The organism is Paenibacillus lutrae (genome assembly GCF_009757775.1).
GTDB classification, from domain to species: domain Bacteria; phylum Bacillota; class Bacilli; order Paenibacillales; family NBRC-103111; genus Paenibacillus_F; species Paenibacillus_F lutrae.
Window position 1 is genome coordinate 1 of sequence record NZ_RHLK01000016.1, and the last position, 103427, is coordinate 103427.

Sequence of the window (103427 nt, forward strand, 5' to 3'; positions counted from 1 at the left end):
TGAAAGCGACCTTCGTTATTGCTCTTACTCAGCATTTTTTACACCTCGGCTCACCGTTTTACTTACTAATTCGATAAAAAAGCCTGTAGACCCTGCTCCTTACGGAACTTTGTCTACAGGCTGAAGGCTGATTATTAAATCAGACTTAAACTAAGTTCTTTTGGTAAAAAATAATTTCCAGCTCCTTAAATTGCTTGCGGTGCGTTTCTTTATAACCGTTTTGTTCGAACAACTTCTGGGCAGGCAGCTGCTTGCTTGATGTATCTAAAATTAGTTTGCTATACCCTTGTGATCTAGCTAACTCCTCCAGAATCGTCAATGTTCTCTTTCCAAGTCCACTTGACTGATGCTTTTCATCCACTCTAATTCTTTTGATTTCTGCAGTTTCATTTGTAAAGTACCGAAACGCACCCATGCATACAATTTGGTGATCCAGTAAACCCACTACGAAATTTCCATTTTTTTTCACATAAGTCTCTTCTATAGTTTCGATATCTTGATCTAAATTAACATCTTCCATAACAGCGCTAAATTGCTTAAGTCCCTCGGTATGTAGTTTTCTTACCGCTTCCTGGTCTGCTTGCTGATACTGTCTAAACACTAGAGTCATAACGGATTTCCCCTTTTTATTAGGCTTTGTTAAACCTTAATGTTGATATTTGATAATTACGAACGAGTCAAATCGTGCCTGTTTACTGTCACCGACACGAACAAAACGTTTCAGCGTTCTGCATATTCTTGTTAAACTAACGAGCAGTTTAGCTCAAAGATCTAGCAATTGATAAGAAATATTAGAAGCATATTAATATATAATGAAGAAGCTAGAACACACTAATGGAGGATTTTGTCATGAAGAATATTTTTAATCATATGCATGCAGTGGAAATTTTAAACCGTATCGACAGACTCGCCCCGAGTTCTCAACCGCAATGGGGAACAATGAGTGTTGCTCAAATGCTGGCTCACTGTTCATCATTCCAAGACATTGCAATGGGGAATTCTTTTCCGCCGAGAGGTTGGTTAGGGTTATTTATAGGACCATTTGTGAAGTCCGTTTTAACTAACGATAAGCCTTTGGCTCGTAATATGTCCACTATTCCAACTATTATGATAGTGGATGAAAGAGAGTTCGAACAAGAACGGGAAATACTGAAGCAAAAAATTATTACCTTTCAATCTAATGGTCCTGAGAAGTGCACTACTCACCCTCATCCGTTTTTCGGAAGGCTTACTTCAGAGCAATGGGGCAAAGGAATCTTTAAGCACCTAGACCACCACTTAAATCAGTTTGGAGTCTAAGATAACGTCTTGGACTGACAGGATCATTAAAAGGCGCATTAACGTTCACTAAGCTCACAAATGCAGCCGACCAGAACGCTCGCTCGACTCTGCTTCTTTACGAGTATTCAGAGAAGGACGATGATTGACGGTATAGCGTAAAAGTGATTAAGCTAAATGGGAGACGATAGCTCAATTAACCGCCTTTTCACAAAGGCGGTTTCTTATAGTCACAAATCAGCATTAGTATTTAACATAGCCTTTTATTAAAAAGTTCTGGCGACTCTCTATATACATTGGTGTATGTTAAGTTTAGCGAAAGGCTTCAGAAGTTAACTCCATACAACCTAATTGAAGGAGGAACATCCATGATCGTTAGAGAAACCGAGCAGCAGTTTGTGATGATCACTCAACATGAACATGCTCAATTTTCAAGACAAATCGCGGACTGCTTTAAGGAAGAGCTGCTTGTCGACCAACATTACGCGGAGGCTGTTTATTTGGCTATACAAGAACATGACAGGAGCTGGATCAGGCTGGATGATAGACCGGTATGGAATGATCAGGACTCGATTCCTTTCTCGTTCAACGATTATCCTCTGCTTCCCAAACTCGTGCTGTATAAGCTTGGTTTAGACGAGATTGAGGAAATGAATGACTATGCCGCGCTTCTCTGCAGCCTTCATTATTCATCCTTTATTCATCTCCGGCAGTCTTCTCTTCCCGATTGTGCGGCTTTTATCGATCACGAGCACGCGAGACAGCAGCGTCTTAAACCGAAACTAAACCACCCCGGCGAATACATGATAGAGCAGCACTTTAAACTCCTGAAATTATGCGATGAACTTTCCTTGTATGTGTGCCTTAATGAACCAGGAGCCTCTAAAGATGAGGAACATCCATGGTATAGGGAAGGTTTTAAAACCTTGATTAATGATCAGCAAATTATGGCGCGCTGGATAAGTGAAATTAACGTGCAGATCCGGCCTTTTTTATTCAAAAAAGAGTTCTGTGCGTCACTGAAGATCAAACAAGTATCCAAAGAGGCCATTCATCAGCTGGGTGTAGACCGCGCTTATCAAGAAACGGATTGGACTGTACAAGAAGTAACTTTTGAGGTGTAATTCCGACTCTTTCTTTATTCGGCGAATATGTTAAAATCCATTCCATATTGGACTAATCCTAATTTTCGCGCTACTATCTGAGAACTTAAATTACCCCATGATGTACTATACAGAGGTATAGATCCACCTCTTGTGACCGCCTGACTCCATTCTTGCACAACATGCGAGGCGTATCCCTTACCTCTGTGTGGTTCGATCGTACTCAAACTCGCTTCTGCTGCTTTCATCGACTTCCTTGCGCTGCAGCATACAGAAACCGCTTCGCCATTTACTATATAAGCTGCAACCGGCATGCGATCTTCGAATTCTTGTCGTACATATGCGAAATGCCGTACTAACAAATAAAAACAGAAGGTCAGCTAGTCTTATTCCGTTCATTAATTCTGAGAATTCTGTCTGATGATCAAATGATCCGATCGCTCCATAGTCTCGTTACTTCCTGCAATTTCTTATCGGCAAATTCTAACTTATAAATATCCGGCATCGTAGTTGATCTCCAAAAATCATAATCATAACGGAAATCAAAATAATTCACCATGAGTGTCATAATATCTCCATGGGTCCCGACGACAATTCGCTTACCCGCAAACTCATCCATTAACTTGTTTAGGACATGGACAGCTCTCTTTTGAGCTTGACTGCTGGACTCTCCACCTGGGAAAGAGAAATCCCATTCCTCATACAGCTTCCGCTTCGACATATAAAAATGCTCTGGTTTAATTTCATAACCTTCCCCGGTAAATTGCCTTTCACGTAAATCTTCTTCCACTATTACCTCAATCTTTAATTCATTTGACAACTCCCGGATGGTAGCAGAAGCCCGTTCATAAGGACTCGATACAATAACTTCAATTTGCTCGCCCATTAACAGGTCTCTTACTCTGCCTGCGTCTTGTTTGCCTTGCTCCGTCAAACCTCTTGTGCGTTCTGCTCCTGCCGCATACACGGATTCCGCATGCCTTACGAAGTAAAGAATGATCTGCATTGTGTTCACTCCTCGAAAAATAAAAGCCTTGTTATTATCTGAAGATGGATTCAAAAAATAAATAGCCCATAACTTAATATTTCCAGCCAACCCTATCGGATCAGCTACCGGAAAATTATTCTTCTTTTAGTAGTAATTCTAACATGAATTCTTCATGCCTTTGTTGGACTAATCGAGTTTATATGTTTCATACAGCCTACCCTAACCACACTCTAAAGGAAATATTACCCTTATAATATCAAATACTAGCGGAAAAGAAACTCATGCTGCTTTTTCAGGAATGATCGTAGATTTTATTTAAAAATCCAATAATGGAATGCATTGACATATCGTGAAACGACATGCTAGAATTCAGCTTATAATTACCCGATTATGGTTAACTCATCTTTTCAAATGCTACTTATCGTTCTTCAGATCTGCTGCATTCTCGCAGCTCTCTCTCCTCCTTTTTTCTTTACAAAGAAAGAGTCTCCCTTCCCTTCGATTCCAGTAATATTCGGCAAAAGTAATATTCGGTAAACCGTACTAGAGTTTATTTGGTATGAGGCGTATAACTGCGCTTACATATAACCGCAACCGCGGTCTCATTTTGAATAGGAGAAGGAGAGGGAGTTTATGAGGTTCAGAAACATTGTAGGGTCCGCGCTGATAATCGCATCGGTATTGGTAAGCGGAATCGGAGGAAAAGCAGAAGCAACTGCAGTTCCGGTTAACCAGGCACAAGAATTGACGCCTAATGTGGAGAGCAAGGGGCCGCAGCAGTCTCTTGCAGACCCGCGCCCGCAGCTTCATGCGCCCAAAGCCGAGAAGCTGGAGGGCCGTCTTCAGAATTCGCTGGTCACTTCGGCGATTAATGACAGCCCCGGCTCAGCTGCCACTGTCGTAACGGGAGCTGTATATTCCGATAAGATATCGGAAGCAAGCGGTCAAAGATGGTACGTTCTCCAAACGAACTCGCCCGGCAAGTTGACGGCCTACCTTCAGACCGTACAGTCGGCGTCTGTCGATTATGACTTGTATTTGTTCCGGTATGATCCCGCTACCAGTCAATTGGTTGAGCAAGAAGTTTCCTCTTATGGACCCGCTACAAACGAACAAATCAGCCGGATCGCTCCAGCGGGAATTTACTTTCTGGCTGTTGATGCCTATGCAGGATTCGATGCGGTAAATCCTTATTATTTTACCGTTGTACAATCACCTGTCTATGATGCGGCGGAGCCGGACGATAATATCTGGCATGCGCAGCTGAAAACCGACTCTTTTACCGTTAACCAGCGGACGATTGATAACAACCTGGATGCAGATTGGATCAAATTAACGGTTACGGCTTCCAAAAAATTTCATATTAATTTGGCCAACACAGCAGCAGGGACGAATTATCAGCTTCAGATTTTCAATCAGAATCTAGGTTCACTCGGCTCTGTTAATCAGAATACGAACGTTGACGCCTCTCTTGGAGCAGGTACGTATTACTTACGAGTCGTTTCACTGAACTCATCTAATGCCTCCGCTCCCTACACGCTTTCCTTTAACGAATTCAAAACGCCCACGCAAGTTAGCATTAACAGCGTCACTTCCGACCCGAATATTAACTCAAGTGAGCGTATCAACTATGGCGAAGGAAACAAATGGAGAATTCAGAACTATATGACCGTCACAGGCGTGGCCAAAGATGCCTCCGGTGCACCAGCGTTTAATGCCCCGGTTACGGTTCTTATCCAAACCAAATTGAATAATCAAGTTTATTCCGCAACGACTACAACAAGCAGTACGGGTTCCTTCAGCGTAACCATCAGCGGGATTCAACCGGCTATCGGTCAGAACATGTTCACCGGCTACGCCTCCTATCATTATTACGATATTATTCCATTCCAAGTTTACTCCAGTGGGAACCAGCTGATTTCAAATGACTCTTCCCTCTATCATTTCGGGTATTCCATATACAGACCGCACTGACATCCCAAGTACTCGTTAATCATTTAAACGCAAGCAAGAGCCTGAGGGATTCCTCAGGCTCTTTGACGTACCCGTCATGATTAAAACAACGGCAGATTATCCAGATTGTTGTCTTTAATGCCATCGGGCTCACTTCGCAGAATATCGCGTCCAAAACGGTGGAACACATCAACGTTGGCAAGTGCACCGTTTTTCGCCTCACTCAGAGCCGTCACATAGTCCAGTTCTCGCCCCGCCGAAGTTTGAACGGCTATGATATCACCGTCGTTGTTTTTTCGCACAGCAACAATAGACTCTTGTCCCTCTGCCGCAGCGCTCTGAAATTGTTCCTCATTTGCTTGTATGGCTCCCTGCTGCCTGTAGTTCTCATATATTTCCTCAAAATTTGGACTGGATGGATCCTGACTCATCATCATCACCTCATCCATTAGAATGCGTAGAATCTGTTGAGATTAGTCAATTCACTTACAAGCCTGAAGTTTCGAGCAGGTAAGAGATCATGGTATCCAGTTTCTTATCTCTGGGATAGAGGAATCCTAAACCGTTATTGGAAAGTGCTTGTTTAAACTGAAGGGGATACTCCGTTTCCTGCATAAAATCCTCAATAGCAGTCAGCACGCCGTTTCGTTCTCCCTTTTCAAATAAGGCATTATCTACGGTGCAATTAAAGCCTCCTAGCTCAAGGAGTTCTGACTGTCCGGGCTCTATTCCTCTCTTGGCATGAGGTTTGCGGTGTTCCTCGGGTATATTCTCAGGCTGATAATACATATCTCTGCGGCCATAAGGCCACTGCGTATCATGCAGGATGACAACTGGAAACTTCCCCTGAAGCCCTGCGATCCGTTCCGCCTGTTTCAACTCATGGTATACGGTATACCAATTGTGATCCCCGTCAATGAACAACATGTCGCATGAATCGATTTGAGGTAGCGCCTCTAAGCTTAACAGTTCCAGCACCTCGAACTTCTCCTTGTAGAACGCTTTAAATGCGGAGACATCATATTGAGGATAAGGATCGATACTGATGCATTTCCCTTCCACAGCTCTGCAATATTCGAGCAATTTCACCGTGGTCAGTCCTGTTAGGGAGCCGATCTCAACGATCGTTCCAGGCTGTACCGCAACTATCGCCGGTTTAATCAATCTTTCCCAAAATCTATGCATGGCCGTCTCCTTACGTTAATTGATTGCGCATGATGGTGAGGATCCCCCTTTATAGGGGCTTTAAAGTAAAGGAAATATCGGTATGTCTTATTACAGCAGCCGGATTTAAATTGAATTCATGAGCAGCCGGATTCCAGCTGAAATCCGCTTCTCTTCGTACCATCCGCGTCCTTCTTACTGTCTTTAAGTCACTGCCTGCTAAGCGATGCTGCAGAATGCTTACTCCATCTTCAAGACTGTCCAACTGCAATTTCACCCCTGCGAATCTTCTCGCATCCACAGGAGTCATCCATTCCTCCGGATTCATCCATAACAGATATTGTCCGGTTGCCGCTGAGCGCAGGAAGGACCAGTTGGGTTGTTCAGAATCTGATTGGTCAACATTAATCACAGGACAGACTAAATCCGATAGGCAGGCCTGCATCTCCTCGGAAACATTGTCGCCCAGAACGATCCATTCATCAGCCAATTGCCCTATGCTTTCTACCATCTGTTGTAACTGCAGACACACAGCTGTCGGCCTTACGGGAACAATGACCGTAATCGTTGCCGGTTCTTTGTATATCAGACTATGGATATCTGCTCCCCATTTCAGGCGGGCTTTGTCGCGATTGAGGACAAGCAGTTGATTTAAATTGGATTCGTGGAGAATTCCCATTGTCATATGTCCAAAATGATGGATAAAGGAATCATAGATAATTTGAATCCGATAACCGTTATTTATGACACGTAAGCATAGATCATCGTCTTCATAGTTACCAAGACCATACTGTTCATCGAATACTCCGACTTCGGCCAGCACCTCTCTTTTGATGAGCATACAGAAGCCGACAACACGCCTTTCATCCAGACGCTTTCCTTCATACCTAGCAGCATGTTGGATCGAGAATGCTTCCGCTTCGGAGAAATCCTGGTAAGAGACAGGAATTTGCTGGCGCCCGCTGACGTAATTGCTTACAGGGCCGACCATCCCGATAGTGTCGTCGCTATAAAGAGCCGACAACATTCGTGTCAGCCAGCCAGGAGTGACAATCGTATCGTTATTCAGAAACAATATCGTATCCCCTGTAGCCGCCGCATACCCCTGGTTGCACCCTTTGGCGAATCCGAGATTCGTTGCGTTCTGAATGAGGTTGAGATCAGGCTGACCGAGCAAATACTTGACGGTACGATCCGTAGATCCGTTATCTACGACAATAATCTCGTATGGGACAGATGTATGGCGTCTTATACTTTCCAGGCAAAGATACGTGAGATAGATCTGATTATGAGTCAGGATGATAATACTTGTTTTATCCACTCGGTCAGCCTCCTCCTATAAACTCACTCCTCAACCGGCACTAAATTGTGTGCAGTACGGAAATAATTGCGGTTATACAGCATACTGGGATGAGCAGGACTGCTTTGAAGAGCCTCTTCATTATGCTCGAAAGCCTGCTTATACTTTCCGAGCCGGTCATAGCATAAGCAGAGCTGCAGGTGTGGATACCAGGTAGAAGCGGAGCGGTTCATCAATCCCATCGTTTCAACTGGGGTTACTCTGATCGCCTGCTGATACCAGAATATTGCAGTTTCATACTTTTCTTCTTCAATGAAGTAATTACCAAGTGCGCAGGATACCTCCGGACGGGGAGTTTCAAAGCGGAGAGCCCGTGTCAGCGCCTCAAATCTCTTTGTCTTATTTGCCAGGTGACCGTAGCATTCGGATAATTTCAAGCAGGCCTGGATATTGTCTTCTATCCATCCCTGATTGGTGTCCAGCATGGAATTATAGTAGCCGGCAGCTTCCTCATATAAGGCATGATCTTTGAGTTCGTTAGCGAAATAGTACAGGTCACGTACCGAGAACGGCTCTCCTGCCCCCTGCCGCTTGCGGTAAATTTGTAAATTACGGTCCGTATGAGACTTCTGTTTCCTGTGCGTAATGCAAACTTCACTGTCCAAAGAACTCCCCGAAACAGCTAAATACTCATGTACAGGACCAATCCAGCGAAATCCGCATTCTCTTCTTACTAGCCGGTTCCGGCGTAAACTCGAAGTGACTTTTCCTGCTCCGTCAAAAGAAAGGTTATAAGGCATCGTCACACGGTCGATCGTGGGCGGCAATGTTTCTTTAAGCAATGCTAATTTTACTCGATCTTCTTCTTCTAGAATGTCGTCTGCGTCCAGCCACAGAATGTGGGATTGAGTAGCTTTTGAGAAAGAAAAATTCCTGGCGGCGGCAAAATCATCGATCCACTCGAAGTCATACACATTATCCGTGAATAGAAAAGCGATTTCCTTGGTCTTATCAGTCGATCCTGTATCGACGATTATAATTTCGTCCATAATGTCTCCTACGGATTGCAGGAGTCTTCCCAGTGTTTTCTCTTCGTCGCGGACAATCATACATAAGCTGATTGTAAACATAGCTAGCTTTGTTCTTCCTCCTTACCGGAACCTCCCCCAGCCTTATCAGCTTGGTATAGCCCGATTTACTTCTGGATGGTCCAGCGAAAGTTTGAGCACTGCCATTTAACACTCTGCTGTAGTTCTCCGTTTCCATACCCCTCACAGCCTCATGTCAGAAGCAGCTAAGCATACTTTTAGTTTATACAAACTGAATAGAGGCGTGATCTTTTTTAGCAAAAATTGGACGATTGGGGAAATTGTATACTCACAAAAAAAGCCGCGGATACCGATCCGCGGTTTGTTAGTTGTGTTGGGAACTTACAATTTAATTAGTTCCTTTTTCCAGAATTCGATCACTGTATGTTCTGGCAATTTCATTGAAGCCCATGAATTTTTAAAGACAAACCCATACTTCGTCATTCTTTTTACGGTTTCTTCGACGCTGGTGTTTTCTACCCGCAATTCCATCGATACGGAATTCTTAATTATATCGGTTAGCTCATGAATTTCTTCCGGGTTAATTTCCGTCTTAGGCATTGTTCTTCACTCCTCTTTACACTGCATCTTTCAATTCTTTCATTATTCACTAAAGCCGCCGAGGTTAAACTCGGGTTCCACAGCCGTTCCGTTACGCCCTTCGTATTTCAATGAAGGAATACAGCCGTAATCAGTCAGCTGACACGGTGTGTAAAATCAAAGCAAGCTAGACTCTTGTTACCCGATTCAGCTTACTTAGAACCCATTTGTGTGGGAATAGGAATCAAAAAGCACCCCTACGGTGCAGGATAACCCATGGGGCTGTCCGGCGCTGCAGGAGTGCTGTAGCAGGATCTGCTGTTATTTGCTTTGTACGAGCGCGTTGGATGGAATCTCCAGGAAATCGAAAGCTTCTTTGAGCATAACAGCATCTTCTTTATTCCAGAAGCTTTTGTTAATCTCCGAAATATTCGAATTTCTCGAAATACGGTCCATCTGCATCTTCATAATCGACCCGCTGCACAGGACAGCGACTTTAGTAAGATGAGGGAATACGTTGCGCTGTGCTTCTTCCCAGATGGTGTTGACTTCAGGAGTGAACACGATCGGATGACCTTCGCGTTCCATAAACCGGTTGTCCACCAGCAATTTGATTTTCTCCGTTTTGGAGTTGATTTGTACGGTTTCCTGAATAATTCTCGCGGCTTCCGTCGCTTCTTCTACCGTTAAGTTATCAACGACCTGCCAAGAGAATACTTTGTTGACGCTGTCCAAATGAAAACGAAACTTATTATTCAAATTAACACTCACTAGAAAAAAACCTCTTTTCGGAATTTATTTGAGCCAGGAATCAAGCATGACATCCAGTGTGTTGCAAGTATATTTCACCAGATGCTCAGCTTCTTCCAGTTGCTGCACACTCATGTCTTTGATCAGATGATAGACATCACTGTGTTCTTCATCTGCTTCACAGTGGATCGCCCAGTATTCGAGATTGGAGAATCCGATCTCTTGAAGAATTTTATAAGCATGCAGATAGACGGCATGTGCAAAGCCTTCGCTTGTGCTATTGATGATCAGCAGGGAAAGATTCTCATCCATTGCTGCTACTGCACGGTATTGAAGAGAAATAAAATGTTCGGTTTCATAATTAGCTTTATGCAGTTCAGGATCATCTAATCCGATTCCGATCATCCATTTGCGGAGCATTTCTGCATGATCTTTCTCTTCATCGTAATGAGTAGAGAACACTTCATGTTCAACATCCGGAAAACGTTCCCATCTAAGTTTGAGCAGTTCCCCGAAGTGTTTCGACAAATGATAGAGGTTGCTGCACCATTCGAAAGATTCTGCTTTTTTCTCGCTAGGGAAGTTCTGGAAGAAATTGTTCTCTTTTTTAACACGGTCCAGCTCGGATGAAATGATACTGCTGATTCTGGAGATTACCAATTCTGAATTAGCTACTGTTGTCATGTAAATACTCCTCTCCTTTTCAATACTATATCGGATTTTTGCCTCTATAATTTTACTTTTTTTAGACAAAATTCGTGTCTATTTTGTTAACAATATTTATATTTTTAAGTATAACAGACTTATACACCCATATGCGAGGACGATTTTCTATTATGTGGGCACCCTTTCAGCTAATCTTCCTTTAGATTCCTTTCATTATATAAGTTTATCCACTTCCAGTAAATTGCTCGTAAACAATAAAATTCAAAAACCAACTCTTAAACATCCCCTGTCTTCTGTGTACAGAAAAAAGTCGGTCGTCCTTTTATAAGAACGCCGACTCCATTACTGCCAATTATCTATATCTGTTAAATACCCGTCCAGACATCCTTCGCGTAGCGTCCCTCTGTCTGAAGGCCCTGCAGCCAGTCTTGCGCTTCTTGTTCACCTGCATCATGTTCATCCTGGTAGGCTTTCTTGAAGACCGCTTCCACATCCGGAGCCATCCGGCTGCCGTCCCCACAGATGTAGAGCACCCCGCCGTTGTCCAGTATACGGATTAATTCCTGCAGATCCTGCTCCATCAAATGCTGGACATACGTTTTGGGCTTACCTTCCGCGCGGGAAAAGGCTGTATGAAGTGTGACAACTCCATCTCGCTCATACTGCTCAAGTTCATCCCGGTAAATAAAATCAGCTTCATTCCTGCAGCCAAAATAGAGGTGCGCATCTCCAAGAACCTTGCCTTTCGTCTTCATAGCCATTCTCGCCTGCAGGAAGCCGCGGAAAGGAGCCACTCCTGTCCCCGGCCCCACCATAATTATCGGTGTCTTCGGGTCCTCAGGCAGCTGGAATCCTGATTCGGGCGTGCGGATAAACATCAAAATATCTTCTCCCGGCTGGCGCTCAGCCAAGTAATTGGAAGCAACCCCGCGATATTCCCCCTGTCCGCTCCGCGCAGGCCCTTCTACAACGCCTACCGTAATACTGGCCATCTCCGGATTAACGTGAGGAGAACTGGAGATCGAATAATATCTGGCTTTCAGCGGAGGCAGCAGCTCCAGAAAACGGTCGAACGGCATTTCACACGCTTCGTACTTCTCAAGCAGGTCCAGCATAGAAACTCTCGCTTTGAATACCTGCTCCTTATATACTCCCTCGCTTAATAAGGCTTCCAGTTCCTTTTTATGAGGCGGACAGGTGGTATAAGCGATTAATTCACGCAATTGTGCACGCGTAGCAGCCTCTTGGACCTCTACGCTATGACTGAGCAGATCGTAGAGACTCACAGGACGCTCCAGAGGAAGATGTGCGGCGCTGCGTCCGCTTGCCGTTAGAATCAGCTGGTCATTCCCGTTCAAACCGAATCTGTTCAGCACCCGTTTGACATTCTCTTTGCTGTTACTCGGAAGGACTCCCAGGTGATCGCCTTCTTGGTACGTAACTCCATCAGGCAGGGCCACTTCAATATGCCGGGTGTGCCGGTCACTTTCGGGCGCCTGGAGATCTCGGTTGACCAGCACTTCTGCATGAACAGCGTCATAGGACTCAGCTAGCGGCGCTACGGCAATCCCGCTGACGAACTGGACGTTTAGCGTGCTGCGTTCTTTCTCGGCTTTGTGATCAAGCTTCAGTCCAAAAGCATCCATCACGTCCGACCACATCCGCTCCCGCCACTGCTCAAGCTGCTGTTCGAAGTCGCCGCTCGCATCTGCTTCTCCCCGCTCGGATAGTCTTGTAGCGCCTTTAAGAGCGAGCTGTTCGTCGATGAATCGGGGAACATCCTGGTAAGTGCCGGCCCAGTTGCGGTCACCGCATCCGAATACGGCATATTTCACGCCTTGCAGCTCATCCTGGTCAATGCACTCCAGCCATTCCACAAAATCACGCGCGTTACTTGGCGGCTTGCCGTTATAGGAAGCGGTCACGATCAGTACAGCTCCTTCGGTCGGCAGATTGCCTAACCGCTTGTTCAGCGGAGCAACCTCGCTGCTCACCCCATGCATACGGGCAATATCCGCAAGCTCACGTGCAATGCCTTCGGCTGTACCCAAATTTGATCCGTACAGGACTAAGAGTGGCAAGCGGTCCGCTCCAATGATAGAGGCGGCCGCCGATGCCTTGGCCTGTTGATCCAAAGACTCTGCCGCTTGTACTTCATGATTCTGAATAGACAAAGATATTTGAGCGCGGCTGCGTATGCGGATTTTAAACTGGTCGGGTTTCAGGGTCAGCGTTTCTTTGATCTTGAGCTGGTAATTGCTTGAGTCTATGATTTCAAAATGTTTAAGAATCATCCCCAGGACGAGCACAGCCTCATGCAGGGCAAACTGCTGTCCGATACAGGCGCGCTGCCCGTTCCCGAAAGGTTTGAAAGCATCCTGGGGAACCTGACTCGGATCTTCAAACCGTTCCGGACGGAAATCCTCTACATCTTCGCCCCAGGCTTTGGGATCCCGGTGAAGTTTGGGGATGATGATATTGACATTCTCCCCTTTCTTCAGAGGATATTTACCGGCAAGCAGCGTGTCTTCTTTGGCATACACCGAAAACGCCGGAGCCGTCGGCCACAGACGCAGAGATTCGTTCAGAATCATGCGTATATATTTGAGATCGAGAACCTGCTTGTAGGAAGGGACCGAATCTGTCAGAACGCGGTCTACCTCTTCATACGCCTTTTGCAGTTTATCCGGATTCTGCAGGAGGTAATACACGGCAAAGGATAACAGCCCGCTTGTCGTCTCATGCCCGGCGATTAGGAAGGTGATGATCTGGTAGCGGATGTTCTCGTCATCCAGTCCTTCGCCTGTCTCGGGGTCTTTGCTCGTCAGCATACGTGAAAGCAGGTCTTCCGCTTCCGCAGCCCCGCTTGCTTTGCGCTCCGCGATAATCTTATCTACGAGTGAGAACATCGTCTCGATGTCGCGCTTGAACTGCCGCTTCGTCATGACCATCAGTTTGTCCTGGATTCCGAGCCGGGTAAGCTGACCCATCGCTTCGTCCAAAGCCCGGACCATACTCAGGATAAAAGGGTGCGGCTGCTCACGGTAGAAGCTGTTAAAGCGGTAATTGAATCCGCATAAACCGATGGTATCCAGCGTAAGACGGGTCATATCCTCAGGGACATCGACACTCTCGTCGGGATTGAGCCGCGCCCACTTCTGGATAAGCTGGACGGCAATATCCACCATCCTATGATGATAGCCCTGCATAGCCCTTTGGCTGAAACTGGGCAGAAGAATATGATGGGCTTTTTGCCAATTTGATTCCTCTGTCCAACTTGTAAACAGCCCGTCGCCCGCAAAAGCCCGGACCTTCTGTAAAGGAGTCCAGACCTGCTTGTCAAACCTGGACTCATCGCAGGCATCGGACACAAGTTCTTGACTGGATATGTAGAGGTCGCTTCTTCCGCCTGGAAAATCCAGTCTGAAAATCGGTCCGTACTCATAAGACAGTTTGAGCAGCGACTGATTCGGTTCATCTAATTTGAGTACGGGAAGATTCCCGAGTGGTCCATACGTTTTGGGCTGGGGGATCTGAGGGGATGTATTCTCTTTCATATCAATGGCCTCCATCTCTTTTTTTAAGATTGATATCCAAGTAATTGCGAGTGATGTCACTCCTCCTATTTCCATTTCCGCTCTATACATGCAGGTCATTCTGAAACTTTATCCTTTAAAATTAAGGCATAATGGTAAAAAAGGTTAAGAATTGACCTTCCTTTGATCATAACATATACTAAATGTTCATTATATTTCCCATTAGTTCACTTTAGTTAACTTGCAGTTAATGAAAGAAGGTTCCCCCTCATGAACTTAGAGCAGCTCACCTATATTGTTGAAGTAGCCCGATGCGGTTCTTTCACGAAAGCCGCTCAGAACTGCCATATTACGGTCACGGGGATCAGCCGGTCGGTCTCGTTCCTGGAGCAGGAACTCGGTATCCGTATATTCTCCCGCTCCCGGTCCGGTACAGTCGTGACGACAGAAGGCAATATGATTATTACCAAAGCAAGGGGCATTCTAAACCAAATCCATGAATTAAAGTCGGAAGCCGAAAGCTACAGCGAGATCAATCATTCGAAAATAAGAATTGCAACCATTCCGGGACCCATCTCTCTCCTTATTCATGTATTGATCGGTCTGAGAAAAGAATTCCCGAGAATCCAGCTTGAAATTTCCGAGCATGGAACGGACGCCGTATTGGAGCAGGTGCGGATGAACATAAGCGATATTGGTTTTGTTTTATTAAATGAAGACAATTTGCCGAGAAACGAAGGATTAGTATTTGAACGCCTGGTAAAAGGGAATATTGTCTTAGGGGTCAGTGCTCATTCCCCACTCGCTTCTTTACCTTCCGTCTCATTGGACAATCTCGCCGGACTCCCTTTTGTGTTATACAACGATCCCTATATCATAGATTTCATCAAGGACCTCAACGATTCGGTGGACGTACTTTTTACCAGCAATAACATTGAGGCGATCCTGAAAGCGGTCAAAGAAGACATGGCCGTCACGCTCGGACCCGATTACTCTTTCCGCGCCAATACGATGTATGAGAATGGGGATGTCATAACTCTCCCTTTAGAAATGCCCAGCCGGAAAATTTCGTATCTCTGGTCGGTAACATCGAAGGAAAATCAAAGTTCCAAAGCTGCTGGCATTTTCGTGAACCGGGTGGTCAATATGCTGCAGCAAAACGGATAAGCCCGGGTTTATCTTTATCCAGTTCGATTCCGATGAGGCAAAAAGAGCTTAAAAATGATAAAATTTTGGTATATGACTTGGACATGACAAGAAAGGCGGAGAAATTTTGAAATATTCGTTCATCATCGGTCCCGATACATACAGTACTTTCGACAGCGAAGAGGAACAGATCGACAAATGTAAAGAATGGGGACTTCTTTCGGAGAAAGCAGCTAAAATGAAACCTTTCTATTATAAGGGAAACGGTTTGAATGTGACATGCAAGATAGTCGGGTATGTCGACAGAATGACAGCGGTCATAGGACTGCCCGATCAACAGCTGCACTGCATCCATCCCTCCTACTTGAAAGAGATGCAGGCCTCCACTTACACCCAGAGAGCCGCCGCGGTATCGGAAGACGCCCCCGAATCGGCAGACGCACCGCCAGAAGCCTTGCTGGAAGAGGCTCTGTCTTCACCGGAAGCAGCTGTACCCGCAGTGGAGATACGGGTTGAAGAACCGAAGGCCGCAGTTCAGAAGAAGGAGAAAGCGAAGAAAGAAAAGGCACCGAAGCTTCAGCTTCCTGACGAAAAGGTGAAAATGACTGCCACCGTTAAAGAATTCACAACGGTTCCCAACCATTTCTCCGACAATGATGACGAGGTCGTCATTTACGAATCGGTTGCTCTTGTAGAACCGGAAACAGAGATTGGGGAAGCATGGTCCAGCCATAGCGCTACGCTTAAGAAATTAGAGCTGGAGATCGGAGACATGATTACGTTTGAGGCCAAAATTGTCGCCAAGAAACTGACCCGGCATCCTGTGCCTTACAAAATTAACAATCCGGCGAAGATACAAAAAAAAGAAGATTAATACCGCAGAAAGGGAATGTCTCAAAAGTCATTTCATGAAATTCAGTCCCTACTTTTCACGTGATATTCGGTTAAAAAAGAACCTTCAGATCCACTTGTATAGTGGTTTTGAAGGTTCTTTCACGCATATTTTAGGATTGCCTCACTCAGGTTTATTCTTTGAGACAGCCCCTTGTGTTCTTCTACTGTAGAAGCAAACAGAGAGAGGCGGCTCCTTCGTGCTCCGGGTCTTGCGCTAAGACTTTTAATGAGTATCCCTTAGCTTCCTCTTCATTCCCCGTTTCATAGCAGCATATAGCCATGTGGTAAAGTGCAGAAGTATCTGCGGTACATGCTCCACTTTTCCTCGAAGAACGCTCATAGAATTCCAGCGCATCCTCGAAGGCTTCCATCTCATACAGCAGCTCCGCGCATTCCATGGCTAAATCTCTGCTCCCCTCCATGGGATAGTAGCTTTGCCACATTTGCCGGATACCTATCCGAATTGCATTCGCGTCCTCTTCTCCGGCGGCCGGAAGCAGCTCCGAGATACGCTCCCTGCACTGAAGAAAGAATTCGGCATCGTAATGCCCCAATCGCCAGAAGGCTAACAATTGCGATAACTCCATTTGATTCAAATGCTCATCCAGCCATTTTTTCAAGCTAAAAAAATCATCGGGTCCAAAACGATTGATGAACCGGCGGTAAGCAAGCCGGGTATGAGAATAGCTTGCCGGATCTGTCAGCATGAGGATACAACCCACATTAATCTGCTTATAGCGATGGTCCGTGAATAAGACCTCCGCACCTGACTGCTCATAAACATGACCGATGGCATGATAGTTGGCTTCTAAGGAGAAGCTCCCGTGCCCGATCAGGTCGGGAGCCTCGGCATATTTCCAGTTCTCTAACCGATGATCGCCTTTATCCGCAGTTAGCAGCAAAAAACCTTCTTGGGACAACGCATTCAACCGTTCCAGACATTCCAGACCGACCACCGGGAAGAGGACATGAGAGTCTTCCAGTTCCTGCTGGTATTGCCGTATGACACTGCGGTAAGGATAGGCTGCCTGCTCATATTCAGCGGCTCTGCGGTATTGATAAGCAAGATTCACCTGGCTGAGCAGTTCGGAAGGAGTGAGTGAAGTTTCATTTGACGGAATCTGCATCGTAACATCGCATTCATAAACCAGGCCCTCATCTATATAAAGAAGTTCCTGAGGGATGCTGTCGAAGAAATAATTGGCGATGACGAGCAATGGCTGCTTCAGATCAGCAGGCCGAATGCATTCGCCGGATTGCGTCAAATACAGCTCTGCATCCTGTACCGCATCAAATTGCGCGAAGTCTAGAATGCCCTGCTTCTGGAAAGAGCACAGCTGGGGATGCTGCTTCCAGTAGTCCAGATTCTTAGCGGCCAAATCACTCATCACATAGCGGTATGAAGGCAGCTTAAGCCCGGCGCACGCCTTGAGCTCGTCCAGTTCATTGAGAACATGCGACGCTAACCGGCCCGAACCCGCGCCAAGCTCAAGAATCATGACGGGTTCAGAACCATAGCCGAGCTTAGCCCGGTCCTGCAGAAACCCGAAGATGATTTCAGCATATGCCGCTCCAATGCGGGGATTATTCGTTATATAATGCGGGACTTCATCCCTCTGCCAGGCACTTATCCCCTGCTCTTCATAATACGAACGCTGCATATCCCAGATGGGCGCTTCACTAAAGCGGTAAGTCTGTTGTTTGGTAAATGACATCGATTTGAACCTTCCTTGCTTCTATATAGTGCGGTCCTGAATCGTGTAGGCGTTCCCCGTATAAACGGGTTAGATCATCCGTTTAGTAACGTTTTCTTCTATTATAGTACCATATCTTTCGGATTGCTTGGTCTGTTCGCCATCCTCCCGATCAGGAGTGTCGATTCTGTCAGCTTCAGGTGAATTTCTATACGTTCATCATGCTCCCCTGCATTTGTCACCATACATTCCTATCACAATAGCAATCGAGAAGAACTTTTAGCCCTTCGGAAATGGTAGAATAACTTATCTTATACATAGAGGTGATCGAGAATGGCTTTACAAGCAGATAAAATTTTTGTTAATTTACCGGTTAAAGATCTGAACAAAACGGTGGAATTTTTTACACAAATCGGGTTTGAATTCAATCCCCAGTTCACAGATGAGAATGCAACGTGCATGGTCATTAGCGAACATATATTTGTTATGCTGCTCGTAGAAGATTTCTTCAAGACGTTTACCAAGAAACAAATAACCGATACAGCTGTAAGTACGGAGGTTATTGTAGCATTATCCGCTGATAGCAGGGAACAAGTAGATGAGATTGTATCGAAAGCGTTGGCAGCCGGGGCTGCGGCTTACAACGACAAGGTCGATCATGGATTTATGTACAGCTGGAGTTTTCAAGACATTAACGGCCACTTATGGGAACTGGTTTATATGGATGAGAGTACTGTAAATCAAGGTTAATCGTATCCGCTGCCTGCAGTAGAAAAAGTAAGTTCTTATCGACAAACAGATAAGAACTTACTTTGTGTATACTTGTTATGTTAATTTGTAGGTTTATTGCGGGAAGGCAGTGCGGCATCCACAGACCACTTTCCACTTCCGTTTAGCACGAAATAGAGGGCGATTGCCATCAGGGCAAGATCAAGTTCGTAACCGCCAAGGAAACCGCCGGCTAGCTTCACTTTAATTGTCGCTCCCAGCATGACGATGACGAATAAAGCCGACACAATTCTCGTACCCAGTCCTGCAATTAGCGCTGCTCCCCCCACCAATTCAATTAAGGCGACGACATACGCCATAAAGCCAGGCAATCCGATACTTTGGAACCAGCCGGATGTGTTAGCGATCCCCCCTTGAAATTTTTCGAATCCATGTGCAAAAAAGGTAATACCCAACACCACGCGCAAAATAAGTGCGCCAATCTCCAGGTTTTGTTTCATCGGTCATTCTCCTCTCTCGTTACACTACATTATGTAGTGTAATCTAATAAAAAAATTTACGTAACGGCCACCATAACCATAACCAATAAAAGCAGCAGAACCTGAACAGAAACAACAATAGCTGCGGTTTCCAATCTTAGCGGTATATTTTTCTGCGGTTCGACCAATTGCTGCAATCTATAATTAACTGATTCCTGTGAGAAGTGAACCAGGGTTACGTTTGTCTCTCTCTTGTAGGCATTCTTAATCAGTTTGAACAAGGCACTGCTCAATCCCAGTTCGGAGCCTGTTCTGTGTATGGCGAATTCATCAGCCATTAACTCACTCATGATTTTATAATTGTGATAAGACCATTTGGTTAAGGGTATGAACCAGAGTGCCTGTGATATTAGTTTAAGAACGAAGATCTTAAAGGGATCCAGATTTTTTTGATGAAAAGTCTCGTGCTCCATAACCGCCTCCAGCTCATCCTCATCCAGCATCTCAATCAATCCGGTAGAGAGGATAATGCAAGGTTTATATAGCCCCATCGTAAAGGCAAGCGGCTGAGATTGATGGATAATCATCAACGTTTGATCCAGTTCGGGATACCTTGTGTTGAAGTCACGAGTTAAATCATGATGAAGGGCGGACAGTATCTTCTTTTTGAATTTGACGGTAAACCATATTTGCTCAGCAGTCTTAAATAAAGTGACCAGGAAAGTATATGCAATCATGGCATTCAAGAGAAGAACGACAAAGAAGTAATAGATCGACTCCTCTTTAAACAAACTTATGCAGAATTTAAAGAAGTTTACTTGGACATCTACTCCAAAAAAGAGGTGGGTCAAGTACATGCCCATCTGGCACCATACCAATAGTGCTATAAGAAGACTTAATACCAGGATAGAAAAAGACTTTCTCTTCCACCTCATCATAAGTTGTCCTTTCTCAACTGTTGGATTTTCCGCTCTAATTTATCCAGCAAAGTCTGGTCTACCTCATCCAGCACATCAATCATATGATTGATCACGACGCCGCCAAACTCATCGAGCAGATTCTCTGTCAGTTTCTTGGACTGCTCTTCAATAAACTTCTCCTTGGACTGAACGGGCCGGAACAGGGACAGTCTTCCCTTTGCCCTCTTCTGTAAGATCCCTTTGTCAACCAAGCGGTTCATCACCGTCATCGCCGTATTAAAATTAATAGGCTTGTCCTGCTCCAGCCGCTGCTGAACTTCCTTGATGCTTAATTCTTCCGCATCCCAGAGAAGCTCCATGATTTTGGCTTCCAGAGGTCCAAAAAAACGGTTCAGCCCGACTTCATCGTACTTGAATTTCTTAATATTCATATTCTTCATACCTCCACTACATATTGTAGTGTTAATGTCCGAAAAAGAAACTACACTATAGGCTGTAGTCTCTAAAGTATAGCAAGGACAAACCGGGCAGGTCAAGTGCCAACTTTGACGTATACAGAATTATTTGGCATCATGAAAAATAATACCCGCACTGTATCTTGTTCCCGAATGAACGGTGCTTATACCGTGACGGTTTGTCATTCTGTAATACCCCCGCGTTCCCTTTACAGGCCGGTGCTGTGTCGGGAAGATCAGTCCTGCCCCCCGCTCCAGATTGATGGCATGTCCCCGGCTCTGCGCGCGCGGCCTCTGCTCCACCAGCAGAAATTCCCCGCCGGTATAATCCGTTCCATGCTGATTTAAAGCAAAGACGACTTGGAACGGAAAGGAAAGTTCGCCGTAGAGATCCTGATGCAGACAATTGTATCCCCCGGTTCCATACCTGAGAATCAGCGGTGTAGAGCGTGTCTGGCCCAGCTGATGGCACTGGATGAGGAAATCCGCCAGACTTGCGGGATAAATGCCCTCACCGCCAAGATATGCCAGCCACCGGTTCGCAGCAATAGCAAGCGGAGGATATAAACGTTCGCGAAGCTGCTGCAGAATACTCGGCAGCGGAGCGGCGTAATACTTGTACTCCCCTTCTCCGAATCTATATCTCGCCATATTAATCGTATTGCGGAAACACTCTTCTTGATCATACGTGTTTATGATTTCCTCGCAATGATCGTGTTCTAACAGCACTGGCAGCTTCGCATAGCCCTGTATATCCAGCGTTCGATGCAGCTCACCCCAGTCCAAGGCAGCCAGGCGTTCCGCAAGCGGATTATACATTTCGCAGCATCCTTTCGCTAACGGCTTGTTCGCTCTCAAGCTGAAGAAGCTTCATTTTCATATCCAGTCCGCCCCTGTAGCCCGTTAGCGAGCCATTCTTACCAATGACCCGGTGGCAGGGCACGGAGATCAGTACCGGATTCGCCCCGATCGCAGTTCCCACTGCACGTACGGCAGCCGGCCTGTTAATCCGGTTGGCGATATCTGAGTAAGACATTGTATGTCCGTAAGGAATCTCGCAAAGTGCCTTCCAGACATCCTGTTGAAATGCCGTACCTTTGCAATCGTGAGGCAGCGTAAAGTCCTGCCGCTGCCCGCTCAAATATTCTTTTAATTCCCGTGCATACGGCTTCATCTTCTCCTCATCCTGTATAAGCTCGCTTCCCGGGTAATGAAGGGCCGACCATTCCGTTAACTCTTCGAATGGTTTATCCGGAGATCCTATGTAGCAAAGTCCCTCTTGAGTCGCGGCCATGTACAGATTCCAATCCGCATGAATCAAACGTACCCAATAGATCTTTTCATTTGTGCCCGTTTTCATTCTTCATTACCCCCCATTTTGCTTAATACGATGCTTGTGGCGATACTCAGCAGGTGTATGCCCGGTACTTTTTTTGAACAACGTGATGAAATAAGGTGTATTCGCTATGCCGACATTCACGGCTATCTCATGGATTGCCTTCTCGGTATGAATCAGATATTCTATAGCCCTGGCCGTTCTTTGCCGCTGTATATACTCCGTAGGCGTAATGCCCATGACCCGCTTGAACGTACGTTGTAGATGATAAGGACTCCCATGACACATATCTGCCAGAATGTTCAGTGTGAGCGGCTCCATGTAATTCATCTCTATACATCTAGTAATTTGAACCGCCCATTCGTGGTCGGGCAATCGTTCTCCGGTCGGTTTGCACCTTTTGCAAGGCCGGAAGCGGGCTTCCAGAGCTTCTTTGGCATTCCCGTAAATACGGACGTTTTCTTTCCTCGGCGGTCTTGATTTGCAGGAGGGACGGCAAAAAATTCCCGTTGATTTTACAGCATAGAAAAATTTATGATCGTATGCCGGATCGTTGTGAATAATCGCACGCCATTGTTCATCGGATATACGCATCATTATCTGACCTGGGTCACCCGGTCCCTCTTCATTAATTGGTTCTGGCATCTTCTGGCTCTCCCTCCTTGCAGGCAATCGAATGGCTGGCTGCCCTACCACCAACAGTATACCTCTGCCAACAGCCATTTGTACGCAATAGCGAATAGAATCGCAAGATATCGAAACCACAAGCTTTTCTGTTATGCAAAAATATTCGTATACCCGTGTAACTTGAATGGAGGCAATAAACTTGAACTCAACCACATCCCGAGACCTCTCGAAAGATCCCCGGAATGAACTTGAACTTGCAACACCACAAGAGTTTGATTATGCCGAAAATCTGAACTACTTGTCCCGCTCCCCTAACGAATGCTTGTTTCGCATCGAGAATGGCCGCATCTACAAAGCGATTCCGGCCGGTGGGGAAACAGCCGTTGTAGAGATCAGTTCAACCCCCGAGAACCGGCTGCTGATCCGCTTCCTGGGTGAACCGGCAGCGGTGTCTGCCGGGATGCGCACTGAAGTCATCCGGTATGTGAGAGACTGGTTCGATCTGGACACCGATCTGGCGCCCTTCTATGAAATGGCACAATCGGACCCGCTTCTTCACAGGGCCGTGAATACATTCTACGGGCTGCGAACCATCGGCATCCCCGATTTATTCGAAGCGATCTGCTGGGGTATTCTCGGCCAGCAGATTAATCTGACGTTTGCCTATACGTTGAAAAGACGACTGGTCGAAACCTATGGGCGGCCTGTCGAATGTGAAGGGGAAACGTATTGGATCTTTCCCACTCCTCAAACCATAGCCGCCTTGTCGGTTGAGGAATTAACCGCGCTCAGAATGACGGTGAAGAAGTGTGAGTATCTGATCGGCGCAGCCCAGCTTATCGTCCGGGGTGAATTGTCCAAGGAACAATTACTAGCCGCCGGAAACTCCAAAAATGCTGAGAAAATCCTCGTCAAAATCCGCGGCATCGGGCCCTGGACCGCCAACTATGTCGCCATGCGGTGTCTGAGATTTCCTGCAGCCTTTCCTATCGATGATGTCGGGCTTCATAATGCAATTAAATATTTGACAGGCGCAGACAGGAAACCTACGAAAGAAGAGATTCTGAAATTATCCGCCGCTTGGACGAATTGGGAGTCTTATGCGACTTTTTATTTGTGGCGGTTTCTGTATTAACCCAAGAACAAACAAGCCTGAACGCGTTAATCCGCGTATCAGGCTTGTTTGGTTGCAGATACAGGAGTGAGTACGGGTAAGGACGGGGAACCCTAATATGGAGTACTCACAGAACTTGATGCAGCCTGCTGTATATTCCGCCCGCAGCGATTAGTTCCTGATGATTGCCCTGCTCGGCAATCCCGTCCGTATTCACAACAATGATGCGGTCCGCATTCTGGATCGTCGTAAGCCGGTGTGCAATAACCAGCGTCGTTCTGCCGGCAGACAGTTCCGCCAGTGATTTCTGAATCATAGCCTCTGTCTCGGTATCCAAAGCTGATGTAGCTTCGTCGAGTATAAGAATCTTCGGATTCTTGAGAAACATGCGCGCAATGGATAAGCGCTGCTTTTGTCCGCCGGACAGCTTAACCCCCCGCTCGCCGATAATGGTGTCCATGCCTTCCGGAAGACCGTAGATCAATTCCTCCAGAGAAGCGCGCCGGGCCGCCTCCCAGATCTGCTCGTCGGTTGCCGCCAGATCCCCATAGGCGATATTTTCTCTAATCGTTCCCGAGAACAGAAATACGTCCTGCTGAACAATTCCGATATGCTTGCGCAGCGAATTCAGCTTCATTTGCCGGATGTCGATCCCATCCACGGTAATTTTGCCCTCTTCGACGTCATAGAACCGCGGGATCAGACTGCAAATGGTAGTCTTGCCGGCGCCGGAAGGCCCCACGAAAGCAATCGTCTCACCGGCGCGTACAGTCAAATCAATTCCGCTTAGAATCCTGCGGCCCGGTTCATACCCGAACGAAACATGTTCAAAGCGGATATCACCTCTAACCGTCTCAACGGAAACAGCATCCGGCCTATCGGCGACTTCCGGTTCGGTGTCCATGATTTCGGTATACCGCTTGAAGCCGGCAACACCTTTGGGGTAGCTTTCGATGACCGCATTAATTTTCTCAATCGGCTTGAAGAAAATATTGGAGAGCAGCAGGAAAGCCATGAACTCTCCCAGTTCGAGTTTTCCTTTCAGGAAGAACCAGGCCCCGCAGACCATGACGACGACGGTTACCAGACGCATCATCATATAGTTGATCGAGATGCTCTTAGCCATCGTTTTGTATGCCAGCAGCTTGGTTTCCCGGAAACGCTCGTTATCCGCCGCGAATAACTTCTTCTCATGACTTTCATTCGCGAAGGATTGAACGACGCGCATACCGCCGACATTTTCCTCGATACGTGCATTAAAATTCCCGACATCGCCAAACAATCGTTTGTACGTCCGGGTCATTTTTCTTCCGAATACCAGAATGAGCCAGATCAGGAACGGGATCATGATAAACGTGAGCAGCGCAAGCTCCAAATTGATCGTCGCCATCAATGTAAAGGCTCCCGCCAGCGTCATGATCGCGATAAAAGCATCCTCGGGACCGTGATGCGCCACCTCTCCGATATCGTTCAAATCATTCGTTACCCGGCCGATCAGATGCCCGGTTTTGTTGTTGTCATAGAAGCGGAAGGACAACTTCTGCATATGAGCAAAAACCTTCTCACGCATCGTCGTCTCGATATTCACGCCAAGCATATGTCCCCAGTAGGTGACGACGTATTGCAAGACTGTGTTAAGCGCATAAATCGCCAGCAGCCCCAGACACGCCAGGACAATAACCGTCCAGTTCTCACCCGGCAGCAGATCGTCGATAAACTTGCTGACTGCCAGCGGAAAAGCGAGTTCGAGAAGCCCTGCAATGATCGCGCAAGTAAAATCCAGAAGGAAGAGTCCTTTATAAGGACGATAATAGGAAAAGAAACGGCGCAGCATTAGAAATCACTCCTCCCTTTCATTTCGCGGGAGTGTGGTGGAGCTGCCGGCATCTTCTTGCAGGTCGAACAACAAAACATATTCTTCAATAACCTGATCTATCGCCTTTAATTCTCCACAGAGTACAGGTCTGATCGCTTCAAATTCCGCTTGTTCAAGCTGTCTGGCTATTGTGCCTCGTTTGGCCTGCAGTTTCTCCAGAAATAACAGCACACGGCCTCTCCGGTAAGTTTGAGCACCGCTGCATTTCTGCTCCCTGGCCCGGCGGTCTTGATGCTCGCTGCGGTATCCGCGGCCCCCGCCTCCTGCTTGTCCGTCCTGCATCATCAGGTAATGGCCGTTTAATGAACCCGCTCTGTTCGGTTGACTATCATACAAATTCCAGCACCCTCTTATTCTATCTTTTGTAAAATGAAAAAATCTCTGTATACAAATGTATACACTCTCTTTCCGGGTGTCAAGAGATTGTTTCTCAATCCGCTTCTTTTCGGGCTGAGTATGATTATATCCAATTTATCCCTTGAACCCTCCGTTAATTCGTGTAAGATGGAATTTATTGCACGGATCCTTATAAATAGTATAACCGGATCGATTGACTGGAGGCTGCATGTGTGCCGCACAATATACAAATTTCGATGTCCTGGCTGCTCCGTTATCTGAAACCCGTTAAAGGCCGGATGGCTGCTTTACTGCTTCTCCTGCTAACATCGACTGCCCTTCAGTTAATTAATCCGCAAATCATTCAGCGGTTTATTGATACGGCAGCGGAGAGTGGCGTCGTCTCCGGCCTCCTGGCACTTGCCGGTATGTTCCTTGCCATTTCCGTATGTCAGCAGTTGATTACGGTCGGCCTTAGTTATCTCGGCAATGATGTTTCCTGGAGGGCGACTAATCAGCTCAGGGCTGATCTGCTGAAGCACTGTCTCCGGCTGGATATGCGCTTTCACAATCTCAAAACGCCGGGTGAAATGATTGAACGTATAGATGGCGATGTGACCAACATGTCGAATTTCTTCGCGATGTTTATCGTTCAAATTGTCGGCAGTTTTGTTCTGCTCACCGGAATTCTCGGCTTTATGTTCGTCACCAGCTGGCCGATAGCCATTGTCATGACTGTGTTCACCCTTGTATCCATTGGTGTACTGGTTTGCATCCGTGATTTGGGCGTACAAACTTCACAAGCGGAAAGAGCAGCCAGCGCTTCCTTGTTCGGATTGATTGAAGAACGCATCGCGGGAATTGAAGATGTCCAGGCAAATGGAAACGTTCCTTACGTGATGAACAGGTTTCACCATGCCATGCGAGCCGTGTTTGTACACGGGCGGAAAGCATGGATGCTCCGGGTCGTGCCTTGGAATACGACGGTTATTTTATTCTCCTTTGCCGTAACTGTTGTCCTGCTGATGGGTGTTCACTTCTATTTGACCCGACAAATTACACTCGGTATGCTCTTCCTCATTTTCCAATATACCCAAATGCTCAATGAACCGATAGAACAACTCGGCAATCAGATGCAGGAATTCCAGCGGGCCAAATCAGGCTTGAGACGCTCGGGTGAGCTTCTGGCTATCCGGAGTGAGATTGATGACGGGATCCGCCAAACTATGCCAGATGGTGCACTCTCGCTGGAATTCGATCAAGTCCACTTCTCTTATAAAGAAGATAAACCCGTCCTTCACAATATTACGTTCTCTCTTGGGCCGGGCGAACGGCTTGGGATTATCGGCCGTACGGGCAGCGGCAAATCCAGCATCAGCCGGCTCTTACTGCGGCTGTACAACACGAATAGCGGAACCATTCGCATAGGCGGTGAAGATATCCGCAGCCTGCGGCTGGATACACTTTATAGCCGGATCGGTATGGTCACGCAAGATGTCCAGCTGTTCGACGGAACCTTGCGGGATAATCTGACCCTGTTCGATGAACGTATTTCCGATCATCGCATTATTGAAACCGCCCAGAGGCTTGGCCTGCATACGTGGATTGAAGCCCTTCCGGGCGAATTAGACGGGCACCTCTCATCAGGCGGAGCCTCGCTGTCAGCCGGAGAAGCGCAGCTGGTTGCTCTAACCCGGGTGTTCCTGACACAGCCAAGCCTGGTCATTCTGGATGAACCATCTTCCAGACTTGACGCAGCAACCGAATCCGCTCTACAATCAGCGGTCGATCAGCTCATGCAGCAATGCACAGGCATCATCATAGCGCATCGCTTGTCCACTCTGGAGAAGGCGGATAAAATTATGGTTTTAGGTCAGGGCCGTATCCTAGAATTCGGTTCAAGAGAATCACTGGCCGGTGATCCTTTCTCTCACTACGCCAAACTGCTTGCAGCAGGCAGTCAGGAGGAATTAGCATGACAGTAACCCGCTTTATAAACCGTCTTTTTCTTTATCGGCTGCCTCTTTTCCTCGTAAATGGTTTACTGTGGGGGATTTTTCATTCCTTGCCCGTGCTCATCGGTCTTGGAATCCAGTGGTTTTTTGATAGAACGGCAAGTCAGTCACAAGACTACTGGTGGCTTGCAGCTCCGCTGATCCTCATAGTTTTGGTGAGATTCGCAAGGGTTGGTATATTTTTCGTCGCCTTTTATAAATTTGCGGAATTCTTCTTTCACATTCAGGCTATTTTGCGTACGAATATGCTTGCCGGAATTATGCGCTGGCCGGGCCGTAATCTCCCTGCTTCCCCCGGAGAAGCGATGAGCCGCTTTCGCGAAGATGTAGATGAAGTCAATGAGTACCTGGAATCCTGGATAGACTTCTGGGGCAGGTTATCCTTTGCCGCCATCTCTATTGCCATCATGACCCACATTAACTGGAAAATAACGATTGTTGCCGTGCTCCCTCTTCTCGTTGTCTCTGTGTTAAACAATTTGTCGGGGAATCGCGCCAGACGTTACAGCCAGAAGAACCGTGAAGCAACAGGTCAAATCACCAGTTTTATCGCGGAGACTTTCAGTGCGGTTCAGGCTGTGAAGCTCGGCCAGGCACAAGATCCGGTCCTGAAACGTTTTGATAAACTGAATAAAGTCCGCAGACAGGCGGCACTTAAAGATAACCTGTTCAAACAGTGGATGAAATCATTAAATCAGCATGTACTGAGCATCTGTACGGGCGTAATTCTGCTCATGTGTGCTTCCGAAATGCAGGCAGGACGTTTTACCGTAGGAGACTTCGCTTTGTTCACCACTTATTTGACGAATTTCTCCTACAGTATTTCACTGTTCGGCTATATGGTGTTCCAGCATAAACGCTTAAAAATATCGCTGGATCGTATGCGGATTTTATTCCGTCCAGGTGAAGAAGATCGTATCGTCGAACATAGCCAGACTTACCTGATTAATGATCCGCCGGAAGTGCAGGCCCAAGCCAATAATAACGAAGACAGACTGCAGATGCTGTATGTAAAAGAGCTTTCCTATACGTATCCCGATTCCTCCAACGGAATTGAGGATATTAACTTCCAGTTGCTGCGGGGCAAATTTCTTGTGATCACCGGTAGAATTGGTTCCGGGAAATCCACACTGGTACGAACGCTGCTGGGACTGCTTCCGAGGCACAGCGGCGCCGTTCACTGGAACGGGCGTGAGATTGATCCGGCATCCTTCCTCATACCGCCAAGAACGGCCTATACCCCTCAAGTTCCGCGGCTGTTTAGCGATCCTCTCCGGGACAACATTACACAAGGCAACTTGTCGTATGCTCCGCATGAGATGGAACGCGCGGTCCGTTTAGCTGTAATGGAGAAAGATATCGAGAATTTGGAAAAGGGTCTCGACACATTTGTAGGGCCAAGAGGTGTCATGCTCTCAGGAGGGCAGATTCAGCGTGCCGCTACCGCACGTATGATGATGACGGGATCAGATCTTTACATCTTCGATGATTTATCCAGTGCACTGGACGTCGAAACGGAGAATCTGCTGTGGGAAAGATTATTCCTGGAGAAGGACGTGACCTGCATTGCAGTATCTCACCGCAGGGCCGCTCTTGCGAGAGCGGATCACATTATCGTCCTGAAAGAAGGTAAAATTGAAGCGGAGGGTACTTTACCGGATCTTCTGGCAACCAGCACCGAAATGAAGCTTCTATGGCAGGGTGAACAAACACCCGCTGAGATAGACGAGGATAAACGGGTCAAAATTGTGTGACGAACACGAACCTTTTAGAGACTCCCAACTTTATTACTCGCTTCAAACCAATAAAGCTGCCGGCTTATGCCCGCAGCTTTATTGATTGTTGCCTGATGGCTGAATAAACAAGCGTCCTCCAAGTCAAGATCCCTGCGTGAATACCGCCTATCTGATCTCGTAAGCGTCTATATTTATTCCGCCGGAATCAGCAGGGCGTGCTGGCAGGCCGTCTGCAAGTCTCTCCATGCGCGGTTAACCGCGCTGTCCTGCATGGCGGCAGAGAGCCCCAGGAAGGGGAACAGTTCCAGCCCGCAAGCCAGAGCAGTCCGGGCCGTCAGCAGGCATTCGGCCGAAACTTCCTGCCGGGATGCCTCGGTGAGCTGCTGATCTTGCAGAAGCTCGTTCCAGGATTGTTCCACAGCCTCCAGGAACATAGCCTCCCTCTCCTTCAAAAGTCCTTCCTGCCGCTCCAGCTTCTCCAGCACATGGGCGTCCCTCTTTTTAAGAAGGATCAATTCCCGGGCCTCTTCCAGGAAGTGCTTGGCAATGCCCAGACTGACCGCTGCAAACGATGCCTGGGCAAAAGGCAGGAACGGATATTGATACACAGGCTCCTCTCCATAGCCTTTAAGCTCTGCCAAGAGGAATGTCCTCTCTTCCGGCACGAAAGCTTCCTTCGTCATAATCGTATGACTGGCTGTAGCCTTAAGCCCGAAAGCGTTCCAATCCCGGTGAATTTCTATCTGCTCCGGCATAAGAACGAACGAGCGGATCTCAGGCTGTGCTCCCTGCTGCTCATCCACCTCCGGCTCTACGATACAGTTAGCCGTGAACACCGTCGCATGTGTGGAGCCGCTGCAATATTTCCAGCTGCCGTTAACGATGTAGCCTCCATCGACCCGTTTAGCCACTCCTGATGGAGCACCGCTCCCTGCGATCACGGCCTCGGGAGACATGTAAACCGAATGTGCCACATGACTTTCCATCAATGATGCGAAGAAGCCTCCACCCGAACCGATATTGACCAGCCAGCCGAAGCTGCCGTCAATACGGGAACATTCGACGAATATGCGCACAGCTTCCGGCAAGGAAGCCATCCTGCCTCCCAATTCCCGGGGGACGAACAGCTTGAACAGTTTATGCTTATAAATAAGCTGCAGCACATTTTCTGTCACTGCACCTTCAGTCTCCATCCTTTGAGATTGTACTCTGATCTCATTGACCTGCTTTTGCGAAAACAACATTCCTCCACCGCTTCCTTTACGCATCTTTTATCTTTTTTCTATAGTAACATGAGAGAGTGATTTATATAAAAAGAAGTGACAGTTAAAATTCAAATGAAAGACGAAGCTTTCCTTATCAAACGATGGATATCGATGATTCTTATGATTCCTATCCGCAATCGCTTAAATTCCGCCAAACAGCTCTTTATATGGAAAGAATCATTATACTTTTACTTGACATGCCCGGAACCTCTGACTTGTGTTATGATAAAGAAACTATACCGAAATGGAGGGGTTACGTGTGATAGATTTTATCCGGGTCTGGACTTTACGCGGCTAATTGAATAGCGCTAAAGACTCTGTCTGTGTACAGAGGACTCAGGATAGGTCTGTCTACTTTTAAAGGTAACCCCTGGCGGCTTAGGAACCGGTGACTTTTCCCCGTTCCATTCTTTACCTTTAAAAAGGGAACACAACGTTCATACAAGTTAACATACAATCAATCAAGGAGAGTCTCACTCTTCCCTTGTTTGTCGTCGCTGCTTTCTTGTATGAACAGACGCTATCTGGCAGGTAAGGACTAACTCCTTACCGCTTCATACTGATGTCCTCTTCTCTTCCAACACAGACGCGTGGTCTGTGTTTTTTGTTTCTTTTAACCCAATGAGAGGATGATAACTAAATGGAACCCATCAAACAACATGCAATAACCGTAGGAGTAAATCTTGTAAACCGGTCCGACTTCCAATACTCGATGGAGGAGCTGCGCAATTTGGCGGCGGCCTGTCAAGTCCAGGTCGTTGGAGAACTTAGCCAGAAGGCTAGCCGTATTGTACCCTCGCATTATATCGGTACCGGTAAAATTGACGAATTAAGAGCCCTTATCGAAGAAAAAGAGGCCAATGTGGTCATTTGCAACGATGAGCTGACTCCTTCACAAATACGCAATCTGGAATCATCGTTAGAATGTAAAGTCATAGACCGCACCATTCTAATCCTGGATATCTTTGTAGAAAGAGCTCAAACCAGAGAAGCCCAGCTTCAAGTAGAAGTTGCCCAACTCCAATATATGCTCCCGCGTCTGGTCGGCCTCCGGGAATCTTTGGGGAGACAGGGCGGCGGAGCCGGCTTCAAGAACAGAGGTTCCGGAGAAACCAAGCTGGAGCTTGACCGTCGTAAAATCGAGGAACGAATCTCGATCCTTCAGACCGAACTGGAGAAACTCGTCGCCAGACGGCAGACGCAGCGCAAACAACGCCACAAGAACGAAGTTCCTGTCGTGTGTCTGGTCGGATATACGAATGCGGGCAAATCCAGTTTAATGAATGCAATGATAGACACCTACAACCCGCAAACGCACAAGCAAGTATTGGCCAAAGATATGTTGTTTGCCACATTGGAAACCTCTGTCCGCAATATAAGCCTGCCCGACCGCAAATCATTCCTGTTAACCGATACGGTAGGCTTTGTAAGCCAGCTCCCCCATCACTTGGTGAAAGCGTTCCGTTCGACACTGGAGGAAGTGGCAGAAGCCGATTTGTTAATTCATGTCGTGGACGTCTCTAATCCTGAATACGAGCAGCATATTGCGGTTACGAATGAAACGCTGAAAGAGCTGGGAGCCGATCAGGTCCGAACGATTTATGCCTATAACAAAGCCGATCTGACGGATATCGAATACCCTATGGTGGAAGGCGATGATGTGTATTTATCTGCCGCGCAATCGACGGGAATCGAGGAGCTGACTCAGCAGATCCGGGGCCACCTGTTCCAGAATTATATCCAGTGTGAAGTTCTGGTTCCTTACGACCAAAGCCGCCTTGTGGCCTATTTCAATGAACATGCCCATGTGAAGTCCATCAGCTATGAAGAGAATGGAACGAAATTGGAACTCGAATGTAAGCCATCCGTTCTTGAACCCTATCGTAAAAATCTCACTCCACTATAAAATCAGGATCAGGTTTCAGCCGAATAAGCAAGTTATAACCCGGCAGCAGCAAAAAGACCTCCGCGATCACCTTAGGTGAAACCGGAGGTCTTTGCTTAGCCTAGCCTCTGCAATTAGAGAAGCAGGCCTATGTAAATTTTGAATATTCCCTAGTATTAGTGTACAGAAACGCCGTTTAGAACATAATCACCATTATCTGTCATGGAGAAGTCTAAATAGACATAGATCGAACTAAAAGCATCCCAATCTTCCGGAAAGAAACTATACGAGAAGCTTGCATTAATGTCTGACTTATAGGGATCAAATGCAACTTTAACATCGCTGGAAGAAACGGATGTGAGCGTAGTAGCATACTTAGCAATGGTTGCGGCATCGTTCACCTTTTGAGCACTGGCTAATTCGTCTTTAAAAAGCTTTTTGGAATAATCACGGCCCGGCATATACCTATCACCGTTTTTATCCGCTATATTACCGTCCACATACGCATTAAACTTGCTCACATCGCTGGTTTTCAAAGCTTCCCCATAGAGCTTGATCAGCGTAACAGCTTGTGACTTCAGATCGGTAGCGGTTTTGTCCGGGTCGAAATTGCCTGGCAGTTTATAAGCTCCTCCGCTGGTCGGCACGCTTACGGAGCCGCTGCCTGGATTGGAGGGAGTCGAAGTGTTGCCCCCGCTGCTGCTGCCAGAGCCATCTTTGTACGGAATTCCATCATTGGAAGAACCGGATCCGGATTTGATATAAATCGTTTGTGTATCATCATCCCATTTCACTTCTGCCCCAAGTGCTTCTGCCACTGCACGCGCAGGCAAGTAGGAAGAGCCTTCATACACGACCGGAGCAAGCTTAACGCCGTCGCTGTCCTTAGGCACCCACGAGGCTCCGTTAACTTGGAACTTAATACCGTGATTTAAATAAGCCTGAATCTTTTCAATCCCGCCGGCAGCGAATACCCCCACTGATCCGAACAATAAACTTGATGCCACAATGGATGAAATAAATACCTTTTTACTAACGTACATGGAGCGACTTCCTTCCTAATATATGGTTTATATTCCCTATATCAGGGTATCATATCAGATTATAAAAGGTAAATAAATCTTTTTTTAATTTTTAGTAAGAATATAAGTGTCATCTTTGTAAATTTCCTTATACGACAAGAAAAAAAGCGTATCCATGAAGGATACGCTCTAGGTTTCTCAGGCAGTGTGCAGGCCCTATTGGCTGACAACGCGGTCCGCAGCACTCTCGCCCTTGGCTGATTTCTTAATTTGTTTGCTTCTCAGCTGTCCGCAGGCCGCGTCAATGTCGGTTCCATGCTCAAGACGTACGCTGCAGCTTACGCCCTGTTTCTTGAGCGTGTCGTAGAATGCATCAATGGATTCCTGCGTGCTTCGCTGATATTGGCTATGCTCGTCTACCGGGTTGTACGGGATCAAGTTCACGTTGGCAAGCTGGCGGCGGTCACCGATCAATTCGGCGAGCTCCAGCGCATGCTCCCTCTGATCATTTACGTCTTTCAGAAGGATATATTCCAGCGTGATTCTACGATTGGTCTTGTCCAAATAATAATCGATGGCCTGCATCAGCTTCTCAATCGGATAGGCGCGATTAATTTTCATAATCCGCGTCCGGAGTTCATTATTCGGCGCGTGCAAAGAAATAGCCAGGTTCGTCTGCATATCGCTATCGGCAAACTCCATAATTTTAGGCACAAGCCCGCTGGTAGATACCGTGATATGTCTTGGACCGATCGCAAGACCCTTATGGTCTTTGACCACCGTAATGAAACTGGACAGATTCTCGAAATTATCGAACGGCTCGCCGATCCCCATCACGACTATGTGACTGACTCGCTCTGCCTTGCCTGCCTGATCCAGATGAAGCTGCACGTTCATAATCTGCTCGACGATCTCCCCGCTGGACAGATCCCGGCTTTTACTCAGCAGTCCGCTGGCACAGAAACTGCATCCGATGTTACATCCGACCTGAGTCGTCACACAGACAGACAGCCCGAATTTGTGTCTCATTAAAACCGTTTCGATCAGATTGCCATCCTGAAGCTTAAACAAGAACTTAACCGTTCCGTCCGCCGATGCCTGTTTAACATGCTCCTCCAGCGTTTGGATAACATAATGATCCGCCAGTAATTGAATGCAGTCCGGATTCACATCCGTCATATCCGAAAAACTTGTTACCCGTTTACGGTAAAGCCATTCCCAGACCTGAGTGGCCCGGAATTTTTTGTGCCCATATTCTAAAAGCCATGCTGCCAGTTGATCAAATGTTAATCCATATATGGACTCTCTATTCATTCGTAATCCTCTTTTCCAACCTTATAATTCTGTCCCTTCTACTTAAGCAGCCGAACAGCTAACGATCTGTCTATTATTGTCCCAGAAAATTTTTATTAAAACAAGTGGAGCCGTTGATTTCATGAGACATTTTACGCATAATTGCAACTAAGGGAGATGATTCCAAATTGAGTAAACCGGATATCCGCACAACCGTATCAGAAGATATAATTATAACCCATCTAATTGGCAAGATTACAACAGATGATGTTCATGAATGGTTTAATGGCTTCGAGCAGGTTTGTCAGCGATTCATTTCCGGGGGCCGGAAATACAAATTGTTGGTGAATAGACGAGGATACACGCCGGATCATTTTTCGGTTCAAAAAGCATGGAAAGATAAGTTCTTCAATGAAACCATTCTGAATCATAGTAAGGCAATTGCGTTTCTCCTTGAAGAAGGAGAGATCATGAATTATTTACAACAATCCAATACAAAAGAATCCGTAAAATTTTTTGATAACTATGAAGAAGCTTTAATATGGCTGAATGAATATCCGCTATAAAACCTATTGAACCAGTTGAGTTGCTCTCTATCAACTGGTTTTTGTATGCCTGCAAGGTTGCTGACCTGCGGCTCTGGAAATATCGTATCTCTTTTACAGCAACCTTTTTTTACCAAAGAACCTTCTATTCTAAGTCCCTCTATTAAAATTGTTTACCTTACCGCCGCAAAATTTCCGTAAACTAGGGATTTATGGTATTGTATATTTATTCCATATATTGAACGTTACTTCCAGAGATCCGCTTTGTTAATCGTGGGGTTATTTATATTAATCGTCAGGAAGGTGAATGAAATGAAATGGAAACAACTGATCGTGATAGGAAGCTGCAGCTTGGCATTCGGGGCTACTTGTTATGCCGCTGGAAGTGTGGAAAGCATACAGGCTTACATCAATCATTCGATCAAGATAACGGTTAACGGCTTGGGCTGGACTCCTTTGGATAAAGAAGGCAGTGAACTCCCTCCTGTCATCATAGATGGCCACTCTTATTTGCCTGCTCATGCAGTTGTAAAAGCTCTTGACGGCCAGGTCCAGTGGAACGAGGCAACTAAGACGATTGCGATTACTTCATCCGGCACGAATCAGTCTCCCGCTCCAGGCAGTGAAGAAACCGAGAGGGATCAGCAGATCCTTACCCGCATCAACGCGCTGAAAGAAAAGCTGCATATCGGAATCACACAAGATGAAGTACGAGCATTCATACAAGAAGAAGTCAAGATCGTACAGGATAATGGTGATTCGGAGAATGGAGCCGATGCTTTCTGGAAATATGATTTTTTCAAGAAAGCTGGATACCATTCCGACCTGCCGGATCAAATTGTGGATGAAGAAGGATTAGTTAACCATGATCTTGGAGTCTCTTTATTTATTGCATGGAAAGACAAAAAGTTGCTCCTTTATACGATATCTTATGTGAATCCTGTCAATAATAAAGTCTATCTCTTTGCTATGAACCCCGATGGAACGATTTCAGACGGTCCGGTAAGCCGGTAAGGATACCGGGTGATTTTTTCCATTCAATCATTCGCCTGGCAATACAAATAGAAGTCTGCCGGAACCCGGCAGACTTCTATTTGTATTCGCACGTATATGCTCATTTAACGATCGCAATTCTCATTGCACCTCCGTTAATATGATACAACGATATGAAGTTCACGAGGCCTCGCGTGAAGGCTGTGAAGGGTACACCGGAGTTACGCCGATTGATCGCGCTCGTATGTAATGCACTCGAATTGTTGTGCGAGCACACTTTTGTTTGTTTATATTCAATAAATGTTCATTTATACTTGTTATTGATTATTAGATTAACCTGTTAAAAACCTCACTGTCAATGCCCTTTTGCATTCTTCTCATAAAAGGATTTAAACAACGCAAAAACACCTGAATTCAGCTGAATTGAGGTGTTAGAAAACATGGAAAATGATAGTTAGACGGGAAACCAAACCCGGAGTATGATCGCATTTCCCGTACATTTATTTTTTGGTTCGTGGAAATGAACTTTATTGTTTAATGATGCTGGTATGCATATGCGTGCGTGTAATAAATTCAACTGATACAGGGCTCTAATCTTTATAATCCCATTTCTTTGCCAACCGGATTAATGATTGTGCGGCTTTATTTAGACTGAAACTGCTTAAAGGCTTGTATAAATACAACGGGATCTTCTTTGACTGTATAAGGATAAACACCCTGCTTCGTATGCAGATAGAAAATGCCCATCTCGGCCCCCATTGGACGGTAGGACATGTCGAACACTTCTTCGATAGCAAACTCCCGGTACCGGGTTACAATCCTGTCCCGATATAAATACATGTTCCGGTCATGAACGATAGTTCTCTGCTCAATTCCGTCGACTTCCCGCTGTATTTTATAATAAGCCTGGCTGGCGATCCATGTCATGTTGTTCCCTCCGGACTCCGGCATCTGCAAGGCTGAAATTTCGCCGTGCGGTTCTGATGGATTAGGTTAAGTATAACAAAAACGCCTCGAATACGGAAAAAGCCCAATAAACCTTCTGTTTATAGAAGGTTTATTGGGCTTTTTCCTCTAGACCTCGGGCGTGGGCGTGAGGAACCGGCAAGTTATGTGGTTCCCAACCCGTCCACAATTTCCGTAACCTGCTTCCGGTTCAATTTGCCTACGCCGGAAGTGATGGCTTTGAGCGTACCGCGCGCCAACTCAAAAGGAATCCGGCAGAAGTTGCGTGCCGGTCCCGGCTTGAGTTCATTAATATAAGCATCGGCTAGCATGAGGTTCCGTTTGGTATACTGGATCATCGTTTCCTGGCTCCACTGGTCCGGGAAGAAATCTACCCCTCTAACCATATCTTCCTTCCGGTTCCGGAGGATATTCACCGCCTGGAGCCCGCGTCCGAATGCGACGGCTTTGGCCGGATCGCTCTCCGTGCCGTCATACCATTTCCAGAGATCGGACAGCAGCTCGCCTACGGCACCCGCCACACAATAGGTGTAATAATCCAAATCTTCTTCCGTTTTAATATCCCAGCCTTTTTCGACCCATTCCGACATCTGCCTGGACATTTTGGCTGTACTCTTCGTGACGAATCCCGCTGCCAGTTTAGGACAAAGCACGATCCAGTCATGAATCCGCAAAGAAACCGGCGGAAGCGTTTCTTTATGAGGCGAGAAAAGCGCAGCATAGTCGTCTGCTCCGCCGGACTCTTCCAGAATTCTGCTGATTCCTTCCAGAAGTTCTACCTTAACTGCGACCGGAAGATCGGGATGATCTTCAATCTCATCGATAGCCCTCATGCACAAGTAAGCGGAAGCCACGGCTTCTTTAAGGCCCGGGGACAAACGGGCAATCGGGATATAGAAAGTCCGGCTCGTGAGAAGGAGCATTTTCATGGCATCTTTTAGTAGTTTATTCATCTATTTATTGGATCTCCCCAAAGAAGTTTATGGTCTTGAATGCTGCTTGCTTGCCGCATCCAGACAAAGAAGGCCTTGGATTAAAGACCTACTTAAATAGTTAACCATATTTCGTGGAACAATTACAACTTTTCCGATAGATTGTTAGCCCTTTACGTGTATTTTTTTAGAAGTTTGTGATTTTTCCCATAAAACTATTCGTTTTTCCACAAAAGTTCCTTACAAGAAAAAGAACAGGTTAATTCCCTGTCCTCTCTGTACAACAATCTGCCGGAACATGCTCCGAGAGCCATACTTCATTGCCGGCGTAATAAAAGGCAGTACCCCGCCGGGCAGCCTGGGTCGTATCCACTTCTATAATGACCAGTTCCCCCCGCCTGCTTCCCGCCAGTTCAGCAAAGTGAAGCGTTTCCGATAGATGCACATACTGCCGCTGCATGGGAGAAATCCCGTTTTTTAAAATGCTTGCAAGAGCATTGGTATTGGTTCCATGGTAGAGCTTAGGTGGAGGATTGCCCGGTGCATAGCTGATTTTGTCATGACTGTGCCCGTATCTTGCACGAATCCGCTCTCCTATTATTTCGAACCGCTGCTTATCCGAATTTCGCACTACTGAATAAATATCCTCCAAGGCGATATTCGCCCATTTCTTCTGGGAGCGGAGCCCTTGAAGCAGTTCATCCAGTGTGCAAAAACCATCTTCATTTAAATGAATACGGAACTGCTCGGGTGTATGTCTTAGAATTCGGGTCATTATCCTGCTTAGACTTATCTCTTCTTTTGCCTGTATCATGTTTAAGCTCCTTTAATCGTCGCCATCGGCGTGCATTTAGCTACCACCTGAGCAAGCTCCGCACCTACGACGCTCTCGATTATTTGATCCACATCTTTATAAGCTTGCGGAGACTCATCCAGGATAGACTCTAACGATTTCTGGTTAACCACAATCTCATCCTCCGTGCCTACGCGCATAACCGATGCAAATTCATCTACGGTGACCAGTCTTTTCGTCGCACTGCGGGAGCGGATACGGCCTGCTCCATGACAAATGGAATGAAAGTTCGATTTGCCGGGCGAAGATCCTACCATAATATAAGAGGAGGTACCCATCGAACCCGGAATCAGGGCCGGATGTCCGGTTAAGCGATAAGGTGCCGGATTATCCGGATGGCCTGCCGGCAGAGCCCTTGTTGCTCCTTTACGGTGAACGAAATAAGAATTCCCCTCCGCCTCTTCCTCCCATGCGTAGTTATGCATCAGATCGTAGAGAGTTTTCATCTCGAATTTGGAGCCGAAGATATCTTTACAGCCTTCACGAACCGCATAAGCGATGAGATGGCGGTTTACGACCGCATAATTAAGGGCGGAATACATGAGGTCCACATAGTCACGGCCAAGGGGATGAGACAGCGGCGCGAATAACAGCCGCGGATCGGCTGTTCCCAGACCTTCCGCCCGCATCATTTTAGCCAAGTCGCTGCTGCAATATTGGTTGACCGATCCTCCCCAGGCGCGTGATCCGGAATGAATCATCACGATGATTTGCCCATCGAACAAGCCCCACGCTTCGGCAATTTCCCGGTTCTCCGCTGCTATTTCTACGGACTGTATCTCCACAAAATGATTTCCTCCGCCCAGTGTACCGAGCTGACGGTGTGAACGGTGCCACACATTGTCCGGAAACCGGTTTAAGGCATTCTCATCGAAACGAAACTTGCTGCACTCCACATGTGTGAGAGAAGTCGCTTTTCGCGGTGTATAGCTGTCCGGAATATATTTTTTCGGCAGGCCATGCAGACCTTTTTGGACCACATGCTCCAGACGTATATCCGAGAAGTGCCCTCTTGCATGCGCTTCGACAGGCAGATAGGACTCGATGGCTTTAATCAGCTTTCTCCGCAGTTTAACTTCTTTCAGCTCATCCTTGTGAAGACTAGTTAAATGTACCCTCATGCCGCATCCGATATCGCTTCCCACAATTGAAGGCGAAACATAACCATCGTGTGTGTTCCACACGGCTGTCGTTCCAATGCAGGTCCCGACTCCCACATGAACATCCGGTGTATAACTCATGTATACGCCGTTTGGTATTTGCAAATTGTTATTGGCCATTTCGAAGACTTTATAATCTAACGACTCGTACAAGGAAGGTGCAGCATAGACATGCACGGTTCCCGCAGGAACCTTCACCTGACGGTAATAATTTTCTTTCATAGACGGATCTTTCCTCTCTTTTTCCCAAAAATAAATACAAAAAAACCACGGACCTGTTGTCCATGGCTGTCTGTGCCTGAATTAACGGAAATCCGCCTCGTGGCGGACGCCGATATTATTCTCACATGGCCCCGTTGAGGCCGATGAAATGGACTTTCTTCTGTATGGTTATAGAATCGCGCGGAATAAAGAACATGGATCTCGGCCTCCCTTCATTGATTTAAAAGTATCATACGAGCTGCTGCTAAGATTTGTCAACCATAACGGGGCGGAAAAAATCATTATAATGAAAGTGTCTATCTTCCAAAATGTTGGAGAATCCGCTGAATGTTGTTCGAATGAGCCAGCGGTTCGGATAAGAACGAAAGTTGTGAAAACGAATGAAATCAACCGGCGATAATTAGAATTCCATAGGATACGCTATGCCGGCATTCACCGTGATTTTGAAGTACACCCCGCGTTTTTGTTATACTTATTTCCGTACATACGACTTATCATTTCGGAAAGATTCCAGGAGGACGTACAATGAAAATATATGTGGTTCTTTCTTTTGACGGAGAAACAATGGAGAATGTCTATGTGGGCACGGATGAGGCCAAAGCCTTGTCACTTACGCCGGCTGACTTCGAGAATTGTGATGCCTTGTTCGTAGAAATTTGGGAGAACGAGGAGAAAATCGACGATTACCGGCTGATCCAATAATTCGCAGCTCTGGAAAGACACTTCAGTGATGTCTTTTATTCTTTTTTGTAAAGAAGTCAACTCACTTAGTCGACTGGTTAGAGCTGATTATTGTCCGCCAAATTCGATGAAACCCAAGCTTTTACAGACGTGACAGGAGCCTGCTCCTGATACTGCTTACGGATATGGCTTATGAATAAGTATGTACAGAGAGTCGTTCGTTACAAGAACCGTTCCGGATCCCTCTTTCACAAAGAAACCCCAGCCGCAATAGGCTGGGGTTTTGACATTTCAATGCCATTAAGTTTCCAGTTTGTTCTCGCCCGTCTGGAGTGAGGCGCTTTTCTTCTGCGTGATGATCACAACGATCTGCGCCGCCAAAGCGGCAAGCCCTAAGCAGCCTGCCGCAACAGGAAGCTGCGAAGGCGCCAATCCCGCTAACAGAACGAACCCGCCCAGCGCGGAACCTACAGCGCTCCCCAGATAGTTGGCGGAGCTGTTGAGCGCTACTGCCGCTGCGCCGTGCTTGGGCTGCTGCAGCAGCAGGATGTGCTGCTGGGGCGCCTGAGAAGCCCAGCCCATTGCCCCCCACAGCACGAAAGGCAGGAAGGCCAGCAGAGAGTACTGCAAGCCCAGCGGTATAGCGAACATGGCGGCTGTCATTACGGCGAGTATGCCCACCATAAGCAGGGCGGGTTTGCCCGTCCGGTCTATCAGCGTGCCGATGGAGAAGCTGCCCACGACACCTCCGATCCCCCACGCCCACAAGTAAGGCGTAATATTCTTGATCTCAGCCAGATCAAGTAGAATGGAAGCTACATACGTATACAGGCCAAGGCTGGCTACGCTGGTAACAAAGGTGATCCCCACCGTAGCCGACACTCTTCCGCTCGTCAGCATAGCCAGACGCTGACGTACCGATGGAGGCGCCGATGCAGGGAAGCTGGGGAACCTGAGAATGATACCGGCCAACGCGATTACGCCCAGCAGCGTAACGGTCCACAAAGTCCCGCGCCAGCCGATTTGCTGGGCGATAAGCAGGCCGACCGGCACTCCGATAACGGTCCCCATACTCATACCGCCCAGGATGGTGCCCAGCGCGCGTCCTCTATTCTCTGCGGAGACAAGGGAGGAAGCCGCTGCCGCCGCAAGCGGGGAATACAGACCCGCACCGATCCCCGCTACCGCCCGTGACACGAGCAGCAGGGAGAAGCTGGTAGCCAGCGCGGTGGCCGCATTAGCCACCGAGAAGATAATGAGTGCCCACACCAGAATCCGGCGCACCGGTTTGCCGGCAAGCAGCGTCGCGAATACCGGTGCCGCAAGCGCGTAGAACAGGGTGAATACACTGACCGCCTGCCCCGCCTCCGAATCGCTGATTCCGAAGACAGAAGAGATATCAGGCAGCAGACCGGCTACAACGTAAGCATCAAATCCAAGAGCAAACATGCCTAACGTAAGAAGAAATACTTTCTGCATAGCGACCCCCTCTTCTTTTGTATCACCTTACTAATTTTATCCTATTCATCCAAGTCGCTCCAAATTAGTCTCGTCATAATAGCTCTCACGTTCAGAGCCGACTACATACTGCATGGGACCGATTGTCCTCGCGTTACGATCGACTGCATTCAAAAGTTTCTGAAGCTTGATCGACGTTTCCAGATTGGCAAACGGTTGGGAAGGCTCGCTACCGCTGGCTGCATACCCGGTTACATCCTCTACAAGTCTCACCAGTTTACGGATCGTACTGAGTTCCGCCTCCGTTTCATCCACCTCCGTCGTCAGATCCAATATCACTTGTTCCCCGGAGCTGGTTTTCTGCCAAACTTTGAGCTGATCCTTATCCCAGACGGGTGTGTCGTAGACGGCAGTGGCATAGATTAGCTTGTTGTCTGGCGAAGCGAAGACGAACTCCACTTCTCTCTTCCTGATAATCGTAACGAAGCTGCTGTAGCCGGTAACGGCTGCACCATTCAAGGAGGCGATTATCGCTGCACTGTCGAGCACATCCGGACCCGATATCGAAAAGTCCGAACGGACACCCTGCACTTGTTCTAATTCCAGTGCCGAATCCGGATCCGCAATCCACTGCACCAGATCAAGCGGATGAATAATTTCACTGATTACCCCGGTTGTCGGTCTATGATCGTGGATCCGGTCTTTGCCCCAGTAGAAATTGGCCCGTATTAACCGGAGATTATTCTTAGCCACATAATTCTTCAGAGCAACGGTTGCATCCGAGTATCGTTCCACCAGATCCAGACAGAACCCGCTCGTCCGTTTAAGCCGTGTCTGGAGCTGCTCAAGGTCATCACTCGGCTTAGTCAGAGGCTTCTCACAAATGATGAAGCCCTCGTACCCCTCCAAGCTGTTCAACACCTCGATATGGCTGCCGTCACTAACACTCACCACAACGATGGCCGGTTTAAATTCCGCCAGCGCCGCTTCAACCGTACGGAAAGACTTTATGGCTGCCCTTCGGGGGCTTCTGTTCACATAGGCAAGTTCAACCGGATGCGCATAGGCATTTTTCTTATTGAGATGCTGGAATGCTTGCTGGAACCGGGTCCCGGCATAACCTAAACCGATGATTAAGACATTCACGAGTATTGACTCCCCCGTTCCTTACGAAATGGATTTGATTAAAAGATCTTCGCCCGATTCTGCAAATCCGAGCTTTGTATACAAGCTTTTGGCTATTTCGGTTGTTTGCAGCACCACTTTTCCCACTTCCTTCTCGTGGAACCAATTCAGAATGTACTGCATGATGCTTTCCGCGTATCCTTTGCGGCGCTGCCCGGGATCCACGACAACCGTCTGAATCCAGCCGACACGTCCATTCAGACATCCTTTCATAGGAGCCCTTTCATCAATAATTCCTATTGCGCAAGCCGCTGAATCAGAGGAGTCCTTCTCTCCCGCAACGGCAATGAGGATGTTGGGATTCCCGTGCAGATGAGTCGTGAGCCATTGCCGGTAACTGCTCTGCCATGCCTCTTCATCCTCTTCCGTTCTGGATACGTAGTGCCCATTTCCTTGACTTAACAACAATTTTCGAAGTTCAATGAGTCTCGGGATATCACTCCATTGCGCTCTTCGGATTACAATCGTTAGCGATGTCTGCATAATTGGTGATCACTCCTATGGCTCACACGGACTTTTTAGGTTGGCTGGAGGGCAAGATGCCGGATCTCATAATACTCGAATACTTCTGATAAACCTTCCACGAGACTTCGGATATGGGCTTCTGTATGATTGGGTGTCACATTGACACGGAAACGTTCTGTGCCGACCGGCACCGTAGGAGAATTAATCGGCTGCAAGTAAATACCATGCTTATCGAGCAGCCGCCGGGCTGCGTTTTTGCATTTCTGGGCTTCCCCGACCAGGACGGGCAGAATATGCGTCTCACTCGATTTCATAACCGGAATGCCTGCTTCCGCTAATGCTGCTCTCAGCAGAGCCGTCTTGGCATGAAGAGCGCTGCGTTCCGAGTCGGACTGCTTCAAATGAGCAACACTGACACTGCAAGCAGCCACGATAGCCGGCGGCAGGGATGTCGTAAAAATAAATCCGGAAGCAAACGAGCGAACGGAATCTATCAGCGGCGCCGAAGCGGTAATATAACCGCCGATCACGCCGATTCCCTTGGCCATCGTGCCTTGAATAAAGTCGATTTCACCGGCCACCCCGAGATCGGCAGCGATTCCGGCACCCCGGGGACCGTACATGCCGATGGCATGCACTTCATCAAGAAAAGTAAGCGCATTGTACTTCTTCGCAAGCGCCGCTATTTCCCGGATAGGCGCAATATCTCCGTCCATGGAATAGACCGATTCGAAAACAATAATTTTGGGACGGTCCGGGTGCTGCGCAGCTAATAATTGTTCCAGATGAGCCACATCGTTATGTTTAAAAACAGCCTTCTCCGTCTTTGAGCTCACAATGCCGTTAATAATGGAAGCATGATTCAATTCATCCGAGAATACGATGCTATCCGGAAAAATCCGTGCTAAGCACTGCAGCGTTGCGTCATTGGAGCCGTATCCGGTCGGAAAGACCAAGGCCGATTCTTTTCCGTGCCATTCTGCGAGTGAGGCTTCCAGCTCCTCATAATAGTGGTGAGAGCCACCGATATTCCGCGATCCGCCAGAGCCTGCGCCGTATAATTCGATCGCTTTATGCATGGCCTCGAGTACGACGGGATGTTGTGACATGCCTAGATAATCATTGCTGCACCATACAACAACCGGGTGTTCAGCTTTTTTGTTTACCAGCGCCATCGGATAATTGTGGTTGAGCCGGTTGATCGTAACGAATTCCCGGTATTGACCACTCGCTTTCAATTGATTAACTTTTCTCTCAGCAATCTGCGTGTACATGTACATCCCTCCCGAATCCATTTTTGTGGATAACTAGAATATATATCCAAGTATTATTATAGGATAACTAGTTTATAGGCTGCAATAGCACAATGGCACTTAACCAATCCATCTATTTTATGGAAACGGTGTCAGTTTCACTCCTTCTGCACGTATAAAGAGCAGATTTGAAGTAGCGTATGCGACGACAATTAGAAAAAGCCGCTATTAGCGGCTCTTACTGCTTACCTGTTACGAGGACTATTCTACTTTGCAAAGCCCGCATCCCTTGGGATAAGCCTCCCTATATAACACAAATTCCTTTAATCGAATTATTGAATCTTAAACAGACCCGTTGATCGGCCAAAATAGATTGCTCGGCCCTACCTTTTCCAAAATCGCATTTTCTATTAATCTCCGTAACTCATTTCACATCGAGATAGTTTGTCAGTCAAAGCTAGGATGGAATTAAGCAAAGCATTACAGATGCGCCTGTAAAATAATCGATGTTTCAGACCGACTCGACACTGAATACATCCATATGAAGCCGGAAGGCCTCTATCTTCAGTTTTTCTGAATCACGCTTGGATTTTGTCCTGTAATCACCATAAAAGTGCACCCCCTAGAATTCATCGGAATAACCATAGGTTTCCAATGTCTATTCTTAGGGGTGCACTTCATAAGGAATACGAAATCATTAACGCAGATGCCTGCACGCTTCTCCAGATAAACGATAAATTTCCCTGGTTTATAAAGCTTCCACTTCATCCTTGCGCGCACTGCCGGCGTTCCATTCCGACTTCCGTTCTCCCCGCAAAGGTTTGGTAAGAAACACGAGCTTATCATCCGGACCCAGTTCTTTTTCCAAAAAAGGATGATATCCCTTGCGTTCATAGTATGGAAGAAGCCACGGGTGTTTGCGCGACGTCGCCAGAGTTACGCCTGAAGCAAGCAAAGTCTCGCGCACGACCGACTGCTCGACATAATGCAGCAGCTTGTTTCCGATGCCCCTGCCCTGCAGATCCGGACTCACGGCAAACCAGTAGAGAAACGGATAAGCCGTCACTTCTTTTAAATATTTCAGAGAAATGGTGGCAGATATTTGACCGTCAATCTCCAGAACATAGCAATTGTTCTCCGTAATATTATCCCGAACCTGCTGCAGATCTGCCCGCGCCGCAATAAACTGTATCCCGAGTTCCCGTATGGACTGATAGGCGCCCAGGATTAACTCCAGCAGCTTCTCCGCGTCTTCCGATGTCGCCAAACGATAAGTTTCGTTCACTCCAATCCTCACCTTCCCTGTAAGAGATATATGCAAAGAGGTTTTTACTTGCATAAACAATCAACCGCTAATTTACGCCACTCCTCCACGGTTGTAGACATTGAGCCTTTTTTCCAGCAGAGATGTCAGTTGTTCGGCCAGAAGGGTAAGCCCCCAATATATAAAAGCGGCGGCTATAAAAGCTTCAAGGAACTTTAAATTGGAAGTAGCCACAATGTTGGCCCGGCCGTTAAGATCTTCAAGTGAAATGGTAAACGCTAGGGACGATCCATGCAGCAGGCCGATAAATTTGTGCAGCAAATTCGGCAGACTTCCCATAAGCGCCTGCGGGAGAACAATCCGCCTTATTCCCTGCCAAGTCGTCATTCCGACGGAATATGCCGCTTCCAGCTGCCCCCGGTTGACTGAGAGAATACCTGAGCGGATTGCCTCGGACATGTAGGCGCCCGAATTGATGGAGAAAGCTACCAGAATAAAAGCGACGAGCGGGATGACACTGGAGCGGACATTCCAGCCGTATGTTTCCGCCAGATTGTCAAACAGCAGGGGAACTCCGAAATAAATGATCATGATGTGCAGCAGCAAGGGAGTTCCGCGTATAAACGAGACATAGAATGCCGCCAGATGATGAATTCCTTTCACCTTATAAATCCGGATCAAGGCGATACCTATGCCAATCACAAAACCAAACAGCAGCGGCACGACGGAAATAACTAAGGTCAAAGGAAGCGCCTGGAGAATATCGACAAACGCTTCTATGATGAAGAGCGGGTCAAGCTGAATCGGAATCTCCTCCTTCCATTCCCGGCCGGCTTCAGATTCTTCGGCTCATGATCTGCGGAACTTTCGTGCCGCCCCAGTCTTTTCTCGGCCAGCGAGAACAATTTCTCAAGCAGCAGGCAGACCGCATAGTAGATAAGGGCCAGGGCCAGATAAATTTCCAGATAATGATTGGTCGTTCCCAGTGTGTCCGCCCGGCCTGACATATCCATCACTCCAAGCGAGAAGGCCAGCGACGTATCTTTCAGGCTGGAAATAACCAGATTGCCGATGTTCGGGAAAGCAATGGTCATCGCTTGCGGGAGAATAATGCGGGTAAACGCCTGCGGTCCAGTCATACCGACTGCATATGCTGCCTCGACCTGTCCCCGGTCTACACTGCCCACTGCCGCGCGGACAATTTCGGAGAAGAAAGCGCCGATATGCAGGCCATAGGTCAGGACGACAAATACTAGCGCATGCACGGATGACAGATCGATGCCGACTCCCAGCAGCAGCTGGGGAACGCCGTAATATACCAGGAACAGCTGGATCAGGATTGGCGTCCCCCGCATAAAGGATACATAGACGGTCACGATTCTTCCGAGCACCGGAACCTTGTACAAGCGGATCAAAGCGAGCGCAAACCCGATCACGACTCCGATCAGCAAGGAGACCACAAGAATGAACAAGGTTACATGCAAATAAGCTAACAGTTTTGGAAGAAACGTCCATACAAGACTGATATCAAATGCTTTTCCCATCCCACTCCCTCTTTCTACTCGCTGACTGTGTAGTCGGCTCCCAGCCACTTCGTGCTAAGTTTGCTCAAAGTTCCGTCTTTCTTGATGGCCCGAAGCGCTTCATCGACTTTCTCCTTCACCTCTGTCCTTTCTTTTTGAAGAATAAAATAAACCTTGGAATTCGAAATCGCTTTTCCTACGATTTTCTGCTGGGAATCGATGGTCTCATTCCGCTGTTTGACCGCAAACTCCGTGGAAATCGTCGCGTCTACACGGCCTGATTTTAATTGCGCGATAATGTCGTTCGTGCCGCCGCTGCCTGAATATACGATCTGGATGGCATTATTGTTGGTCTTGTTATAATCCTGCAGGAGCACGGCCGCATTGCTCGTCGCGCCTACCATCACTTTTTTGCCCTTCAGATCATCGAGGGATTGGATATCCGTCCGGTCTTTATGAACGACAACTTGGTTCGGGAAAATATTATAAGCTTCGTCATTAAAAAGAAACTTCGCTTTCCGCTCTTCATTGACTTCCATCTGATGCGCAATCAGATCAATTTTCTTCGTTTCCAGGCTCAGCAGAAGGTTGGAAAAATCCATCGTTTTAAATTCAAACTCATACTCCGGCAGCCGCTTGTCTATCTCCCGGATCAGTTCCACATCGTAGCCGGTCAGATTCCCCTTATCGTCCAGAAAGCAAATATTCGCAAACTGCGTACCGGTTCCGACTACGATTTTTGTGACGGCGGGTGCCGCAGAGTTTCCTCCCGGATTAACTTTTGCCGCCGTGTCTTTAGCGGAATCAGCGGCGCACCCGGACAATAGAGCAAGTGCAAGCCCTGCCGATGCAATCATCATTCTTGGTTTTGTTTTTGTTTTTGTTTTTGTCTTTGTATTCGTCGTTGTCATTGCAATAACCCCTCCAACCCGATTTGAATGTCAAAACAATAAAAAGCCGCTGTCTCTGAAACCAACAGCGGCTTTTGGTTGACCAATCAGCCCGATATTTTTTCCTCTTATTCCTATAAACATGCTTGGTTTTGAGAATGTATAAATCGTATCATCGGCCTTTACATGCGTCAACGCTGGATAGATTTCTTCTATTCACCGATTGATTTATTCGATAGTAGAGATGAAAGAGATAGAAGAGCCAGAAGAACCAGAAGAGAACATTCACATAAGATCATTTCAAAGCGGATGATGGCACGCGGTTTCATGTTCTTCACCAACCCTAGACCATTCAGGCTCAATTTCCCGGCACAATGCGGTAGCCGACGGGCAGCGCGTATGAAACCGGCAGCCTGCGGGCGGATGAGCCGGTGATGGAATCTCTCCGCTCAAGGGTAAGGCCTTACTCATGCGCCTCGGATCTGCTAGCGGAATAGATGCCAGCAGTGCAGCCGTATAAGGATGAGCAGGGTGCCGGAACAGTTCGTCGCTCGGTGCAATCTCCACGAGTCTTCCGAGGTACATGACGCCTATGCGGTCCGACATATGGCGGACTACACTCAATCCGTGGCCAATGAAAAGATACGTAAGCTTCTCTTTGCTCTGAAGCTCCTGCAGCAGATTCAGAATCTGAGCCTGCACAGACACATCAAGAGCGGACACCGCTTCATCCGCCAGGATGAATTTCGGCTTCAGCGCCATCGCACGCGCAATGCCGATCCGCTGGCGCTGGCCGCCCGAGAATTCATGCGGATACCGGTCCGCTGCCGATCGGGGCAGGCCGACGTCGTGGAGCAGTTGTTGGACTCTTTCCTGGCGTTCTTTGCCGCGGAAGCATCCGTGTACCGCATACGGCTCCCCGATAAGTTCACCGACCGTCCAGCGAGGGTTCAGGGAACCGTAAGGGTCCTGGTAGATGACCTGCATCTGACGCCGGGCCTCTCTCATTTCCTTCGAAGGCAGCCGGCCGATGTCTCTTCCTTCGAAGAAAACCTTGCCTTCCGTCGGCTTATCCAGCCTTAATAGAGACCGGCCCAGAGTCGATTTGCCGCTGCCGGATTCTCCGACAAGCCCGAACGTTTCTCCTGCCAGGATGGTGAAAGAAACACCATCCACCGCATAAATCCGGCTCCGCGGCCGCCTTAGTAAGCCGCCTCCCGCTTCGTAGATTTTGCGGAGTCCTTGGACATCGAACAAAACCTCCCCCCTCCCGGCGGCTTCTTGTTCAAGTCCAGGCAGCTTCACGGACTGGCGAACTTCCCCGGCTGGTTGTACGGGAATAGGGTTTATATCCCTACTGGTGAAGCTCGAAATAGCCGCCCGTTCCAGCAGGACTTCTTCATTCACTACTTCCTTCAGGCTGATGTTATTAGGAGGGAGCGGCACATCCGTGCACACCGCTTCCACTTCCCTGCCCGCAGAAGATAATACGGCTGGACCCGCTGGGTCCCACCGCTTCGTTTCCAGGTACTCCCGCTCCCGCTGCCGGGCCTCTTCCAGCTCCTCCGCCAGCCAGCAGGCTGCCTGGCTGTCCGCATACATTCTCAAAGGAGGCGCCGATTGGACACAAGACGGTACCGCATGCGGACAGCGGGGATGGAACCGGCAGCCGCCGGGCAGGTCCGCCAGTGCCGGAATCGTGCCCTCGATAGAAGGCAGCTTGGATCCTCTCGGAATGTACGGAGTCGTAAGGGAACGCAGCAGCCCTTGGGTATAGGGATGCAGCGGCCGCTCATACAGGACTTCCGAACGGGCTGCCTCGATAATTTTCCCGGCATACATGACCGCAATCCGGTCAGCCATCTGGGCGGCGACCCCCAGATCATGCGTCACCAGGAGGATGGACATACCCGTCTCCTCCTGGAGCTCCTGAAGCAGCTGCAGAATTTGTGCCTGCACGGTAACATCGAGCGCGGTTGTCGGCTCATCCGCAATGAGCAGCTCCGGGCCGCAGGAAAGCGCCATCGCGATCATAGCGCGCTGCAGCATCCCTCCTGAGAGCTCGACCGGATACTGCTTCATCCGAAGCTCCGGCTCGGGAATGCCGACGCGAGACAAGAGATGAACCGCATGATCACGCGCTTCTTTTCGGGAAAGACGGGTGTGCTGGAGGATCGCATCCATGATCTGCCTGCCTACGGAAAATACAGGATCAAATGCGGACATCGGCTCCTGAAAGATCATCGCGATTCTTTTGCCGCGGATCGTACGCATTTTCTGCTGGCTCCAGCTAGTAATCTCCGTCTCTCCTAGACGAATGGAACCCTGCGTAATTCGGCCTTTCTCAAATTCGATGAGCCGCATGATCGCTTTGGACAGGATCGTTTTGCCGCTCCCGGACTCACCGACCAGGCATACCGTTTCCCCCCGCTCAATGTGCAGCGTTAAATCCGAGAGAGCCGCCAGAGTTTCTTCTCCTTGGATGAAATCTACGGATAACCGGTCGATCTCAAGCAGAGCTTCACCCATAATCAGTTCCCCCTTTTGTTCAATTTATCTACTATACACGGCCGATTTGGGATCAAGAATATCCCGCCACCGGTCTCCGAGAAGATTAACGGCAAGGACGAACAAGGTAATCGCCAGACCCGGAAAGGTTGCATTCCACCAGGCGACGGTTAAATAACCTCTGCCCTGCGACAGCAGCGTTCCCCAGTCCGGCACCTCTTTTAACACGCCTAAACCAAGAAAACTCAGAGAGGACCCTACAAGAATGGAAGAACCAATGGAGATGGTGGCCATAACAAGCAGCGGAGATACCGTATGCGGTATAACATGCTTCATGAAGATATGTAAGTTCCCTGCACCTATAGAATGAGAGGCTGTTATGAAAGGACGGTTCCGGACACTCATAATCTGGCTGCGCACCACCCTTGCGAATTTGGGCACGATCGATACACTGACGGCTAGAACGATATTAAACAAGCTTGGACCCAAGGCTGCCGCAATAGCAAGAGAAAGAAGCAGACCGGGGATGGTCATCAGTACATCGGTCAGCCGCATAAGAATGGTATCTATCCAGCCGCCTGCATACCCCGACAGGCTTCCGATTATTGTTCCGACCGTCGCTCCGAGCAGAACAGAGCCGATTCCGATGAAGAGAGAATCCCTGCTGCCATAGACCATAACGCTGAAGACATCCCTTCCGAAATAATCCGTTCCGAACAAATGGGAGGCGCCGGGTGGTTGGAGCAGAATATCTGCATTCATTTCAGTCGGATCATAAGGAGCGATCCACTGCGGGACAAGGGCACAGAGACCAATTCCGGTTACAATAAGCAAAGCGGCATAATAGAGAACATCCGCTAACGGAATCAACCGTGCTTTTCTCCTCCATTGTTTTCCGCTGTCTGCATGTTTATCGAGCGCAATATTTTTGACCCCGGCCATACTTTTCATTGTTCCACTCCCTTCCTTCGTTTTCAGCGTATCTGCATCCCTTATCTGGATGAAGCACGCTTGACTCTGGGATCAATGAGGGTATAGGACAGGTCGACCAGAAGATTAATCAGCACATAGATGATCGCTGTAAAAAAGACAACACCCTGCACCACCGGCAGGTCCTTAGCCATAATAGCTCCTCCAAGCAGGCGCCCGATCCCCTGGCGGGAAAAGACCGTTTCGATTACGACTGCGCCTGCCATCAGTTCCCCGATTTGTATACCGATCATCGTTAAGGCCGGAATCAGTGCACTCCTAAGCGCATGTTTGTACAGGATGATTCTCTCCGGCAGCCCTTTGGATCGCAGGGTGGTGATGAAAGGTTCATTCATAACGTCCAGCATAGAGCTCCGGACCATGCGGACGATAAATCCGGAACCTACGAGACCAAGAGCGAGTGCGGGTAAGACCAGCGATCTCCATCCCTCGGAGCCCATCGCCGGGAACCAGTCCAAATGCACAGAGAAAATGAGAATAAGCAGTATGCCGGACCAGAAGGTTGGCATCGAAATCCCGAAGAGAGAAATTACTCGTGCCAGCAGGTCAATCACTCCGCTGCGGTGAACCGCTGACAACACTCCGAGCCAAATTCCAGTCAGCAGCGCGATCAGTGTACCGGCAGCAGTAAGAGCGGCGGTTGCGGGGAACTGCTCCAGAATTTTGGGCAGCACGGGATCCTCATTCACGATAGACTTCCCGAAATCACCTCTCAGCAAATCGCCGGCATACTGAATGAACTGCATGAACACCGGCTGGTCCAGTCCGAGCTGATGCCTTAGATTGGCAGCCGCTTCAGCTGTAGTGGTTGTGCCGGCCAGCATAATCAGCACCGGATCGCCCGGGAGCAAATACAGAATAAAGAAGACGAGTACGGACGCTCCGGCTATAACCAGCATGGACGAGATTATTCTACGGATGATGGCTAGAGCCATTTGCGTACCTCCTTCCCTTGTAAGAATTTTATTCGGACAAGGTTACATCGTAGAAGATCGGATAGCCCAGTGAGTCAAACTTCAGACCGTTTACAGATTTCCCTGCCGCTACGGTATAAGGAAACACATAGACCGGGAAACCGTAAGCATTCTCAATAAGGTAGGTTTGCACTTTCTTGTACACTTCTTCCCGCTTCTTCGGGTCCTGCTCCCGCAGCCCTTCCTCCAGCCACGCGTCTACCTGGGGATCGGATTTGTGGGTATGGTTATGGCCCCACTTCCCTGAGCCCGGAATGGCATTGGTATGGAAAAAGCTCCGCAATATATCCGGATCACCCGATACGTTGCTGATACCTACAAGATCGTTCGTTCCTTTCACCATCAGGGCAGTCGTGGTATCGGCCAGAATCTCGACTTCAACCGCGATGCCGACTTTTTTCAGCTGCTGCTGGATCATCGCAGCAATATCGTTGCGCTTCTCGCGGTTCGGTGAGGTGTCGATGTAATGAATCGACAGCTTCTTACCGTTCTTCTCGCGGATTCCGCCGGATCCGCGAGTCCAGCCGATTTCATCGAGAAGCTTATTCGCCTTCTCCGGATCGTACTTTACCGCTCCTTCCAGCGCAGAATTATAACCGAGTACGGATGGAGTCAGCGGAGACCAGGCTTTCGCATAGGTTCCCAGATACAAGGTCTTCACAATCGCTTCAAAATCAATCGCCGCCTGCACCGCTTGACGCGCCGGAAGCTCGTTCCATGGCGCGTGATCCTGATTAAGCATCAAAGTGAAGGGGATACCGGCCGACTCTGCCTGCAAGAGCTTAACCGAAGGATCGTTCTTCAGCGAAATAAGGTTCTGGGGCGGCACGGTCTCCCCAGCGGAAACCTGACCGCTTTGGACACTTCCGATGCGTGTAGCTTCTTCCGGTATGATTTTGAAAATGAGCTTATCGAGGTAAGGCGCTCCCTTGTTATCCGCCAAGACCGGAGCCCATTTATAATCCGGATTGCGTTCCAGTGTGATCGCATTGTTCTCGCTCCAGCTTACAAACTTGAACGGGCCGGTTCCGACCGGGTTTTTGGTCAGCTGGTCTTTGTGCTTGTCGGCAGCGGCAGGCGACACGATTCCAAGGAAAGCCTGGCTTAAGGAACTCAGGAAGGCGCTGTAGGGAGACTTCAGATTGATTCTGACCGTATACTCATCCACTACTTCGGATGATTCATAAGGGCCAAGCAAAGTAACGGCGAATCGTGACTTCGTTGCCGGATTAACGACGCGGTCAAAGTTTGCCTTTACAGCCGCCGCATTAAAGGGAGTGCCGTCATGGAATTTAACATCCTGACGCAGCTTGAATGTATACGATTTGCCGTCCGGAGATACGGTCCACTCGGCTGCAAGCCACGGCTGAATCGATTTATCCGGCAGTTGGACGACAAGACTGTCATAAATAGAGCGCATAACCCGGTAGTCAAGTGCAGCGGGTACCACATTTGGATCCAGCCCCGTCGGAGATCCGGCCAGCGCATAGGTGAAAGTGCCGCCAATTGGGGAGGCGTCTCCGTTGGAAGATCCTTGTTGACCTATCTTTTTATTTACGGGTGTCGTCGAAGCCGTGCAGCCCGCAATTAGAACACACAGGGTCAGAATCGCCGGCCCGGCCATTCCAAAGTATTTACGTCTCCTTACCGGTATTGTCATTGTTCATTCTCCCATCGTTCATCGGCTTTTCTGAATACAGTCAAGATGCAGAGACGGTACGATCTTTGGAGAGCGGCTCCATCTGATCATCGTTGGTTTGATTCCGCTCTGCCGTATAACGATTCTCCGGTTTGCTCAACCCAAGATTACCCCGGAGCGTATCGTCTTCATATTCATTGCGGAAAATACCGCGTTCCTGAAGAACCGGAACCACCAGATCTACAAAATCCCGCAGGCTGTTCGGAACACTGGAGGCAATGATGAAACCGTCCGCCGCCTCACCTTCGAACCACTCTTCAATACGGTCCGCTACCTGCTGCGGAGTACCGATAAAACCCGTTCGCGGCGTAGCTGTCTGAAGCGCTATCTGGCGCAGCGAGAGACCCTGCTCGCGAGCTCTCTGCTTGATCTTATCCGTGGTGCTTCGGAAACTGTTGCTGCCGGTCTCTCCAATGTCAGGAAAAGGCTCATCCAGCGGAAATACCGAGAAGTCGAAGTGATCGAAGAAACGCCCCAGATACAGCAGCGCATCCTCGATTCGGACAAGATCCGCGATCTCCTGGTATTTTCGTTCCGCCTCCTCTGCGGTTATACCCACGACCGGGCTTATTCCCGGAAAAATCAGAATATCCTCCGGTTTACGGCCATAACTCACGGCCCGGCTCTTCAAATCCCGGTAAAACCGCTGCGCTTCCTCAATAGATTCGGAATTGGTGAAGACCGCATCCGCCGTTTTGGCAGCCAGCGTCCGCCCGCTGTCGGATGATCCCGCCTGGAAGATAACCGGATGCCCCTGCTTGGAACGCGAGATATTGAGCGGACCCTGGACGGAAAAGTGCTCTCCCTCATGATTTAGCTGGTGCATTTTGGTCAGATCGAAGAAAACCCCCGTTTCTTTGTTGCGCACAAATGCATCGTCTTCCCAGGAATCCCACAGCCCTTTGACAACGTCCAGATACTCTTCCGCAATTTCGTACCGGACACTATGAGCCGGATGCTCCTTGCGGCTGTAGTTCAGTGCAGAACCTTCAAGAGGCGAAGTGACGACATTCCATCCGGCACGTCCGCCGGTGATATGGTCGATAGAGGCAAACTGTCTTGCCACCGTGTAAGGCTCACTATAAGAAGTAGACAAAGTCCCGACGACCCCGATATTCGAAGTTCCTATGCCAAGGGCCGAAAGAATTGTAACCGGCTCAAAACGGTTAAGGAAATGCGGAATGGATTTCTCATTAATAAACAGCCCGTCAGCGATGAATAGCAAATCGAATTTGCCTTCCTCCGCCTTCTTAGCCTGTTCTCTATAAAAGTGGATCGAGATGCTTGCGTCCGAAGGAATTTCGGGATGTCTCCAAGCCGACATGCTGCTGCCGACTCCGTGAATCATGGCGCCAAGTTTCAATTTTCTAGTGGTGGTCATCGTTATCCGCCTTTCAAGTAATTAAGTTTGATAAACACGATCTGCGCTTATTCATTAAATATACATAGGATTACTCGGAATTATGACTGAGCTAGACCTATCTATTTATGTAAACAAGAAACAAACTAAACCGCCTCTACTTATAAGAACCAGACCTTTTTTAAGATGAAAAAAGTTTTAAATCAACCCCTTTGCTAATCTCCAGGAATAATTGCCCGATTTCCGTTACTTGTCCTTTTAATGAAATCAGATGGCTGCGCAAGGACAATCCCGTAAGCTGCGGAATCCCCACAGGGCAGAGCAGACCTTCCCTCACTTCCTTCCTGACGCACAAATCCGGCAGAAAAGAAATGCCAAGCGCTTTTAGAACTAGCTTCTTAGCGGTCTCCAAATTATCGATCTCCATATCTATGAGCGGAGGCTCATCGAGTATTTGGAACAACCGGTGAATCCGGGTCCAATCCAGAGAACCGCATTCGAAGAATATAACCGGTTCCTTGCTCACCTCCTGTATGGTTAGGCTGGACCTGTTAGCAAATGGATGATTGCGGTTCACATACAAACGGATAGGGTCCTCATACACCTGCAGCGAATCAATCTCGGGATGTGTCATCGTACGCACAAGTCCCAGATCCAGCTCCTTGGTCAGCACTTTTTCTAAAATCGTCTCGCTCGTCGCCGTCAACAGCTTAACCCGCACCCCTGCAGCCTTTCTTTTAAAAGCAGCCAACATCTCCGGCAATAAATAATTGGCACCGGATACGGTACAGCCGATTCTAAGTTCATTTCCTCGGCTGTGGTTCACCTGCAATTCCTGACGGCCGGCTTTGTATGTTCTCAGAATTTGATGTGCAAAGGGCAGGAATTGCTTGCCTTTCTCCGTTAAAGTAAAATGCCTGCCCTCCCGGTCGAATAACTTCACATCCAGTTCCCTCTCGAGTGATTGAATACGTGCGGATATCGAAGGCTGGGATACATACATTGCATCTGCCGCTTTATTGAAACTGTTGAAATGGACAATGGTTGCAAAAGCTTCGATATTCTCTATATTCATTTCAGTTTGTCCCCCTTGCTCAAACAAAAAGGAGACACAGCATTCCTTTACAGGAAAGGCCGTATCTCCAGTTGACTGGCGGATAACTTATTATTCCGATGAATTTAGTATGTTAGGATTATAGCTTTGGTTTAAGGAGGCTGTCAATCCCTCAATTTGTAAATTTTACCCGACTTCGAGAAGTTTTCAAGCAACAATCCGACTAAATTTTTCGTCTATAATATAAAATCCTAACAGTCGAGGTAATTTTATGAAAATAAGAAAAGTTTTAATGGTAGCAACTATATGCGGTGTATTGGCTTTTGCTATCGGTTTTTCTTTGAACAATAACTCTTTTGCCTTAGATACCGATAAAAAAGAAAAGCATGAAAAACTTAAAAAGGAATCTCTGTATGAACAAGAAAAATGGGAGCGCATGCCAAAAGCAAAAACCGTAGAAGAACAACTAAAAATTGATGAGCAAGGAAAAAAAGTCAAGGAAATCGGAATTGCAGTAGGGGAATTAGAAAAGGAGCTTACCCCAGTTGACTTAAAAGCAAAGCTTGAAGATGATATTTTTTCTTTAAGGCGCGTAATGGAAACCAAAGGGTATTATAAAACGATGACAGACGATCCCAAGTATGGAGCTGCATATGCGAAAGCAGCAGAAATTCTCGAAAAGAAGAAAGAAACACTTGCCCAAATCGAGAAAGATCTAAGAGAAAATAAAAAATCTATAGAACAGCTGGCAAAAGAATACGCAGAATTAGAAAAAATACAAGAATTTATCCTTCCATAAGAATGACGCACATCCACAAAGTCCTAATCGCAACAAGTGGATTACGGGCATTTTTGGCCTTTGTTTCAACTTGTCCTGACAGATGAGTGATAAACAAAAACTCGAATTTTGACAGAAGGTGATTAAAAAAATCTTACAGGATTTTGGAAAATAAGGATTGTGAAATGAAAAAAATTCCTGTATCTTTAGATTACAACTCACCCTGTATTTACTATATATTCATATATTTACATGGGTTCGTTCGTTTTCCGCCCCCAAATGGAAGCGCTTTATATACAAGCCTTCTACTCCTCTAGTACTTCATGTGACACTCCGGTACTTACAGAATACTAGACAAATTTCGTGTATAAGCTCATTTAGAGTTTATATAAATACTTAATTCGACAAAAGGAGGAATGCCCCATCTCATTAGTTTGGCCTATTTATCAGCAGTCTAAGAAGCAATAGAAAGGAGCTGGTAAAGGTTTACTGCCTGCTAAGAGCAACAAATGATTCTATTACCCATTTACCCATTAAAAGGAGGCCAATTGTATGACGACAAATTTACGTTTACCGCAACAAACGATGATCAGGTGGGTGGCTGCAGCCGCCGTACTGGTCGCTATGATCGCCGGAATGTTCCTGATCTCCGGTAAAGCTTCTGCCCACGGCTATGTAGAAGGACCAGCCAGCCGTGCGTACCTGTGTAAAACCGGCCAGAATACTGATTGTGGCGCTGTTGTATACGAGCCTCAAAGCCTTGAGTTTCCAAAAGGCTTCCCGGCTGCTGGACCCGCTGACGGTAAAATCGGAAGCGGCGGCGGCACTTTCCCTAAGCTTGACGAGCAATCTTCCACTCGCTGGGCGAAAGTAAACATTAACTCCGGCACGAACACGTTTACTTGGAAATTGACAGCTGCCCATGCAACAACCAGCTGGAAATACTACATCACGAAGCCAGGCTGGAACCCTAATGCTCCACTGACTCGTGATTCCTTTGACCTGAATCCTTTCTGCTCCGTGGATTACAAGGGCAAACAGCCTCCTTTCTCTTATTCCGATACTTGTAACGTACCAGCTAGATCCGGATACCAAGTTATCTTGGCTGTTTGGGAAATCGCTGATACTGCAAACGCATTCTACAACGTAATTGATGTTAACTTTGGCGGCGGCAGCGGCGGCCCTACGGATACCCAAGCTCCAACTGCACCTGCAGGCGCAGCAGCATCCAATGTTGCAGCTAACAGCGCTACTGTATCCTGGTCCGCTTCTTCCGACAATGTCGGTGTAGCAGGCTACCGTGTATTCAACGGTTCGACTCAAATCGGTTCCACTACAGGTGCTACAAGCCTGAATCTGACTGGCCTGGCGCCTAATACCGCTTATACCGTTACGGTAAAAGCAGTTGACGCAGCAGGCAACGTCTCCGGAGCAAGCAACGCGGTATCGTTCACAACTCTGAACGGTTCCTCTCCTGGCGGCAATTATCCGGCTTGGAGCTCCACTGCAGTCTATGTAGGCGGCAGCAAAGTTACGCATAACGGCGTAAACTATGAAGCCAAATGGTGGACACAAGGTCAAACGCCAAGTGCCACTTCCGATGTTTGGAAAGTAATTTCTTAATCCATCGGATTATAAGACCTGAGATGACTTCTGATTCTGTCAGAAGTCATCTTTTTTATGTAAATAGATTCCCCGTCATCTAGTACTCCCCATAGCGGATAAGCCTTACTGCCTTCGAAACAGACTGGAAGTGCAGCTTGTTATATGTATAGATCAGTCATTCGGATTAAGCCATTTGTTTAGGGAAAAATAAATAGGGCCCCCGGTTATCTGTGATAATCGGCAGGACCCTATTTTTTCAATGACCTATTCAATTTTCAAAACGCACTCCATTCTATTATTAAATACGTGGGCTCCCACATGTCCCTGAATTCGACTTCAAAGGATGGACATGTTTCGCTAACTCTGCTCCAACGGATTCAACTCCCTTCCTGAGATCTATGCTTATTTACAGTTCAATTCGAAGCTGCCATTAACCGGGCAGGCTCAAATTGAAAATTTCTGTTGTTTTTATGGCCCCATCGCTGTCACCTCTGATTACAAGAATCACTTGTAAGCGCAACCATCATTTTTATGATATACAACCTCCTTGACTAAATAATACTCCAATTATTTATCTTTTGTAAATATTCTGAATCTTTTGAATTTGTTCGTTTATCCTGTATTTTCCTTTGTTTTCTCCCTCATTCGATCATTTTCTTATAATTATAGCCGATATCTTGGTAAGGACCACTTAGGGATAAGGTGCCTTCTCTTAATGCTGCCCGCTTTGCCAAGTACGATATATACTCATGCCCGTAAGGATACCTCCTATTATCCCCGCTGTAACAGCAGGCATCCACTTGTAAGGGATATCAGCCGCACTTGCCATCAAAGTCGCTGCTGAAGAATTTTCAAGGTGCTCTAGCTTCGGCAGTGACTGAACGAACCCGTTAGAAACTTCTCTACGCGTATGAACAATTGGGATAGGTATTTCTTTGCTTGCGAGAAAAGCAGATTCTTCTGGAGTTACTTCTTCCTTCTTTTTAGTAGCGGAACATACCGGATGCTCCCATCCCGTCCCTGTTTTTTTAAGGAAGAAAAGATAGTCTTGGCCCCGCTCCACCCGATTCCAGATTTCATCTTCACCTACTTGCAGAGTTTCCTGCTGAACGCCTTTGTAGCTGTGATTTACTGTTAACTGAACTTCTTTGCTGCCTTTTTTTCTTAGGATGTTATCAACCGTTGCCATAAGTACACCATCATAGTCTTTATAGGACTCCGTTACATTCAACTGCTTCTGGCAGGATAGCGCTTGCGAGGTACTTGCAGGATAGAGAAGAACGATCAGCAGCAAAGCAGCTGACATTTTTCTAATCAATGCCATACACACACCTTCCTTATCATTTAATCCTTATCATTTAGAGGAATCGCTCGCCACACGAATATACTGAAAATTGCTTGGATGCTGCCGATCTACAAAGCAGAGCGCTATTCCCGATCCGTTTAAATCTGGATCTTGATGCGCCCTGTTTGCTCAACCGACCTATTCATATTAGGCGGAGATACCCGCCGAATTCTGCTTTTTTTTGGGCAAGCGCCCTGACAGAGCCACCAGCAGGCAGAACACAAAACATAATCCGAACAGCACCCGGAGAAGCATCCCGACGGATTCCATTGCTGCGCCAGGCTGACCCATAGAACCGACAAGCAGCGTTGCGAGGCCGATGCCCGCGATTTGGCCCAGGTAGCGTACCAAAGCGAGCAGGCTTCCCGCAAGGCTGCTCTTGGAAGCCGGCGCTGCGCTCATGATCTCCGCGTTGTTCGTCGCATGGAACAGTCCGATTCCGATTCCGAACACGGACAGCTGCAGCCCGATACTGACCGGTGTCACACCGGGGGCGAGTACGACGAACAACATGGACACAGCGCAGAGCAGCGCTCCGGCTGCGATCGGGAAAGTTCCGCCGTATTTATCGCGGAACCAGCCCGCAAACGGAGCTACGATGCCCATCAGCAGCGGCTGCAGCATGAGCAGCGCTCCGGTAGACCACGCAGAGTAGCCGAGCTGACTCTGCAGGTAGAATGTCACCGGGATGAGTGTGGCGGTCTGTGCCAGGTTAATCAGGAACGATCCGGCATTGCCCACCCACACCTTCCGGCGGCTGAAAAGCTCCCGGTCTACAATGCCGTAATCGATGCGGCGTCCCTGAAGCCACAGCGCGACCAGAAGGCCGATCCCGATCGCGCCTTCCAGCCAGGCCGCCGCGGAGAAAGCGCCCTGCTCCTTGATCGACTCCGCCGCGATCATCAGCAAGCAGGCGCCAGCACCCAGCAGAACCGTGCCGACGAAGTCGAACGGCGTCCTGACTGATTCACCGGTTCCGCGCGGAAACCAGCGGAACCCGAGGAAGCAGGCAGCCAGTGCAATAGGCACGTTGATCCAGAACAGCCACGGCCAATCGGCTATTTCGAGCAGCAGCCCTCCCAGCGCAGGACCTGAGAGCGTGCCAACCGAGATCACGACCGCATTGATGCCAAGGGCGCGGCCCCGTTCGTGATCGGGAAAGACCTGGCGGACTATAGCCTGGCTGTTCGCCATAATCATCGTCGCGCCAATGCCCTGCAGGCAGCGTGAGAGCAGTAAAGCGGCGAAGCCGTGCGATATCGCAATGCACAGCGATCCTATACCGAAGATGAGGAAACCGTAGCTGTAAATCGTGCGCCGCTCCATCCGGTCCGACAGCTTGCCCATAAAAGGCAGCAGAACGACCATCGTCAGCAAATAAATGGTTGCCACCCACTGGATCTGTGCCAGGGACACAGAGAACTGTTTCGCCATAATCGGGAGCGAGACGTTGACGATTCCTACATCAAGGGTAGAGATAAGGGTCCCCATGTTAACCACCTGAAGAATTCCCCACTTATTTCTTTGTGCTTCAGACATAGTGTGATTCCTTTCCATAGGCGAATTCCAATTGTTTCTAATTAATCCAGTCAATCTACCTACTTTTCGACACCGCCGCTCATTTCCCTTCCTATCTTCGCATGTATTTACATACAGATCCGGACCTTTACATGCAAGTTTACAAATTATATGGTTCCTTGAAAACTCGAGCTGTTTTTCTTTTCCCTCTCCCTATCTGGTATCATAAGTATATACAACTATCGGAATCGCAAGAAAGGATCCAAGTCCATGAGTGCTGTATTAACCCCGAGAATTATTAAATTGTTATGCGGACGGATCGCTTTTGAGATCGGAGAATCTTATTACAAAGCGAGAAAAGTAGAGCTAACCCTTTACGACCCCGAAGCTTGCGTCTATAAAGGAAAGGTCAAAGGAAAAGTAAGCTACCAGGTTGAGGCCCGGATCGATGCCCAGGCAGACGTAACTGCAACGTGTACTTGCCCCGCTCTTGATTCCTATGACCATTACTGTGAACATATCGCCGCCGTGCTCCTCCATATAGGGATGATCCAGCATGCAGGCAAACCACCTGTCCGTGCGGGTGTGTCGTTGTTACAGTCCGATACCGCAGACCTTTCAGCGGCAAGCACGTCAGGCCGTTTCACCTCTGATGCATTTGTTTCCGGGACTGCACCGGATTCTGACCGTCAGCTCACAGATCATATGCTGGGCCTTTTCGGAGAGAAACCACTGCGTTCAGGCAGTATCCGGGCTCTTTTTGAAACAAGAGAAGCTCTGGAGGCGGAGTTTACTCTCAAAACGTTCTCCTACGGTTTCCGGAAGATTATGTTCGGATTAGAGCTCAAACTCGGCACCAGACGGCTGTATATCGTACAAAGACTCAAAGAATTCCTGGAAAGCTGCGAAAGAAAAAAACCATTTATTTTTTCCAAGCATTTCACTTACGACCCGAAACTCCACAGCTTTAGAAAAGAAGACGATGCCGTTATTCAGCAGCTCCTGCACATATGCCGCAATGAACAGATCTACCGGGAAACTTCCAGTCTCTATACGGGACATGCGAAAAGCGCCATTCCGGACCGTCTTCTTCTCATTCCGCCTTATGCCTGGGAACCTCTTCTTCCCCTGCTCATGGCCGCTCCTTCTGTAAAGCTGGAGCAGGAGGACAGGAAATACGAGAAAATCCAGTTAACCCAAGAACCGGTTCCACTCCAGTTCGAGTTTGATGAATCCCAGGCGGCAGGCTATGAAATGGAAATCCAAGGACTGGATACCATTCTGGTACTGGAATCATACGGCATCGCCGTCTCAGACGGCATGCTGCACCAGATGCAGACGGAAGCTTGCAGCAGGCTGGGGGAATTGAAGAGAATGCTGGATCATTCCAGCAAGAATAGGATCCGCATAGAGCCGCAGCAAATGGAACCTTTCATGGAGAAAGTTATCCCCGGTCTTATGAAACTTGGAAGTGTCCGCATCGCGCCTGCGGTATCCAACCGTATTCTGCATACTCAGCTCACCGCGAAACTGTATCTGGACCGGGTCAGGGACAGACTGCTGGCCTCACTGGAATTTCAATATGGAGATATCGTGATTAACCCGCTGGAGAGCCCGGGACAAAGACGTGGTGAAGGACGCATTCTAATGCGCGACGGAGATCAGGAAACCCGTATTCTGGAGCTGATGGAAGAGGCCTCGTTCGCCAAAACGGAAGCCGGATATTTCTTAAATGGCGAAGAGGAGGAATATGATTTCCTTTACCACATCGTTCCCCAGTTGGAGAAGCTCGTTCGGATTTACGCGACCTCGGCGGTCAAATCGCGGATCTATAACAGCCCCGCTCCTCCTAAAGTACGGGTCAATGTGGATGAGCGGACAGACTGGCTGGATTTCCGATTTGAGATTGCCGGCATTCCGGAGAATGAGATCCGCAGCTTAATGAAATCCGTCCAGGAAAAACGCCGGTACTACCGGATGCCGGATGGAGCTTTGCTGCCGCTTGAAAGCGCAGAATTCCAAGAAATCGTCCGCCTGCTGAACGAAGTAGGAATTCAGCCGGATGATCTGCAGGGAGCAGCGCTTCGTCTGCCTGTATGGCGCGGACTTCACTTGACCGATGCGCCCCAGAGGCGTAGTATCGTCAAGCTGGGCCACTCATTCCGGCAGCTCTTGGAAAATATGCGGAACCCGGACAATCTTGATTTTCCGGTGCCCGCACATCTCTCATCTGTCCTGCGTGAGTACCAGACTTACGGATACCAATGGATGAAGACACTTGCGCATTACCGCTTCGGCGGTATCCTGGCGGACGACATGGGACTCGGCAAAACTCTGCAAAGCATTGCCTTCCTGGTATCCGTACTGCCCGAGATCCGGCTGAGGCAGCAGCCGGCGATTATTGTCTCTCCCGCCTCACTCCTATATAACTGGCGCAATGAATTAACGAAATTCGCGCCGGAAGTTCGCGCGGTTATTGCAGACGGCAGCAAGACGGATAGGAGCAGAATTTTGAGGAATGCCTCTCAAGCGGATGTCGTGATTACGTCATACCCTCTTCTGCGCCGCGATGTAGATTGGTATGCCAAGCAATCTTTTCATACGCTCATACTGGATGAGGCGCAGGCTTTCAAAAATCACTACACGCAGACAGCTCAAGTCGTCAAAGAGATTCAGGCTGTTCACCGCTTCGCGCTGACCGGAACACCTGTGGAGAATTCTCTCGAAGAACTGTGGTCCATTTTTGACATTGTCTTCCCCGAGCTGTTCCCGGAGCGAAAATTGTTTACCGAGCTGTCCAGAGAATCCGTTGCTCAGCGCATTCGTCCCTTCCTGCTGCGCCGGTTGAAGTCGGATGTACTCAAGGAATTGCCTGAGAAAATCGAATCTCTGCAAGCTTCCCAGCTGCTGCCCGAGCAGAAGAAGCTCTATGTAAGCTATCTGGCTAAGCTGCAGCAGGAAACTTTGAAACATTTGCACGAGAAAGGTTTCCAGAGAAACCGCATCCGAATTCTGGCCGGTCTAACCCGGCTGCGCCAGCTGTGCTGTCATCCTGCCCTATTCGTGCACAATTATGAAGGCAGCTCCGCCAAATTCGAACAGCTGCTTGAAATTGTTGAAGAGTGCCGAAGCGCGGGCAAACGTGTGCTGGTCTTCTCCCAATTCACCGAGATGCTCGGACTCATCGGACGGGAACTCGGCTTCCGCGGCATCCCGTTCTTCTATTTGGACGGTCAGACGCCGGCCCCCCAAAGAGTTGAACTGTGCAGCCGGTTTAATGAAGGCGAGCGGGACCTGTTCCTTATTTCCTTGAAAGCCGGCGGCACAGGACTGAATCTTACCGGAGCGGATACGGTTATCCTATACGATCTGTGGTGGAACCCTGCCGTTGAACAGCAGGCCGCAGACCGGGCCCATCGTATGGGCCAGCAAAAAGTGGTTCAGGTGATCCGCCTTGTAGCGGAGGGAACCGTGGAAGACAAAATGTACGAGCTGCAGCAGAGGAAGAAGAATTTGATAGACGAAGTCATCCAGCCCGGCCATGAAGCTTTGTCTTCCTTATCGGAGCAGGATATCCGCGAGATTCTAATGCTGCAATAAGCGGACCGCGTCTTTCCAGCATACTTTTCGCCATAACGAAGCGTTTTTAGTGTACAATGAGATATGAATGTTTTACAGTAATTCAAAATCGTGAATTAGGAGCTGCCTGAATGTCTAACGATGAACTGGTTTTAACCCGTGAGGGAATGAATAAATTAGAGGAAGAGCTGGAATTTCTGAAGACCGTCAAACGCAGAGAAATGGCGGAACGGATTAAGCTGGCGATCAGCTACGGCGACTTGAAGGAAAATAGCGAGTATCATTCGGCCAAGGATGATCAGGCTTTTATGGAAACAAGAATTCTGACTCTGACCAATATGCTCAAAAAGGCCCGTGTCGCGGATGTAGACAGCTTGGATACTTCCACTGTCAAAGTCGGCTCAACTGTGGTCTTAAACGATATTGAATTTGCCGAGAAACTCCAATATAAAATTGTCGGGCCTGCTGAAGCAGATGTGCCCAACAACAAAATTTCTTACGAAAGCCCGCTGGGTAAATCCCTCATGGGTAAATCGGTAGGGACTATTATTAAAGTTGATGCTCCAGTGGGTATTATTCAATACGAGCTGCTTGAGATTAAAGCGGAATAAGACGGATTACCCCAATTCAATCTATATCTTATTTCTGCCCTGCCTTCATAAATCCGTTTCATCCTTGATTAGCAAGGTGGGACGGATTTTTCTTGTGCTTTATCTCCACATTTTTGAAAGCGATAACGAAGCACTTCCCTCGGCTGGATGCTATACTAAGAAATATCATTTATTCGCTCTCAGGAGGCTGTTATGTTACAGAAGTTCGGCTTTTCTCAATATGAAAGTCAAGTGTATGAATCTCTTATCGGACATGCTTCGCTTGATGCTACGTCCATTGTGAATTACTCCAGTGTCCCGAAGGCCAAGATTTATGAAGTCCTGAACCGTTTGGCGGATAAAGGTCTTGTTCTCAATACGATGTCCGGCAAAAAAAAGCTTTACTCCGCGGTCCCTCTGGACACGGTCATTAAAAAACTAACGGCTGAGTTCGAGCGGGATATTGCGCTGTTAAAAACTCATGAGACCACGACTCCACCTACTAACGATTATGTCTGGAACTTAAAAGACGACCTATCTATTCTTGCGAATATCGCACAGCTGATTGAAGGGGCAACCGCATCCATACGCATCTCCGCCTGGAGCAGCCAGATGGAGCAATATCTGCCGCTATTAGAAAAGAAAGAGCAGGAGGGCGTTGAGGTCGAAGCACTATCAATAGGAAGCTTGTCCACTACGCTTCGCAATGTCCATACCCTGCAGCCGTCGGAGGATCACGATCAACTCGAACCCTCTCAGCTTGTCGTCGTCGATCAGGCCTGCCTGATTTTTGCACAGATGGATGTAACCGCATGGAAAGCCATTAAAACGATGTCTCCGCAGCTTGTGAATGTCTTTACCGATTATTTCTTCCATGACGTGGCTCTTGCTTACATCACCAAACAATTTCACGAGGAACTTATCCACCATGAAGATTTGAACCGTTTGCTCAAGCGCCTCCGTTACTAATAAATGCTCATGATCATAAAGGGATATCCTCTTTCAAGAACTGATTCCGTCCAGGAAATCAGTCTTTTTATTTTCCTCTTGATATGAACGCCAAATAAGGTTACTATCGTAGTTGTAACTTTTACAGAGGAGAACTGTCACCATGAATAAAAAAGTGTATTTGTTTGCCATTGCTTCATTTGTTGTCGGCGCTGCCGAGCTCATTCTGGGAGGCATTCTGGATCTTATTGCCGATGCCCTGAGAGTGCCTCTATCCAAAGCCGGTTTGCTTATTTCTATATTTTCTCTAGTTTATGCGGTGTCAGCCCCCGTTGTACTAACAGCCACTGCCAAAGTTGAGCGTAAAAAGGTATATATGTGGTCCCTGGTTGTATTCCTGCTCAGCAATATTTTGGCTGCCGCAAGTATGAATTACACCATGCTGTTCCTCTCACGAATCCTGGCTGCTGCAAGCGGCTCGTCCATCATCATTTTATCGACTACGCTGGCTGCCCGAATCGTCAAGCCGGAATACCAAGGGCGCGCTATCGGGGTAGTTTTTATGGGGATCTCCGCTTCCCTTGTACTGGGTATTCCGCTTGGCATTTATATTGGCAACAACTTGGGCTGGCGTGAAGTTTTCGCAGTCATTGCCATTCTGACCGGCATCATTATCGCGGTCATGTGGTTCACGATGGACCGGATGCAGCCTACTGTTCCTCTACCGCTCAAACAGCAGTTGAAAGCTGTCAGAGGCTCCAAAATGGTCGCCATTCACCTGACCACTTTGTTTGTTCTGGCAGGCCATTTGACTTTGTATGCGTATTTCACCCCGTTTCTTCAGGAAACGTTCGGACTCAGCTCTAACATGGTGATGCTCGTGTACGGCATCTTCGGGATCGCGGCAGTTGCAGGAGGAGGGCTCGGCGGGGTTATTTCCGACAAATGGAACCCTGCCGGCGCTGTCGTAGCGGTCATTTCCCTGTTCCTGATCTCAATGGCGGTTCTGCCGCTGGCGGTTAACCTGCCGTTTGCCGCCTTCCTGGTGCTGATGATTGTGTGGAGCGCCCTCAGTTGGGCGGTGTCAGCTGTACAGAACAACCTGATCATTCACAGTTCACCGGAAAATTCGGAGATCCTGATCAGCACCAATTCTGCGATAACCCATCTGGGCATCAGCATCGGCTCCTACGTCGGCGGCCTAGTCATTCAAGGATCCTCGGTGCTCTATAACGGCTGGGCCGGATCTATCTTCGTCCTGCTCGGTCTGATCTGCTCCTTGTTCGCTGTCACTCGTCAGGACTCCATCTCCAGCCAAGCCGAATCTTCCTTGAAAGCTTAAATGCAGGGCTTGCCTCCTCAAAAAAAACAGCTTCACAAACCTAAGGTTTGGAAGCTGTTTTCGTTTTATTTAGGTCTTCGCCCGACTGCTCCTCATAGCGGCAAGAACTTTAACACGGCCGGATTCATTGGCAAGAAAGCGCTGGTATTCCGGGGACTCCACCGGATATAAAGCAATTTTACCCGCGTCGTCAAAATGGATTCCCCATCCATATTTTTTGGCAAGCATGGAAGCACGCATGCACGCATGGGATTTCTGGAACAACTCGTCCCGAATCTCCGTCCCTCTTTGCTTAAAAATCTCTTCCGGTATTTCCTTGTGCCGGATGTGAACTTCGTAAATCATCTCTTCTTGAGTAAACGTATAAGGATGATGGATAAGAAGCTCGTACTCAATGAGCGCTTTCGTTTTTCCGTCCTTCTTGGATGGCGGGATCATGCTCTCCAATATCGTGCTGTCAGGGGCCACCGTTATAAACGTCTGATAATAATTGAAATCCCGGTTTGTCACACGCCGGCCTCCTTACTCTTCCTGACTACTTAACGACGATCTCCACTCGGGTCCCGTCCTCCAGCTGTTCCAGCTGATTCCCAATCCAAGAGCCGGCTCCGCGGTTATCTTTGGGAGAGATGTACTCAATATCCGCTCCCTTTCCTCCCTCGGCGCACATGGCCATCGGCCATTCATCCCGGTCATAATTTTTCTTTGTAGCGATACCGGCAAGGGACTCCCTTCTATTTTCCTCCGCTCCCTTCCGGTCAATCGTACAGATTTTGGAGGAGCCTTTTAAAATGGCCGACTTGATGTGCTTCGCTGTCTCAGGGTATTTGTCGCTCGGGAAAAAGAGTTGGATATCTGCGGTCGTGTCCGGTTCGTTATGAAACAAGCCCGGATTAATGACATATAAAACAGCCACCAATACGACAGTAAACAGGGTTAGAAGCTTCGAATATTTTTTTCTTTTCTTCATTCTGTATGCTCACTCTTCATCGTTAGTTAACTACTCCATTATTGTCCATCTGCAGGGAGATGACAACTGAAAATCCATAGGAGCGTACAAATCCGCAGCCTGCGCTCATTTAATTCGCGATTCTAGACGATTCCAGGCAGCAGAACAAGCGGAAGGGGGTTATCCACCCTCTATGTTCTTCAACGTATTCCGAATCAGCCTGGCAGCAGCTAAGGCTGGCTGATCTTGAAGCACCTCTCCCGGCTTGTTTCCCTGCCCTAGTACATATCCGTCCATTCGCATCCCCATAAAATCAAAGATGAGCTGAAATTGCCGGATCATCGGCAGTCCTTTTATCAGAGGTTCATCGCCGCCCACCGCTATGACATAAGCCTTTTTGCCCGCCATGCTGCTGCGAAACGCCGGATACCGGTGATCTCTTAACGTCTGGGACCAGCGATCCACAAAATTTTTCATTCTGCCCGACATGCTGTACCAGTAAATAGGTGTTGCAAACACCAGGGTGTCATGCGGAAGTATACGTTCAAGCACCGCCAGATAATCATCGTCTACATCCTGAAATCCCCCTGCAGCATGCCGCTGATCCTCGATAGGTTGTATATCAAAATCCTTCAGGTAGATAGCTTCCGCCTGTAATCCTTGAACAGCTTGCCGGGTCAAAATTTCCGTATTGCCATCCGCTCGGGTGCTCCCATAAATAACTGCGACTGTCATATGTTCTTCACTGCCTCTCTGTGAGCATTTCAGATTGTTGCGGGTTCCCGTTTATTTTACAATAGAAATTAGAATCGTTTAAAAGGATTATTTCTATGGTATCAATCGGTTTTAACGATTATAGGAGGTCTTTTTCTGGACATCAAACAATTGATTACGTTTATGCGGGCAGCGGATCTGTTGAATTTCACCCAAACCGCCCAGGAGCTAAACTTCGCCCAATCCAGCGTCACGGCGCAAATAAAAGCGCTGGAATCAGAGCTTGGAGCCCCCTTGTTCGAACGTCTCGGGAAACGGCTGACGCTCACCGAAGCGGGACGCCAATTCCGAGAATATGCCGCCAGAATGATCCAGTTGAGCGAAGAAGCCAAGATTGCTGTACAGGGTGACGATTTCCAGTCAGGAACCCTGATCATAGGGGCTCAGGAAAGTATGTGCACCTACCGGCTTCCCCCTCTTCTCCAAGAATTCAAAGCCCGGTTCCCCCGTGTTAAGCTGATCTTCAAACCGGCGCATTCGGATGCGAGTGCAAGAGAGCAGCTGCACAGCGGACAGCTCGATGCCGCATTCATACTGGATGGTTCCCGTCCGCCTGAATCTCTGACTATAAAGCTGCTTATTCAGGAGCAGCTATTAATGGTCGCTTCGCCTCAGCACCCGCTGCTTGCTCATGATGAATTAACCCCGCTGCATTTTGCCCGCGAAACGCTGCTGCTTACAGAAAACGGCTGCTCTTACCGCACGCTTCTGGAAGATTACTTCCGTGAAGCTGGCGTAAACCCGGTGAATAAATTAGAATTCGTCAGCATCGAAGCGATTAAACAATGCGTGATTGCAAATCTCGGTATAGCCCTGCTTCCTGCTATGGCAGTCCGAAAAGATCTGGAGGAAGAGCGGATGAAAGAACTGCCGTGGAACAACCAGGCGGCTCCGCTCTTCATTCAATTGGCCTGGCACAAAGATAAATGGATCTCGCCGCCTCTGAAAGCCTTTATTGAGTTAGCGGAGCATCAGCTTGCAGTTAAGACGGATCGCCCTGCTGTCAACTCACCTGAAAACCCCTTGCGCTGAGCCAACAGGCTGAGTGCAAGGGGTTCTCCATTCCAGAATAGATGCGATTCTAAAGACAAATTAAAACGGCTTCATACCTAGCGTGTCGATTTTCTCAGCAGATACATCTACACCCATTCTCTTGGTTATATCACGATAATGACCTGCACGGCGCTTAATCGGACTGCCGTCCGTCTCACCCAAATTGGCTTCCAGACCGTTCAGGACCATTACGGTAATTCCGAAGCCCGATGGCTTCAGGCCTTTCTCTTCCTGTTCTTTCGTCGGCTCCCATCTTCCGACCATAACATCATGAGCAGAAGGCTTAGGCGCCTGCGGCGTCATCCAGAACAAGATGGCGGTCATAAAACCGAGCTTACCGTCAGCGGCCAGCTTCTCGGGGTTCTTGAGAAGTACGCTTTTATCGCCATAGATGATGGAACTGAACAAGCCATAGTTAAAATTCCAGCTCATCATAATCGGTCCGCGTCCGTAGTATCTTTTGCCTTCTACGCCCGGATACAATCCGCTGCTGTCCGGATCCACGAAGGTGGACATATTGGCTCCGGTTCTGCCTGCTATGTTCTCGTTATAGTACAGGCCCCAGCGCAGAGGACCGCCCGGTGCCGCATCCCAGCCTCCGCCTGTCTCATGAGCCAGGTTAGCGAGTAACGCCGCCAGTTCGCGCTTGCGGTCCGTATCGCTTCCTTCCTTCAGGAACGTGCCGAAGTCAACTACCTGCGATTCAATCTTCTTGCGGCGGTTCTCAGGCGCGTTGAAGTCATTTGACCTCGATACGAGCGTCTCCGATTTGTTATCCTTATCCAGCCGGAACACTTCTTGGGCCGTCAGACTGCCTTTGCGGTAGCTGACTTTATACTTAATGTTCGCTACTTCGGTAACGGCTTGAATCAGATTCTCATAAGAATAATAGTCAACCTGATTCGGGTCATAGTTCTTTTTGTCTTTATTAAACTCATGCCATTCCTTGGAGCCTAATCTCATCGGGAATAAAGCTTCATATTCCGCCTCTGGAAGCGCTTCCTTTACCGCTTCAACTGCACGCTCGGGTGAATATTGCTTATCAATTCCTTTCCACTGTTTGCGGATCTGTTTATCGCTCAAAAGACGGCTTTCCCCTACATCCAGATAACTTCCTGTGTGGTAAGCGCTTTCAAATTCGTAATCCGTTAGAGGAACCGCTTCCGTTATAGGCTTGGTCTGTGCCGCATATGCACTGAGTGGAGCAGCCAGCAGAGCTGCACCCAAAGTCAGGCTGATCGTGCGAAGCATAAATTTCTTCGAGAAAGGATAGTTAGATTGTGACATCTGTTGTAATCTCCCTTGTATAAAATTTTCTTACTATTCCTAATTATAGGAACATTGTTTAAAATTACATATAGTCATATTCGACTAAATATATAGGAAAATAGGCTTATGTTATTACAAAATCAGCCTTCATTTTTAATTCTACTAAAAATATAGTCGATATATTTGCAGAATCATTACAAACCTAGTTTCTTAGAATAAACCGCTTTCACTGCCTCTTTACTCTACCCTTTTAATTGAATCGTGAGTACAGGGGGGCTTTCCCCCTCTCTTTGGTTGCACAAAAAAACCGCTGCGCTCATGACCCGTCAGCGGTTTTAACCATGATTTAGTGTTTTTCCTTGCGCGACTTTTTGAGAGCCGGCTTCAGATCATCCTGCACGCTTCGTTCCCATAAAGCCACTCCGGACCGGTAAGCGGCCCTCGCATTCAAATGTCCCGCTACCGGACCTGTAATAAATACGAACACGATGCCAAGAAGAAGCTTGGCGCTGATATGGTCCAGATAGAACGAGAAGTATAAGAACGCGCCAGTCAGAATCAGAAGGACACCTAACGTCGCACTCTTCGTGGCCGCATGCGAACGCAGATACACATCCGGCAACCGGATGAGTCCGAATGCGCTCAGTACGCTTAATAGTGCACCGGCCAGAATGATCATGCCTATCAGCAGTTCACCGATCAAGGGTATCATCTCCATTCTCAATGACCGCGCCTCTTTCGATATATCTGGCAAAGGCCGTCGTTCCGATAAAACTTAGAATGCCAATCAGAAGGATGATGTCCATGTACGCTTGAGTCCGGAGCAGCATACAGATCACGGCGATCATAGACAACAGAATAATGCCGATGGTGTCCAGTGCCGCAATCCGGTCGGCCATCGAAGGACCTTTAAGGAGCCTGTACATACAGCCCAGTACTGCTACAGACAGAATAGCGAGTGAGAGCAGAAGAAGATTGGTCAGCATTTACCTCGTCACCTCCATAATCGCTTTTTCAAACGTTTGTCTGATTTGCAGGGAAATGATTTCCGCATCCTCGATATCCATTGCATGAATATACAGCGTGCGTCCGTCCTTTGCTATATCCAAGGTAAGTGTTCCCGGCGTAAGACAGATCAGACAGGATAGCACCGTGATTTCCCAATCGGATTCCAGTTCCGTCGTATAAGCAAAGATTCCCGGGCGGATCGCCAGTTTGGGTCTTATAATTTGACCGATGACCGTAAAACTCGAAACCATCAGTTCCTTCAAAAACAAAAGGAGAAGCTTAATAACGGCCCACACTTTTAACATATAAAAATCGTAAGGCCAGAAGCGGCGCAAGAGACCAATCAGAATAATCCCGATGATATAGCCGATCGCAAAGGAAAGGAAGGACCATTCATTATTCAGGAACATCCAGACAAGAGCGATTATCAGATTAAGCAGAATTTGCAGGGACATCTCACTTCCCCTCCCCTATTACCGCGTCGATATAAATTGCAGGGTCAACCAGTGTATTTCCCGCTTCCGAGACCAATGAATATACCCACTCGGAACCGGCACCGATACAAATTATCAGGATGAACAACCCTGCTGCCGGAAGAGTCATCGCCCGCATATTCGAGGGCAGCGGTTTGGCGGATGCTTTTTCTTCACCCCAGAATGATTGGATAAATACCCTTATCAGGGAATAGAGCACGATTAGACTGGAAGCGACTCCGATGCCTGTAAGCCAGTATAAGCCTTCTTCGAACCCGCCGCGGACAATCAGCAGTTTACCGGCGAAGCCGCTGAGCGGCGGTATGCCTGTAAGAGCCAGAGCTAGGACGAAGAACATCCAGCCGACCAGCGGTATCCGTTTTATCAATCCGCCCATGTCTTTCGTCAGGTGTGTGCCGGCGGCGGCAATAAGTATCCCTGCTAACATAAACAAGAGAGCTTTGGCTATCATATCGTGCATCAGGTAGAAAACAGCTCCATCCAAGGAATCCTTGTTGGCTGCCGCTAATCCAAGGGCAATAAACCCGACGCTGATCACTACATTATAGTTAACGACCCGGTAAATATCAGAATAGGCCAGCGCGCCAACGGCGCCCAGAATCATCGTCGCTCCTGCCATCCACCCGATCCACATGTGCGTAATTGCGGGATCATGATAGAAGATCAGTGTAAAGGTGCGAATAAGCGCATAAAGGCCGACTTTGGTTAATAAAGCGCCGAACAAGGCGCCCACAGCAGCCGGCGGCACGCTATAGGAGCCTGGAAGCCAGAAGAACAGGAATAATCCGGCTTTTAGAGAAAATACGATCAGAAAGAGGATCGCGATTACATTAATGACTCCACCCTGCCCCGCTTCAGCCACCCGGCTGGACAGATCGGCCATATTCAGCGTTCCGACCACACCATACAAATAAGCGACAGCGGCAACAAACAACGTCGAAGACAAAATGTTTATCAGCATGTATTTCAGCGTTTCCCTCAGCTGCCTTTTTGTGCTTCCGAGAACGATCAGCGCATAGGAGGAAATCAGCATTACCTCGAAACAAACGAACAGGTTGAACAGATCGCCAGTCAGGAACGAACCGCACACACCCGCAAGCAGGAATTGAAAAAAAGGATAAAAGTAATGCTTCTCTCTCTGTTCACCGATCGTACGGAAAGCAAACAACAGACAAGCGGCACTGACGATCACCGTTGTTAGCACAAGCAGCGCGGCGAACATGTCGGCTACGAACACAATTCCATAAGGAGGAAGCCAGCCGCCCATCTGCAGGGTCTGGATGCCTTGTCCCCGAACCTGTCCCACGATCACCCCGGAAACAGCTATATTAACGGCAATGCTAATGAGACTTATCCAGCGCTGGAGCTTTATTCTCGTATGCACAAAAATAAGAAGAACAGCCGTACACAGAGGAATCAGCAGCGGATAAATTAACAAGTTATTCATCCTCATTCCCCCTTAGCTCTTCCATATTATCGGTCCCCAGTTTTTGATAAGCCTTATAGGCCATCACAAAGAATAAAGAAGTCACTCCGAAGCTGATAACGATGGAAGTCAGAATCAAAGCCTGCGGCAGAGGATCTACATAGCTTTCCGCCTGTTCGCCAAGCAGCGGCGCGGCGCCTGTTTTTAAGCGGGACATCGTAAGCAGTAATAAATGGATGCCGTGCGTAAGCAGGGACGTGCCCAGAATGATGCGCAGCAGGCTTTTGGATAAAATCAGATAGACTCCTACCGCAAACAGCACGCCAATGGCCAAAGACATGTACAGCTCCATGCTAATTGTCCCTCCCTATCGTAAAGATGATGGTCATCGTAATGCCGACGACCGTTAAGTAAACGCCCAGGTCGAACAATAATGCCGTAGCCAGCTCTGTTCGGCCGAGCAGCGGCAGATCAAAATAACCGAATGAATGGCTGAGGAAAGGGACATCCAATACGAGCGATCCAATTCCCGTAAGCAGGGCAAGCAGCAGGCCGACTGCGGTCAGTTTGCGGAAATCCACCGGCAGGATCGTACGGATCATTGTCATCCCGAAAGCGATCGACAGCAGAACCAGCGCAGCTGAAGTCATCAGGGCTCCGATAAAGCCGCCGCCTGGATTATTGTGACCTGCAAAGAACAAATACCACGAGAACGTTAAAATAATGAACACAACCACTTTGGAGGCTGTTCTCAAAATAACGTCGTTGCTTCTAGGCGTATACATACGGGAATGCTTATCGCGATCCGGATCCGGAACCGGGCTTTCCGCCAACAGCTCCCCGGGTTCGGGCTTTATCTTGATCAGTGCATAGATGCCAAGTGAGGCAATCGACAGCACGACAATTTCCAGCATCGTATCGAATCCCCGGAAATCAACCAGAATAACGTTTACGACATTCTTGCCTCCGGCCAGGAGGTAGCTGTTGTCCAGGAAATAATCCGAGATCGATTCAAAGGACCGGCTGCTGCTTGCACTCAGTGCGATCAAGGTCACTATGATGCCCACACTGGCTGCAATCACCAGATTGACTGCTTTAAACGGCACCTTGACCTCTTCTTTTCTCAACTTAGGCAAATGATAGAAACAAAGCAGGAACAGCGTCACGGATACCGTCTCTACGATCATTTGGGTTAGAGCCAGATCGGGAGCGCGGAACAGGACAAAGAACAAGGTGACCATATATCCTGCAGCGCCTGTCAGTATAATAAGCATCAGACGTGAAGTTGCAAAAGGTACAGCGAGCACAGACAAGGTCAGCACGGTGATTATGACTGCCTCGTAGATCGAAACCGGTGCATAATTCGTTGTATCGAAGCTGAGGCCTTTCGAGCGGTACAAGGTATATCCGAGTGAACCTGTAAAAAACACGAAAATGTAAATTAAATAATGCCGGATAGAACCGGTCATATACGTACGGGTAATCCGGTGAGAACCCTGATCAAGAAGACGCAGACCCCCGTCGTAAATCCGATTCAGGGAGACGCGTTCGAATAATGGCCGGTTCAGCAGGCGGAGACGGTGATAGCTTCGGTAAAGCACCGCGCCCGCAACGATAACTCCGATGGTCATGAAAATTTCAGGCGTCCACCCGTGCCAGAAGCTGATCGAGACCAGGAACCGATCCCCCTCTTCCAATAGCGCCGGATGTATGGCCGCCATCGCAGGTTCGATTAAAGAATAGGACAGCAGATTCGGGAAGAATCCGAACACCACGGCAAGTGAAGCCAGCACAACGGGCGGCAGCAGCATGCCAAGCGGTGCTTCGTGCGGCTTGCGCGGCAGTTGATCAAATTGTTTGGGTCCGGTAAATGTCTTGAATACCAGCAGCATGCTGTATAAGAAGGTGAAAATACTGGCTACCCAGGCGATTACCGGGAACAGCACACTTAGACTCTCCATGTTCCAGATGTTGAGCTGCATAATATTCAAGGCAGCCGTAAAGAACATTTCTTTGCTTAGAAAGCCGTTGAAAGGCGGCAGACCCGCCATCGAGAATGCGCCGATCACGGCGATAGAGAATGTCACCGGCATAAGAGACATCAATCCGCCGAGTTTGCGGATATCTCTGGTGCCCGTCTCATGGTCGACAATGCCGACTACCATGAATAAGGCGCCTTTGAATGTGGCGTGATTGATCAGATGAAAGATCGCTGCCATTGTCGCCTTCGCGTAGAAAAGCGATGACGCAGCGCCCGTGAAATAGGCTGATGCCGAGCCAAGGCCGAGCAAACACATAATCAGCCCTAACTGGCTGATCGTAGAGAAAGCAAGCAGAGCCTTTAAATCCGTCTGCTTAACGGCCCGGAAAGCCCCGTACATCAGCGTCAGCACGCCGAAGAAAGAGATCAGCCAGAACCACTCTGCCTGACCGGCATAAAGAGGACTGAATCGCGCGACCAAGTAGATGCCCGCTTTGACCATAGTGGCCGAATGCAGGTAGGCACTAACGGGTGTCGGGGCTTCCATGGCATCGGGAAGCCAGATATGGAACGGGAATTGAGCCGACTTCGTAAAGGCCCCAAGCAGAATGAGCAGCATTGAAGGCAAGAACAGCGCATGTTCCGTTATGGAACTTACCTGTTCCAGAATAGCGCGGATGCTGAAAGTTCCTGTCATCAGGTAGAGCAGGACAAAACCCGCAAACATCGCAAGTCCTCCGAACACGGTAATCAGCATGGATTTCAATGCTCCGTAGGTGGATTTCGCGCGGTGATTCCAGAAAGCAATAAGCAGAAAGGAAGAAATACTCGTTAATTCCCAGAAACCGTAGAGCACCATTAAGTTATCCGACAGCACAACCCCAAGCATGGCACCCATGAATAAGAGCAGATACAAATAGAAGGTATGGACCGCTTCTTTCCTTTTATCCAAATAATAGATGGAATAAAGTACGACTAAGCTTCCTATTCCTGTGATCAGTAATGCAAACAGCAGACTGAGGCCATCCAGATACACGGTGAATTCGATACCTAAAGATGGAATCCAGGGCAATGAAGAAGTCGCGCTTCCCTCACTCTGCAGAACAGGAATCCGGGTAATGAAATAGCTGAATAAAATCACAGGCAGCGGAAGAACCAGCCACCCGGTATGGATTTTATGCCGGATACGATAGAACAGACATAGACCTGCTGCCAGCAGGAAAGGCAGGATAATGGCGATATGCAGCAAAGACAAATTTCTCCCTCCTTATACAAGATTTTTTTGTAATAGCTTTTCCAATTTCCCTCAAAACTACTTGATCTTGGGCAGATCAGATGCGGATTTCTTACAAAACTCTGAAAAAACACAAAAAGAGCCCGCTGTTGGCAGGCTCCTCCGATAAAAAGATATTGAGTTGTTGAGTTTTCAAGCTAAAAACAGTATAGCCTCTGCCTCATGCTTTGTCAAAAGAATTAGCTTAATCCCTCTCAGATTGTGTACAAAATAATGGGCGACAGGGGTGATCCTCAGGAATGAAGCGGGAGAATGCGGGAAACTCTGTTTAGTAAAGGAGTGATCCCGTGATCGACCGTAAAGCAGCCTGGTGTGCAGCAATTTTCCTGCTGCTGATTGCGGCTGGCGGAATTGTGAATGATTGGGCAAGCAGGCAGCCGACAATTCCGGGCCCTAATCAGCTTGGCCCAAATCAAGTAACCATACAGTCCTATCGCTCCGGAACAAGCATACTTCCGACATCATCCTTTGAGCCCAGGGAATACGTTCGGATCTTGAGATCAGGGAGGAAGAAGCCGGAGGAATGACAGAATCCTTGTCACTCCTCTGGCTTCTTCCCATTGTAAGGCTACCTAAATGCTTTACGGCCTTTTATTAACGCTCTTTCCGGTTTTTCTTGTTATCCATGACGAGACCCTTGTCCTACTCTTCCGGGTGGGGCTCTTAGCCGTCGATTTGCAGATTTAAGTTGTTTTTATTCGTTTTAAACTTCTGCCGTTCAATCATGACACCGACAACACCCTTTGAATCCTCTGTCTCGCATACAATCCCGGTCCGGCCAAGGGTGGTTACGTGGACACAGTCTCCGATCCTCAGGCTCCGGCTGTGACTTATCTCTGTCTCTGCAACCTCAGCGGCTGCCGACTCCGTTGCAGAAGCTGGGGATGATTCCTCGACTACAGCAACCCGCGCGGCTACCCGTTTCCAATAAGCTTCGGATTCAGCGGCTTCCTCACTCTGTCCTCCACCTTCTCTTTCTGTCTCCTCCAGCCGATCATCCGCCTTACCCGCTTGAGTATAACCTTTCATAGAGATCTCGCGCGAGCGCCCGATAATTTCTTCTGGAATCCCAAGCTTCAGTGCGATCAGGAAAGCATAGCTTTGTCCCGCTTCCCCTATCCGCAGCCGGTACAAAGGCTGAAGTGTTTCTCTGTCGAATTCCATCCGGGCATTCTCAAAGCCGGGGGTTGCGGCGGCAAAATTCTTGATCTCGGTAAAATGCGTGGTCGCGACGACAGTCGCCCCTCTCCTGTGAAGTTCCTCCAGAATCGCAACCGATAACCCGACGCCTTCCCCGGGATCCGTGCCGGATGCCATTTCATCGATCAGCACGAGCGTCGAGGAATCCGCCACTTTTAGAATATCGATCACATTGTGGATATGAGCCGAAAAAGTACTCAGCGCATGTTCTATGCTCTGCCCATCGCCGATATCGACTGCTATATGATGAAAGACAGAGAACAAGCTTCCTTCCTTTACCGGGACGAGTAAACCCGATTGCACCAGCATGGTAAGCAAACCGACTGTCTTCGTCGCCAAGGTTTTCCCGCCTGTATTAGGTCCCGTGATGACCAGTGATTTGTACCTGCGCCCAATAATAAAATCAAGCGGAATCATCTGCTTACCCACTAAAGGGTGCCTGGCCTCGCGGAGATCGATCACACCATTCTCGTTTAGCTCGACATTACAGCCGCCGATCGCTAAGGCGTATTTGGCTTTGGCGAACAAAAAATCATAGGCGGCAACCGTCTCCACATTCATTTCGAATTCATGCGCATACTGCTCAGCTATAGCGGTCAGATCACTCAGCACCTTCATTTCTTCACGTGACTCTTCCGCTTTTAAACCGGCAAGCTCGAACTGAAAGCTCACAATGTCAGCTGGTTCTATATAGACGGTTTGCCCGCTTGCCGATTCATCCAGAACACTCCCTTTCACAAGTTTACGATGTTCTTTCTTCACCGGAAGCACATATCTACCACCACGCGTACTAATCAAATTCTCTTGCAGGATGGTGCGGTGCTTGCTCATTAACGAGTCCAGCTTCATCTTTAGGCGGTCTTCGATCAGGATTATTCTTCTGCGGACTTTCATTAGTTCCTTACTGGCAGCATCCACAATTCTACCGCTTCGTATGGTCCGTTCAATTTCCGATTTCAGCTTGGTGATTTCGTCCATAGAAGCAGCGTACGCACTGACGTGAGGGGCAACTTCTGACTTTGCCCTCATATATTTCATAAGCTGTGCGCAGCTGTTCAAAAATTGAAGCATGTGGACAAAATCTTTTTCACTGAACACATAACCGGTTCCCATTAAAGCAAGAATCTGCTCAACCCCTTCCAAGGAGGGGATCGGGACGCTGGCTCCGTGCTGAAGCAACGTTTTCGCTTCCGCCGTTTCGTCCAGTTTCTTGCGGATCGTCTTAGTGACGGTCATCGGGACCAACTGCTCGATTTGCCTTTTGCCGAGATACGACACCGCATAACTCATCATCGCTTCTTTTACTTTGCCGTAATCCAGACGCTGCAATGCTTTCTCATTCACGTGGATCGCTCCTTTTGTTGGATAAAATAAAAAAGAGCGCAGAATGAACAATCGTCATTCTGCGCTCTTTCGTGTACAGCCTACAAGTACCCTTCAATAAAAAATCCATGCTGAACTACAGCACGGATGCGGGCGCAATAATAGGCTTAGACCTAAGGCGTAGCATGATATCCGTTGTTTGTTCTTAACTAATTCCGAGGCATTTATAATTCCACAACAAAAAAACGTTGCCCAAACAACTATTTTTTAATGGGAAATGAAAACCTCTTCTATGGAATTTGGTTAGTTAAGAACGCTCACCGACATCAAAATCTCTCCCTCAGTTAAACAGTTGTATAAATAAGTTAGACTACCCACAATATAGCTCACTTGGATAGCCAAAGTCAAGGATGTTCCTACGTGATTTATTAGCCCGTTCAAAAAAATCAAAAAAGCACAACAATCGCTGTCTAAGCGTTGCTGTGCTTTTGAGAATCCGATTATTTGCGGAACGCAAGACGGAAATCATTCATTACTTTTCTCTGCCGTTCAATATACTGCCATACCCAGAAAATAAGGAGAAGCGAAGCGGCCAAATAAATAAGCGGAACCAGCAAACTGAGCTCAGTCAATAAAAAGGCAAAAACAAGAAGAAGACCACTGAACAAATGATTAATCGCCGTGTGGGCATTGCTCGGTATAAGATCAGCTGCATTCAGAACGTAGTTGCGCTGTGCGTATCGGATGGCCTGCAGGGCAAACGGCAGGGACAAGAAAGCAAAGTATAAGGTAAAGGGTGCGAAATCAAGAACGGGAAGAAGCGCAATTAACGCATAACCCGCGACAAAACTTGTAAGTAGAACATTTTTAGCTTTCCGTTTGCCTAAACGCACTACCAGCGTATTCTTCCCTGTCTTGGCATCGGATTCCGCATCCGGGAACTGGTTGATCAATAAGACGTTCGAGATGAACAGCGCAACCGGCAGAGAGATCATAAACGACTGCAGCGAATAATAGCCTGTCTGCACATAGAAAGCGCCCACGGTCATGAAGACCCCGTAAGTCGTAGCAATGAGCAGCTCCGCTATCCCGGGAGCCATGTTAATGAAGGAAAACTTACCTTTGGCGCCTGTATAGAACACTCCCGCCATAATGCCGTACAAGATGAGCGGAATAAGACCCCAGCCGCTGACGGCCACCAGATAAATCCCGATCAAAGCAGCTGTGCCAGAGAGAATCAAGCCGAAGAAACCCATATCCGCCCTCGATATTAATCCGAGCTGGATCATTCGCGAACCGCCTGTAAATGGACGCATTCCTGTCGTATTATCCCCATCACGATCCGCGTCTTTCCAGTCGTTGATCATGTTGGTCCCTGCCTGGATCATAAGGGCACCGATCAATGTCAAGATGAAATGAAGCACATTCAGTTCATGAACGGTTGAAAGCGCCAGCGCTCCCCCCAGGAGGATCGGCACAAGCGCAGCTGTAAGTGACAAAGGCCTTACGGCTTCTTTCCACGCCCGGGCTCTGGATCTGACATCGTCCCATGTACTGAACGAGATGCGGTTGTTCTCGAATTCAAAGACCGTCGGCGGTTGACCTTGGAGAATTTCTGGAACGAAGCGGTATTTCACAGTAAACGGCCGAATCCGGATAAACTCCAGTTTATCGAGTGCATCGCCTTGCTTCATCTGAGCTACAATTGGCGAGCGGCTGACCAGCAGCGCGGCAGCTTTCTCCCGGTCTTCCCGTTCTTTGAGTACCTCAGCCCTCCCGATAATCTCGGTTTCCTCCATCTCCATGAACGTAGCTCCCTGATGAATCAGGATCGCCGTTTCCGGGATATTGCTCCATTGGATGACTTTAGGATCGCCTTTCATGCTGGTCACGTATATGTTAAAGTCTTCGTCCGCGGCAAAATGCATCATTCTCTGCCTCGGTGAACCCATATTGGATGTGCCGACTGCACCTACTTCGGATCGCGCCAAGAAATCAAGCACTTCCTGTCTGCTTCTAATTGCCATAATGCGCTAAACTCCCTTTCTTGATCTGTGTCTAATCTTCTTTAGATGTTCTGATCCGTTTATAACTTATTTATTATATCACTTCCTATACAAGATACTATGGTAAAGGCTAGCTATTCATAGAATAATAGGATAATCTCATGGTTTGTTTCCAATCGGCGCTGAAAGACACATTTACGCATAAAAAAGAACCCGTCTCTTCCTCGGGTCCTTGTCTCTATGCTATTTGAACCAACCTTTTTCTTTAAAACGCATAATCGCTTCGATTCTGTTACTGACCCCCAGCTTATCCAGTATTACGGATACATAATTCCGGACAGTTCCGGCAGTCAGATAAAGTTCGTTAGCGATCTCCTTTGTATTCTTGCCGTCGGCAATCAGAGCGAGGACTGCCTTCTCCCGTTCCGTCAGCGGATTCGCTTCCTGAACATAGCTCTCGTCCACCAGCTCAGGCGCATAGATGCGACGTCCGGCCATAACGCTCCGTATCGAAGCTGCCAGCTCCTCGCTGGGGCTGTCCTTCAGCAAATAACCGAGTACACCCGCTTTGAGCGCACGCTCAAAGTAACCTGAACGGGCAAAGGTGGTTAAGATCATGACCTTGCAGCCCATTCCCTTTAACTCTTCGGCTGCGTCTAGGCCGCTCTTGGCCGGCATCTCGATGTCCATAATGCAGACGTCGGGCTGGTGAAGATGAACCAGCTTCAAAGCATCCTCACCATTGCTTGCTTTGCCGACCACGGTCATATCTTCTTCAAGTTCAAGCAGCGAAGCAAGAGCGCCGAGCAGCATGCGCTGGTCCTCGGCAATCACGATTCGAATCATACCTGAGCCTCCTTTACAACGGTTTTAAAGACATTCGGAACCTTGATAATCACATTCGTGCCTTGACTCGAGGTAACCTCCAGACTTCCGTTCACGAATTCAAGCCGTTCCTTCATTCCCCGAATCCCGTTCCCCCTGGAATAATCGATAGGTGTGGAAATGCCCACTCCATTGTCCCGGACTCTTACAATGAGCTCCGTATGCGAAGGCTCTATCTCAACCGTACAGGAAGAAGCCCGGCTGTGCTTGACAATATTCGTTACCGCTTCCTTCAAACACATGCTGATTACGTTCTCTGTAATAAGAGAAGTCTCTGTCAGTCTGGGGTCCCCTTCCAGATGAAAATCAATTTCGGCCGCTTGTAGAATCTGCCTGACCCGCCCTACCTCATCCTCTACTCTGGCCCCCCGCATTTCGGTAACCATTTCCCGGACTTCCTTAAGAGCGCTCCTGGCAGTCTGCCGGACATCATTGATTTCGGCCCGGGCCTGATTAGGATTCTTGCTCATAAGCTTGTTCGCCAGGTCACTCTTGAGTCCAATCAGCGAAAGTTTCTGGCCCAGCGTATCATGCAGATCACGGGCAATCCGCTGCCGTTCTTCCAGCTTAACCAGATCCGAGATCCGCTTATTCGCATCCTGCAGCTGGCCTTCAAGCTTCTCCTGTTTGTTCTTGTTGTAGGTGTTAACCGGGAGAAGGATAACCCCGATCAGACTGATAAGAACAAACGGAAGCTGTGTGATAAACACCGGATTTTTGGCGACAAATCCCAAGTTAATCGATACGATCGTGCTGACAAGATGGATGGTATAGAACGTAATGAATCCGATCTTGTTCTGGATATTCCCTATAAAGAAAGCCAGGAATAAAGAGAAATATAAGTATCCAAACAACACGGTCATCGCGATAGAGATAATAATCTGTACACTTGTCCAGAAGTAGACCTGCCAGCCTCTGGTCATAACAGACAGTACATAGCTGACAAAGAATACAATAATGAGCGTGATGCCGATTATGATCTCCGTCATTGAAGAACTTAAGATAAAGTAAAACGGAAGAATAAAGAAGACAACCCATACATATGGACTCAGGCCCGTTTTCTTTTGAAACACTTGAAACCATTTCCGCATGGTCTACATCCCTTTTTCTATACCGGTGAGTTTTATCTTTATTTTAGCATAAACGATTCTTCCGGCAATTATTTCCCTTGAAGACTCGGATTGCTTTTAATCGTTTTGGCCGCTGCATCGTTTTTGTGCAGAACTTTTTTAACATCTTTGAAGCCGACGAACGTCTTGCCTTTTTCATCCCATAACCGGAAACGGAGCGACTGGAGACTCTTACGTAGTGTAATGGTAGTCGCCTTCTGAAGCGGCGGCGTTTCGTTATGGGCTTTTTCCAGATAATAGTTCGGAACTCTAGGGCTCAGATGATGCACGTGATGGAATCCGATGTTACCGGTGATCCACTGCAGCAGCTTAGGAAGCTTGTAGTAAGAGCTGCCTTCAACAGCCGCCTTCACATAACTCCACTCTTCTTCGTTCTCGAAATAAGAATCTTCGAATTGGTGCTGTACATAGAACAACCAGATGCCCAGGAGGCCGGATACAAAAAACACGGGACCTTGTACCATTAAGAATGCCTGCCAGCCAATCGCCCAGCACAGAAGCGCATACAGAGCCACGATTGAAAAATTAGTGACATAAGTGTTCACACGTTCCTTGCGTTTTGCGCCTTTACGGTTGAAACGGTACTGGAACAAGAAAATAGCAACCGGTCCAAGACCGAGCATGACGAACGGATTCCGGTAGAAACGATAAGCGATTCGGCGCCACAGCGGAGAAGCTGCATACTCGTCTACAGTAAGCACCCACATATCACCGGTTCCTCTTTTATCGAGATTGCTGCTTGTCGCGTGATGTACGGAATGACTATATTTCCACTGCTGATAAGGGCAGAGAGTGAGTACTCCTGTAATTGTCCCGATTATTTCATTAGCCAGACGGCTTTTAAAGAACGATTGATGGCAGCAGTCGTGGAAAATGATGAAGGTACGAATGACGAATCCGGCTGTCACTAAAGCGAGTGGAAGCGTCAGCCAGTAAGAAACAGACAAGCTTAAATAGGCGCCATACCAGAGAAGCACTAGCGGAACTAGTGTATTGAAAAGTTGGCGGATACTTGATTTTGTGTCTGTTTTTTCGTAAGGAGCTACATTTTTTTTCAAATTCGTTACTTTAGATTGAGTCATCGTGAATGTTTCCTCCTCGATCGATCTGATGTCCGGGGAATATCACCGAACAGCTGTTACAGTCTAGTATATTTCTAATTATATAGAAAGTATCCCTTGCGCTGTAGTCATAAGTGTCAGTATAGGAGTATGACAAATGTCATGCTTACGAAAAAAGACCGCCTGCAGGCGATCTCGGATTAAAGTCACGTAGGTTTTGTCGTCCACCACTTACATGCCGACCTAAGCCGCCAAACCGAAAGCAGCCTGTGGCGTGGATACACGCCTCTGCATTTGACTCGTCTTGCGGCTGCTCTGAGACTGTATAAATCCCCAAGCGACAGCAGGCTCGGCAAGATCCAGCTGCATCAGCTCCACTAGTGCCGCTGCATTACCGGATAGGTAAACGCCTGCACATACTTTCAGGTATTCTCTCAGACCCGCATCTTGCGGAAGAGCCAGTTCCCCCCGCAGAAGACAATCCCTGACGGAAGCAAGAGATTGCCGTGCACGATGCAAGGCGGCTTTGACCGCCCCTTCCGTTGTTTGAAGCTGGCGGGCCGTCTCCGTAATGGATAGGGCAAAAACATCGCGAAGTATGAAAACGGTTCTCTGCAGAGGGGAAAGATGAATCATCAGTGCCTGCATAGCACTCTCAATCTCCAAAGAATCACTATCGGGAAGCGCCATTTGGGCCTCTTCCTGTTTTAAAATCCGCTGGAGAACCGTATGTCTGCGCAGCTGATCGATCCAGGTGTTCTTGGCGATGCGCAGCAGAAGCGCTTCCTTGTTCGTAAACCCCGGTCCCTCTGCGATTTGCATAGCTTTGAGCCAAGCTTCCTGCGCCAAATCCTCCGCCTCCCATTGGGACCTTGTCAATGAAAGGCAATAGCGGGTTAGCGCTCCATACAGCTGCTCCAGACTGTTACCTCCGTCTATGCCGGTTCCAGTCGACCCGTTTTCATTCCATTTAGTTGAGAACACTAAAAACCCTCCTTCCACTTGAATTCCGCTATATATACAAATGACCTTACTTCAAACAGAACGTTCTCTTTTGAACAAAGCAGCCCTTATTTTAACAAAGTAACCCATACAAAGTCTCTATATAACAAACGAATGAAGAAGTCAAAAAGATACGCAGAGCCCGAAAATTAATATTCCTTTCTCCGCCTCGTTCCGCGTATCTTCCAGAGGTTCTTGTTCGTTTACCAAACGAAACCCGGGTACACACAACGAAATCGGAGGAGAAAGAATGAGTATTCCCATTCCTTATGTAGTCGAACAGACCGGAAGAGGTGAAAGGTCGTATGACATTTATTCCCGTCTGCTCAAGGACCGGATCGTATTTCTCGGTTCGGAAATTAACGATCAGGTAGCTAATAATATCATTGCCCAGCTTCTGTTCCTCGCTGCAGAAGATCCTGAGAAGGAGATAAATTTGTACATCAACAGTCCCGGAGGCTCCACATCAGCCGGTTTTGCCATCTATGATACGATTCAGTTCCTGAAGCCGCCCGTACACACCATTTGCACAGGGTTCGCCGCCTCCTTCGCCGCTATTCTACTGCTGGCCGGGACAGCCGGCAAACGATTCGCGCTGCCGAACAGTGAAATTATGATTCACCAGCCCCATGGAGGTGTGCAGGGTCAGGCAAGCGATATTGCCATATCCGCCAACCGCATTCTGCGCATCCGTGACCGCCTGGTTAAGATTACGTCCGAACGGACCGGACAGTCCGAAGAGAAGGTGCAGAATGATATGGACCGGGATTATTTCTTGTCAGCGGAAGAAGCAGTGGAGTATGGAATCATAGACAAAATCCTGACTTCCATTTGATTTAAAGGGAACATAATCAACCCTTCTCAAAACTGCTTGACTAACCTGTTTCTGCTCTGATTACGGAGATAAATACTGGGTAAATAAAGTGATGAAACCCTAATTGGGCTTCATCACTTTTTTTGTACCCAATATCCCCTCCGGGAAGGTATTAAACCAATAGGAATTTAAGGTATACTGAGCGTACCTTGATAAGGACAAGAAGCTAGCCTAGGAGGCTTTCCATACTATGAAATATGACATTTCCGACAATCTATTCATTCAAGCGTACGAGAGTGCTCCTTTCGGCATCGGTGTTTACAGCATTGACGAAGCCCGCTGGCTTAAGTGTAATCCATTTTTTTGTATAACGCTTGGCTACTCTCCAGATGAATTAACCGGGATGGAGGATCAGTACCTCGTTCATCGGGATGATTACCCGATTGCAGATCATCCCCTGACAGCTGTTGCTCTGGCTCAGCCGGCTGTTTCTCCTTATCGTCTGGAGATCAGATATCTACATAAAAATGGTGCCGTCGTCCAATTATCTCTTCACCTATCATTATTGGCGGGACGCCCCGATCAAGCCTCTCCCCTGCTGCTCGTGCAGGCACTAGACGTCACAGCCCAGCGTAAGGAAGAGGAAAGACTCCGAGACAGTGAACGCAAGTACACAGCTCTTTTAGAAGCCTCGCTGGACTGGATATGTACGCACAAACCGGATTCGGGCACGACCATTACGTACTCCTCTCCCTGCTGCCGGTCCATACTAGGTTATGAACCTGGTGAGATGGTTGGCTTAAGCAAACTTGCATTCGTTCACCCGGAGGATTGTAACCGCGTTGACCGATACTGGTCCGGAAAAGCAGATAGGCAAAGCGAAACAATCACTTTCCGCATCCGCCGTAAAGATGGAGAATATATTTGGCTCGAATCCACGAACCGCTATATGTATAACAAGAATGGACAACTAGAAGAAATCATCTCTATTTCACGGGATATTACCGAACAACGGAAGGCCGAGAAGCTTTTAAAAGAAAGCGAGCAGCGTTATAAGTCTCTCTTTGATCACAATCCCGCGGCTGTTTATTCTATGAATCTCGATGGAGATTATTTAACTGCCAATCCGAATCTGCACAAGCTGACCGGCTATACGCTGGATGAATTAATCGGTATGTATTGGGGACCCCTCGTTCATCCTAAAGACCTTCCTAAGACACTGCACCATTTCGGACTCGCCAAAGAAGGCTATCCCCAAAGCTACGATTTGACCATCATCCATAAAGACGGCCGCCTTGTGGAAATTAATTCAACGAATATTCCCATTATCGTGGACAACGAGATTGTCGGCGTGTATGGGATAACAAGTGATATAACGGAACGTCAAAAGTATATAGAAGAAATCGAAAAGCTTAGCAAAGAGTACACCCTCATTCTTAATGCTGTATCGGAAGGCATTTTCGGCCTGGATGCAGACGGTAATGCCATGTTCATTAATCCGGCCGGGGCCGCCATGCTTGGATTTGAAGCTGAAGAGCTGATCGGTCAACCCTATCTCGGTATGATGCAGCAGACGTACCCGGGAGATTCGCAGCTTCCTACAGAAGAGAATGTGATCTTCCGGGCAATCCGGGAAGGCCACTCGTATCACAGTAAAGAAGCGGTGTTCTGGCGGAAGGATGGCTCAAGCTTCTTAGCGGAATATACGGTGACAACGATCGTTGATAAAGGCATGCACAAAGGAGCCGTTGTCGTCTTCCGTGATATTACCGGGGAGAAAGAAATCATTCGTGCGAAGGAGTCCGCGGAACAAGCCGACAAAGCCAAATCCGAGTTTCTGGCCATCATGAGCCATGAAATCCGGACACCCATGAACGGGATTATCGGAATGGCCGACCTGCTTGCGGAGACAGAGCTATCTGAAGAACAACGAAGTTATCTCGATATTGTTCTCCAAAGCAGTTATGCGCTGATCAAAATTCTTAATGAAATTCTCGATTTCAGTAAAATAGAAGCGGGTAAAATGGAAATTAACTATGAAGCTTTCCAGATTCGTCATGTCTTGGATAATGTACTGGAACTTTTCACACCCCGGGCTATGGAACGCGGCATCCCGATTACTTGTCGGATCGACGATCGGATTCCTTCTATTGTCATAGGGGACCCCGGCATCCTTCGCCAGGTGCTTGTCAATTTAGTCGGTAATGCGATTAAGTTTACTGAGCAAGGACAAATAACCGTAACCGCCAACTTGACCGCAGAAACGGGTAAAGATGAGATCGTTATCGAGTTCTTGGTTCAGGATACGGGAATTGGCATAGCGGAGGATAAGCAGAGCCAGCTTTTCCAATCCTTCTCACAGCTTCATCCTACCATTAACCGCAAATATGGAGGAACAGGCTTGGGACTTGCAATCTGCAAAAAGCTGGTGGAATTAATGGGCGGGGCCATTGGTGTTGAAAGTAAAGAACATGCAGGTTCTACTTTTCAATTCGCCCTTCCCTTCTCCCTCTATTCGGCATCGGATCTTAATGCCTCCGGTGAGGAAGATAAATCAACAAACGGTCGGTCGCGCCCGCCAACCGAGCATCGCCGCTACGGCCCGCTAAGAATTCTGGTAGCGGATGATCACGCCGTAAACAGGCTTCTCCTCCATACCCTGCTCAGGAAACTGGGCTATGAGGCAGATAGTGTCGAGAATGGTGCTGAAGCCGTGCAGGCCGTGAAGAAGAACGTTTACGATATTATTTTTATGGACCTTCAAATGCCTGAAATGGATGGACTGGAAGCAACGGCAACAATCAGCCAGCTTTACTCTCATTCAGACAAACAAGGACCTTCCATTATCGCTGTCACGGCCTTTGCGCAAGACGAGGATATCGAAATGTGTCTTAGAGCCGGCATGCAGGATTTTATCAGTAAGCCTGTCTATGCTCCTCAGGTTGAACGCGTACTCAAACAATGGTCACCTTATACAGCAAAAAAGTAAAATGGACTCCATGAAAAGAGTGACAAAATTTTTGTCACTTTTTTTATTCTTCATTTAAACGATACCGCAAACAGAAGTCGTATCATGTTCAACCCTAATTTCTGATATACTTACTTTAGCGAAAGTAAAAAAATACCTTTGTATCTTTTTAACAGAATAATTTTAGCTTAAGACCCATTTTTATCCACAAAGGAGCGGTTATTTCCTCTTATTATACGAATAGAACTCATATAGAGTATTGTAGAATTTCGTCGAATATCATAGAATTGTGTAGGAAATACTCGTTTGAGGGGAACTTGAACATGTCTATTAAAAATCTGTCGATCGTTTTTTTAACCGTGGTACTGGCCGTTCTCGTTATCAATAATACTGTATTTTTTTATTCCACTAAAAACTCTTTGGTTACCAATATGGAATCAGAGCTTTTCACAGTTTCACAGCAAATCCAATTAAGTATAGATCATGTCGAATATTCATATGAAACGACAGACCGCTTAATGTCCGACTCCTTAAAAAAAGTCGCGATCGCTGCAAAAAATTCACTTCCCGCCCGGTTTGAAGAGATCACTAATGAGCAGCTTCTCCAACTAAGCCGTCTGTATCATGTAAGCAATATCACTTTGTTTGCAAGACAGGGAAACGATATCATCAGCGTCCGTTCGTCCGAACCCAAAGAACTCAACATGAACACCAAAGAATGGGGCAATTACCACACCGCACTCAGCCAACTGCTGAGCGGGGAGTTGGTTACCGTGCCGGAAGGGACCGCTTCCCAAAATTTCTGGACAGGTAAATTGTCCGGTTCTGCATCCAATCCCGATTCCCCCAAGAATAAATTCGCCTACTATTATGATGGCACCACCAACTATATTATCAATCCGATGATTAATAGCAGTGCCTTGCAGGAGCTGGATTCCAGCGGCGGAACCGAATTAATTGTGGAAGAAACGCTCAGAAACAACAACCGTCTGCTTGAGATTACCGGATTTAACCCCCGTACTTTCTCTAAACCAGACGATGATCCCAGTTTCTACACGTATACGAATCAATCGCGTAATCTCCGATATTCAGAACGGAAAATACTGTTCGGACAATATACGAAGAAATCACCAGAGGATGGAACCTTTATCGAAAAAGCAGTATCCTCTAACAAACCCGTTTCTTACACAACCAAGATTGACAACCGAAATGTACTCAAAATGTTCTATCCCGTTAAAAGCGAGAAAGTTCAATTCCCATATGTCATTGGGCTAGTTACTGATATGGAACATATCCATGAGTCACTGAATAAACAACTCTTTAATTTTTTCCTGATCATTCTGCTCGTTTCTCTTGCAAGTTTTCTGCTTATTGTGTCTCTATATAAAGCCATCAATCGTTCCAAAGATTCCATAGCCCAAACGATTCAAGACAATTATACGAACGAAATGAACAATCTGATGGTCGCCATCAAAGGGCAAAATCATGATTTTGCCAATCATCTCACAACGATCAGCTGCATGGTGCAATTGAAGAAATTCGATGAAACCAAGAAATATATTCACGAGCTTGTGGAAGAAACCAGATTAGTTAATGAGATGGTCCATGTCGGACATCCGGCCCTGGCATCGTTAATCAGTTCAAAGCTCACCCAATCTTTTATGCGTAAAATCCATTTCACTTACGATCTTGATCATCTCGGAGACGATCTCGAAAGTATTTCCGGTTTAAAATCCGTTGATATTGTAAAAATTCTCGGCAACCTGATCGACAATGCCTATGATGAAGTAAGTTATCTGGAAGTCGAGAAACGCGAGGTTCACTTAGCTTGTCAGCTCAAAGAAAACCATCTCATTTTTCATATTTCCAACACAACCGCGGAACCTATATCGGAAGATATCCTAAATGCCATGTTTAAAAGTGGGTATTCCACCAAAACTTCCGGCAATCATAAAGGGCTTGGACTCGCTATTGTCAGCCAGCTCGTTCAGCGTTATAAAGGCAGTATCAGCGTTCAAGTCCCTGATAAAAATAAAATTCAATTTACGGTCATACTTCCCATCGATTCATAGGGTAATAGAAATTCCGTATAATGGTGCGGAAGTTGCTGCACAAAAAAACGGTTCTTGCTGTGCAAGAGCCGCTTTTTTGCATATTCGTTTACCTGTGATGCGGGGTATCGCTGAAAGTCAAGCTCGAATGGGGTATCCGGACATAAGTACCCGCTGCCAGATCATGAAGGGTTCTACGGTCGCTTCTAATCAAAATCATCGCCAGACCTATAATCGTAAAGATTCCATAAGTGAATGAGTACAGGATCGCCTGGAAAATAATCGCTCGGATGAACATCGTTTTCACCTTCACCGGCGACCCATCCATGGCTACAATTTGAATCCCCATCATTCTCTTACCCGGAGTATACCCCTCCCAGAATAGCGGAAACAGGAATTGATACAAGCCCATGATTATATAGGCCGGATACCCATTTAAAGCGTTCTGAAGGTCAAATCCGGTTAAGCCCTGCACTAAGGAAGCGCTAATTGCCAGGATCGTGGCATCCAGTAAAGCTGCTACGATTCTTTTTAGAGAACCTGCCGGCAAATCCATTTTATCTCCCCCTCCCGCCACCACTATTATTTTTACATTATTTCCAAATAGTATCAATCGTTTTATAACAAAAAAAGAGACTGCTTAGCAGCCTCTTAGGGATCTTATATACAAGTTGTTGTGGGTCAGTGTGCTGTTTTTAATGGATTGGCCGTTTCTGTGGACTCGTCTTGCTGGCTCCGGTTCATGAACCAAAGGGTAGACCAGATAAGTACGAAGCCAATTAGTTGACCGAATGTGAGAGGCTTATCAAAAACTAGCCAGTTAATCAGCACCCCAATCGCAGGAAAAGCAAGTTCTGCAATAGCGGCAAAGAAGGCTTTAGTCGAGGATAACCCTTTATAATAAAGCAGCATACTTACTAAGCCCGGCAGAAAAGCCTGGAAAAGCAAGTTGACTACAATTAATGTCCATTCTCCCGTTGTCCTATTCCCTGTCCAGGCGTCTCCGCTTGCTATCAGAATAACGAACAGCAAAGGGACGGCCAGTAAAAATCTCAGTGAAGTGACGATAGGAAAATCCAAATCTTTCTGCAGCAAGTATTTCCCCATTACCGTCGAACCTCCCCACAAGGCAGCCGCGAGGATGGATAGCAGACTTCCCAGCACGCTTAAATCCTGCAAACTGAGCGAGGGCAGAGCAAATCCGAAGGTAAGCAGATAAGTACCTGCAAGAGCAAACAAGATAAATCCGAAAAACCGCGATGGCAGTGCTTCTTTTAGCAGAAAACGAGCGAGAATAATGGCAAATAAAGGCTGAAGCTTCTGTAAAAGCAGGACAGCATTCGCACTTCCGTGCGCAAACGCCGATGTGAATAAGATGGTCGCAATAGCCGAGCCTCCCCATGAAACAAACAACAGGGCTCCGACCACTCCCAGCGTAATTTTTCCGGTCAGAGCATGACGGTATTTGATCAGCACCGGCAGAGCATAGAGCATGAGAAGCAGATGTTCGATAAAAACAATCTGGGCGGAAGTGAAGCTTTGCAATAGCAGAATCCGGAATAACGGATCCAGACCCCATAGCGTGGCTCCCAGAGCCACGTACCAAATTCCTTTCATCTTGCCTGACGACTTGCCGTTTAGTTCCTCATTCCTCAATCTTAACGCATCTTCCAATTCAAAAACCTCCTAAGGGTGTCTTGAATTGAACCTTCTGAAAAGAGGTAATGCCCCCGTCATATTTAATCAACGGGGGCATTACCAAACAGACTTGTTAAAATTGGATTTTAACAAGCTGCTCTTCACCTTCTCCCATCCGGACTTTACCGTCGGCCCTGGAATCTCACCAGATCAGTCCCGGCCTATACAAGCCGGGAGTCGCGGGCTTAGACACCCATGTACACATGGGCATCCTCACCGCCGGTAGGGAATTTCACCCAACCCCGAAGGTTCATATTCGATTTTTATTGTATTCTTTAGTGACTTATGATGGTCATTTGTTACCTAAATCCTTGATATAACTGGACTCCAGAAGATTCATTGTTTCCTTTGGTTTCTGTTAATATCAACGATTATCTAAAAGTATCCTACCAAAACCCTACCAAACAGGCACTTTTGGAAGGTTCACTTTTAACTGTAATCAAAATGTTAACATTGGGATTAAAAAAAAGCAAGGGCTTTTAACCCATGCTTTCCTCACTCTCCAACCAATCGAAAAACACATTTCTTGAAGCCTTATTATTCCACTTTCCCCTATCCTTTTTACCGGGAAAGGAGGGTTCTTAAAAAAGCTCATAACCCGACCTCCTCCCAATTTCAAGTATTGCAATCTTCTGCTCGGCTTTCAGAGTCAATGGTAAATCCTCTTTATTATAAGTACATTCTTTAGCCTTCATATGTAATCTCCCATTTAACATATTAATATTTTACTTTTATAACTTTAATCGCTTATCTGGCTTTTTATAATTGAACTTGAGCAAGAGTATAATACAGTATTAGCAAGCTTATTTTTTGATTGTGCAACTTACCATCCATTCATCAAATTGATCTGCAGATTAACCCACTTTCCGTCAACCAACTTGCTCTTTGGCCTCATTTCAGTTTGAAATATATGTATAAGGTCGCCAACTTTAAAATTATCATTATCGTTGCTATAAAACTTTTTTTGTCAACTTTATTCTCGAATAGTGACGTTTAAGATAAAGCGCAATAAACAGAGTCTAGAGCAAAGCTATATGCATGACTAGCATTAAACCATATCCACTCGAATCATCAATAATCTCCCATACCTTACCACTCATTCTGCTGAATCATGCTTATTAACGTTTTCGTTTTCTATAATTTTTTTACTGAAACCTTCAATGAACCTTTGTATTAATGGCAATAACATATAATAATCCTTTAGTTAACATAACTTCACCAACCAATATATGTTTTCACTAAATTTATTTATAGCTTGTAGAAAATGGAAAAATATACTATCATGGTTATGTCGACTTACGAATACAATTGCGCAATTGTATATTTTAATCAAATATTAAGTAAAAGTATAATTTAATGATATATTTTAAAGGAGTGCACATAATGAAAAAGAAGATTATAACTGGAACCATTTTAACTGTTTCATGTATTGGTTTATTTTTTGCTGGTTTTAATGCTAACGCTACCGTTTTTGGTTTTAAGTGGGCTCATAAGTCAGGAAATTTCGCTTTGGTTAAAGCAAGTACGAGCAATCTTAATTCTACTTACAACGGCAGCGCCTTTACTAATGGAATCGCAAAATGGAATGGTGCAGCAGGAGCACATATAGCGATTCAGAGTTCAACTGTAGCTAATGCAAATGTAGATTTACACAGTGTTACTAAAGCACAATGGACTTCAAATGGTTGGGGCTCGACTAATTATGCCGTAACTGTCCCTTACAATAATGGTGTTGCATGTGCAAGCGGAGCGGCATTTAGTGATCCAAATGATCTTTGTCCAACAAGAGCGGATTATGCTGCTATCTATTTTAATCAAGGTTATGAATACTCTAATCAGGATAAAAAAGAAGCTCTAGTGGCACATGAAATAGGCCACGCTGTTGGACTTAGTCATACAGCATATATTGGTGTACAAACCGTTATGGCTCAAGGGCTCTCTAAGGGCACTGATGTTACCGCTTATGATATCGGTGAATTGAATTCTTTATATCCATAAACACAATAGGAGGGAAATATCATTATGAAGAAAAAAATATTTATTGGAGTTTCAGCCGCCTGTCTCGCACTAAGCTTTTTTGTTGGTCAATATATCTCGACAAGCTCTGTCCAGTCTGAAAATCATTTAGCAGTAGCAGATAACAACTTGCCTTTAAACGAACAGGTTTGGGGTACTCAAGTAGCTATTAAGGGCACAGTTATAAAGCAGGAAGACTCTTCTTTAAGAGAAGCAGATGTTCCTGGCCAAGGTTTCTCCTTTCCCGTTACACCAGCAACAGTTCAAGTAACCGAAGTCTTATATGGCGACGTAGATACCAAACAACTAACACTTCTTCAACATGGTTCAGATGATGATAAGAAATCTGCAGCACACTTTGTGAAAGTCGGGCAAGAATACATTCTGTTGTTAACAAAAACAGAAGACGGTAAGTATTGGTCTTATAATTATGATGATGGAATTTGGAATGTTGTGAATGGAAAAGTAACAAAAAATACTGAACAAATTAGTAAGTCGTTAATGACAATGAGCGATAAGTCTGAAAAAGTATTTAAAGATGAGATTGTAAAAGCGATAAAGAATCAAAAGAAAAGTAGCCAGTAGTAATAGAGATAAGAAGTAGGGGCAAACATTGCTCCTATTTTTATTTCAAGTTGTTCGTCTAAAAATAAGTGATAAATTGTAGATGAATGTATATATTGATTTGTTATATAATTTTATTTTATATTTTACCTTTCTTTAATCTCAATTAAAATGTTCCAGATATAAATCATTGGAAGAATATTGGTATAAATTCAACTGGATGTACTCCTACCGCCGCGGAGGTTAATATATGAAAAAGAAGAGTACCATCTTTTTAGTAACCGTTTTAATATCTATGTTTATAGCAAGCAATATCAACACGGGCAATGAACTTATAGCTTTTGATCAAATTCAGGAAATACAGATCAACAAACATGATGGTTCGTTTTCGACAAACGATCAAAATACAATCAAAGAACTCAACAATACACTCTCCGATGCGATATTTGTGCCATTTTTCCCAGATACATCCTCCGGTAGTGTAGCTATTCGTTTATTTAACAGTGGACAAGAAATTGGTAGGGTTGTTGCTAAAGATAGTATTTACATCAGAAAGGGAAAAATAACATATAGAACCGTTTTAACACCAGATTTAAAAGCTTTCTACTCGGAAATATTGCAAGAAAATAATATTAAAAAAAACTAATATAAGATACATCGATCAAATATTTTGTCGTATATTATTTATACTGACCGGCTATTCGAGATTAACCGAGTTTATGGACGACTATATTTCTTTTTCATTTGGTTAGACAATTTGGGGTTCTCACTCATTATGAAAAGCTAATTTATATTCGTTCTCACTGGAAATGACTAGTCATGGGAATAGATGTATACAATATGATTTTTGCTTTTTTATGTCCCCATAAATATTAATCAGCAGCTTGCTGATCAAGCAACACTATCTTATACGATTGCTCTTTTGCTTCTTTGACTTGTGTCAGCAAATCCTTCACTCCGTCGATATTATATAAACTTCCCTTTTATTAGCTTTCTTCGTATTATCTCCTTCGGCCCATTCTCCAAGTTCGACAATATTCATCCCATTCAAACAATAATTTGCGGGCAAACAGGACCAATTGATCATGAAAATAGTTACATATTATGTTAAATTTAATCTAATAGAAAAGGAGGAATCACTTATGAAGAAGTTAAAAATTATCGGCCTCACATTGCTCATTTTAATGATGACTACAACTACTGTATTTGCTACGAACTATAGTTCAGTTTATGTGACAGGATATACTGGAACCACAGATGCAACCATGGCTATTACCGGACAAAATCAATATGGTATAGCAACAATCAATGCAAGTGGTGCATTTTCTGGCTTTATTTTTGAATATTGCAAGGGCTCACAAAAACAGTACAAGTATAACGAGCCTGACGGAGGTACTAAGACAATAAGGTATTACATGAGTTCTAGTTGTACGTATCAACTCTATGTTACAAAAGATGGCGATTTCCCCGTGAATGGTGAAATAAAGAACTATGAATAATGACTTTGAAAAGTGTCATCCTACTAAGGTTGGCACTTTTCAATTCAGATGTATCTGTCTTAACACCCTGTAGTTCTGTATTCTTCTTCGTAATCATGCAAAGGTTTGATTACTTGCTTCATTTCCCTATACTTTCTTTTAGCAGCCCAGCCTCGTTATTCTTAGCAGCATCTTAATCTCCGTCCTCATTGATTTGCTTAGTTCCACCGCCAAACTGCCAACCGTTAGCTTCTACAAATTCGATAAATTTATCTAGAAACTCATCATGATTGAGATTACCTTTATTGGCAAACACAGTTCCGTTGATTTCTATCCCTTATTTTATCTAGATTAGAAGATTACCCCTCTACTTTGTACCCAACCGAAATCGGAACAATAAATTCATGCTTACAGTTCGGACAAGTAGCAGTTAATACTGGATCTTCACCTTCATTAATTCTCTTGTAAAAATCCTGCAAGAATGCAAGGTCAGATGTAAATAAATTTTCAATTACTTTGGCATCAATATTTGGAAGTTCACCCAATCGAGTGATAACTCTTGTAAGTAAAATCACCATTAAATATTGCGGATTTGCTTGAACTCGCGGATCTCTCATTGGCAGAATTTCATCAGCGGCTGTTGCGAGTCTCATGACTCCTTTTTTATGAATATTCCCACTACTATCTACAAACCCTCTCGGTAATTCAAACTCATAGTCTGTCTTAAATGCCATAACAATCGCCCCTTACTCAAAATGGGTATTACTCAACATTTGTCACTATCCTGGATTTCCCGTTCCTATGCCCCATCAATTAGCTCAAATCTGTCATTACTTATAAATTTAGTCTATTGTGTAAAAGGATTTTTAATTAAATCAACAAATTTTCTGAATTCTACTTCAAGATCCCTTCGTTCTCTTTTCATCAACTTCCCTCCCACCCAAATGCTTCTCTTGTTGAATATAGTCAAAAATAGTATGCGTCCTTGCCTAGAGATAAAAAAATATACACGGGAATACAGCTTAGCAGCTTGATTTGAATCCCATATCTTTTGAGTCTTTTTTATATCCTAAGTATTCTAATGATTTTTTCAAAGAACTGTCAAAGTTGAACATGTGGACGGCAGCATAAGGTTAAAATGCCATGATTGTGTTCATCTAGAACACAATGAAATTCAAATCCATTCACACTTATTTTTTTAAAACGTTTTCTAAATGTCTTCACGCAGTTACACCTTGGCCAAGTATTGATACACAGATAAACAGTCATAATTCGATATAAATCTATATTTCATCAATTTCATTTAGGTATCATTACCTATTCCTTACATATAAACACAATGCTAACATTAATCATAAGTATTTAAACAAATTAGTTTTAGGAGGTTTTTATGAAAAAGAAAGTTGTTATCCTGACCATGTTTTTTAGTTTAATTGGAGCTTCTTTAGCATTTGCAGCAAACGATTTTAGATCTACTCAAATTACTGGATGGCAAAATGATAATACACTTTTCATTACGGGTCAGAACCAATATGGACATTTTGGTTGGAAGATTACGTCAGGCAAAGCGAAAGTAACCCTTTATGAAACTTGCCCAAACAAACCAACAAAAAGTCTCTCTTACACTGTTACCTCTAATGGTGGTACAGACTATTGGATGAGCAGCGCTTGTGATTATCATGCACAGATTATTGGAAGTGGAGTAGGATTAGGAACGGTTTGGGTTCAAAACTATCAAAATTAGTAAAATCCAGGCTGGCTTATTGCCAGTCTTTCTTTTACCAGTTTTTCGGATGACCTCAATGTATCTTTTAATTAAATTTAAAGCCTGATTAGTTTTAACTAACCAGGCTTTAAATTTAGGTATGATTTTCCTAATGTAAGAACTGCTGACTCTTGCACTCAAGATATGAATAAACAGTACCTGGCTAAAAGTTCATCATCTATCGATTAATTTAATTTATTCGTTTATACTTTCACTGCTATCAAGCAAATAAATAACTAGTTTAAAAGATTAATCTCTGGGATAATCAACTCTCATGATATCCATAAAAGGAACCTTATTCGTTCCCTCCGCAGTCTCCATATGCACTTTACCTGTTCTGGAATCCATTTTCGTTATCAAACCTTTAACTGTCTCTTCACAACCCCAAACAGTCAGAACGATTATTGATTTCTCTTGATAGGCCTCTGAGAGCTGATTTCCGAGTTCTTCAAGAACAAATTCATCACGTGTTGGGCGCTTTGGTACTTTGGTTTTTGCCATTATGAAACCTCCTGCCGTTAAATCATATACTAGCATGAGTCATGGGAACAGTCTATCCTCAAAACCAAACAGTATTATATAAGATAAGGCGATTCCCTATTCTTTTAAGCGCTGAGATATCTGGTGGAAACCATGGGCCCCGTATCTTCTTAAGCGGCCGCTGGAAGAGTATGTTGTACATGCGACGCGGGTCCAATCACTTTTTTTTGTCCTCTTCCTTCTCGTCTCCACAGTGCAGTTCCTTTCCAGTCCTTCTATTTTCTTATACATGTCCTTTCACTACCATTTTATGTATAATGGATTTAAAGGCCTTTTTCGTTAGCGATTAATCAGGGCATATTTTCCTTTTCAGAAAAAGGTAGGATATACAGAAAGGGTGCAGTTAAAATGAACAGAGCTTTTAAAATCACTATCCTGGCATCCGTTACTATTGCGGCAATGAGTGTTGCTTCAGTTACTACGAATAGCTTTGCTTTAAATACGACTGTTACCACTCCTAGAAAAATAACAGAAGAAGAATTAAGTTATTGGAAGCAAAATACAGGCGCGATTTATACAGAGTTCAGTAAATTTGTTAAGGATTCTTCCCCTAAAGATCTACCTGATTCAGAAACATCACGGAGTGTGGACCTCATTAAAGCAGATACCAAGCAAATTATAGATCCTGAATACGGCATATACATAAAAGAATAAATGATTTACAAAACCATCTTTAAAGATGGTTCAGATTGCAGACAAACTCCTTTGTTCCGAATGGAACTCAGGAGTTTGTCTTGTTTGGAGAAATAAAAAACTCAAAAATGCAGTAAGTTTCTGTTTTGAGCCACCGGTTCTCCAAAGCCAGGTGGC

General features: G+C 47.0%; 91 protein-coding genes, 2 pseudogenes and 1 riboswitch. Of the genes and pseudogenes, 30 read left to right on the forward strand and 63 right to left on the reverse strand.

Annotation, left to right across the window (positions count from 1 at the left end):
- Window positions 1-145: 145 nt before the first annotated feature.
- Complete coding sequence (locus tag EDM21_RS20315) at window positions 146-610, reverse strand: GNAT family N-acetyltransferase (protein WP_157338256.1); 465 nt, start codon at window positions 608-610, stop codon at window positions 146-148.
- Between the two features lie 239 nt (window positions 611-849).
- Between EDM21_RS20315 and EDM21_RS20320 the strand changes: the two genes are divergently transcribed.
- Window positions 850-1299 carry a DUF1569 domain-containing protein gene (locus tag EDM21_RS20320; RefSeq protein WP_157338257.1) on the forward strand — a complete coding sequence of 150 codons (450 nt, stop codon included), beginning with the start codon at window positions 850-852 and terminating at the stop codon, window positions 1297-1299.
- 347 nt (window positions 1300-1646) lie between these two features.
- Window positions 1647-2402: a DUF3891 family protein gene (locus tag EDM21_RS20325; RefSeq protein ID WP_157338258.1), complete on the forward strand. Its 756-nt coding sequence runs from the start codon at window positions 1647-1649 to the stop codon at window positions 2400-2402.
- Window positions 2403-2416: 14 nt separating this feature from the next.
- Here the strand turns inward: EDM21_RS20325 and EDM21_RS25585 are convergent, their stop codons facing one another.
- Both EDM21_RS25585 and EDM21_RS20335 read right to left on the reverse strand, forming a co-directional pair.
- Window positions 2417-2695 carry a GNAT family N-acetyltransferase gene (locus EDM21_RS25585; protein ID WP_157338259.1) on the reverse strand — a complete coding sequence of 93 codons (279 nt, stop codon included), beginning with the start codon at window positions 2693-2695 and terminating at the stop codon, window positions 2417-2419.
- Window positions 2696-2805: 110 nt separating this feature from the next.
- Complete coding sequence (locus EDM21_RS20335; protein WP_157338260.1) at window positions 2806-3387, reverse strand: histidine phosphatase family protein; 582 nt, start codon at window positions 3385-3387, stop codon at window positions 2806-2808.
- A 615-nt stretch (window positions 3388-4002) separates the two neighbouring features.
- On the opposite strand from EDM21_RS20335, the gene EDM21_RS20340 reads away from it, so the two are divergent.
- Window positions 4003-5343, forward strand: a complete 1341-nt coding sequence (locus tag EDM21_RS20340; protein WP_157338261.1) for a peptidase — start codon at window positions 4003-4005, stop codon at window positions 5341-5343.
- Window positions 5344-5423: 80 nt separating this feature from the next.
- Here EDM21_RS20340 and EDM21_RS20345 read toward each other — a convergent pair whose 3' ends face one another.
- The 8 genes from EDM21_RS20345 to EDM21_RS20380 form a co-directional block, all read right to left on the reverse strand.
- Window positions 5424-5753, reverse strand: a complete 330-nt coding sequence (locus tag EDM21_RS20345; protein WP_157338408.1) for a DUF3892 domain-containing protein — start codon at window positions 5751-5753, stop codon at window positions 5424-5426.
- Window positions 5754-5808: 55 nt separating this feature from the next.
- On the reverse strand, window positions 5809-6507 hold the full coding sequence (locus EDM21_RS20350) for a class I SAM-dependent methyltransferase (protein ID WP_157338262.1): 699 nt from the start codon (window positions 6505-6507) through the stop codon (window positions 5809-5811).
- 49 nt (window positions 6508-6556) lie between these two features.
- A complete protein-coding gene (locus EDM21_RS20355) occupies window positions 6557-7807 on the reverse strand; it encodes a glycosyltransferase (RefSeq protein ID WP_157338263.1) in 1251 nt (416 codons plus the stop codon).
- A gap of 23 nt (window positions 7808-7830) precedes the next feature.
- Window positions 7831-8916, reverse strand: a complete 1086-nt coding sequence (locus EDM21_RS20360; protein ID WP_157338264.1) for a glycosyltransferase — start codon at window positions 8914-8916, stop codon at window positions 7831-7833.
- Between the two features lie 300 nt (window positions 8917-9216).
- Window positions 9217-9435 (reverse strand): hypothetical protein, encoded by a 219-nt coding sequence (locus EDM21_RS20365; RefSeq protein ID WP_157338265.1) that lies wholly within the window; start codon window positions 9433-9435, stop codon window positions 9217-9219.
- Between the two features lie 300 nt (window positions 9436-9735).
- Window positions 9736-10185 carry a hypothetical protein gene (locus EDM21_RS20370; RefSeq protein WP_166542105.1) on the reverse strand — a complete coding sequence of 150 codons (450 nt, stop codon included), beginning with the start codon at window positions 10183-10185 and terminating at the stop codon, window positions 9736-9738.
- A 24-nt stretch (window positions 10186-10209) separates the two neighbouring features.
- Window positions 10210-10848, reverse strand: a complete 639-nt coding sequence (locus EDM21_RS20375) for an iron-containing redox enzyme family protein (protein WP_157338266.1) — start codon at window positions 10846-10848, stop codon at window positions 10210-10212.
- 347 nt (window positions 10849-11195) lie between these two features.
- Window positions 11196-14387 (reverse strand): bifunctional cytochrome P450/NADPH--P450 reductase, encoded by a 3192-nt coding sequence (locus EDM21_RS20380; protein ID WP_157338267.1) that lies wholly within the window; start codon window positions 14385-14387, stop codon window positions 11196-11198.
- A gap of 249 nt (window positions 14388-14636) precedes the next feature.
- Here EDM21_RS20380 and EDM21_RS20385 point away from each other — a divergent pair, with 249 nt between their 5' ends.
- On the forward strand, window positions 14637-15533 hold the full coding sequence (locus EDM21_RS20385; protein WP_157338268.1) for a LysR family transcriptional regulator: 897 nt from the start codon (window positions 14637-14639) through the stop codon (window positions 15531-15533).
- A 106-nt stretch (window positions 15534-15639) separates the two neighbouring features.
- Window positions 15640-16386: a hypothetical protein gene (locus EDM21_RS20390; RefSeq protein ID WP_157338269.1), complete on the forward strand. Its 747-nt coding sequence runs from the start codon at window positions 15640-15642 to the stop codon at window positions 16384-16386.
- 181 nt (window positions 16387-16567) lie between these two features.
- Here EDM21_RS20390 and EDM21_RS20395 read toward each other — a convergent pair whose 3' ends face one another.
- Entirely contained in the window at window positions 16568-18121 is a 1554-nt protein-coding gene (locus EDM21_RS20395; protein ID WP_157338270.1) for an SAM-dependent methyltransferase, read from the reverse strand.
- Between the two features lie 312 nt (window positions 18122-18433).
- Between EDM21_RS20395 and EDM21_RS20400 the strand changes: the two genes are divergently transcribed.
- Window positions 18434-18850 (forward strand): VOC family protein, encoded by a 417-nt coding sequence (locus EDM21_RS20400; protein WP_157338271.1) that lies wholly within the window; start codon window positions 18434-18436, stop codon window positions 18848-18850.
- A gap of 80 nt (window positions 18851-18930) precedes the next feature.
- Here EDM21_RS20400 and EDM21_RS20405 read toward each other — a convergent pair whose 3' ends face one another.
- The 6 genes from EDM21_RS20405 to EDM21_RS20430 all read right to left on the reverse strand — a co-directional run bounded on the left by EDM21_RS20405 (window position 18931) and on the right by EDM21_RS20430 (window position 22664).
- Window positions 18931-19329 carry a DoxX family protein gene (locus tag EDM21_RS20405; protein WP_157338272.1) on the reverse strand — a complete coding sequence of 133 codons (399 nt, stop codon included), beginning with the start codon at window positions 19327-19329 and terminating at the stop codon, window positions 18931-18933.
- A gap of 56 nt (window positions 19330-19385) precedes the next feature.
- Window positions 19386-20159, reverse strand: coding sequence for a M56 family metallopeptidase (locus EDM21_RS20410; RefSeq protein ID WP_157338273.1), 774 nt, complete (start codon window positions 20157-20159; stop codon window positions 19386-19388).
- Between the two features lie 83 nt (window positions 20160-20242).
- Entirely contained in the window at window positions 20243-20659 is a 417-nt protein-coding gene (locus tag EDM21_RS20415; RefSeq protein WP_157338274.1) for a BlaI/MecI/CopY family transcriptional regulator, read from the reverse strand.
- Window positions 20660-20788: 129 nt separating this feature from the next.
- Window positions 20789-21502, reverse strand: coding sequence for a 2OG-Fe(II) oxygenase (locus tag EDM21_RS20420; protein WP_157338275.1), 714 nt, complete (start codon window positions 21500-21502; stop codon window positions 20789-20791).
- Window positions 21495-22043, reverse strand: coding sequence for a methylated-DNA--[protein]-cysteine S-methyltransferase (locus tag EDM21_RS20425; RefSeq protein WP_157338276.1), 549 nt, complete (start codon window positions 22041-22043; stop codon window positions 21495-21497). Before EDM21_RS20425 ends, EDM21_RS20420 begins: the two co-directional genes overlap by 8 nt.
- Window positions 22044-22049: 6 nt before the next feature.
- Entirely contained in the window at window positions 22050-22664 is a 615-nt protein-coding gene (locus EDM21_RS20430) for a bifunctional transcriptional activator/DNA repair enzyme AdaA (RefSeq protein ID WP_157338277.1), read from the reverse strand.
- 166 nt (window positions 22665-22830) lie between these two features.
- Between EDM21_RS20430 and EDM21_RS20435 the strand changes: the two genes are divergently transcribed.
- Window positions 22831-23781 carry a DNA-3-methyladenine glycosylase family protein gene (locus EDM21_RS20435; protein WP_157338278.1) on the forward strand — a complete coding sequence of 317 codons (951 nt, stop codon included), beginning with the start codon at window positions 22831-22833 and terminating at the stop codon, window positions 23779-23781.
- Window positions 23782-23887: 106 nt separating this feature from the next.
- Here EDM21_RS20435 and EDM21_RS20440 read toward each other — a convergent pair whose 3' ends face one another.
- A complete protein-coding gene (locus EDM21_RS20440; protein ID WP_157338279.1) occupies window positions 23888-25594 on the reverse strand; it encodes an ABC transporter ATP-binding protein in 1707 nt (568 codons plus the stop codon).
- Between the two features lie 6 nt (window positions 25595-25600).
- Entirely contained in the window at window positions 25601-25972 is a 372-nt protein-coding gene (locus tag EDM21_RS25105; RefSeq protein WP_235918294.1) for a hypothetical protein, read from the reverse strand.
- Window positions 25973-26205: 233 nt separating this feature from the next.
- Here EDM21_RS25105 and EDM21_RS20450 point away from each other — a divergent pair, with 233 nt between their 5' ends.
- Together EDM21_RS20450 and EDM21_RS20455 are read left to right on the forward strand one after the other, a co-directional pair.
- The gene (locus EDM21_RS20450; RefSeq protein WP_166542106.1) at window positions 26206-27951 is read left to right on the forward strand and encodes an ABC transporter transmembrane domain-containing protein; all 1746 of its coding nucleotides are present in this window, start codon (window positions 26206-26208) and stop codon (window positions 27949-27951) included.
- Window positions 27948-29741, forward strand: a complete 1794-nt coding sequence (locus tag EDM21_RS20455) for an ABC transporter ATP-binding protein (protein WP_157338280.1) — start codon at window positions 27948-27950, stop codon at window positions 29739-29741. The genes EDM21_RS20450 and EDM21_RS20455 overlap by 4 nt, the downstream gene beginning before the upstream one ends.
- Before the next feature lie 173 nt (window positions 29742-29914).
- Here the strand turns inward: EDM21_RS20455 and EDM21_RS20460 are convergent, their stop codons facing one another.
- Window positions 29915-30898, reverse strand: coding sequence for an acyl-CoA dehydrogenase family protein (locus tag EDM21_RS20460; protein ID WP_338044028.1), 984 nt, complete (start codon window positions 30896-30898; stop codon window positions 29915-29917).
- A 730-nt stretch (window positions 30899-31628) separates the two neighbouring features.
- On the opposite strand from EDM21_RS20460, the gene hflX reads away from it, so the two are divergent.
- Window positions 31629-32894: a GTPase HflX gene (gene hflX, locus EDM21_RS20465; protein ID WP_157338282.1), complete on the forward strand. Its 1266-nt coding sequence runs from the start codon at window positions 31629-31631 to the stop codon at window positions 32892-32894.
- A 155-nt stretch (window positions 32895-33049) separates the two neighbouring features.
- Here the strand turns inward: hflX and EDM21_RS20470 are convergent, their stop codons facing one another.
- Together EDM21_RS20470 and rlmN are read right to left on the reverse strand one after the other, a co-directional pair.
- Complete coding sequence (locus tag EDM21_RS20470; protein ID WP_157338283.1) at window positions 33050-33916, reverse strand: copper amine oxidase N-terminal domain-containing protein; 867 nt, start codon at window positions 33914-33916, stop codon at window positions 33050-33052.
- A 195-nt stretch (window positions 33917-34111) separates the two neighbouring features.
- A complete protein-coding gene (gene rlmN / locus EDM21_RS20475; RefSeq protein WP_157338284.1) occupies window positions 34112-35209 on the reverse strand; it encodes a dual-specificity RNA methyltransferase RlmN in 1098 nt (365 codons plus the stop codon).
- A 121-nt stretch (window positions 35210-35330) separates the two neighbouring features.
- On the opposite strand from rlmN, the pseudogene EDM21_RS20480 reads away from it, so the two are divergent.
- Together EDM21_RS20480 and EDM21_RS20485 are read left to right on the forward strand one after the other, a co-directional pair.
- A pseudogene (locus tag EDM21_RS20480) lies at window positions 35331-35754 on the forward strand (SpoIIAA family protein).
- A gap of 291 nt (window positions 35755-36045) precedes the next feature.
- Window positions 36046-36747, forward strand: coding sequence for a stalk domain-containing protein (locus EDM21_RS20485; protein ID WP_157338286.1), 702 nt, complete (start codon window positions 36046-36048; stop codon window positions 36745-36747).
- 621 nt (window positions 36748-37368) lie between these two features.
- On the opposite strand, the gene EDM21_RS20490 is transcribed toward EDM21_RS20485, so the two are convergent.
- From EDM21_RS20490 to EDM21_RS20505, 4 genes are all read right to left on the reverse strand, one after another.
- Window positions 37369-37653, reverse strand: a complete 285-nt coding sequence (locus tag EDM21_RS20490; protein WP_157338287.1) for a hypothetical protein — start codon at window positions 37651-37653, stop codon at window positions 37369-37371.
- Window positions 37654-37835: 182 nt separating this feature from the next.
- Entirely contained in the window at window positions 37836-38645 is an 810-nt protein-coding gene (locus EDM21_RS20495; RefSeq protein WP_235918295.1) for a squalene/phytoene synthase family protein, read from the reverse strand.
- A 238-nt stretch (window positions 38646-38883) separates the two neighbouring features.
- The gene (locus EDM21_RS20500) at window positions 38884-39438 is read right to left on the reverse strand and encodes an RNA 2'-phosphotransferase (protein WP_157338288.1); all 555 of its coding nucleotides are present in this window, start codon (window positions 39436-39438) and stop codon (window positions 38884-38886) included.
- 2 nt (window positions 39439-39440) lie between these two features.
- A complete protein-coding gene (locus tag EDM21_RS20505; protein WP_157338289.1) occupies window positions 39441-40859 on the reverse strand; it encodes an RtcB family protein in 1419 nt (472 codons plus the stop codon).
- A gap of 525 nt (window positions 40860-41384) precedes the next feature.
- Between EDM21_RS20505 and EDM21_RS24655 the strand changes: the two genes are divergently transcribed.
- Entirely contained in the window at window positions 41385-41561 is a 177-nt protein-coding gene (locus tag EDM21_RS24655) for a hypothetical protein (RefSeq protein WP_166542108.1), read from the forward strand.
- A 279-nt stretch (window positions 41562-41840) separates the two neighbouring features.
- On the opposite strand, the gene EDM21_RS20510 is transcribed toward EDM21_RS24655, so the two are convergent.
- The 14 genes from EDM21_RS20510 to EDM21_RS20575 all read right to left on the reverse strand — a co-directional run bounded on the left by EDM21_RS20510 (window position 41841) and on the right by EDM21_RS20575 (window position 58184).
- Complete coding sequence (locus EDM21_RS20510) at window positions 41841-43019, reverse strand: MFS transporter (protein WP_157338290.1); 1179 nt, start codon at window positions 43017-43019, stop codon at window positions 41841-41843.
- A gap of 45 nt (window positions 43020-43064) precedes the next feature.
- Window positions 43065-44144 (reverse strand): Gfo/Idh/MocA family oxidoreductase, encoded by a 1080-nt coding sequence (locus EDM21_RS20515; protein WP_166542109.1) that lies wholly within the window; start codon window positions 44142-44144, stop codon window positions 43065-43067.
- Between the two features lie 21 nt (window positions 44145-44165).
- Window positions 44166-44666: a GNAT family N-acetyltransferase gene (locus EDM21_RS20520; RefSeq protein WP_157338291.1), complete on the reverse strand. Its 501-nt coding sequence runs from the start codon at window positions 44664-44666 to the stop codon at window positions 44166-44168.
- 35 nt (window positions 44667-44701) lie between these two features.
- Window positions 44702-45922: a 5-aminolevulinate synthase gene (gene hemA, locus EDM21_RS20525; RefSeq protein WP_157338292.1), complete on the reverse strand. Its 1221-nt coding sequence runs from the start codon at window positions 45920-45922 to the stop codon at window positions 44702-44704.
- 727 nt (window positions 45923-46649) lie between these two features.
- Window positions 46650-47186: a GNAT family N-acetyltransferase gene (locus EDM21_RS20530; protein ID WP_166542110.1), complete on the reverse strand. Its 537-nt coding sequence runs from the start codon at window positions 47184-47186 to the stop codon at window positions 46650-46652.
- A gap of 72 nt (window positions 47187-47258) precedes the next feature.
- Window positions 47259-47969 (reverse strand): ABC transporter permease subunit, encoded by a 711-nt coding sequence (locus tag EDM21_RS20535; protein WP_166542118.1) that lies wholly within the window; start codon window positions 47967-47969, stop codon window positions 47259-47261.
- The gene (locus EDM21_RS20540; RefSeq protein WP_157338295.1) at window positions 47942-48709 is read right to left on the reverse strand and encodes an amino acid ABC transporter permease; all 768 of its coding nucleotides are present in this window, start codon (window positions 48707-48709) and stop codon (window positions 47942-47944) included. Before EDM21_RS20540 ends, EDM21_RS20535 begins: the two co-directional genes overlap by 28 nt.
- 14 nt (window positions 48710-48723) lie before the next feature.
- Complete coding sequence (locus tag EDM21_RS20545; RefSeq protein ID WP_420850684.1) at window positions 48724-49548, reverse strand: transporter substrate-binding domain-containing protein; 825 nt, start codon at window positions 49546-49548, stop codon at window positions 48724-48726.
- A gap of 330 nt (window positions 49549-49878) precedes the next feature.
- Entirely contained in the window at window positions 49879-52107 is a 2229-nt protein-coding gene (locus tag EDM21_RS25110; RefSeq protein ID WP_235918296.1) for a dipeptide ABC transporter ATP-binding protein, read from the reverse strand.
- A gap of 24 nt (window positions 52108-52131) precedes the next feature.
- Window positions 52132-53037 (reverse strand): ABC transporter permease, encoded by a 906-nt coding sequence (locus EDM21_RS20555; RefSeq protein WP_157338296.1) that lies wholly within the window; start codon window positions 53035-53037, stop codon window positions 52132-52134.
- A gap of 41 nt (window positions 53038-53078) precedes the next feature.
- Complete coding sequence (locus EDM21_RS20560) at window positions 53079-54011, reverse strand: ABC transporter permease (protein WP_157338297.1); 933 nt, start codon at window positions 54009-54011, stop codon at window positions 53079-53081.
- A gap of 28 nt (window positions 54012-54039) precedes the next feature.
- Entirely contained in the window at window positions 54040-55710 is a 1671-nt protein-coding gene (locus EDM21_RS20565; protein WP_235918297.1) for an ABC transporter substrate-binding protein, read from the reverse strand.
- A 40-nt stretch (window positions 55711-55750) separates the two neighbouring features.
- The gene (locus EDM21_RS20570; RefSeq protein ID WP_157338298.1) at window positions 55751-57130 is read right to left on the reverse strand and encodes an LLM class flavin-dependent oxidoreductase; all 1380 of its coding nucleotides are present in this window, start codon (window positions 57128-57130) and stop codon (window positions 55751-55753) included.
- 160 nt (window positions 57131-57290) lie between these two features.
- Window positions 57291-58184, reverse strand: a complete 894-nt coding sequence (locus tag EDM21_RS20575; protein WP_157338299.1) for a LysR family transcriptional regulator — start codon at window positions 58182-58184, stop codon at window positions 57291-57293.
- Between the two features lie 250 nt (window positions 58185-58434).
- Here EDM21_RS20575 and EDM21_RS20580 point away from each other — a divergent pair, with 250 nt between their 5' ends.
- Both EDM21_RS20580 and EDM21_RS20585 read left to right on the forward strand, forming a co-directional pair.
- Window positions 58435-58962 carry a hypothetical protein gene (locus tag EDM21_RS20580; RefSeq protein ID WP_157338300.1) on the forward strand — a complete coding sequence of 176 codons (528 nt, stop codon included), beginning with the start codon at window positions 58435-58437 and terminating at the stop codon, window positions 58960-58962.
- 531 nt (window positions 58963-59493) lie between these two features.
- Complete coding sequence (locus EDM21_RS20585; RefSeq protein ID WP_201280818.1) at window positions 59494-60564, forward strand: lytic polysaccharide monooxygenase; 1071 nt, start codon at window positions 59494-59496, stop codon at window positions 60562-60564.
- Between the two features lie 694 nt (window positions 60565-61258).
- Here EDM21_RS20585 and EDM21_RS20590 read toward each other — a convergent pair.
- Window positions 61259-61864, reverse strand: a complete 606-nt coding sequence (locus EDM21_RS20590) for a hypothetical protein (protein WP_157338301.1) — start codon at window positions 61862-61864, stop codon at window positions 61259-61261.
- A 174-nt stretch (window positions 61865-62038) separates the two neighbouring features.
- Complete coding sequence (locus tag EDM21_RS20595; protein WP_157338302.1) at window positions 62039-63430, reverse strand: MFS transporter; 1392 nt, start codon at window positions 63428-63430, stop codon at window positions 62039-62041.
- 249 nt (window positions 63431-63679) lie between these two features.
- Here EDM21_RS20595 and EDM21_RS20600 point away from each other — a divergent pair, with 249 nt between their 5' ends.
- The 4 genes from EDM21_RS20600 to EDM21_RS20615 all read left to right on the forward strand — a co-directional run bounded on the left by EDM21_RS20600 (window position 63680) and on the right by EDM21_RS20615 (window position 69868).
- Window positions 63680-67009 (forward strand): DEAD/DEAH box helicase, encoded by a 3330-nt coding sequence (locus EDM21_RS20600; RefSeq protein ID WP_157338303.1) that lies wholly within the window; start codon window positions 63680-63682, stop codon window positions 67007-67009.
- A 110-nt stretch (window positions 67010-67119) separates the two neighbouring features.
- Window positions 67120-67599, forward strand: a complete 480-nt coding sequence (gene greA / locus EDM21_RS20605; protein ID WP_157338304.1) for a transcription elongation factor GreA — start codon at window positions 67120-67122, stop codon at window positions 67597-67599.
- Window positions 67600-67791: 192 nt separating this feature from the next.
- Window positions 67792-68547: a TrmB family transcriptional regulator gene (locus tag EDM21_RS20610; RefSeq protein ID WP_157338305.1), complete on the forward strand. Its 756-nt coding sequence runs from the start codon at window positions 67792-67794 to the stop codon at window positions 68545-68547.
- Window positions 68548-68689: 142 nt separating this feature from the next.
- Entirely contained in the window at window positions 68690-69868 is a 1179-nt protein-coding gene (locus tag EDM21_RS20615; protein ID WP_157338306.1) for an MFS transporter, read from the forward strand.
- Between the two features lie 69 nt (window positions 69869-69937).
- Here EDM21_RS20615 and EDM21_RS20620 read toward each other — a convergent pair whose 3' ends face one another.
- From EDM21_RS20620 to EDM21_RS20630, 3 genes are all read right to left on the reverse strand, one after another.
- On the reverse strand, window positions 69938-70378 hold the full coding sequence (locus tag EDM21_RS20620; RefSeq protein ID WP_166542111.1) for a DUF6157 family protein: 441 nt from the start codon (window positions 70376-70378) through the stop codon (window positions 69938-69940).
- A gap of 25 nt (window positions 70379-70403) precedes the next feature.
- Window positions 70404-70838 (reverse strand): NucA/NucB deoxyribonuclease domain-containing protein, encoded by a 435-nt coding sequence (locus EDM21_RS20625; protein ID WP_157338307.1) that lies wholly within the window; start codon window positions 70836-70838, stop codon window positions 70404-70406.
- A gap of 159 nt (window positions 70839-70997) precedes the next feature.
- Window positions 70998-71552 (reverse strand): flavodoxin family protein, encoded by a 555-nt coding sequence (locus EDM21_RS20630; protein WP_157338308.1) that lies wholly within the window; start codon window positions 71550-71552, stop codon window positions 70998-71000.
- Between the two features lie 135 nt (window positions 71553-71687).
- On the opposite strand from EDM21_RS20630, the gene EDM21_RS20635 reads away from it, so the two are divergent.
- On the forward strand, window positions 71688-72623 hold the full coding sequence (locus tag EDM21_RS20635; protein ID WP_157338418.1) for a LysR family transcriptional regulator: 936 nt from the start codon (window positions 71688-71690) through the stop codon (window positions 72621-72623).
- Between the two features lie 60 nt (window positions 72624-72683).
- Here the strand turns inward: EDM21_RS20635 and EDM21_RS20640 are convergent, their stop codons facing one another.
- The 7 genes from EDM21_RS20640 to EDM21_RS20670 all read right to left on the reverse strand — a co-directional run bounded on the left by EDM21_RS20640 (window position 72684) and on the right by EDM21_RS20670 (window position 80077).
- Window positions 72684-73931, reverse strand: a complete 1248-nt coding sequence (locus tag EDM21_RS20640) for a chitinase (protein ID WP_157338309.1) — start codon at window positions 73929-73931, stop codon at window positions 72684-72686.
- A 328-nt stretch (window positions 73932-74259) separates the two neighbouring features.
- Window positions 74260-74631, reverse strand: coding sequence for a monovalent cation/H(+) antiporter subunit G (gene mnhG / locus EDM21_RS20645; RefSeq protein ID WP_235918305.1), 372 nt, complete (start codon window positions 74629-74631; stop codon window positions 74260-74262).
- Window positions 74606-74899, reverse strand: coding sequence for a Na(+)/H(+) antiporter subunit F1 (locus EDM21_RS20650; RefSeq protein WP_157338310.1), 294 nt, complete (start codon window positions 74897-74899; stop codon window positions 74606-74608). Before EDM21_RS20650 ends, mnhG begins: the two co-directional genes overlap by 26 nt.
- The gene (locus EDM21_RS20655; RefSeq protein WP_157338311.1) at window positions 74900-75376 is read right to left on the reverse strand and encodes a Na+/H+ antiporter subunit E; all 477 of its coding nucleotides are present in this window, start codon (window positions 75374-75376) and stop codon (window positions 74900-74902) included.
- Window position 75377: 1 nt separating this feature from the next.
- On the reverse strand, window positions 75378-76862 hold the full coding sequence (locus EDM21_RS20660; protein ID WP_157338312.1) for a Na+/H+ antiporter subunit D: 1485 nt from the start codon (window positions 76860-76862) through the stop codon (window positions 75378-75380).
- Window positions 76855-77193, reverse strand: coding sequence for a Na(+)/H(+) antiporter subunit C (locus tag EDM21_RS20665; RefSeq protein WP_157338313.1), 339 nt, complete (start codon window positions 77191-77193; stop codon window positions 76855-76857). The genes EDM21_RS20660 and EDM21_RS20665 overlap by 8 nt, the downstream gene beginning before the upstream one ends.
- 1 nt (window position 77194) lies before the next feature.
- Window positions 77195-80077, reverse strand: a complete 2883-nt coding sequence (locus EDM21_RS20670) for a Na+/H+ antiporter subunit A (RefSeq protein ID WP_157338314.1) — start codon at window positions 80075-80077, stop codon at window positions 77195-77197.
- A gap of 326 nt (window positions 80078-80403) precedes the next feature.
- Between EDM21_RS20670 and EDM21_RS20675 the strand changes: the two genes are divergently transcribed.
- Window positions 80404-80643 (forward strand): hypothetical protein, encoded by a 240-nt coding sequence (locus EDM21_RS20675; RefSeq protein ID WP_157338315.1) that lies wholly within the window; start codon window positions 80404-80406, stop codon window positions 80641-80643.
- Between the two features lie 118 nt (window positions 80644-80761).
- On the opposite strand, the pseudogene EDM21_RS20680 reads toward EDM21_RS20675, so the two are convergent.
- The 6 genes and pseudogenes from EDM21_RS20680 to EDM21_RS20705 form a co-directional block, all read right to left on the reverse strand.
- Window positions 80762-82660 (reverse strand): annotated as a pseudogene (locus tag EDM21_RS20680) (endonuclease MutS2); the annotation flags it as partial.
- A gap of 479 nt (window positions 82661-83139) precedes the next feature.
- Complete coding sequence (locus tag EDM21_RS20685; RefSeq protein ID WP_157338316.1) at window positions 83140-84666, reverse strand: prenyltransferase; 1527 nt, start codon at window positions 84664-84666, stop codon at window positions 83140-83142.
- 222 nt (window positions 84667-84888) lie between these two features.
- Window positions 84889-85491, reverse strand: coding sequence for a response regulator transcription factor (locus EDM21_RS20690; protein WP_157338317.1), 603 nt, complete (start codon window positions 85489-85491; stop codon window positions 84889-84891).
- Complete coding sequence (locus EDM21_RS20695) at window positions 85488-86621, reverse strand: sensor histidine kinase (RefSeq protein ID WP_157338318.1); 1134 nt, start codon at window positions 86619-86621, stop codon at window positions 85488-85490. The genes EDM21_RS20690 and EDM21_RS20695 overlap by 4 nt, the downstream gene beginning before the upstream one ends.
- 68 nt (window positions 86622-86689) lie before the next feature.
- The gene (gene desA / locus EDM21_RS20700) at window positions 86690-87742 is read right to left on the reverse strand and encodes a Delta(5) desaturase DesA (RefSeq protein ID WP_157338319.1); all 1053 of its coding nucleotides are present in this window, start codon (window positions 87740-87742) and stop codon (window positions 86690-86692) included.
- A 222-nt stretch (window positions 87743-87964) separates the two neighbouring features.
- On the reverse strand, window positions 87965-88705 hold the full coding sequence (locus tag EDM21_RS20705; protein ID WP_157338320.1) for a sigma-70 family RNA polymerase sigma factor: 741 nt from the start codon (window positions 88703-88705) through the stop codon (window positions 87965-87967).
- A gap of 268 nt (window positions 88706-88973) precedes the next feature.
- On the opposite strand from EDM21_RS20705, the gene clpP reads away from it, so the two are divergent.
- From clpP to EDM21_RS20720, 3 genes are all read left to right on the forward strand, one after another.
- Complete coding sequence (gene clpP / locus EDM21_RS20710) at window positions 88974-89558, forward strand: ATP-dependent Clp endopeptidase proteolytic subunit ClpP (protein ID WP_157338321.1); 585 nt, start codon at window positions 88974-88976, stop codon at window positions 89556-89558.
- Between the two features lie 229 nt (window positions 89559-89787).
- A complete protein-coding gene (locus tag EDM21_RS20715) occupies window positions 89788-92526 on the forward strand; it encodes a PAS domain S-box protein (protein WP_157338322.1) in 2739 nt (912 codons plus the stop codon).
- Window positions 92527-92828: 302 nt separating this feature from the next.
- Complete coding sequence (locus EDM21_RS20720; protein ID WP_157338323.1) at window positions 92829-94577, forward strand: sensor histidine kinase; 1749 nt, start codon at window positions 92829-92831, stop codon at window positions 94575-94577.
- Window positions 94578-94665: 88 nt separating this feature from the next.
- Here EDM21_RS20720 and EDM21_RS20725 read toward each other — a convergent pair whose 3' ends face one another.
- Together EDM21_RS20725 and EDM21_RS20730 are read right to left on the reverse strand one after the other, a co-directional pair.
- Window positions 94666-95112, reverse strand: a complete 447-nt coding sequence (locus EDM21_RS20725) for an RDD family protein (protein ID WP_157338324.1) — start codon at window positions 95110-95112, stop codon at window positions 94666-94668.
- 125 nt (window positions 95113-95237) lie between these two features.
- A complete protein-coding gene (locus EDM21_RS20730) occupies window positions 95238-96230 on the reverse strand; it encodes a DMT family transporter (protein WP_420850681.1) in 993 nt (330 codons plus the stop codon).
- Between the two features lie 123 nt (window positions 96231-96353).
- Window positions 96354-96508, reverse strand: a riboswitch (FMN riboswitch).
- A gap of 1129 nt (window positions 96509-97637) precedes the next feature.
- Here EDM21_RS20730 and EDM21_RS20735 point away from each other — a divergent pair.
- The 4 genes from EDM21_RS20735 (at window position 97638) to EDM21_RS20750 (ending at window position 100333) form a co-directional block, all read left to right on the forward strand.
- Window positions 97638-98252 (forward strand): M57 family metalloprotease, encoded by a 615-nt coding sequence (locus EDM21_RS20735; RefSeq protein ID WP_157338325.1) that lies wholly within the window; start codon window positions 97638-97640, stop codon window positions 98250-98252.
- 24 nt (window positions 98253-98276) lie between these two features.
- Window positions 98277-98855 carry a hypothetical protein gene (locus tag EDM21_RS20740; RefSeq protein ID WP_157338326.1) on the forward strand — a complete coding sequence of 193 codons (579 nt, stop codon included), beginning with the start codon at window positions 98277-98279 and terminating at the stop codon, window positions 98853-98855.
- Between the two features lie 229 nt (window positions 98856-99084).
- Window positions 99085-99480, forward strand: coding sequence for a hypothetical protein (locus EDM21_RS20745; RefSeq protein WP_157338327.1), 396 nt, complete (start codon window positions 99085-99087; stop codon window positions 99478-99480).
- Between the two features lie 496 nt (window positions 99481-99976).
- Complete coding sequence (locus tag EDM21_RS20750) at window positions 99977-100333, forward strand: hypothetical protein (RefSeq protein ID WP_157338328.1); 357 nt, start codon at window positions 99977-99979, stop codon at window positions 100331-100333.
- 338 nt (window positions 100334-100671) lie between these two features.
- On the opposite strand, the gene EDM21_RS20760 is transcribed toward EDM21_RS20750, so the two are convergent.
- Window positions 100672-101046 (reverse strand): phage tail assembly protein, encoded by a 375-nt coding sequence (locus EDM21_RS20760; RefSeq protein WP_157338329.1) that lies wholly within the window; start codon window positions 101044-101046, stop codon window positions 100672-100674.
- A 656-nt stretch (window positions 101047-101702) separates the two neighbouring features.
- Here EDM21_RS20760 and EDM21_RS20765 point away from each other — a divergent pair.
- Window positions 101703-102056: a hypothetical protein gene (locus tag EDM21_RS20765; protein ID WP_157338330.1), complete on the forward strand. Its 354-nt coding sequence runs from the start codon at window positions 101703-101705 to the stop codon at window positions 102054-102056.
- A gap of 270 nt (window positions 102057-102326) precedes the next feature.
- Here EDM21_RS20765 and EDM21_RS20770 read toward each other — a convergent pair whose 3' ends face one another.
- Window positions 102327-102578 carry a YolD-like family protein gene (locus EDM21_RS20770; protein WP_157338331.1) on the reverse strand — a complete coding sequence of 84 codons (252 nt, stop codon included), beginning with the start codon at window positions 102576-102578 and terminating at the stop codon, window positions 102327-102329.
- A gap of 387 nt (window positions 102579-102965) precedes the next feature.
- Here EDM21_RS20770 and EDM21_RS20775 point away from each other — a divergent pair, with 387 nt between their 5' ends.
- Complete coding sequence (locus EDM21_RS20775; protein ID WP_157338332.1) at window positions 102966-103271, forward strand: hypothetical protein; 306 nt, start codon at window positions 102966-102968, stop codon at window positions 103269-103271.
- Window positions 103272-103427: the final 156 nt, after the last annotated feature.

Bases quoted from the DNA above. Each gene is read 5' to 3' on its own strand.
- EDM21_RS20775 (WP_157338332.1), top strand. From the start codon at position 102,966: ATGAACAGAGCTTTTAAAATCACTATCCTGGCATCCGTTACTATTGCG.
- EDM21_RS20510 (WP_157338290.1), bottom strand. From the start codon at position 43,019: ATGCAGAAAGTATTTCTTCTTACGTTAGGCATGTTTGCTCTTGGATTT.
- EDM21_RS20375 (WP_157338266.1), bottom strand. From the start codon at position 10,848: ATGACAACAGTAGCTAATTCAGAATTGGTAATCTCCAGAATCAGCAGT.
- EDM21_RS20685 (WP_157338316.1), bottom strand. From the start codon at position 84,666: ATGGCAATTAGAAGCAGACAGGAAGTGCTTGATTTCTTGGCGCGATCC.
- EDM21_RS20490 (WP_157338287.1), bottom strand. From the start codon at position 37,653: ATGACATGGATCGCCAGCCAGGCTTATTATAAAATACAGCGGGAAGTC.
- EDM21_RS20695 (WP_157338318.1), bottom strand. From the start codon at position 86,621: ATGCGGAAATGGTTTCAAGTGTTTCAAAAGAAAACGGGCCTGAGTCCA.
- EDM21_RS20350 (WP_157338262.1), bottom strand. From the start codon at position 6,507: ATGCATAGATTTTGGGAAAGATTGATTAAACCGGCGATAGTTGCGGTA.
- EDM21_RS20745 (WP_157338327.1), top strand. From the start codon at position 99,085: ATGAAAAAGAAGAGTACCATCTTTTTAGTAACCGTTTTAATATCTATG.
- EDM21_RS20715 (WP_157338322.1), top strand. From the start codon at position 89,788: ATGAAATATGACATTTCCGACAATCTATTCATTCAAGCGTACGAGAGT.
- EDM21_RS20750 (WP_157338328.1), top strand. From the start codon at position 99,977: ATGAAGAAGTTAAAAATTATCGGCCTCACATTGCTCATTTTAATGATG.
- EDM21_RS20420 (WP_157338275.1), bottom strand. From the start codon at position 21,502: ATGTATAATCCGCTTGCGGAACGCCTGGCTGCCTTGGACTGGGGTGAG.
- EDM21_RS20555 (WP_157338296.1), bottom strand. From the start codon at position 53,037: ATGAAAAGTATGGCCGGGGTCAAAAATATTGCGCTCGATAAACATGCA.
- EDM21_RS20500 (WP_157338288.1), bottom strand. From the start codon at position 39,438: ATGATACAGGCAAAAGAAGAGATAAGTCTAAGCAGGATAATGACCCGA.
- EDM21_RS20415 (WP_157338274.1), bottom strand. From the start codon at position 20,659: ATGAATATTAAGAAATTCAAGTACGATGAAGTCGGGCTGAACCGTTTT.
- EDM21_RS20575 (WP_157338299.1), bottom strand. From the start codon at position 58,184: ATGAATATAGAGAATATCGAAGCTTTTGCAACCATTGTCCATTTCAAC.
- EDM21_RS20650 (WP_157338310.1), bottom strand. From the start codon at position 74,899: ATGCTGACCAATCTTCTTCTGCTCTCACTCGCTATTCTGTCTGTAGCA.
- EDM21_RS20440 (WP_157338279.1), bottom strand. From the start codon at position 25,594: ATGCTGCGCCGTTTCTTTTCCTATTATCGTCCTTATAAAGGACTCTTC.
- EDM21_RS20725 (WP_157338324.1), bottom strand. From the start codon at position 95,112: ATGGATTTGCCGGCAGGTTCTCTAAAAAGAATCGTAGCAGCTTTACTG.
- EDM21_RS20595 (WP_157338302.1), bottom strand. From the start codon at position 63,430: ATGTCTGAAGCACAAAGAAATAAGTGGGGAATTCTTCAGGTGGTTAAC.
- EDM21_RS20625 (WP_157338307.1), bottom strand. From the start codon at position 70,838: ATGAAGAAAAGAAAAAAATATTCGAAGCTTCTAACCCTGTTTACTGTC.
- EDM21_RS20630 (WP_157338308.1), bottom strand. From the start codon at position 71,552: ATGACAGTCGCAGTTATTTATGGGAGCACCCGAGCGGATGGCAATACG.
- EDM21_RS20765 (WP_157338330.1), top strand. From the start codon at position 101,703: ATGAAAAAGAAAGTTGTTATCCTGACCATGTTTTTTAGTTTAATTGGA.
- desA (WP_157338319.1), bottom strand. From the start codon at position 87,742: ATGACTCAATCTAAAGTAACGAATTTGAAAAAAAATGTAGCTCCTTAC.
- clpP (WP_157338321.1), top strand. From the start codon at position 88,974: ATGAGTATTCCCATTCCTTATGTAGTCGAACAGACCGGAAGAGGTGAA.
- EDM21_RS20435 (WP_157338278.1), top strand. From the start codon at position 22,831: ATGGAGGCAATAAACTTGAACTCAACCACATCCCGAGACCTCTCGAAA.
- EDM21_RS20560 (WP_157338297.1), bottom strand. From the start codon at position 54,011: ATGGCTCTAGCCATCATCCGTAGAATAATCTCGTCCATGCTGGTTATA.
- EDM21_RS20655 (WP_157338311.1), bottom strand. From the start codon at position 75,376: ATGTCCCTGCAAATTCTGCTTAATCTGATAATCGCTCTTGTCTGGATG.
- EDM21_RS20640 (WP_157338309.1), bottom strand. From the start codon at position 73,931: ATGTCACAATCTAACTATCCTTTCTCGAAGAAATTTATGCTTCGCACG.
- mnhG (WP_235918305.1), bottom strand. From the start codon at position 74,631: ATGGAGATGATACCCTTGATCGGTGAACTGCTGATAGGCATGATCATT.
- EDM21_RS20325 (WP_157338258.1), top strand. From the start codon at position 1,647: ATGATCGTTAGAGAAACCGAGCAGCAGTTTGTGATGATCACTCAACAT.
- EDM21_RS20740 (WP_157338326.1), top strand. From the start codon at position 98,277: ATGAAGAAAAAAATATTTATTGGAGTTTCAGCCGCCTGTCTCGCACTA.
- EDM21_RS20610 (WP_157338305.1), top strand. From the start codon at position 67,792: ATGTTACAGAAGTTCGGCTTTTCTCAATATGAAAGTCAAGTGTATGAA.
- EDM21_RS20520 (WP_157338291.1), bottom strand. From the start codon at position 44,666: ATGCAGACATCGCTAACGATTGTAATCCGAAGAGCGCAATGGAGTGAT.
- EDM21_RS20470 (WP_157338283.1), bottom strand. From the start codon at position 33,916: ATGTACGTTAGTAAAAAGGTATTTATTTCATCCATTGTGGCATCAAGT.
- EDM21_RS20540 (WP_157338295.1), bottom strand. From the start codon at position 48,709: ATGGGAAAAGCATTTGATATCAGTCTTGTATGGACGTTTCTTCCAAAA.
- EDM21_RS20425 (WP_157338276.1), bottom strand. From the start codon at position 22,043: ATGAAAACGGGCACAAATGAAAAGATCTATTGGGTACGTTTGATTCAT.
- EDM21_RS20580 (WP_157338300.1), top strand. From the start codon at position 58,435: ATGAAAATAAGAAAAGTTTTAATGGTAGCAACTATATGCGGTGTATTG.
- EDM21_RS24655 (WP_166542108.1), top strand. From the start codon at position 41,385: ATGAAAATATATGTGGTTCTTTCTTTTGACGGAGAAACAATGGAGAAT.
- EDM21_RS20315 (WP_157338256.1), bottom strand. From the start codon at position 610: ATGACTCTAGTGTTTAGACAGTATCAGCAAGCAGACCAGGAAGCGGTA.
- EDM21_RS20385 (WP_157338268.1), top strand. From the start codon at position 14,637: ATGAACTTAGAGCAGCTCACCTATATTGTTGAAGTAGCCCGATGCGGT.
- EDM21_RS20365 (WP_157338265.1), bottom strand. From the start codon at position 9,435: ATGCCTAAGACGGAAATTAACCCGGAAGAAATTCATGAGCTAACCGAT.
- EDM21_RS20565 (WP_235918297.1), bottom strand. From the start codon at position 55,710: ATGACAATACCGGTAAGGAGACGTAAATACTTTGGAATGGCCGGGCCG.
- EDM21_RS20505 (WP_157338289.1), bottom strand. From the start codon at position 40,859: ATGAAAGAAAATTATTACCGTCAGGTGAAGGTTCCTGCGGGAACCGTG.
- EDM21_RS20600 (WP_157338303.1), top strand. From the start codon at position 63,680: ATGAGTGCTGTATTAACCCCGAGAATTATTAAATTGTTATGCGGACGG.
- EDM21_RS20345 (WP_157338408.1), bottom strand. From the start codon at position 5,753: ATGAGTCAGGATCCATCCAGTCCAAATTTTGAGGAAATATATGAGAAC.
- EDM21_RS20455 (WP_157338280.1), top strand. From the start codon at position 27,948: ATGACAGTAACCCGCTTTATAAACCGTCTTTTTCTTTATCGGCTGCCT.
- EDM21_RS20335 (WP_157338260.1), bottom strand. From the start codon at position 3,387: ATGCAGATCATTCTTTACTTCGTAAGGCATGCGGAATCCGTGTATGCG.
- EDM21_RS20615 (WP_157338306.1), top strand. From the start codon at position 68,690: ATGAATAAAAAAGTGTATTTGTTTGCCATTGCTTCATTTGTTGTCGGC.
- EDM21_RS20405 (WP_157338272.1), bottom strand. From the start codon at position 19,329: ATGAAACAAAACCTGGAGATTGGCGCACTTATTTTGCGCGTGGTGTTG.
- EDM21_RS20485 (WP_157338286.1), top strand. From the start codon at position 36,046: ATGAAATGGAAACAACTGATCGTGATAGGAAGCTGCAGCTTGGCATTC.
- EDM21_RS20665 (WP_157338313.1), bottom strand. From the start codon at position 77,193: ATGGAGCTGTACATGTCTTTGGCCATTGGCGTGCTGTTTGCGGTAGGA.
- EDM21_RS20690 (WP_157338317.1), bottom strand. From the start codon at position 85,491: ATGATTCGAATCGTGATTGCCGAGGACCAGCGCATGCTGCTCGGCGCT.
- EDM21_RS20570 (WP_157338298.1), bottom strand. From the start codon at position 57,130: ATGACCACCACTAGAAAATTGAAACTTGGCGCCATGATTCACGGAGTC.
- hemA (WP_157338292.1), bottom strand. From the start codon at position 45,922: ATGTACACGCAGATTGCTGAGAGAAAAGTTAATCAATTGAAAGCGAGT.
- greA (WP_157338304.1), top strand. From the start codon at position 67,120: ATGTCTAACGATGAACTGGTTTTAACCCGTGAGGGAATGAATAAATTA.
- EDM21_RS20760 (WP_157338329.1), bottom strand. From the start codon at position 101,046: ATGGCATTTAAGACAGACTATGAGTTTGAATTACCGAGAGGGTTTGTA.
- EDM21_RS20430 (WP_157338277.1), bottom strand. From the start codon at position 22,664: ATGCCAGAACCAATTAATGAAGAGGGACCGGGTGACCCAGGTCAGATA.
- EDM21_RS20340 (WP_157338261.1), top strand. From the start codon at position 4,003: ATGAGGTTCAGAAACATTGTAGGGTCCGCGCTGATAATCGCATCGGTA.
- EDM21_RS20320 (WP_157338257.1), top strand. From the start codon at position 850: ATGAAGAATATTTTTAATCATATGCATGCAGTGGAAATTTTAAACCGT.
- EDM21_RS20585 (WP_201280818.1), top strand. From the start codon at position 59,494: ATGACGACAAATTTACGTTTACCGCAACAAACGATGATCAGGTGGGTG.
- EDM21_RS25110 (WP_235918296.1), bottom strand. From the start codon at position 52,107: ATGGGTGAAGCTCTGCTTGAGATCGACCGGTTATCCGTAGATTTCATC.
- EDM21_RS20400 (WP_157338271.1), top strand. From the start codon at position 18,434: ATGGCTTTACAAGCAGATAAAATTTTTGTTAATTTACCGGTTAAAGAT.
- EDM21_RS20395 (WP_157338270.1), bottom strand. From the start codon at position 18,121: ATGTCATTTACCAAACAACAGACTTACCGCTTTAGTGAAGCGCCCATC.
- EDM21_RS20495 (WP_235918295.1), bottom strand. From the start codon at position 38,645: ATGAATAAACTACTAAAAGATGCCATGAAAATGCTCCTTCTCACGAGC.
- rlmN (WP_157338284.1), bottom strand. From the start codon at position 35,209: ATGAATAGAGAGTCCATATATGGATTAACATTTGATCAACTGGCAGCA.
- EDM21_RS20360 (WP_157338264.1), bottom strand. From the start codon at position 8,916: ATGTTTACAATCAGCTTATGTATGATTGTCCGCGACGAAGAGAAAACA.
- EDM21_RS20380 (WP_157338267.1), bottom strand. From the start codon at position 14,387: ATGAAAGAGAATACATCCCCTCAGATCCCCCAGCCCAAAACGTATGGA.
- EDM21_RS20770 (WP_157338331.1), bottom strand. From the start codon at position 102,578: ATGGCAAAAACCAAAGTACCAAAGCGCCCAACACGTGATGAATTTGTT.
- EDM21_RS20545 (WP_420850684.1), bottom strand. From the start codon at position 49,548: ATGATGATTGCATCGGCAGGGCTTGCACTTGCTCTATTGTCCGGGTGC.
- EDM21_RS20660 (WP_157338312.1), bottom strand. From the start codon at position 76,862: ATGAATAACTTGTTAATTTATCCGCTGCTGATTCCTCTGTGTACGGCT.
- EDM21_RS25585 (WP_157338259.1), bottom strand. From the start codon at position 2,695: ATGCCGGTTGCAGCTTATATAGTAAATGGCGAAGCGGTTTCTGTATGC.
- EDM21_RS20735 (WP_157338325.1), top strand. From the start codon at position 97,638: ATGAAAAAGAAGATTATAACTGGAACCATTTTAACTGTTTCATGTATT.
- hflX (WP_157338282.1), top strand. From the start codon at position 31,629: ATGGAACCCATCAAACAACATGCAATAACCGTAGGAGTAAATCTTGTA.
- EDM21_RS20720 (WP_157338323.1), top strand. From the start codon at position 92,829: ATGTCTATTAAAAATCTGTCGATCGTTTTTTTAACCGTGGTACTGGCC.